A 115,343-nucleotide genomic window follows, 5' to 3' on the forward strand; every position below is an offset into this window, starting at 1 on the left:
AACGCCCCGGCCGGTGCCGCCGGTTCGCTCCGCCGGAGGGGGATAGGCTGCCGCCGTCATCGCACCGTTCCACCGCCGACGGGAGCCGCTCCATGGAGTCGTACGGTCACCGGCCCGGGGAGTTCGTCCTCGGCGTCGACTCCGGCGGGTCCGGGCTGCGCGTGGCCCTGGGCACCGCGGACGGAGAGACACCCCTGGCCACGGCGGACTGCGCCGAGCCGGTGCGGACCGGTCCCGGGGGCATCGACGCCGCCCATCTCCTGGAGCAGCTGCTGCCCACGGCACGCCGGCTGCTGGAGGCCCACGGCGGCGAGCGGATCGCCACCGCGGCGATCGGGGCGGCCGGCATGGCCACGCTCGGCGATCGCCTCCGCGCCGAACTTCCGGCCGCACTGGGAGAGGCGCTGGGCGTACGCCGGCTGGCGCTGGCCGCGGACGCGGTCACCGGATACGCCGGAGCGGTCGGCGAGCGGCCCGGCGCGGTCGTGGCGGCCGGCACCGGGCTCATCGCGCTCGGCACGGATCTGACGCGCTGGCGGCGGGCGGACGGCTGGGGGCACCTGCTCGGAGACAGCGGGGGCGGCGCGTGGATCGGCCGGGCCGGGCTCGACGCGGCGATGCGCGCGTACGACGGACGGCGCGGCGGCTCCCCCGCCCTGCTGGCGCGGCTGGAGACGGTGTTCGGCCCGGCGGCGGAACTGCCGGGTCTGCTCTATCCGCGCACCGACCGCCCCAGGGTCCTGGCCTCGTTCGCCCCCGAGGTGGCCGGCTGCGCGGCGGACGATCCGGTCGCGGCGGCGATCCTCCGCGAGGCGGCGGTCCATATCGCCGAGGCTGCCGCGGCGGTGTGCCCGGGGGCCGCAGCCGACGGAACGGGGTGCGAAGTGGCCCTCACCGGAGGGCTGTTCCGCATCGGGGAGCCGCTGCTCGCCCCGCTGCGCGAGGAACTGGCCCGCCTGGTGCCGCACGCACGCGCGGTCCCCGGTTCGGGTGATCCGCTGGCGGGCGCCTCGCTCCTCGCGCGGGCGCTGGCCTCCGGCGGTCCGCGCCTGCCGGAGCATCCCACGCTGCTGCGGGTCACCACGTGCACCGGGGAACCCGTTCCCTCAGGGGGCTGACAGAGCAGGGCAGTCGAGCGGTAAGGCACTGATCGGACAAAGCCGGACAGACAACGCTCGACCGGGCCCTACCCGAGCAGCGGGCCACCCAAAACCAGTAGCATGCGGCGCCATGAGCACCCCCACTGGGCCCGCTTCCGGCCTGCCCGTACGAATGCCGCGACCTCGCCAGTCCGGACGGCACCGCCGCCCGGAGCCCGTGGTCGCACCCGAGGGCGCCGCCGCGCTCGTTCTCGCCGTGCCCGGCACCCCCTCCCCGGCCAGCCGCGGTCTGGCCGAAGAAGTCATCAGCATCGCCCGTTCCGAGCTTCCCGGCCTGAACGCCCTGATCGGTTACGTCGAGGGCGACGACACCGAGTACCCGGCCCTCTCCTCCGCCCTGGCGCACGCCGCCGCCGAGCGCACCGCGCGCTACGAGCAGGCGCTGGCCGTGGGCCGCGAGGTCGCCGAGCCCGAGGGCCCGGCCGCCGTCGTGGTGCCGCTGCTCGCGGGGCCGGACAGCGCGCTGGTACAGCGGATACGCGACGCGATCGAGGACAGCAAGGCCCCGGCCGAGCTGACCGATGTGCTCGGCCCGCACCCGCTGCTCGCCGAGGCCCTGCACGTGCGGCTCTCCGAGGCCGGGCTCGCCCGTGCCGACCGGGCGCGGCTGTTCACGGTGGCCACGGCCGCCGACGGCATCGTGCTCGCCACGGTGGGCGGCGAGGAGGCCGTGCAGGCGGCGGGGATCACCGGCATGCTGCTGGCCGCGCGGCTCGCCGTGCCGGTGATGGCCGCCGCGCTGGACGTGGAGGGCTCCGTCGCCGCGATCGCCGAGCAGCTGCGGGGTTCCGGTTCGCTGCAGCTGGCCGTGGCGCCCTACCTGGTCGGCCCCGAGGTCCCCGAAGGGCTGCTGGACGCGGCGGCGAAGGAGGCCGACTGCGCGAGCGCCGAGCCGCTGGGCGCCTACCCGGCGATCGGCAAGCTGGTGCTGTCGATGTACATGAGCACGCTGGGTATCGCTCCCGCCGTGGCTCAGGGGGCCCAGACCCTCTGAACCGCACCGCCGGAACGCGGCGGCCGGGGGCGCACGCACGTCCGTGACGGGCGGGTGCGCGGGGTGGACCTCACCCCGCGCACCCGCCCGTCACGCGTGGGAAGCACCGTGCCCCGGCCCGTCGGAGGACGGACCGGGGCGCGACGGACGGCCGGGTCAGGCGAACACCACGCACGAGGCCGCCGGGACCTGGAGCGAGCCGGCCGGGGCCGGGATGCCGGTCTCCGCGTCGATGGCGAACCAGCTGACGTCGCCGGACCGCTCGTTGGCGGCGTACAGCCGGGTTCCGCTGGGGTCGAGGGCCAGGTCGCGCGGCCAGTGGCCGCCGCAGCCCACCGTCGTGACAAGGGCGGCACGGTCGCCGGATTCGTCCAGCGTCAGCACGGAGATGCTGTCGTGGCCGCGGTTGGCCACCCACAGGAACCGGCCGTCGTGGGCCACGACGACCTCGGACGGGTAGCTCGCCCCGCCGTCCGTCGCACCGGCGGGCAGGACGGGCGTCTCGGCGACGACGTCGAGGGTTCCGGCCGAGGCGTCCCAGCGGCAGACCGTCACCGTGGGTTCCAGCTCGTTGAGGACATAGGCGTGGGTGCCCGCCGGGTGGAAGGCGAGGTGGCGCGGTCCGGTGCCCGGCCGCAGCGCCGTCTCCGTGTGCGGCCGCAGCTCCCCGGTCTCCGCGTCGAGCGCGCAGACGCGCACCGAATCGGTGCCGAGGTCGACGCTGAGGATCCAGCGGCCGGTGGGGTCGGGCAGCACCTGGTGGGCGTGGGGGGCCTCCTGGCGCTCCGTGACCGGTCCGCCGCCCTCGTGGGCGTACACGCAGGTGGCCGCGGAGAGCGAGCCGTCGGCCAGCACCGGCAGCACGCTGACGCTGCCCGCGCCGTAGTTCGCGGTGAGGACGTGGCCGGCGGTGCGGGCGAGATGGGTGGGACCGTCGCCGCCGACCGGCCGGAGCTCACCGAGGAGGGCCGGTACGTCCCCGGTGATGTCGAGCGCGGCGGCGGCCCCCTTCTCCGTCTCGCTGACCGCGTAGAGGAGCGTGCCGGCCGGGCCGTCGCCGAGCGCGAGGTACGAGGGGTCGGGGACGGCGTCCGTCGTGCCGAGGACGGTGAGCGCCCCGGTCCCGCCGTCCACGGCGGCGACGGTGATACCCCGCCCGCCCGCCGAGGTGAACGACCCGATGAAGGCCCGGCCGGGCCCGTTGCTGTTCTCCACCGCGCTGCCTCTCTCCGCCGACGGATCGCGCGGCCGCGACCGCGTGATCTTCCGCCGCGACCGTAGCAGTGCCACAGCTGCGGTCTAGACCAAGGGTACGATTCGCCGTCGCGCCGCCTCCCGGTCCGCCGCTCCGGGGCTCAGGCGCCCGCGGCGATCCGGTGCGGCCGGCGCAGAGGGACGGCCAGCTCGGCCAGGGCGCGTTCCAGCGCGTGCAGGTGGGCGAGCACCGGTTCGGCACCGGCCGGTTCCCCGGCCGCCACGGGGCCGGGGCGGGGCTCGCGCGGGCCGGCGGGCACGTCCGTGAGCGCCTCGACGGCGGCCTCCACCCGCCAGCAGGCGGCGGCCAGCCGGACGTCGTGCGAGGCGTCGGGGTCGGCGGCGACAGCGGCCAGGCCGCGCACCTCGCGGGCGCAGTCGTCCAGCAGGGCCAGCACGTGCCGGGCGCGCCGCCTGCGGGCGCGCAACGGGTTGAGGGGATGCACCAGCGGGGCGAGGGACAGCCGTACCCGGCCGAGGATCGCCTCCAGTTCGGCGACGCGGCGGTGCGGGTCGGCGGCCTCGCTCCCCGCGAGGCGGGCGGCCGCCTCGGCGGTGCAGGTGTGCACACAGCGCAGCGCCCGTTCCACCCACGCCTCGGTCACCGAGTGCGTGGTCACGGGCAGCACGAACAGCACGGCGAGGACGGCGCCGAGCGCCCCGGCCGCCGTCTCGGTCACCCGGAGCACCAGCAGCCCGGCGTCGAGGACGCCGAGGAGCCCGTACAGCATGCTCGCCATCACGGTGACGGCCAGCATCATCCAGGTGTACGAGACGGCGGCGGTGTAGAAGATCCCGAAGACGCTGAGCGCCACGACCACCGCGGCGGCGACCGGTTCGTGGTGCAGGGGCACGGCCACGGCGAAGCCCAGGCCGATCCCGAGCACCGTGCCGAGGAAGCGCCGGAACCCGCGGACGACGGTCTCGCCCCGTGAGGTGGTGGCCACGAACACCCACCAGGTGGCGCCCACCGCCCAGTACCAGCGCTGGTCGGAGAGCAGGTGGCCGACGGCGAGCGCGAAGCCGGCCCCGGTCACGGCCTGCACGGCCTGGCGCGTGGTGATCCGGCCGAGTCCCGTCGCACCGGCGGGCGGGGCGACGGCCACGGGCGCCGCGATCCGGCGCTCGTAGCACCACACCCCGAAGCGCACCGCGGAGGCGGTGGCGAGCGAGAGCAGGACGGCGGCGAAGTGCTCGGGCAGCCGGCCTGGCACGGTGTGCAGGAACTGGGCGGAGAAGTAGGCCATGAAGCCGAAGACGCCGAGCGCGTGGCCGCGGGGGCCCCAGCGGCGCGCGTACACCCCCGCCCCGACGACGGCGAGGAACGCCAGGTCGCGCGCGACGGGGAGATCGTGCAGCAGGGCGGCGAGGGACAGCACCGGGAGGCCGACGAGGGGCAGGAGCGCGGTGGTGACCACCTGGCCGCGCACGGTCGGGTCCGTCACCGTGAACAGGGCGAGCAGCGCGGCCAGACCGCCGGCGACGGCGGCCTCCAGGGAGTGTCCGGCGAGTCCGCACACCGTCACCGCGAGTCCGATGCCGAGGACGGCGCGGAGCGCGAAGCGCAGCCGCAGCCGTCCCGGGTCCCGGGCCACGAACGCTCTCCTCAGCACTGACGCTCCCCGCCTCCGTCCGCCGGTGGTCCGTACCGGCATGAAAAAGGCGCCGCGGAATCCGCAGCGCCATCGACCGGTACATCACAGCATCCTGAACCCCATTGGCTCAAATCGGCCTCACTGTACTGAGCCAATGGCACATCCCGCGAACACTGCGCGGACCGCCGGTCGACCAACGGACCAGCGGGCGGTCCGGGGGGCGCACCCGCTGGTCCGCAGGAGTCCGGCGAACTCCTGGTCCTCGGCGCGGGTCGGGAGGGCGGCCCGTCCACCGGGGCCGCCCGGATGCCGTTGGTACAGTCGCTGCCCCGATCGAAGCACGAGGAGAGGCCGACGGACCATGGCGGTGGACGCGCTCGACACCAGGATCCTCAGGCTGCTCATCGAGCAGCCCGAGACGAGCGTGCGCGAGTACGCGCGGATCCTGTCCATCGCCCGGGGCACCCTCCAGGCCCGGATCGACCGGCTCGAACGCGACGGGGTGATCACGGGCAGCGGCCCCTTCCTCTCCCCCGCCGCGCTCGGCCACCCCGTCCTCGCCTTCGTCCACCTGGAGGTGACCCAGGGGCATCTGGACGACGTCGGCGAGGCCCTGGCCGCCGTTCCCGAGATCGTCGAGGCGTTCTCGACCACGGGCGGCGGTGATCTGCTGACCCGGGTGGTGGCCCGCGACAACGGGCACCTGGAGGACGTGATCCAGCGGCTGATCCAGCTGCCCGGCGTGGTCAGGACCCGCACCGAGGTCGCCCTGCGCGAGCGGGTGCCGCACCGGCTGCTTCCCCTGGTGGAGGCCGTCGGCAGAACGGCCGCGTCCGCCCGCACCTGACCCCCTCTGCGATCATCGGGGCATGAACGCACCGCGCACGGCGCCCCTTTCGGTCCTCTTCGACCTGGACGGCACGCTGGTGGACAGCGAACCGAACGCCTACGAGTCCGTCCGGATGACCCTCGAACGCCACGGCGTCCCGGACTTCACCTGGGAGCAGAACGCCCGCTTCATCGGCATCAGCAACCCCGAGGCGCTGGCCGTGCTGCGCGCCGAGTACGGCATCGACGCCTCGGTGGCGGAGCTGCTGAGGACGCAGGACGCCCTGTACCTGGAGCTGGCGGGCCGGTCGACCGAGGTGTTCCCGGGCATGCGGGAGTTCGTCGGGCTGCTGCACGGCCGGGGCGTCCCCATGGCGGTGGCCTCCGGCTCCTCCCTCGCGGGGATCGAGGCCGTACTCGCGAGCACCGGTCTCGGCGCCTTCCTCACCACCCATGTCTCCGCCGACGAGGTGGAGCGCGGGAAGCCGGAACCGGACGTCTTCCTGGAGGCCGCCCGGCGGCTGGGCGCGGCGCCCGCCGACTGCGTGGTCGTGGAGGACGCCGTGCCCGGCGCCCGTGCCGCCCGCGCGGCGGGGATGCGCTGCATCGCGGTCCCGTCCGTGCCGGGGAGCGCCGCGGACCCGGTCTTCGGGGCGGCTGAGCTGCTCTTCCCCGGCGGGCAGGAGGAGTTCAGCGCGCGGGCCGCGTATGCGTGGCTGTTCCCCGGGGCCGGGGCGGTGCCGGTCTCCTGAGCCGGCCCGGTCCGCCGGACGGGCCCCGGTCCTGCCGGTCCGTCACCGCGCGAACCGGCCGGGCGGGGTGGCGGCCGGTCGTGGGCGCACCGGTACGCCGGATATCCTGATCTTGCCGCGTGCCCCGCCCCGTACGCCGTCCTCGGCGAGGCCGCCGACGCGGCGGCCGCAGGGGCCATCGGCCGGAGCCGGCCGGGATTCGCGAGCGACACGAGATGGGTGTGCAAGGTGCTGGTTGCTGGTCGGTACCGCCTGATATCCGCCATCGGCCGTGGCGGCATGGGCGAGGTCTGGCGCGCCACGGACGAGGTGCTCGGCCGGGCCGTCGCCGTGAAGCTGCTGCTCGGCGAGCACGCCGACGCGTCGGCGACCGCGCGCTTCCGGCTGGAGGCGCAGACCGCCGCCCGGCTGAGCCATCCGCATCTGGTGGCCGTGTTCGACTTCGGATCCTGGGAGAACCGTCTCTTCCTGGTCATGGAGCTGGTCGAGGGCCGGAGCCTGTCCGATCTGCTGCGGGCGCAGGAGCGGCTGGGACCGGAACAGGCCGCCGCGATCGCCGGACAGGCGGCCGCCGGGCTGGCCGCGGCCCACCGCCAGGGCATCGTCCACCGGGACATCAAACCGGGCAATCTCCTCCTGGACGCCGAAGGGACCGTGAAGATCGCGGACTTCGGCATCGCCCAGTTCGTCGACGACCCCTCGGCCGCCCTCACCACGACGGGGCACGTGGTCGGCACCAGCCTCTACCTCGCGCCGGAACGGGCCCTCGGCAGAACGGCCGGCGCCGCCTCGGACATGTACGCGCTCGGCTGTGTGGTCTACCAACTGCTGCTCGGGCAGCCGCCGTTCCGCGCGGCCACACCGACGGCGACGCTGTACCAGCACGTGGACACCCCGCCGCTGCCGCTGCGGGAGCAGGGGGTCGACGTACCGGCCGCCTTCGACGCGTACCTGCTGGGGCTGCTGGCCAAGCAGCCGGAGGACCGGCCGGGCGCCCAGCAGGTCGCCGACTGGTTCCAGAGCGGGGCCTGGCGGGGCATGCCGGAGCCGCTGCCCGCGCCCCTTCCCTCGCACACCCCGCACGCACCGCACACCCCGCACGCACCGGCCGCCTTCCCCGGCACCACGCCGAGCGGGCCGGGCGGTACGGGCGGTACGGATCCGGGGGTTCCGACGACGTACCGGCTCCCGCAGGCACCCGGTCACGGCGGGCGGGCGGCGGGACGCTCCCGGAGCAAGCCGCGCCGCACCACCCGTGAGGCGATCCGGCGGCGGCCCCGGGTGGCGAGCGCCATCGCGGGTGCCATCGCGTTCCTCGCCGCCGTCTACCTGGGGATGAGCCTGTTCTCGCCCGACTCCAGCTCGGCCACCACCCCGCAGGAGACCGGCTCGCCGGGTGCGCCGGTCTCTCCCGGCGGCCGCTGACGCCGCCGCCGGAAGCGCCCTACCAGCGGTCGTGCACCGACGCGCGGATCCTGCGGTCGTACAGCTCCCGCACCGCGTCGAGCGTCCGCTGCGGCAGCGGCTCACCCGTCGCCGCGCCCGCGTTGGACCGGGCCTGCGCCACCGAGCGGGCGCCGGGGATCACGCTGGTGACGCCGGGCTGTTGGATGATCCAGCGCAGGGCGGTCTGCGCCGGGGTGAGCCCCTCGGACGCGAGAGCGGCGAACTCGGCCGCGGCGGCCACCCCGGTCGCGTAGTCCACCCCCGAGAAGGTCTCGCCCTGGTCGAAGGCCTCGCCGTGGCGGTTGTACGTACGGTGGTCGTCGGGCGCGAAGACGGTGTCCGCGGTGTACTTCCCGGACAGCAGGCCGGAGGCGAGCGGCACCCGGGCGATGATGCCCGCGCCGGCGGCTCGGGCGGCCGGCAGGACCTCGTCCAGCGGCTTGAGCCGGAACGGGTTGAGGATGATCTGCACGCTGGCGACACCCGGCCGGGCCAGGGCCGTCAGCGCCTCGGCACAGGTCTCGACGCTCACCCCGTACGCGGCGATCCGCTTCTCGGCGACGAGCGTGTCCAGGGCGTCGTAGACCTCGTCCGAGGAGTACACCGGCGTGGGCGGGCAGTGCAGCTGGACCAGGTCGAGGGTGTCGACCCCGAGATTGGCGCGCGAGCGGTCGTTCCAGGCGCGGAAGTTGTCGAGGGTGTAGTTCTCCGGCAGCTGGTCGGCGCGGCGGCCCATCTTGGTCGCCACGAAGACGTCCGCGTCGGGACGGCGCGCGAGGTACCGGCCGATCAGCCGCTCGCTGCGGCCGTCCCCGTACACGTCCGCAGTGTCGAAGAAGGTGACGCCGCCCTCGACGGCGGCGTCGAGCACCCCGAAGGCGTCCTCCTCGGCGACCTCCCCCCAGTCACCGCCGAGCTGCCAGGTGCCCTGTCCGACGACCGAGACGCTCCGCCCGGTCCTGCCCAGTTCGCGCTGTTCCATGGGGATCATGCTACGTCCGCGGGCCGGCCCCTTCCGGGACGCGCGGGGAGCGGTGGCCGGGGCAGGCGGCGGGGTGCCGTCCGGAGCGACTTGACCAGACTTGCCAAGTCCCTTGCGCGGAGCCGTAGTTCGTTGACGCGGTCATGGCGACGTGTGAGTGTTCGGTCGCCCGATCACGGACACCCTGGTGCGACCGGCCCCGCCGGCCGTTCAGGCGGGTGCGTCTGCGCAGGCCACTGCCCGTGACCGAGGTCCCCACGAAACGAGGAGCCTCGATGAGACACAGACCGTTGACGGCCGGGACGACCCTGGCCGTCCTCGCCGCAATGCTGGTTGCCACCGGCGGCCAGACCGCTTCCGCGGAACCGTCGCCCCCCGCGCCGAGCCCCGCCCCCACCGCCCTGGCGAAGGCCGTGTCCGCCGCCGACCGCGCGGCCGTCAGCGGCACCGACGCCCTGGCCAAGGGTCCCCAGGAACGGTACGAGCGGCGCATGGTGACCCCGTGGATCAACGGGCTGTACTCCGTCGCCTACGAGCGCACCTACCGCGGGCTGCCCGTCGTCGGCGGCGACGCGGTCGTGGTGGCCGACTCCAAGGGACGCGTCCGCGGCTCCCAGTCCGCGGTCTCGCGGCGCATCAACGTGCCCACCACCGCCACGGTCACGGCCAAGGCCGCCGAGGCCACCTCCCGCAAGCAACTGCGCCGGGTGGACAAGGTCGAGAGCCACCGGCTGGTCGTCAGGGCGGGCGGCAAGAACTCCAGGCTGGCCTGGGAGACCGTGCTCCGGGGCCGGACCGCCAAGGCCCCGAGCCGGCTCCACGTCTTCGTGGACGCGGGCACCGGCAAGGTCCTCGACAGCTACGACGACGTGCGGGCGGGCACCGGCAACAGCCAGTGGAACGGGCCCTCCCCGCTCTCCATCAGCACCACCGCCTCCGGCGGCAGCTACTCGCTGCGCGACCCGAACCGCCCCGGCCTCAGCTGCGCCGACTACAGCACCGGGAGCGTCTTCACCAAGTCGACCGACTCCTGGGGCACCGGCAGCGCCTCCAGCAAGGAGACCGGCTGCGTCGACGTGATGTGGGCCGCCCAGCACGAGTGGGACATGCTCCGTGACTGGCTGGGCCGCAACGGCCACGACGGCAACGGCCGCAGCTGGCCCGTCAAGGTCGGCCTCAACGACGTGAACGCGTACTGGGACGGCTCCACGGTCTCCATCGGCCACAACCAGGCCAACCAGTGGATCGCGGCCATGGACGTCGTGGGCCACGAGTTCGGCCACGGCATCGACCAGTACACCCCCGGCGGCGCCAACAACGAGTCCGGTCTCGGCGAGGCCACCGGTGACATCATGGGCGCGCTCACCGAGGCGTACACCAATGAGCCGGCCCCGTACGACGACCCGGACTACACCGTCGGCGAGAAGATCAACCTCGTCGGCAACGGGCCGATCCGGATCATGTACAACCCCGGCCAGATCGGCGACCCGAACTGCTACAGCTCCTCGATCCCCAACACCGAGGAGCACGCGGCGGCCGGTCCCCTCAACCACTGGTTCTATCTGCTGGCCGAGGGCTCGAACCCGGGCGGCGGCAAGCCCACCAGCCCGACCTGCAACAACTCGACCGTCACCGGTGTGGGCATCCAGAGCGCCGGCAAGGTGTTCTACGGCGGCATGCTGCTCAAGACCAGCGGCATGACGTACAAGCGCTACCGCACCGCGACGCTGACCGCCGCCCGGAACCTCGACACCAGCTGTGTGCTGTTCGACCGGACGAAGGCGGCCTGGGACGCGGTGAGCGTTCCCGCGCAGAGCGGTGACCCGACCTGCGTCCGCAGCGGCGACGACTTCTCGCTGGCACTCGATCCGGCCTCCGGCTCGGTGAAGCCCGGCAACTCGGTGACCTCGACGGTCCGTACGACCGTGACCGTGGGCAGCCCGCAGACGGTGAGCCTGTCGGCGAGCGGCCAGCCGAGCGGGGTCAGTGTCTCCTTCAGCCCCGCCTCCGTGCAGTCCGGCGGGACCTCGGCGATGACCGTGACGACCACGTCGGCGGCCGTTCCGGGCACGTACACGCTGACGGTGAAGGGGGCCGCGGGCACCCAGAGCCACACCGCCCAGTACGTCCTGACCGTCGACAACGGCGGCGGCACGGGCACCACGCCGCCGGACATCAGCGTGACCAACGTGCAGGCGCATCTGACGCAGCTCAACACCATCGCCTCGCAGAACGGCGGCAACCGCCGGGCCGGCAGCGCCGGTTACTCGGCCTCGCTCGCCTATGTGAAGGGCAAGCTCCAGGCGGCCGGCTACACCGTCAGCGAGCAGACCTGCACCAGCTGCACCTACCAGGGCAACAACCTCATCGCCGACTGGCCGGGCGGCCCGTCCGACAAGACCGTGATGTTCGGCGCCCACCTCGACGGCGTCTCCGCGGGGCCGGGGATCAACGACAACGGCTCCGGTTCCGCGACCCTGCTGGAGAACGCCCTCGCGCTCGCCCAGCAGAACCCCACCATGACCAAGCATGTGCGTTTCGCCTGGTGGAACGGTGAGGAGCAGGGGCTCCAGGGCTCCCAGTACTACGTGAGCCAGCTGAGCTCCGCCCAGCGGGCCGCGATCACCGCGTACTACAACTTCGACATGGTCGCCTCGACCAACGCCGGCTACTTCATCAACAACGTCAACTCCACGGCCTCCGCGCCGATGAAGGAGTACTGGACCTCGCTCGGCCTCGCGCCCGAGGAGAACGTCGAGGGCCAGGGCCGCTCGGACGACTACTCGTTCCAGCAGGGCGGCATCGCCACCTCCGGTTACGCGACCGGCGCCAGCGCCACCAAGACCTCCGCACAGGCGGCCAAGTGGGGCGGGACCGCGGGCCGCGCCTACGACCCCTGCTACCACTCCTCCTGCGACACCACGAGCAACATCAACGCGACCGCGCTCGACCGCAGCGCCGACGGGGTCGCCTACACACTGTGGAAGACGGCGGTCGGCTCCACCACCGGCAACGACTTCTCGCTGTCGGTGAACCCGGTCTCCGGCACCGTCCAGCCGGGCGGCACCGTCACGGCCACCGTGTCCACGGCCACGGTCGGGGGCTCCGCGCAGACCGTGCAGCTCAGCGCCTCCGGCGCACCGAGCGGCGTCACCGTCTCCTTCTCCCCGTCCTCGGTCCCGTCGGGCTCCTCGTCCACGATGACGGTCACCGCCGGCGCGCAGGCCGCGGCCGGGACGTACACCCTCACCGTGACCGGGACCGGCTCCGTCAGCCACGCCACCACGTACTCCCTGGTCATCGGTGGCGGCGGCAGCTGCCAGGCCCGGCAGGTCGTCGCCAACGGCGGCTTCGAGAACGGGACGACGCCCTGGACGCAGAGCTCCGGCGTCATCAACAACCGGACCTCGGAGCGGCCCGCGCACAGCGGGTCGTACCAGGCCTGGCTCGGCGGCTGGGGCAGCACGCACAGCGACTCACTCGGGCAGTCGCTGACCGTGCCGACGGGCTGCTCGACCTACCGGCTGTCGTTCTATCTGAGCACCGACACGGACGAGGCGGCGGACGGCGTCGCCTACGACACGTTCACCGTCAAGCTCGGTTCCCGCACGCTGGCCACGTACTCGAACACGGACGCCGGCAACGGCTACGTCCAGAAGACGTTCGACGTCAGCTCCGCGGCGGGGCAGACGGTCACCCTGGGCTTCACCAGCCAGGAGGACGCCTATCTGCAGACCAGCTTCGTCGTGGACGACGTGGCACTCGACGTGAGCTGACCGGCACCACCGCGTGAATACGGGCGGGGCGTGATCCACACGTCCCGCCCTCCGGCGTTCTCAGCGGACGGCCGCCGCGAGTCTTCGAACGAAGTCGTCGCCGTCCGGGCGGGCGCCGGAACGGGCGGCCAGCCGGGCGTGGAGCCCGCGCAGCTCCTGTCCGAGCAGGGTCGACGGATTGATCTCGGCGGTGTCCAGGACCGGGCCCGCCACGGCCTGGGCCGCCGAGAGGTCACCGGCGCAGGCGTGCGCGTCGGCCATCCGCGCCAGGAACAGCATCCGCGCCGAGTGCAGCCCCGGCGGCAGCAGGCCGAGCGCCGCGCCGGTCGCGTCGACGGCCCGCAGCGCGTAGCGGCGGTCGCCGGTGGCGGCGGCCAGATCCCGCAGGGCGCCCGCCGCGCCGGACTCCACCCGCAGCCGTACGGAGGCGACGGAGAGCCAGGGCGCCTCCGCCTCGTCCCGTTCGCCGATCCGGTCCAGGCGGCTGCGGGCACGGTCGATATGACGCAGGGTCCGGGAGGCGTCGCCGCGCACCGCGTGGCCGCGCGCCTGGTACAGATCGCTCATGGCCGCGGCCCAGGGGCGGCCCGCCGCCGCCTGTCCGATCGCCCCGCCGTAGGCCAGGGCCGACGGACCGTCGCCCTCCAGCCGGGCCAGGGTGCTCATATCGCTGAGCGCCGCGACCTGCGTCCCGACGTGTCCGGACACGGCGGCCCAGAGGAGGGAGCGGTCGAGCCAGGCCATCGCGGTGCCGTTGCGGCCCCACAGCAGGCGCAGACAGCCGGCCGACTGGGCGTACTCGGCGGCCAGCGGGGCGAGGAGCCGCTGGTAGGGCGCCGCGGGGAGGGCCATCCAGCGGAGCATGGCGTGCAGGGTGCGCTCGACGACGGCCGTCGCCCCGGGCCAGGCACGTTCCTCGTCGGCGCGCAGACAGACCGCGAGCAGGGCGGTGAGCGCGTGCACGGTGTCGTCGTCCAGGGCGGGGTGCGACCGGGTGTCGGGGCCGAGCGCGCAGAACGCGGCGTGCAGGGCGCTCACGTCGGCGAGGGCGGGGACCGTGCAGCCGGCCCGGCCGTGGGTGGGGCAGACCAGTCCGTACGCGGGCAGCGCGGTGGGCGGCACGGCTCCGGGCGGGAGCGTCGCGAGCAGCGTTCCGCCCGCGGGCTCGCCGGGCAGTGGGCCGCGGCGGACGACCTGGACGTCCCCGGCGCGTTCCTGCGCGTCGGCCGCCTCGCAGGCGGAGAGCAGATCACCCTCGGCGCCCAGCAGTTCGTCGAGCCGACGGGCGAGCGGCAGCGGGGTGCGCCGGCTGCCGTGTTCGAGTTTGCTGATGGCGGTGTGGTCGTAGCCGACCCGGGCGCCCACCTGGGCCTGGGTGAACCCGGCCCGGCGGCGCCACTGGCGTAACCGCGCCCCGAACGCCCGCCATACCTCCGCGGTACGGGCGTCCGCCGGAACAGTGCCCATGCCCTCGGTCACCTGGAACCTCGTCGCACCAGGTCAGGGGCGCCACGCGTACCACGCTCACGGCTCATGCCCCGGAGGATAGCGAGCGGTCGCCCCCGCTGTCCCGGGGGTGTCCGCAAGATGTCCGGTAACAGGCGCGGCGGTGTCCCGCTCGACGCGGGCCCGGCCCTTCGCCGGTTCACCGGAAACGGATCCGTTGCGGTGGCAACGACCCGTTCGCCGCTCTTCACTCCTCGTGTCGGCGTCGACATTGCCTGAATCGATGATCCGTCAGATTCCGCGCGGTATCTCCGTCAAGACCCCGCCAATACGGTCGATCGTGAGATTTCAGTCGTCAATTCTTGTGCTCAACACTGCATTCACAAGCGGGTGTTGCACACCTATTGACGCGAGCGGAGACGAGGGAGAAGTATCCCCAACTGCCGGAGAGAGCGCTCTCCGGCTTCGTGTCGTGCACCCGTTCCGCGACCCAGGAGACAATCCCCCATGTACGCACCCCCCTTGTTCCGCAGACCCGCGGCTCCGGCCGGCAGAAGACGTACCGGCGTGCTGACCGCCGTCGCCGGTCTCGTCGTCTCGCTGCTGGCCTTCGCCCCGTCCACCCCGGCCAGCGCGGCGCCGTCGCTGCTCTCCCAGGGCAAGACCGTCACCACCTCCAGCCAGGAGGGCGACGGCACCCCGGCCCGTGCCGCCGTGGACGGCGACAACGGCACCCGCTGGTCGAGCGCCTTCTCCGACCCCCAGTGGATCGAGGTCGACCTGGGCGCCACCGCCTCGGTCGAGCAGATCGCGCTGCGGTGGGAGGCCGCCTACGCCAAGAGCTACAAGGTCGAGTTCTCCACGGACAACAGCACCTGGAGCACCGCCTACTCGACCACCACGGGCGCCGGCGGCAACGAGACGCTGAACGTCTCGGGCTCCGCCCGCTACGTCCGGCTGACCGGCATCGAACGGGCCACCCAGTACGGCTACTCCCTCTGGGAGTTCCAGGTCTTCGGCACCACCGGCGACGGCGGGAACGGCACGCCGATCCCCGGCGGCGGCGACCTCGGCCCGAACGTGCTGGTCTTCGACCCGTCGACGCCCGACATCCAGGCCAAGGTCGACGCGATCTTCAAGCAGCAGGAGTCGGCCCAGTTCGGCAACGGCCGCTACGCGCTGATGTTCAAGCCCGGCACGTACGACAACATCAACGCGCAGATCGGGTTCTACACCCAGATCGCCGGTCTCGGCCTGAAGCCGGACGACACCACGTTCAACGGTGATGTCACCGTGGACGCGGGCTGGTTCAACGGCAACGCCACCCAGAACTTCTGGCGCTCGGCGGAGAACCTGGCCCTCAACCCGGTCAACGGCACCGACCGCTGGGCCGTCTCCCAGGCCGCCCCCTTCCGCCGGATGCACGTCAAGGGCGGACTCAACCTCGCCCCCAACGGCTACGGCTGGGCGAGCGGCGGCTACATCGCCGACAGCAAGATCGACGGACAGGTCGGCCCGTACTCGCAGCAGCAGTGGTACACCCGCGACAGCTCGATCGGCAGCTGGGGCAACGGCGTCTGGAACATGACGTTCTCCGGCGTCGAGGGCGCCCCCGCCCAGAGCTTCCCCAACCCGCCGTACACCACGCTGGACACCACCCCGGTCTCCCGGGAGAAGCCCTTCCTCTACCTCGACGGCAACGACTACAAGGTGTTCGTCCCCGCCAAGCGCACCAACGCGCGCGGCGTCTCCTGGAACGGCACCCCGCAGGGCGAGTCCATCCCGCTGAGCCAGTTCTACGTGGTCAAGCCCGGTGCCACCGCCGCCACGATCAACGCGGCCGTGCGACAGGGGCTGCACCTGCTGTTCACGCCCGGGATCTACCACGTGGACCAGCCCGTCACCATCGACCGCGCCAACACGGTCGTGCTCGGCCTGGGGCTGGCCACCATCGTCCCGGACAACGGCGTGACCGCCCTCAAGGTCGGCGACGTCGACGGCGTCAAGCTCGCCGGACTCCTCGTCGACGCCGGACCCCAGAACTCCCAGGTGCTCGTCCAGGTCGGACCCGAGGGAGCCTCGGCCGACCACTCCGCCAACCCGACCACCGTCCAGGACGTGTTCGTCCGGGTCGGCGGAGCGGGCGCCGGCAAGGCCACCACCGCCATGGTCGTCAACAGCGACGACACGATCATCGACCACACCTGGCTGTGGCGCGCCGACCACGGCGAGGGCGTGGGCTGGGAGACCAACCGGTCCGACTACGGCCTCCAGGTCAACGGCGACGACGTACTCGCCACCGGACTGTTCGTCGAACACTTCAACAAGTACGACGTCCGCTGGTCCGGCGAGCGGGGCAGGACGATCTTCTTCCAGAACGAGAAGTCCTACGACGCCCCCAACCAGGCCGCCGTCCAGAACGGCAGCACCAAGGGCTTCGCCGCCTACAAGGTCGACGACTCCGTCACCACCCACGAGGGCTGGGGCCTGGGCAGCTACTGCTACTACAACGTCGACCCCACCATCCGCCAGGACCACGGATTCGAAGCACCCGTCAAGCCCGGCGTGAAGTTCCACGACCTGCTCGTCGTCTCCCTCGGCGGCCAGGGCCAGTACGAACACGTCATCAACAACACCGGATCCCCCACCTCGGGCACCTCCACGGTCCCGTCCAACGTGGTGTCGTTCCCCTGACCCACAGGAATCCGTACCCCTTCGGGGTGTACGCGTGACGCGGGGCCCGGCAGCCGCTGCCGGGCCCCGCGCTCAGCCGAACGGCACCGAGGGGGATCCGCCGAGCTTCTGCTCGGACCAGATGACCTTGCCGCGTTCGGTGTAACGGGTCCCCCAGCGCTCCGCGAACTGGGCGACCAGGAAGAGTCCGCGCCCGCCCTCGTCCGTCGTCGCCGCGTAGCGCAGATGCGGCGAGGTGCTGCTGCAGTCGGCCACCTCGCAGATCAGGGCGCGGTCGTAGAGCAGGCGCACGGTGATCGGCTCGGTGCCGTAGCGGATGGCGTTGGTGACCAGTTCGCTGAGGATCAGTTCGGTGACGAAGGCCTCCTCGTCGAGCCCGTGGTCGTTGAGCCAGCGGATGGCCTCCTTGCGGACTCCGGCTACCGCGGCGGGGTCCGGGGCGACGTCCCACTGGACCCGGCGGGAGGGATCGAGGATGCGGGTGCGCGCCACCAGAAGCGCGACGTCGTCGCCGGGCCGGCTGGGCAGCATCGCCTCCAGCACGTCGTCGCAGGTCTCCTCCGGCGTGCGCACCTCACCGGCCAGGGCCGCGCGCAGCGCCTCCAGCCCCTCGTCGATGTCCCGGTCGCGCCGTTCGACCAGCCCGTCCGTGTAGAGCACCAGCCGGCTGCCCTCGGGCACCTCCAGCTCCGTGGCCTGGAAGGGCATGCCGCCGATGCCGAGCGGCAGACCGGGCGGGATGTCGGGGAAGCGCACGGTGCCGTCCGGCAGGACGAGGGCGGGGCCCGGATGACCGGCCCGAGCCACGGCGCAGCGCCCCGAGACCGCGTCGTAGATCGCGTACAGACAGGTCGCCCCGGTGATCGCGCCCCCGCCGTCCTCCTCGTCCTGGTCCATCCGCACGACGAGTTCGTCGAGGTGGCCGAGGAGCTCGTCCGGAGGAAGGTCCAGCGTGGAGAAGTTGTGCACCGTGGTGCGCAGCCGTCCCATGGTGGCCGCGGCGTGCAGTCCGTGGCCGACGACGTCACCGACGACGAGGGCGACCCGGGCGCCGGAGAGCGGGATCACGTCGAACCAGTCCCCGCCGACGCCCGCCTGCGCCGGGAGGTAGCGGTAGGCCACGTCCAGGGCGTTCTGCTCGGGCAGACCGCTGGGGAGCAGGCTCCGCTGGAGGGTGACCGCCATCTGGTGCTCGCGGGTGTAGCGCCGGGCGTTGTCCACGCTGACCGCCGCCCGCGCCACCAGTTCCTCGGCGAAGGAGAGGTCCTCGTCGTCGAAGGGCGTCTCGGTCCCGGCGCGCCAGAAGTTGGCCATGCCGAGGATGACACCGCGCGCGTGCAGCGGGACGGAGAGCAGCGAGTGGAATCCGTGGGCCAGGATCCGTTCGGCCTGCTCGGGGTCGGCCTCGCGCCACTGCCGCGACGTGGTGAGGTCGGGCACCATCCAGGTGTGGCCGCCGCTGGTGCCGAGGCCCTCGGCACTGGTCGGCACGAAGCCGATGACCCGGCCGAGCGGATGGACCGGGAGGTCGGGCCCGGTGCCCCGTACGGCGGTGCGCCGCATGTCGAGTACGTCCCCGGTGGGTCCCTCGGGCTCCTCCCCGCGCAGCACGGCGTCGGCGAGGTCGACGGTGACGCAGTCGGCGAATCCGGGCGCGGCCACGTCCGCGAGTTCCTGCGCGGTGGTGGTGACGTCGAGGGTGGTGCCGATCCGGGCCCCGGCCCGGTACAGGAGCAGGAGCCGTTCGCGTACGGTCTCGGCGCGGCCGGTGACGGCCTGGAGCTCGGTGGTGTCCCGGAGGGTGGCGACCGTGCCGGGCTGGCCGCCGCGTTCGCCGGTGCGGCGCAGGTTCACGGCGAGCAGCCGGTTCCCCGCGGGGCTCAGTTCGTCGGTGGCGCCGCGCCCGGAGGCCAGCAGGGCGGCGGTGCGCGGGTCCAGGCCCAGATCGTTGACGTCCCGGCCGTCGGCGTCGGCCGGCAGGTTCAGGAGGCGGCGTGCCTCGTCGTTGGCGAGGACGAGACGGCCGTCCGCGTCGATGATGAGGACGCCCTCGCGCACGGCGTGCAGCACCGCGTCGTGGTGTTCGTACATCCGGGTCATCTCGGCGGGTCCCAGGCCGCGCGTCTGGCGTCCCAGGCGCCGGCTCACCAGGGCGGCGCCGCCCGCCGTGAGGGCCAGGGCGATCACGGCCGCGCCCAGGGCGAACGGGATGCTGGGGTAGGCGAGCCGGTTCACGGTCTCGACCTTGATGCCGACCGAGACCAGTCCGGCCGGGGTGCCGTCGCGACGGTCCACGGGCACCACGGCGTTGACCGAGAGGCCCCGGCTGGCCTTGATGGTGCGGGTGATGCCCTCGCCCTCCAGCGCCGGTTTGTACGGGCCGATGATGGTCTTCCCGATCCGTGCGATGTCGGGGTGGGCGTAGATGATGCCGTTGGACCCGGCGACGACGACGTACTCCACTCCGGTGCTGCGCCGGATGGCCTCGGCGCGCGGCTGGAGCACGAGGGAGGGGTTGCGGCTGTCCAGGGCGGCCGCCACCCCGGGTGCGTTGGCGAAGGTCCGGGCGACGCTCAGCGACTGGGAGCGTGCCTCCTTCATGCTGTCGCGGCGGCCCTGGACGACGAGCGCGACGACGGCGGCCGCGACGAGCATCGCCACGATGCCCAGCATCAGGAAGAAGACCTGGCCGGCCACCGTGCGGACACTGAAGAACGCGCGGAGCCTGCCGCCCCGGCCGGGGCGGGGGGCTTCGGGACGGGAGTTCCCGGGGCGGGAGGACCCAGCCCCTTCACCGCCCGGGGGTCCGGTGTCCCGCCGATGCGGCTGCCGGGCCGAGCGGTGTATCCATGTCCGGAACCGACCTGTACCAGCCACGTCTTCAGGTTTAACAACGATTTACGGCCTTCGCCTGTTCGGAAGCGATCATCCCTCCCCGCCGACGTGTGAACGGCTCACGGCCAGGGCATAGGACGGATTACCGACAGGAGGTGGTGTCCGTGGGCCGCATCAGGATCGTCCGACGTCCGCAGCTTCCCTCCAAGCCGCCGCCACTCGACCTGCGCACTCCCTCCGGGCGCCCGCTGCCGTACTGACCGCCGGCGTCCGTCCGTCGCCCTCGGGGCCGCACTCCGTGCGGCCCCGAGGCGCGTTCCGGTGCCGGGCGGCACCGTCCCCCACGAAAGGCTTCCCATGCACGACGCGCACACGGACCGTTCCGCCCCGGACGAGGGCCCCGCGCCCGGTTCCCCCGGGGTCGCCGAGGACGCCCGGGTGATCGTGGTGGGGGCGGGCCCGGCCGGCTCGTCCGCCGCGTTCCATCTGGCCTCGGCGGGGGTCGACGTGCTGCTCCTGGAGAAGTCCGACTTCCCCAGGGAGAAGGTCTGCGGGGACGGTCTCACCCCACGCGCGGTCCATCAGCTGATCCGGATGGGCGTCGACATCGACGCGCCCGGATGGACCCGCTCGCGCGGGATGCGCTGGGTGGCCGGGAAGCACCAGGTGCACATCGACTGGCCCTCGCTGGGCGCGTACCCGGACTTCGGTCTCACCCGCAGCCGGCACGACTTCGACGACATCCTGGCCCGGCACGCGGTGGCGGCCGGCGCCCGGCTGCGGACCGGGGTGAAGGTCACGGGGCCGGTGACCGACCGCTCGGGCCGGATCACCGGGGTCACCGCGGTGGCCGGTTCCGGAAAGCCGGTCGTGCACCGCGCCCCGATCGTCGTCGCGGCCGACGGCGCCTCGGCCCGGATGGCCCTGGCGATGGGGCTGGAGCGCGACACGCGGCGGCAGATCGCCACGGCGGCCCGGCGCTACTACCGGAGCCCCGAGCGGTCCCGCGAGGAGTTCCTGGAGCTCTGGGCCGATCTCCGCTTCCCGCGCGGGGACGCCTATCTGCCGGGGTACGGCTGGATCTTCCCGATGGGCGACGGCCGGGTGAACGTCGGACTGGGGGCGCTCCCCCACCGCAGCCACGGCAAGGCCGATCTGCGCGCGACGCTGGACCGCTGGCTGGCGCGGACGCCCGAGGAGTGGGGGCTGCGCGAGGAGAACGCGGAGGGGCCGGTCCGCAGCGCCGCGCTGCCGCTCGGGTTCAACCGCCATCCGCTGTACTCCCGGGGGCTCCTGCTGGTCGGCGACTCCGGCGGCATGGTCTCCCCCTGGAACGGGGAGGGCATCGGCCAGGCGCTGGAGGCGGGCGAGGTGGCCGCGGAGACGGCCGCGCTGGCCCTGGCCCTGCCGGCGGGCCCGCGACGGGAGCGGGCGCTGCGCCACTACCCGGTGGAGATGAACCGCCGCTGGGGCCGCTACTACCGGCTCGGCAACACCGCGGCCGACCTGGTCTTCAGCCGGTCGGGGTTCCAGCCGCTCCTCAACCGCTATGTGATGGGCTCGCCCCGGCTCCTGGACGCGCTGGCCCGGCTGCTCACCAATCTCACCGAACGGCCCTCGCGGGACGCCGTGGACCATGTCCTCAACACGGCGGTGCGTCTCGTCCCCGCGCCCGGGGTGCGGCGGCGCTGAGGTCCGGGGGCCGGCGGGCGGCGAGCAGCAGGGCGATGTCGTCCGGGCGGTCCGCCTCCTGTCTGGCCCGGCCGATCACATGGTCGGCCGTGTCGGCCAGACAGGCCCCGTCGTATCCCTCGACGGTGCGGCGCAGCCGTTCGACGCCGACGTCGATGTCGGTGCCCGCCTCCTCGACCATGCCGTCGGTGTAGAGGGCGAGAACGGCCCCGGGTTCCAGTCGCAGTGAGGTGACCGGGTAGACCGCGTCGGGGTCGACGCCGAGCACGATGCCGCCGGGCAGGTCCATGACCTGCGTGGTGCCGTCGGGGTGGCGCAGTACGGGTTGCGGATGGCCGGCCCGTACGGCGCACGCGGCGCCGGTCGCCGGGTCCAGGCTGATGTAGCAGCAGCTGGCGAACTGGCCGGGGTCGAGGTCGATGAGCAGCCGGTTGGTGCCGCTCATCACCTCCTGGGGGCCGTGCCCGCTGAGCGCGAACGCCCGTACGGCGCTGCGGAGCTGGCCCATGGTCGCGGCGGCGGCGACGCCGTGGCCCTGGACGTCCCCGATGACCAGGGCCAGTCTGCCGCCGGTCTCGATGACGTCGTACCAGTCGCCGCCGACGTCCATGCCCTGGGTGCCGGGGAGGTAGCGGCCCGCGGTCTCGACGCCTTCGACGACGGCGAGCCGCCGGGGCAGCAGGACGTCCTGGAGCCCGCGGGCCAGGGCGGCCTCGGTGTCGTACCGCTGGGCCCGTTGCAGGGCCTGGGCGATCAGTCCGGCGAGGGCGGTGAGGACCGTGCGCTCCTCCGGGCTGAAGCCGCGCGGCCGGTCGAAGCCGAGGATGCAGGAGCCGACGTGGCGGCCGGAGGCGATCAGCGGCAGGAAGGCCCGCGCGCCGTAGTCGGTGTCCATGGGCAGGCCGGGGTAGGCGGCGGCGAGCCGGTCCATGGACTCGTAGAAGAGCGGCCGGCCGGTGGTCAGCGTCTCGACGCCGGGGATGCGGACGTCCAGGCCGACGCCGTCGAACCGGTCGAGGAAGCCCTCGGGGAAGCCGGTCTCCCATTCCAGGTAGAGGTGGTGCTCCTTGAGCAGGTAGATGGCGAGCTGGCGGCCGCCGAAGGCGGGGAGCAGTTCGTCGGTGACCACGGCGGAGACCTGGCGGGCGGTGACGGCCTCGGTGAGGGCGATGGCGAGGGCGACCGGCCGGTAGAGCGCGGCGGAGCGGTCGGCCGGGGAGCCGAGGCCCAGTCCGGGCGAGGCGACGGAATCGGGGGTGTACGCCGGACGGTCGGTGGGGGTGAGGACGACGGTCAGGCCCTCGTTGCCCGGGTACAGGGAGACGGTCAGCCAGTCGGGCGGGGGGCGGCGCACCAGGAAGTGGACCGGAGCGTCGGAGATCATCGCGGAGCGGTACTGGTCCTCGTGCGCGGGGTTGGCGAGCCAGGGCACGACCTCCCAGAGGACCTGTCCGACCAGCGCGGACCTGGGCATGCCGAGGATCTTCTCGGCCGGGCGGTTGGCATAGGTGATCCGGGCGGCGCGGTCGAGCGAGAAGATCCCGGCCGGCAGCCGGTCGGCGGCCTCGGGGACGACCGGGGCGGTGCCGAGGTCCACGAGGAAGCCGGTGAGATGGGTGGTGGCGCCGGGACGGGCGGTGTTCGCCCGGCGCCCCGAGACCTCCAGCAGATGGGAGCGTCCGTCGGGGCCGCGCAGCCGCATCCGGCGGACGACCGGGCCGCGCGAGCCCTCGGCCCGGCGGGCCAGGGTCCACAGCCCGTAGACGTCCTCGGGGGCGAGCCGCGCGGCGAGCGCGTCGATGGTGCCGGGGAAGGAGTCGGGCTCGCTGCCGAGGATGGCGCAGAGTTCCTCGTCGGCGACGACGGCTCCGCTGCCGAGTTCCCAGTCGAAGCGGCCGATGCGCATGGGCGGCGAGCCGGCGGCGGGCAGCTGGACCGGGAGGGGCTCGTCGTCCCAGGTCGCCTCCGTCCCCGCGGAGCGCAGTCCGGCCAGTGCGGAGCCCAGCCCTTCGGCGACGCCGCGCAGTCTGCGGCGGTCCGCGGTGCCGACGGGGCGGCCGGGGGTCGCCGCGCGCAGGACGACGAGGACCCCGACGCGCTCGCCGCCGGCCGAGACCGGGACGTAGAGCGAGCCGAACGGGAAGGGCAGCCCCGCCATGAGCTGCGGGAAGCGGCGCATCGCCTCCTCGGTGTCGGCGAGGTGCACGGCGTGGCCGGAGCGGAACGCCTCGGCGACGGGGAACGGGCGGTTCACATGCATCCGCCACCAGGGGCGGAACAGCCGGCCGGGCAGTCCGGCAAGGACGGCCAGCCTCAGGAGTCCCGGGCTCCGGGAGCGCAGATAGACGCCTCCGGCCTGTCCGCCGGCGGCCTCGATCGCGTTCACCACGGCCTGGGCGAGGACCAGCGACAGTTCGTCGGGCGCCCGGGTGTCGTCCTTCTCGCCGGGCCGGCCCTGACTGCCGGCCGGTGCGGTGCGCCGGGCCGTGCCGTACCGGGTCACACCGCCAGCATGCGCCCGGGGCGCCGCGACGCGCTATTCGGCGGAGGGGACGGGGCCCACCGGCATGCGGGGGTTCGTCCGCCGTGCGAATCTGAAGGGTGCCCGTCGTCCGCGATCCGTCGAGGAGGCACGATCATGGGCAAGAAGCAGAGTCGGCAGAACCGCGGCGCCCGCACCGGGGGCCACGCGTACGGCGCCCCCTCGGAGAGCAAGGACCAGAAGTCCACCGACCAGGCGTCCGACCCGGCGAAGGCGATCTCCGAGCAGGTCTCCCACAAGCGCGAACGGAAGTTCGGCCACAACTGACCCGGGAGCCCCGCGCGACCGGCCCGGAAGCCCGTGCGGCAGGGAAATTACTCTCAGGTATGTAGTGACTTCTCACGCATGCGCCAGTAGAACTCGTTCCCATTCGAGTGAGAGTGAGGAACGTCACATGGCGGCTACAAGCTTACCGGACAAGGAGTCCAGCGGAGTATCCCGTCGCGGGTTCATCGCAAGAACAGGTTTCATTCTGGGGGCGGCGGCGCTCTCCACGAGCGCCACCGCCCCCCGGGCTCGGGCGCGTACCGCGCCGGTCATCGGCAACGGGCAGCAGGTTCCGGTCCTGGTGATCGGCACCGGCTACGGCGGCTCGGTGGCCGCGCTGCGTCTGGCCCTCGCCGGGGTCGACGTCCACATGGTCGAGATGGGGATGGCCTGGGACACCCCGGGGCCGGACGGCAAGATCTTCGCCAACACCACCTCGCCCGACGCGCGTTCGTACTGGCTGCGCACCAGGACCAAGCAGCCCCTCAGCAACTTCCTCGGCTTCCCGATCGACCGGTCGATCCCGCGCTACACCGGGATTCTGGACGCCGAGGAGTTCAGCGGGATCACGGTCTACCAGGGGCGCGGCGTCGGCGGCGGCTCACTGGTCAACGGCGGCATGGCCGTCACCCCCAAGCGGGAGAACTTCGGCGCCATCCTGCCCACGGTGGACGCCGACGAGATGTACGCGACGTACTACCCGCGCGCCAACGCCGGTCTCGGGGTCTCCACCGTCGACCCGGCCTGGTTCGAGAAGGCCGACTGCTACACGTACGCCCGGGTCGGCCGCAAGCACGCCCAGCGCTCCGGTTTCCCCTTCGTCTTCGTGCCCGATGTGTACGACTGGGACTACATGGAGCGGGAGGCGGCCGGAACGGTCCCGAAGTCGGCGCTGGCCGGAGAGATCCTGTACGGCAACAACTACGGCAAGAAGTCGCTCCAGAAGACCTATCTGGCGCAGGCCGCGGCGACGGGCCGGGTCACCGTCTCACCGCTGCACCAGGTGACCTCGGTCGCCCCCGCGCCGGGCGGCGGCTACACCGTCGTCATCGACGAACTGCGCACCGACGGCAGTGTCGCGGGCACCAAGACCGTCACGGCGGGCAGGGTGTTCTTCGCGGCGGGCAGTGTCGGCACCAGCAAACTGCTGACCCGGTTCAGGGCGACCGGGCTGCTGCCCGGTCTGAACGACGCGGTCGGAGCGGGCTGGGGCGACAACGGGAACGTCATGTGCGGGCGGGCCAACCATCTCTGGGACCCGACGGGTTCGGTCCAGGCCAGCATCCCGTGCGGCGGGATCGACAACTGGGCGGCCGGGGGCGCGTTCGCCGAGGTGGCGCCGCTGCCGACGGGGATCGAGACCTTCGCCTCGTTCTATCTGTCGATCACCAGGAACCCGCACCGCGCCCGGTTCACCTGGAACGCCGCGGCGGGCCGCGTCGACCTCGACTGGCAGACCGCGTGGAAGCAGCCGTCCATCGACATGGCGAAGACGATCTTCGACAGGATCAACTCCAAGGAGGGGACGATCTACCGCACCGATCTCTTCGGCACCTACAAGATCTGGGGCGACCACCTCACCTACCACCCGCTCGGCGGCGCCGTCCTCGGCGAGGCCACCGACAACTACGGCCGTCTGCACGGCCATCCGGGGCTGTACGTCATCGACGGCGCGCTGATCCCGGGCAACACCAGCGTCAACCCGTTCGTCACCATCACGGCGCTCGCCGAACGGAACATCGAGCACATCATCGCCACCGATCTGTGACCGCAGGACCGGGACGCGAACCGGCCTCCGCCCCGCGGTGACCGGCCCTCCCCCACGGTTCCGCACCGCGACCGGGCTGTCCGCCGGCAGCCCGTTCAGTGGCCCGGCAGCACGCACACCGCGTCGAGTCCGAGCACATGGTTGAGCCGGCCGAACGCCAGCCAGGACCCGATGCTCATGCTCAGTTCCACGATCTCGCGCTGGCTGTACCGCGCCGTCATCCGCGCCCAGAACTCCTCGTCCAGTCCGTGGTGGTCCAGCGCGTACCGCTCGGCGTACTCGGCCGCGAGGCGGGTCCGTTCGTCGAAGGCCTCCGTGGTGCGCCATTCGGTCACCGCGTCGGCGAACTCCTCCTCGACCTTGTGCCCGTCGCGTTCGGTGCGCCAGTCCAGGCAGAACAGACAGCCGTTGATCTGTGCGATGCGCAGCCGGGCGGCCTCGAACTCGCGCAGCCCGAGCGTGGTGTGTTCGTACACCGACAGCGAGAAGTTCGCGGCGGCCATGCCGATGCCGGGGACCATGTCGCCCCAGACGTAGCCGATGGGCTCCTGGCCCTCGGGGATGTCGATGATCACGGCTGTTTCCTTCCCAGTCGGCCGGTCGCGGGGCGCAGCGGCACGTCGAGTGCGTCGTAGAGCCCGGGTTCCGCCTCCACCAGCCAGTCGATGGCGTTGACGAGCCGGCCGACGGCGGTGGCGTTGCCGCCCGCCGAGCGGTTCTCGCCCTCGTCGCCCGCCTCGACGGTGACCTCGATGCGGGGGCGGCCCTCGACGATCACCCGGTGGGCGCCGGAACCGTCGGGCGGGGACGGCCAGTCGGGTGCGCAGGAGGGGTGGATACGGGTGATGTGCTCGATGACGATGCGGGGTTCGCCCCCGACGATGCCCTGTACCTCGAAGCGGACGGCGCCCTGGGTGCCCGCCTCGAACACGCCCATGGTGCGGGTGGTGACGGTCGTCTCCAGAGGTCTGCGGGCCATCGTCTCGCGGATGTCGTCGAGTTCGACGCCGAGCCCCCGTGCCATCAGGCGTATCTGACCGCCCCACACCATGGTCGGGACGGAGGGGGCGAGCATCAGCGGCTCGTACTCCATGGGGTGTCCCATGCCGATGAGGTCGCGTACGGAGTCGGGCTGGTCGTACGTGGAGTAGTCGAAGATCTCCTGGCAGCGGATGGCGTCCACGGTGGTGCCGAGGCCGCTGATCAGCAGGGGCAGGACGTCGTTGCCCCAGCCGGGATCGACGCCGGAGACGAAGAGGGAGCCGCCCCCGCCGGCGACGGCGGCGAGCACGGGTTCGCGCAGTTCGGGCGGGGCGCCGCGCTGGTCGTAGAGGGCATAGAGGGCGGGGGTGACGACGACGGAGCCGCCGGCGACGGCCCGGGTGATGTCGGCCAGGGCCTCGTCGGGGCGGATGTCGCCGGAGGCCGCGTAGACGACGGCCCCGGGGGCGGTGGCGAGCACCGCGTCGATGTCGTCGGTCGCCGTGACGCCGAGATCGTGGTCGAGACCGGCGAGCCGGCCGGCGTCGCGGCCCCTCTTGGCGGGGTCGTGGACGAGGACATGGGCGAGTTTCAGGGCCGGATGCGCGTCGACGGCGCGGATGGCCGCGCGGCCGACGTTGCCGGTGCCCCACACCACCGTGGAAATCATGCGGCGGAGGGTAGCGCGCGGGATGAAAGGTTCATAGTGCCGTCGCGCACCGGATTCAGCGGGTTCCGGGCGGCCTTCCGGAGCCGCCCGGTCCGCTCTGCCGGGCGCTGCTACTCGTCGATGGCTCCGCCGTATCCGGCGCTCTTCTCCACGCCCCCGAAGGTGCCCGCGTCGAAGGTGCGGGAGCCGGTGGCCGTCACCCCGCCGGGACCGACCGGCAGGATCCAGACGATGCCGTCGCCCGTGTTCTCCCCCGGTGCGGCGGCGAGCAGGGCGGCCCGTGCGTCGCCGTCGTCGTCGGACAGCCGGACCTGGCCGCCCCAGCGGTCGCCCCGTTCCGCGGCGCCCGGGATGCCGGGCGCGTCCTGGTCCCAGGAGGCGGCGCCGGTGGCGGTCAGCCCCTGGGCGGAGCCGCGCAGCAGCCAGACGGCGCCCGCGTCGGCGACCGTGCCGATGTCCTCGCCGGGCGCCCCGATCGCCACGTCGGCGAAGCCGTCCCCGTCGGTGTCCGCGACGGAGAGGTCGGCGCCCCAGCCGTCGCCCGCCTCCGCTCCACCGGGAACGCCGGGGGTGTCCTGGGTCCACCACACGGGCGGGGTGCCGGGGCCGCCGGCGCCGACCGGACCGTCCCCGGCGCTTCCGTGGTACACGCCGACGACCCCGCCGGTCGTGGTGGCGCCGCCGTCGTCGGGGCTGTACGGCTCTCCGGTGACGAGGTCGTCGTAGCCGTCGTGGTCGATGTCGCCGGAGGCGACGGCGGGGCCGCCGCGCAGGTCGTGGTCGAAGCGCAGCCCCTGGACCTCGCCGAGCAGGACGGCGGAGCGGCCGTGCCCCGGCTCGGTGCCCGTGGTGAGGCCGGACACGACGAGGTCGGCGAGGCCGTTGTCGTCGTAGTCCCCGGTGGTCAGGGACCGGGGCGCGATCTCGTGCCCGGGTGTGCCGGGAACACGGCCGGTGCGGGTGGCGGGCGCCTTCCGGGTCCGCTCGTCGTACTGGAACTGGGTGAGGTCGGTGCGGTCGATGACGGCGAGCTGGTCGCCAGGGATGTCGGGGCTGAAACGGGCCGCGGCGAGCGCGCTGCCGAAGGCGGCCCCTGCGGCGGGTGCCGGGGCCTGCAGCCAGGCGCTGCCCGTACCGGAGAGGCCGGTGGGCGATCCCCAGAGGACGACGACACCACCCGCGTCCCCCAGTGGCTCGATGTCCTCGCCGGGTACGCCCACGACCGCGTCGGCGTACCCGTCGCTGTCGAGGTCACCGGTGGCCAGGGCCCGGCCGAAGCCGTCGCCTGTCTCGGCGGCGCCGGGGACGCCGGCGGTGTTCTGGTCGAGGACGGCACCACGGACCGTGCCGACGCCGTCGGGGCCGCCGTACTGCACGGTGACGTAACCGGCGCCGGTGCGGCCGCCGGCCGTGCCGCCGGGGGCCCCGATGAGGACGTCCTCGTAGCCGTCGCCGTCGAAGTCCGTGGCGCGGTCGCCCGCGCGGAGGCCGGCGGAGGGGACGGCGTGGGCCGGGGGCGCGGCGACGGCGGCCCCGGACAGCAGGAGGAACGAGGCCGCGACGACGGCGGCGGGACGGTGGGTGCGCACGAGCGGCTCCTCGGCTCGAAGGCGACCGGGCGGAGTCCGAAGGGGGGTGGCCGGGAAGGGCCCGTCACCCTCCTGGCGATGTGTTCGACGGCCGGTGCGGCACAAGGGTTGTACGGCATGCGGACAGGGGTGGCAGGGAGCGGGTCCGCTCCCTGCCACCCCTGTTCATGCCCGGCTGTGCGGGCGGGTGACGTGTGTCCCGGTGGCTCAGTAGGCGCCGAAGACGTTGTCGATCGAGCCGTACGTCGCGGCGGCGTAGTTGCACGCGGCGGTGATGTTGGCGACCGGGTCGTAGATGTCCAGCGAGGTGCCGGCGACGTGGTACGCGTCGAAGGTGGGCTGGATCACCTGCAGCAGGCCCTTGGACGGGGTGCCGGCGGCGGCGTTGGAGTCCCAGTTGTTGATGGCCTGGGGGTTGCCCGTGGACTCCCGCATGATGTTGCGGTAGATGCCGTCGTAGCTGCCGGGGATGCCGTGCTCGGCCATGACGGCGAGGGATTCCTTGATCCAGCCGTCGAGGTCGTTGGTGTACGTGGTGGCGGTCTTCTCCGCGACGGGCGCGGCAGCGACGGTCTCCTCGGCGACGGGGGCGGCCGTCGTGCGCTCGGAGCGGTCGGCGCGGTCGGTGTTCTCGGCGCGGTCGGCCGAGGCCTCGGCCTTCTTCTCCACCGGCTTCTCGGCCTTCTGGGCCTTGAATTCGGCACCGGTGGCGGCCTTGGGTGCGGCTGCCTCGGAAGTGCCGCCGACGACGAGCTTCAGACCGGGGTGGATGAGGTCGGGGTTGGATCCGACGACGCTCCGGTTGTCCTTGTACAGACGCTCCCAGCCACCACTGAGGGAATGCCCCTGGGCGATCTTGTAGAGCGAATCGCCGGAGACCACGGAATAGGTCGTGGGCGCGGCCTTGCGCACGGCGATTTCCTTGCCGGCGAAGGAAGTCGGGGCCGCGGCCTTTTCGGCGACGACGGTCTTGGCGGGGGCGGCGGAGGCCGATCCGGCGGCGATCAGGGGAAGTGCGAGAACGACTCCGCCCGTGCTCACGGCGATGAAGCCGCGGGTCAGGGCGGTGGACTTGGCACGACGGTGCTTACCCACGATGGGCATGGCGCTTTTCCTCTCCGTCGCCTGCGAGGTGAGCTGTCGGGTTCGGACTGGAGATGTCCGGTCGCACAAGGCGACTTCACCCCTAGCCGCTCCGGATTTCCGGACCGGCGGCAAACCTGGTTCCCCCGCTCCTGCCGTACGTGTGTGGTCGGGTGTCCGGACGGCGGCAGGATTCGGCGTTCCATCCGGATGGACCGTGACCGTAAGCGAGAAAGTCCGGGCCGAACAAGCCCGGAATTCCTGATCATTATCGAATTCCAAGATCAATGAACCGCAATATGTGTCACCGGCCACATGCGGGGACGTCATTTTTCTTGGCGTGCCAGGGAACCGGAATTGGCGATCTTGCGTCCGGGGCGGCAAACGTGACGCTGGCCACTGGGTCCGATATGGGCGATTTGACCACCCACTGGAGGGCGTGACCCGGCGAACGGACACCCGGAACGGCCCCGTTGGCAATCGGCGCGATCGAAATGATCGGGATGATTTGCGTGATTCGGACTATTCACCCAAGCGTGGCGTGGCTCCGCCGGAGTACGCCGGGCGGAAGGCCCCGGGCCGGGCGCGCGGGACCACGACCGGTGAGCCGTCCCCGGGGGCGCTCAGGATGTCCGCGTCCAGTGCGTGGACCTCCTTCACCAGGGCGTCGTCGACCGTCTCGCGCGGAACGCCTGACGCGACGATCCGGCCGCCTTCATGGCGACGAGCAGATCGGCGTAGCGGGCGGCCGCCGCCAGGTCGTGCTGGACCATGACGACGGTGCGGCCGGCCACCGCGACCTCGCGGACGAGTTCCAGCACCTCGACGGCGTGGTCGAGGTCGAAGGCGATGGTGGGCTCGTCGAGCAGGACGACCGGGGTCTGCTGGGCCGGGACCCTCGCGAGCCGGCAGCAACGGCGCCGGCCGCCCGCCCTTACCCTTCGCGTCGGACGGTGGCGTCGCCCACCGGCCCCGGGTCTCCCCGCCGCTCGCCCGCTCCCGCCCCCGCCCCTCAGCCCTCCAGCAGCGCCCCCACGGCCGACGCGGTCTCCGGATACCTGCCTGCGAGAACCGCGCCCGTCGTCCCCGTACCGGCGGTTGCCCACGGCTCCTCGCTGCCGAGCAGCGCGGCGACCGCGTCGCACGTCTCCCGGTGGATGCCGAGCAGGACGCGGCCGGGTGCCCCGCCGGCGTCCGTCCGGTGCGGGGCCACGGCATCCGGCAGGGCGCGCCACGGCGGTATCCAGCCGTCCAGCTCCGCCAGCCGGGCGGGGAAGGTGCGTCCGGCCTCGCGGACGAGGAGCGGCGCGAGGTCGGCGCCGCCCGCCCGCAGGGTGGTGATCAGGGTCGGGAGCCAAGGCAGGAGCACGGGGTCGGGCAGCCGGCCGAAGGCCTGTGACACCGCCTCCACGACGAGGTCGCAGAGCGCGGGCACCGGCTCCAGGGCATGCACCAGACCACTCAGGTAGCGCGGATAGGCCGGCACGACCAGGGGGTTGTCCAGCAGTCCGGCGAACCGGGCCCGCAGCTCGTCGCGGGAGAGGTGGCCGAGCTGGACCTGCGCGGCCCACAGCAGGGCGGTCCTCGCGGGGTCCTTCGGGTGCGACTGGGCCAGCGCCAGGCGGAGCTGGGCGCGGTCGCAGCCCAGCGAGAGCGCCAGGCTTTCCATGCTGAACAGGAAGCCGAGCATGGCCGCGACCTGTCCCACGGTGGCGTCCTCGTCGGCGCACGCGGTGGGCAGCAGGGTGCAGTAGTGCGCGTAGCCGGTCTTGACGAAGGCCTCGATCCACCCGGGCAGGACGGGTTCGGCCGTCCGGTAGTACGCCAGCAGCCGGCGGATCCGGCGCAGCACGTCCGGTGCCCCGTCGACGGTCCGCTCGGCGGCCAGCACCTCCAGGGCCCGGGTGCCCAGTTCGTCGGCCAGCCGCCGGCTGCGCAGGTGGAGGATCGCGTCCTCGACGGCTTCCAGGACGGTGGCCGTCGTGGTCTGCGGCGCGTACGCGATGCGGCGCAGCCGCTGTTCCAGGACCTGCTCGATGCTGACGCCCTCGTAGCCCAGCTCGATCAGCGCGCGCTGATGGGTGCCGAGGGCGAGGTCCCAGGACTCCTGGATCGAGCGCTCCCCCAGGCGCCGTTCGCCCATGATGGGCCGGGCGGCGCCCGGCGGCATCAGCCGGCGCAGCATCCACAGGACGTCGGAGCACGGCTCCAGCTCCGGACGGGAGGCGAGGTCCAGGAGCGCCCGGCGGACCCCGCGCTGTTCGAGGCGGAGGCCGAGGACGGCCAGCCGGTCGTGGACGTCGCGGGCGAGTGGCGGCAGGGCGTCGTAGCCGACCCGGCCGATCCGGTCACCGCCCATCATGATCTCCACGAGGCGGCGCACATCGCGCCGGCCCGGCACGGTGTCCTTCTCGATGCAGGTGACGGCCGCGTCCTGGAAGTCGTACGGCGTCGGCCGGACCCGGTCGCGCATCCCGGCCAGCAGGATCGACGTCTCGAACACCGCGATGGCGTCGGCCGTGGAGGCGAGATAGCCGTTGCGCCGGGCGGCGCGCACGATCTCCACGCACCAGCCGAGCAGTTCGGCCTCGTCCAAACGGTCCGGCACCGGTGCCTGGGCGAGGAAGCCGGAGAGCCGGTCGGTGGCGGGCGCCTCCGGCTCCGGCGCCGGGAGGACGGTCGTCTTCGCCGACTTCGCGGCCTTCGTACCCTTCTGGCCGGCCAGCCGGAACGGCTTGACGCGGGTGCGCTTGACGTTCTTCGCCCAGAGGGACGCGGCGATCGACACCGAGCCGGGGGCGAGACCGAACTGCGCCTCGATGGCCGCGTGGCTGGACGGGATCAGGCCGTGCTGCCAGGTGGTGGCGGTGCGCGGGCCGATCTCGAAGGTGTCGGTGCCGTGGACGCCGAACTCCGGGACACGGCTCGCCGCGTGGAAGGCGCCGCAGACGTAGAGGCAGTCGGCGGGGTCGGTCCCGGTCGCCGCCAGGTGGTCTCGCATCCGCTTCCACATATGGCGTTCACGGTCCTCGTCGACCCGCACCCGGTGGGGGTCGCCGGGGGCCAGATGCCGGAACAGGCTGCCGATCAGCAGCATGACCTGGCGGTAGGTGTCGTGGTCGCCGTCGCCGAGCGGCAGTTCCACGTACTGGTGCCACCACTCCGACCAGTGCCGCACCTTGCCGTGGCGCAGCAGGTGCTCCTCCAGTTCGGCGAAGCGGGGGCGCAGGTCGCCGATCTCGACGCCCACGGCGTCCCCGTGCAGCGCCGCCTCCTCGGTCCTGGTCTCCCCCTCCCCTGCCGCCGTGGGCTCGTCGGAGGGCGGGGCGGTGTCACCGGTGGGCTCGGCCCGCGCGTCCCACTGGTAGACATGGTCCGAGGAGCGGTCGACCAGGACCAGTTCGACGCCAGGGGTGTCCAGCGCGTAGGCGATGGCCTGGTATTCGGCGGAGGCCTCCGTGAGGGGGGCGACCACCGACAGCGGGGCCCACTCGGCGGGGAAGCCGTCGATCTCCGCCGCGAACGCCTGGACGGCCACGGGCAGGGTGCAGTTGCGCAGTTCGGGCAGGAGCGGTGCCATGTCCTCGCACAGCTCCAGATAGACCACCTTGGGCTGCTTCTCCCGCAGCCGGCGGGCCATGGCGAGCGCGGACGCGGGCGAGTGGTGGCAGACCGGGAAGATCTCCAGCGGCTCGCGCACGGCACGGTCCACGTCGTCGACGATGCCGAGGAGGATGCTCTCCAGGGCGTCGGGGCCGTCCGCGAAGGTCGCGGCGGCGTCCTGCAACTGGGTGCGCAGCGCCTCGAATCCGGGCCGGTCGGGGGCGGTCACGAGAGCGTGGCGATCGCGTCGCGGCCGCCCTCCAGGAACTCGGGCCAGGAACCGCCCTCCTCCTTGCTGCGCGGCTCGACGACCCCGTGCAGGTACTTGTTGAGGATGGCCAGGTCCTCGGGGTCGCGCCGGGCCAGCGAGCCGACGAGCGAGGAGGCGAGGGTGCGGGCGGTGAGGTCGCGTTCGCCGAAGAAGTCGCCGTGCAGGATCGCGTCCTCCAGGACACCGATCTGCTCGGCGGTGGAAAGGGAGGACTCCAGCTTCTCGTCGTCGCTCGCGGCCGCCGCGGCCGAGGCCCGCAGATCGGCGAAGCTCCGCAGCAGGACGTCCAGGAGCGTGGGCGGCACGTCCAGTTCGATGCTGTGCCGGCGCAGCAGTTCCTCGGTGCGGAAGCGGACGATCTCCGCCTCGCTCTTCTTGTTGGTGACGACCGGGATCCGTACGAAGTTGAAGCGGCGTTTGAGCGCGGACGAGAGGTCGTTGACACCCCGGTCGCGGCTGTTGGCGGTGGCGATGACGGAGAAGCCGGGCTTGGCGAAGACGATGTTGTCGCTGTCCAGTTCGGGGACGGAGATGTACTTCTCGGAAAGGATCGAGATCAGCGCGTCCTGGACATCGCTGGTGGAGCGGGTCAGCTCCTCGAAGCGGCCGATCGCCCCGCTCTCCATCGCCGTCATGATCGGTGAGGGGATCATGGACTCGCGGGACTGCCCCTTGGCGATGACCATGGAGACGTTCCAGGAGTACTTGATGTGGTCCTCGGTGGTGCCGGCCGTGCCCTGCACCACCAGGGTGGAGTTGCGGCAGATGGCGGCGGAGAGCAGTTCGGCCAGCCAGCTCTTGCCGGTTCCGGGGTCGCCGATGAGCAGCAGTCCCCGGTCGGAGGCCAGGGTGACGATGGAGCGCTCGACGAAGCTGCGGTCGCCGTACCACTTCTGGGTGATCTCCCGGTCGAGGCCGTCGGAGCGCTCGGAGCCCAGGATGAAGAGGCGGACCATCTTCGGGGAGAGCCGCCAGGAGAACGGCTTGGGGTGATCGTCGACGGATTCGAGCCAGGCCAGCTCCTCGGCGTACTTGATCTCGGCGGGGGCGCGCAACAGGTCGGACATGGAGGGGCCTTTCTAGGCGAGGAAGGTCTTGAGCTCGTGGACGAGCTTGCTGATGTGGCCGGAGACGACCGGGGTGCCGAGTGCCTTGAACCGCTCGCGGAACCAGGGATTGACCTGCTGGCGGCCGGAGCTGGTGACGGAGCCGACGGGAATGAACCTCACGCCCGAGCGGTGGACCGCCTCGATGCCTTCGAAGAGCGGCTGGGAGCGGTCGAACTCGTAGAAGTCGGAGATCCAGACCATCACCGTGTCCTGCGGGTCGGTGATCTTCGGGCGGGCCATCGCCATGGCGACGGGTCCGTCGTTGCCGCCGCCGAGCTGGGTGCGCAGCAGGGTCTCGAAGGGGTCGTGCACCCAGGGGGTGAGGTCGAGCGCCTGGGTGTCGTACGCGATCAGATGGACGTCCACCTTGGGAAGTCCGGCGAAGACGGAGGCGAGGATGGTGCAGTTGACCATCGAGTCGACCATGGAGCCGGACTGGTCCACCACCACGATCAGCCGCTGGGGCGTGGTCCTGCGGACGGTGTGCCGGTAGTAGAGGCGGTCGACGTAGAGCCGCTCCTCCTCCGGGCTCCAGTTGGTCAGGTTCTTCCAGATGGTGCGGTCGAGGTCGAGGTTACGGAACACGCGTTTGGGCGGCACGGAACGGTCCAGCTCGCCCACCGTGGACTTCGCGACCTGGGTCCGCAGCACTTCGGCGACCTCGTCGACGAAGCGGCGGATCAGGGCCTTCGCGTTGGCCAGGGCAACGCCCGAGAGGTTGCTCTTGTCGCGCAGCAGCTGCTCGACGAGCGACATGCTGGGGGTCAGCCGCGCGGCGAGCACGGGATCGCCGAGCACCTCGCGCAGCCGCATGCGGCGGACCAGATCGGCTTCGAGGGAGCCGAGTTCGGTGCCCGTGCCCGGCGCCGCACCGGTCGGGCCCGTGCCGCCGCTCCGGCCGCCGCGCAGATCGCCGGGTTCGTGGCCGAGGGCACGCTCCAGCCAGCCCGCGTCCGACTGCCAGCGGGCCAGCTGCTCGGCCGTGACCGTGCCGGAGCCCGTGGAGTAGACGTTGAGGAGCACCTTGGAGACGAGGGCGGCGCGGCGCACCTCGGCGGCCCGGTCGCGGACGTCCTCGGGGTCCGGGGTCATCAGACGGTCGAACTCGCCGCCGAGCTCCGGATGGCGCTGCACGACCGAGTCGACGGAGGCCTGCGGGTCCAGCAGCGCGGCGGGCAGTCCGAGGTCCTCGACGATGTCGAGACCGGCGGATTCCAGGCCTGCCTGCTCCTCCGGGTCGAAGAGCCGGGCAAGCAGGCGCCAGTAGAGGACCTGGCGGCGGTTCTCGTGCGGATCGGCCTCGGGTGTGCGCGGCGCGAGCGCCGGGTCCGGGGGCGCGGCCGGTGCGGTCCCGGCGGCCCGCCCCGGGGTGGCGGGCGCGTCTGTGCGGGGATCGGTCATTTCCGCAGCAGCCTTCCCGCGCGCTCGCGGAGGACGGCGACGGCGTCGGTGGCGGCCTTCTCCGCCCTGGCACCGGCCTTGTCCGTCGTCCCGCCGGCCCATGCCCCGCCGTGCAGCACGACGGTCTTCTTCCGGACGGTGGCCTCGACGGCCAGCGGCTGGAGGCGGTAGGCGCCGGCGTCCCAGCGGAGCAGGGCGAGGCAGGCTCCGGACGCGGCTACGGCCTCGGGCGTGAGCGGGCCCGCAGCCGGGACGCGGTCGGTGTCGACGGCCAACGGCTGCCCCGCGACCGTGAAGACGAGGCCGTCGTCCTCCTGGTGCGCGGTGTACCCCTCCAGGAACACGGGGACGGCGATGCGCACCGGATGACGGTCGAGCGGCGCGGTGAACGCGTCGGTGGCGGTGGGCAGCACGACCCGCGCGGTGACGAACGGGTCGGCCGGCTGTCCGGCGCGGGCGTGCCCGTCGCTCCAGATCAGGTCGCCTTCGGCGGTGACGGGCATGGCGTCGAGGTCCATCGACAGGCCGTCGCCGAGGGCCGCGAGCAGGGACATCCGAGGGCGGAGCAGTTGCCAGAGGCCGGCGCCGACGACCGTGTCCGGCTTCGGGGCGGACGCCGCGGCGCGGACCAGCCGGGGCGTGGATCCGTCGGCCGGTTCGAGCACGGCGTGCACCTGGGCCTGGACGGCCGTGGGGTGTTCGTGCAGGTCGACCCCGAGGGGCAGCAGCCGCCCGGTCACCGTCTCCGTCGCGGGGGCGGTGACCGCTCCGGGGACGGTCAGCAGCATCGCGCGGGCCCAGAGGTCCGCCCAGCGGCGGGCGGGAACCCGGTCGGCCGCCGTTCCCGGGCCCGTCGCGGCGAGTTCGGCGGCGAAGCCGTCGATCAGGGTCGCGAGACGGCGCAGCGAGGGGTCGGGGAGCAGCGCGGAGACGACGGGGGCCGAGGCCGCGATGGTGTCGTGGTCCAGCCCCGTCCACCCGGCACGGGCCAGATCGGCCAGCCAGGAGCGGGCGGCGGCGAGCAGATTGGCCAGCGGTGGCGTCCCGGTCCCGGCCGGGGAGGTGGCCTCCGCGGGGCCCCGTCCCGTCGCTTCCGTGATGCGCTCGGTCAGCGCGTCGTGGACCGAGCCGAGGAGCGCGGTGCGGGCACCCGCGAGGGCGAGGTAGTCGTCCTCGCCCGAGGACCCCTCCGCGGTCCGGGCGGTGGCCTCGGCGGTCCTTGTCGCGAGCGGGGTGCCCGCGAGGGCCCCGGCGAAGGCGGCGAGTCCGGCGGCCCGGTCGGGCCGGGGGCGGAGCAGCCCGGAGACGAGGGCCTCGTCGAAGCCGTCGACGGCGGCCAGCGCCTCGTCGAGACCGGTGACGGGCGTGAGCAGGAGATCCGTACGCATCAGGCCACCGCCCGGGTCGGCGGGAACCAGTGCATCTCCGGCAACGGGTCGGTGCTCGGGGCGAGTTCCAGATAGGCGAGGTGGCGCAGGAACCTGCTGAAGACGGGGGCCGCGTCGTTGCTGTCGCCCTGCGGCGGCCGGGCGGCGCTCATGTACGCCGCGACCCCGTGCGCGGTGGGTTCCCCGTCCCCGTCCTCGGCCTTCAGATAGCGGGCGACGCGCGCGGCTCCGTACTGGAGCACGGCCTCGTTGACGAGCGCCCGGATGTGATTGCAGAACGAGCCCCGGGCGCCGCCGCAGGGCCGGTTGTTGTTGGTGCTGCAGGCGAAGGCATAGGTGCCGGCCGCGACCGACGAGACGTAGACCCGTCCGATGTCCGAGCCGCTCGACACCACGCCCTGCAAGCGTCCGTCGGCCAGTTCGACGAACGGAACCTTGGACAGTTTGCGTGGCCGCGCGGGCGCCGCCACCCGCGCCGTACTCGACCTCTCCCAGTCCGACAACGCGCCATCTCCTATGCACAGAGGGGGTGTCCGCGCCGGATCGGCGGGACTCCACTGAACCTACGTGCGACCACTGACAACGGGTCCGGAGCAGAGAGCGGAAGGTGGGGTTCCAGGCGGGTGCGGAGTCGGTGTGGCGGCTGCGCGGGCGGGGCCGTCGCGCCGGCTGCGCGGGCGGGGCCGGTGCACCAGCTGCGCGGGCGGGTCCGTCGCAGGACGACGACGGTGTCAGACCTCGGCGGTGACAGGCTGGAGTTGGGGGCGTTTGGCGGTGCGGCCGTCGCCGGACGAGCGGCCGCGGAGCCGGCGCCCGAGCCAGGGTCCGAGGAATCCGGCCGCCCAGCGCAGTTCGGCGGTCGCGGTCCGCCATCCGGAGCGGGGGGCGAGCGGTGGGAGCGGCGTCGTCCAACTGTCGTCGCTGCCCGGCAGATCGACGGCCTCGGCGACGGCGGCGGCGATCCGCGCGTGGCCGAGCGGTGCGGCGTGCAGCCGGTCCGGGCTCCACAGACGCGGGTCGGTGGCGACATCGGCGAGGCCGGTCTCGGCGACCGCGACCCCGTGCCGGGCCGCAGCCTCGCGGATGCCGGTGTTGAGTTCCCTCACCCGGTTTCTGACGGGCCGGGCGAGGGGAGCGATCTCGGCCACATCGGGGAAGGTCAGTGTCACCACGCGCGCACCGGCGGCCGTGAGCGCGGCGAACATCTCCTCCAGGTGACCGGCCGTCTCCGCGGCATCGAACCGGGGCCGGAGCAGGTCGTTGACACCGGCGACGACGGTGGCCAGATCCGGGCGGAGCGCCAGGGCGGGTTCCAGCTGTTCGGAGTGGACCTGGGCGGCGGTCTTGCCCCGTACGGCGAGATTGGCGTACCGCACGCCCGGACCGACGACCGCGAGATGTTCGGCGAAGCGGTCGGCCCAGCCGCGGAGTCCGACGGTGTCGTCACCGTCGCCGAGCCCTTCGGTCTGACTGTCGCCCAGGGCGACATACCGCAGATACGAACCGTTCGGCATGGGGCCGCCTTCCTGTTCCGCCGCACCACGTTCAAGGATGCGAGTATTCAACTCCTTGACTAGTCGACGGGATGCGGCGGGGCTCGGAATCCACCCGCACCGGTGTTGAACGGCGTCCGGACACGGACGGACCCGACACCCCGCCGGGCCGTTTCAGGTGCGCGTCCGCGCAGTACGCGACCGCCGCCTCCCCGGCACGCCGGAGCGCGGCGAGGAATCTCCGGCGGAGGTCACGGTCTGAGGCGGCCCACGGCCTCGGGCGTCAGATACCGGGCGAGCACATCGAGCGCGTCGGCGACCTCGCGCAGCCGCTCGGCGTCGTCCGTGCCGAGCGCGCGGCCGAGCGCGTCATCGATGCGGGACAGCCGGACCTCGGACACACGCTCGGAGATCTCGGGGGCCCTGCGGATCAGCTGCCGTCTGCCGTCGGCAGGATCGGGTGCGGTCTCGACCGAGCCCGCTTCCTTCAGCCGGGCCACGGCGCCCGACACCTGACTCTGCGGCAGCCCCGTGCGCCGCGCGATCGCACTCACGGACGTGTCCGGATGACCGAGCAGGTCACTCAGCACGACGAGCGAGGCGCGGGTGCCGGTGCGGTGCGCGTCGGCACCCGCGGCCGGCTCGGGAAGGGACTCCTCCCCGATCTTCATCAGGGTCCGGCCGAGGAGGAAGAGTTCGACGGGGGTCATCTCGGAGGACGTCATGGCCCGCATGCTACCCAGCCTCCATCACTGCCGATGCATCACCATCGATACATCGACACCAATGCATCACTCTTGATGTATCGAAATAGATGGACTAGATTACGGAGCACGGAACGGCACTCCCGCCGCTCCACCCGGCCCATCCCTGCCCGGAGGCATCCATGCTGCTCGCAACCGACGGCGCCACGCTCCACTACGAGGTCCGGGGCTCCGGCCCGCTGCTGCTCATCTCCCAGAGCGGCGAGGGCGACGCCGACCGCAGCACCGATCTGGTCGACCGCCTCGTGGACCGCTACCGCGTGGTCACGTACGACCGCCGCGGCCTCTCCCGCAGTCCTCTCACCCACCCCGAGCACGACGTGACCATGGAACAGCACACCGACGACGTGCACCGGCTCCTCGGCGCGCTGACCGACGAGCCCGCACTGATGCTCGGCTGCAGCATGGGCGCCGCCATCGGTCTGCACCTCGCGGTCAGCCACCCCGGGCAGCTCCGCGCACTCGTGGCACACGATCCCGTCACCCCGTCCCTGCTGCCCCCGCGACAGCGGGCCCAGCACGTGGCCGAGCTGGCGCATCTGCAGTCCGTGTACCGCGAAGGCGGATTGAAAGCGGCCTTTCCCGCGATAGCCGCGGTGCTCGGCATCGATCCGGCGCATCAGGACACCGAGCCGGACCTCACGCCCATGCCGCTCACCCCGCGACGGCTGGCCGACTTCGACTTCTTCATCGGCCAGGACTTCACGGCCGTCATCGGTGCCGAACTCGCCGCGGAGGCCCTGCGCGACTCGCCCGTGCGCATCGTCGCCGCACGGGGATGCACCACAAATCCCTCGGTCTTCGTCGGGCAGTGCGCCCGGCAGCTCGGAGAACTGGTCGGCCACGCCCCCGTGCCGTTTCCCGGCGGACACAACGGGAACACCACGCATCCGCGCGCCTACGCGGCCCGTCTCCAGGAGGTTCTCGCCGAGGTGTGAACAGTCCGCGGCAATTGCGGACCCGGGATTTCGGGGCGTATATTGAGTGTTTCTGTGTGCCCATGAAAAAAGGCCCTCAAGGGGGCCTCACAAGAAACACCATATCTGCCAGGGAGTGAATTTGTCAACTCGGGAAAGTGCCGAATTGCAGAAGGAACAGCAATTCATCGACCGGCTCTACGACCGGGTCGACGTGCTGCGCGGGGTCGCCGCCCAGCAGGTCGAGGACGCCCTGACGCCGGTCGGTAACGGGCTCCAGGCCCGACTGGAACGCGATGTGCAGGTCGCCGAGCGCTCGGGGCTGCTGGCCGCGCTCAACGCGGTGGACGGTTCACTGTGTTTCGGCCGGATCGATCTCACCGACGGCACCGCGCACCATATCGGCCGGATCGGAATCCGGGAGGACGACGACGCGCACACCCCGCTGCTCATCGACTGGCGGGCACCGGTGGCCCGGCCCTTCTATCTCGCCACCGGTCACACCCCGATGGGGCTGCGCAGACGCCGGCATCTGACCACCGAGGGACGCACGGTCACCGAGCTCCACGACGAGATCCTCGATGTCGCCGACACGCGGCGCACCGGGTTCGAGGACCCCAGCGGGGACACCGTGCTGCTCGCCGCGGTGAACTCGGCGCGCACCGGCCGTATGGGCGACATTGTGCGGACCATCCAGGCCGAGCAGGACCGCATCATCCGCGCCCCGCACCAGGGCGTCATGGTCGTCGAGGGCGGTCCCGGTACGGGAAAGACGGCGGTGGCCCTGCACCGGGCGGCCTTCCTTCTCTACGAGCACCGTGAGCTGCTGGCCAAGCGGGCCGTGCTGATCGTCGGTCCCAACCCGGCGTTCCTCAGCTACATCGGCGAGGTGCTGCCCGCACTGGGCGAGACCGGGGTGCTGCTCGCCACGCAGGCCGAGCTCTTCCCGGGGGTGCGGGCCGAGGGCACGGACACGTCCCGCTCCGCCGCCGTGAAGGGCGGGGCCGCGATGGCGGAGGCGCTGGCCCTGGCCGTGCGCGACCGCCAGACCCTGCCCGAGCCCGGTGCGCCGCTGATCGTGGCCCACGACGACGGCGATCTGATCCTCGACTGGGAGATCGCCTACGAGGCCCGGCAGGCCGCCCGGGACACCCGGCTGCCCCACAACCTGGCCCGCCCGCACTTCGCGTTCCGGGTCATCGACGCGCTGACGGAGCAGTTGACCGAGCGCATCGGGGCGGACCCGTACGGCGGTCCCAACTTCCTCGGACCGGACGACATCGCGCAGCTCGGCAAGGCCGTCGCGGTCAGCGAGGCGGTGCACGAGGCCATCGACTCGCTGTGGCCGCCGCTCACTCCTGAGGGGTTCCTGGCCGGCTATCTGGCCGACCCCCTCTTCGTCCCGGACGCGGACGCCGACACGATCCGTCGCGCCCCGGGCGAAGGCGGCTGGACCCCGGCCGATGTGCCGCTGCTGGACGAGGTGGCGGAACTCCTCGGTGTCGACGACAGCGCCGAGCGCGCGGCCGCCGAGGCCGAGCGGCAGGAACGCATCGCCTACGCGCAGGGGGTGCTGGAGCTGTCGCGGGGTTCGGAATCGTTCGAGTTCGAGGACGAGGAGTCCGAGCTGCTGGCCGCCCACGACATCATCGACGCCGAGCGGATGGCGGAGCGGCAGGAGGAGGCCGACCACCGCAGCGCGGCCGAACGGGCGGCGGCCGACCGCACCTGGGCGTTCGGTCACATCATCGTCGACGAGGCGCAGGAGCTGTCCCCGATGGCCTGGCGGCTGCTGATGCGACGCGCACCGAGCCGGTCCATGACACTGGTCGGCGATCCGGCGCAGACCTCGGAGGAGGCCGGTGTCGGGGCGTGGAAGGAGATCCTGGAGCCGTACGTGGGCGACCGCTTCGAGCATGTCTCGCTCAGGGTCAACTACCGTACGCCTGCGGAGATCATGGAGCTGGCGGCGCGGGTGCGGCGCGCCCAGGACCCTTCCTTCGAACCGCCCGCCTCCGTGCGGTCCACGGGCGAGGCGCCGTGGCTGCGGCACACCGGCGAGGACCTCGCGGGCGGTGTGGCCCGCGCGGTCGCGGAGTTGACGCCTGTCGAGGGGCGTCTCGGTGTGATCGCGCCGCCGGCGCTGCACGCCGCGATCGCGGCCCGGCTCGACGGCGTCACGGCCGGGGCGGAGCCGGATCTGACCCGGCCCGTGGTGCTGCTCGGCCCCCGGCAGGCCAAGGGGCTCGAATTCGACCATGTGCTGGTCGTGGAGCCCGCGTTGTTCGGGGCGAACGATCTGTACGTGGCGCTGACCCGGGCCACGCAGCGGCTGGGGGTGGTGTACCGGGACGATCTGCCGGAGTCGCTGCGCTGAGCGCGGTCAGCCGTGGGTCGCGCAGCGCAGCCGTGCCGAGAGGTGGTGCTGGAGGGGACGGCCGATCGCCGCGAGGTCGTGGACGAAGTCGAGCGTGCCGTCGTCGGTCAGGGTGTAGCGGCGGCGGGTGGCCTCGACGTCCTTGGCGTGGGGGCTGAGCGCGACCTGGTGGGTGGTGAGCTCGACGGTGCCGTCGGCCGCGTGGCCCGTCATCAGCTCGGCGATGCCGGTGGGCTGGGTGATCAGGGCCTCCACCTCGCCCTCCGGCCGCATGCGCCACCAGCCGCTCTCCCGGGCGGCGGGCCGCAGCGGCTGCCCGTCGGCGTCCAGGAGCCAGGCGCGCGCCTCGTAGTGGAGGAACGGCCGGCCGTCGTGGCTGAAGGTGACCACCTGGGCGTAGCGGAAGTCCTCGGCGAGAGTCGGGTAGCCGCCGCTCCCGTGCCCGGTCCAGGTCCCCAGCAGCCCGGTGACGGGGGCCAGCGCGGGGTGCGGCGCGGGGGTCTCGTCCGGTCCGTGGGCGTCGGGGTAGGGGAACGTCGGGGCGGGGCCGGGCATGGTGGGTGCTCCTGGATCGGGGGCGGACGTCGGGGTCCGGTGACGGTTCGTTCGCAGCCTAGGCCCTGTCGTCGCGATCCCGCCGTAGCGCCGGAGGTCGGGCCCCGGTGTGACGGGCGTGGCCGTCCGACGACGGGTCCCGAACCACCGCCGTCGGCCCGCCACTCCCGTCGAGCCCACAGCCCCCACCGCGGGTGAGGCCCGCACGACTTCCCGATCTCGATGTCAGGACCGGGGCATCCGCCGGTTCGTTGTCCGTAGTGATCACTCAGCTACGCACGAACAGCCGGCCCGGTCTCCCGCCGAAGCGGCACCATGTGACCATGCCACTATGACATCCGGACGGATCATCTTCCTCAACGGCACCTCCAGTTCAGGAAAGTCGAGCATCGCCCGAGAGCTCCTGGACGTCCTGGAGGACGGCGTCTTCTTCCACTTGGCGGTCGACAGCTTCAACGCGATGCGCAGCAGGCGGGAGCTCGGGGCGGAGGAACTGGACGACGCGCTGCGGCGGACCAGGATGGGCTTCCACCGGTCGATTGCGGCCATGGCCGAAGTGGGCAACGACGTTGTGGTCGATCACGTGCTGAGCGAGCCGTGGCGCCTGCTCGACTGCCTGGAGGTTCTACCGCCCGAGGATGTCCTGTTCGTCGGTGTCCGCTGCCCGCTGGAGGAGCTGACTCGCCGCGAGCTGGCTCGGGGGGACCGCCCTTCGGGCCTCGCGGCATTCCAGTACGACCTGGTACATGCTCACGGCGACTACGACGTGGAGTGCGACACCAGCACAGCGAGCCCGCGCGAATGCGCACAGCGCATCAAGGAATTCCTACCGCACCACTTCAGCCCCACCGCCTTCACTCGCCTCCGGCGTCGCCACCTGTCGGGTGGTCGGTGACTACCCGACTGCTTGCCTGTGTCCATTGCCCTCCTTGGTTCCAGGGGACAGGGGAGTTCCAGAGGACTGGGGAGTTCCAGAGGGCCGGGGCCGGGCCGGCGAGGCGGTCGCCGGCGGAAGCGGGCGTGACGGGCGAGCCGACGCCACGGGCGTCGTCCGTCCGACGGCCGGAGGCCGGCTCCGTTGCGGGAGCCGGCCTCCGGGGTGGGGTGCTCAGGCCAGGTCGAAGCGGTCCAGGTTCATCACCTTGTCCCACGCGGCGACGAAGTCCTTGACGAACTTCTCCTTCGCGTCGTCCGAGGCGTAGACCTCGGCGACCGCGCGCAGCTCCGAGTTGGAGCCGAAGACGAGGTCGGCGCGGCTGCCGGTCCACTTGACCGCGCCGGTGGCGTCGCGGCCCTCGAAGGTGCTCGCGTCGTCCGAGGTCGCCTTCCAGGTGGTGTCCATGTCGAGCAGGTTGACGAAGAAGTCGTTCGTCAGGAGCCCCGGGGTCTCGGTGAGGACGCCCTGCGAGGACTGCTGGTAGGTGGCGCCGAGGACACGCAGACCGCCGACGAGGACGGTCAGTTCGGGAGCGCTGAGGTCGAGCAGATTGGCCCGGTCGAGCAGGAGGTACTCGGCGGGGAGCCGGTTGCCCTTGCCCACGTAGTTGCGGAACCCGTCCGCGGCCGGCTCCAGTTCGACGAAGGACTCCACATCGGTCTCCTCCTGCGAGGCGTCGACGCGGCCCGGGGCGACCGGCACCTCGATGGTGTGCCCGGCGTCCTTGGCGGCCTTCTCGACGGCCGCCGCGCCGGCGATGACGACGAGGTCGGCGAGGGAGACCTGCTTGCCGTCGGTCCGGCCGGAGTTGAAGGACTCCTGGACGCCTTCGAGGGTGCGCAGGACCGAGGCGAGGCGGTCCGGCTCGTTGACCTCCCAGCCGGACTGCGGCTCCAGACGGATGCGGGCCCCGTTGGCGCCGCCGCGCTTGTCGCTGCCCCGGAAGGACGAGGCGGACGCCCACGCGGTGGAGACCAGGTCGGCGACCGACAGGCCGGAAGCGAGGACCTGCTCCTTGAGGGAGGCGATGTCCGCCGCGTCGACGAGTTCGTAGGTCCGGGCGGGCAGCGGGTCCTGCCAGATGAGCACCTCGCTCGGAACCTCCGGGCCGAGGTAGCGCACCACGGGGCCCATGTCGCGGTGGGTCAGCTTGAACCAGGCGCGGGCGAAGGCGTCGGCGAACTGCTCCGGGTGCTCGTGGAAGCGCCGCGAGATCTGCTCGTAGGCCGGGTCGAAGCGGAGCGAGAGGTCGGTCGTGAGCATCGTCGGCGCGTGGGTCTTCGCCGGGTCGAAGGCGTCGGGGACCGTACCGGCCCCGGCGCCGTCCTTCGGCCGCCACTGGTGGGCGCCCGCGGGGCTCTTGAACAGCTCCCACTCGTAGCCGAAGAGGATGTCGAAGAAGCTGTTGTCCCAGGTGGTCGGGGTGTCCGTCCAGATGCCCTCCAGACCACTGGTGATCGCGTCGGCACCCTTCCCGGTGCCGTGGGAGCTCTTCCAGCCGAGGCCCATCTGCTCCATCGGCGCGGCCTCGGGGTCGGCCGCGACCGCGTCGGCGGGTCCGGCACCGTGGGTCTTGCCGAAGGTGTGGCCACCGGCGATGAGGGCGACGGTCTCCTCGTCGTTCATCGCCATCCGGCGGAAGGTCTCGCGGATGTCGCGGGCGGCGGCGATCGGGTCAGGGGTGCCGTTGGGGCCCTCGGGGTTGACGTAGATGAGGCCCATCTGGACCGCGCCGAGGGGGTTCTCCAGCTCGCGGTCGCCGGTGTAGCGCTCGTCGCCCAGCCAGGTGGTCTCGGGGCCCCAGTAGACGTCCTCGTCGGGCTCCCACACGTCGGCGCGTCCGCCGCCGAAGCCGAAGGTCTCGAAGCCCATCGTCTCCAGGGCGACGTTGCCGGTCAGGATGAGGAGGTCGGCCCAGGACAGGCTCTTGCCGTACTTCTTCTTGACGGGCCACAGCAGGCGGCGCGCCTTGTCCAGGCTGGCGTTGTCCGGCCAGCTGTTGAGCGGGGCGAAGCGCTGCTGTCCGGCTCCGGCGCCGCCCCGGCCGTCGCTGATGCGGTAGGTGCCGGCGCTGTGCCAGGCCATCCGGACCATGAACGGGCCGTAGTTGCCGAAGTCGGCCGGCCACCAGTCCTGCGAGGTCGTCAGCACCTCGGCGATGTCCCGCTTGACCGCCGGGAGGTCGAGGGCGTTGAACGCCTCGGCGTAGTCGAAGTCCTCGCCCAGCGGATTGGCCACGGCGGGGTTCTTGGCGAGGATCTTCAGGTTGAGCCGCTCCGGCCACCACTGGCGGTTGCCGCCGCCCTGGGTCGGGTGGGGCGCGCGACCGTGCGCGACCGGGCAGCCACCGGCCTCCTCTGCCTTCGGGTCGGCGACGATCGCGTCGTGGTTCTCAGTCATGGAAATCCTTCCGAACGGGGCGGATCACGGTGCTGAGGAGCTACGGACGGTGGAGACCCCGGGCCGGAATCCGGGCGGTCCGCCCCTTCCCCGGCCTCGCGGAGTCTGCCGCGCTGCTGTCCTGTCCCTTGGCTGTCAGCCGGAACCGATCCTACGATGGACATAGTCCAAGTCAATACGACTGACAGGCATGTACTGATTCATTGGTCGGACGATGCACAGTTAGGCTGGTGGGCATGAGTGACCTGCTGCAACGGCTTCGCGCACGTGGCTGGCGGATGACCGCTCAACGCCGGGTGGTGGCCGAGGTGCTCGCCGGGGACCACGTCCATCTCACCGCGGACGAGGTGCTGGACCGGGCCACGTCCCGTCTGCCGGAGATTTCCCGCGCCACGGTCTACAACACGCTCGGCGAGCTGGTCTCACTCGGTGAGGTGATCGAGGTGACCACGGACGGACGCGCCAAGCGCTACGACCCCAACGCGCACCGCCCGCACCAGCATCTGGTCTGCTCGGCGTGCGGCACCATCCGCGACGTCCACCCGGCGGTCGACCCGCTGGCCGGGCTGCCCGCGTCCGAGCGGTTCGGTTTCACCGTCTCCGATGTCGAGGTCACGTACCGGGGCCTGTGCCCGGGGTGCGCGCAGCGCGTCAGGAACTAGCAACGGGCCCGGCAGCGCTCTCTTCGGCGAGCGCTGCGCCGACCCGCGCGGCCGTCTCCCGCAGCCATATGTGGGCGGCGTCGTGCGTGTGCACGGGATGCCACCACAGGGCCTCGCGCAGGGGGACGGCCTCGTACGGCGGCTCCACCACGCGTACGGCGGCGAGCGGGGCGAGGAGCCGGGCCAGGCGCGCCTGGATGAACGTGATGCGCGTGGTGCCCTGCACCAGGAGCGGCAGCAGGTGGAAGCTGTCGACGGAGACCTCCACCCTCGGCTCGATGCCCAGCATGCCGAGCTGGCGCACCGCGGGGGCGTCGTAGGTGCGCTGGTAGGTGACCCACGGCAGCCGGGCCAGGTCCTCGTGGGTGAGCCGGTCCGCGACGTCGGGGTGGTCGTCGGCGACGAGGAAGACCCAGCGGTCGTCGTACAGGTCGGTGGCGGGGAAGTCGCTGATCACACCGTGCGGCATCAGCAGTCCGTCCGCGGCGCTCAGCAGGGCGGCGGTGTCGTCGACCGCCGTGGGCGGGGTCTGGGTGAAGCGCAGCCGGATGCCGGGGGCCTCCTCGTGGACGACCCGGGCCAGTTCGGTGCCGAACACGGCGACCGCGTAGTCGGACGCGGCCATCGTGAACGCGCGGGTCTCGCTCGCCGGGTCGAAGGCGGCCTGGCTGGCGAAGAGGCGTTCCATGACCTCGCAGGCGGTGGCGGTGCGGTGCAGCAGGACCTGGCCGAGCGCGGTCAGTTCGTAGTGGCCGCCGACCCGGGCGAGGAGGTCGTCGTCGAAGTGGCGGCGCAGCCGGGCCAGCGCGGAGCTCATGGCGGGCTGGCTGATGCCGACACGCCGGCCCGCGCGGGTGACATTGCGTTCCTCCAGAAGGGCGCGCAGGGCGACGAGGAGGTTCAGGTCGAGCCGGGCGAGATTCATGACGGTTCCTTGTGCGGTGGGGCGCCGGACGGGGAGGTATAAGCACCATGGATGTCGATCATCCACGGAATCGATTTCCCTGATCACCGAGGGCGGGTCCAGATTAGTGCCACCGCAATCAGGAGGACATGCCCGTGAAACCCGCATCCGCGTCCGTGCCGTTCGCCGGACCGTTCGCCCTCGCCACGCTCTCCGCTCCGGACGGGCCCGCCTTTCCCGCGCTCGTCACGGCGGATTCCCTGGTCGTCGATCTGCGCACGGCCCTCGGCGACGCGACCCTGACCGTACGGGGACTGCTGGAGGGCGGGGAGGCGGTCGTGGACCGGCTCGCCGGAATCGCCGCCGGCGCCGCGCCCGCCGGACGGCCGCTGGCGGAGTTCCGGGTGCACGCGCCCGTGGAGCCCCGTCAGGTGTTCCAGTCGGGGGCCAACTACCGGCAGCATGTGATCGATCTGCACGTGGCGCACCGCGACCCGGCCGACGACCGCCCGGAGGAGGAGCGGCGGGCCGAGGCCGCCGCGCTCATGGACCGCCGGGCGGCCGAGGACCTTCCGTACGTCTTCACCGGTCTGCCGAGCGCGCTCACCGGACCGTACGACGACGTCGTGCTGCCGGAATGGGCCACGAAGCCGGACTGGGAGCTGGAGGTGGCGGCGGTCATCGGCCGGCCCGCCCACCGGGTCTCCGAGGCGGAGGCCCTGGACCATGTCTTCGGGTACACGATCGCCAACGACCTCACCGACCGCGCCACGGTCTTCCGCCGCGACATGCCGCAGATCGGCACCGACTGGCTGCGTTCGAAGAACGCCCCGGGCTTCACCCCGCTCGGCCCCTGGATCGTGCCCGCCGCGTCCGTCCCCGACCCGGGCGCCCTGCGCCTCGTGCTGACGCTGAACGGCGAGACGATGCAGGACGAGTCGGCCCGGGACATGATCTTCGGGGTCGCGCGGCTGGTCTCGTACATCTCGCAGAGCGCCCGGCTGCTCCCCGGTGACCTGGTGCTGACGGGGTCACCGGCCGGGAACGGCATGCACTGGGGGCGGCTGCTGCGCGACGGCGACGTGATGGTCGCGTCGGTCACCGGGCTCGGCTCCCAGCGCACCCGCTGTGTCGCGGAGGGGGCGGCATGACCCTCGAACGGCACGACCCCGAGGGGGCGATCGCACGCGCGGCCAAGGCGTGCTCCAACTGGGGCCGCTGGGGCGAGGACGACGTGCTGGGCACGCTCAACTTCCTGGACGGGGCCAAGCGCCGCGAGGGCGCGGCACTGGTCCGGCGCGGAGTCAGCTTCTCGCTGGCGCAGCGGTTCGACATGAACGGCCCGCAGCGGGGCTGGCGGCGGCGCACCAATCCCGTGCACACCATGCTCGACACCGGCACGGACGCGGCGCTCGGGCTCCAGGGCTTCCCGCACGGCCTCGGCGGCGCGGACGACGTCATCGCGATGCCGTTGCAGTGCTCCACCCAGTGGGACGGGCTCGGGCACATCTTCTGCCACGGCCGGGCGTGGAACGGGCGGGACGCCGGCCGCACCGTCACCTCCGACGGCGACCAGGTCACCGGCATCGAGCACATGGCCCCGCACGTCGCCGGGCGCGGGGTGCTGCTGGACGTGGGCCGCGTGATCGGCGAGCACGGCGAACTGCCCGACGGTTTCGCCGTCACCGAGGAGCATCTGACGCGGACGGCCCGCGTCCAGGGGGTGACCGTCGGCCGGGGCGATCTCGTCCTGGTCCGCACGGGCCAGCTGAGCCGGGTGCGCCGGGAGGGCTGGGGCGAGTACGCCGGCGGCCCCGCCCCCGGTCTGTCGTTCACCACCGCGGGCTGGCTCCACCGCGGCGAGTTCGCGGCGGTGGCCACGGACACCTGGGGCTTCGAGGTGCGGCCCAACGAGTTCGACCACGCCTTCCAGCCGCTGCACCAGGTCGCCATTCCGCACATCGGGCTGCTCATCGGTGAGATGTGGGACCTGGACGCGCTGGCGGAGGACTGCGCAGCCGACGGCGTGTACGCGTTCTGGCTCACCGCCGCCCCGCTTCCCATCACCGGTGCCGTGGGCTCACCGGTGAACCCGATCGCCGTCAAGTAGGTTCAGGACCCGAGGAGTTGTTCATGAAGGAAGCACGCAGAGTCCTGGTGATCGGCGGCGGGGCGGCCGGCAACGCCGTCACGGTGCTGCTGCGCCGGTCCGGTGCGGAGGTGGATCTGGTCGAGGCCAGGGAGGACTGGAACGCCACGTCCGGCTCGGGCATCACGCTCCAGGGCAATGCCCTGCGGGTGCTGCGCGAACTGGGGGTCTGGGACCGGGTGGAGGCCTCCGGCCACGCCTTCGACGCGGTCGGCATCACCGCCCCCGACGGAACGGTCCTGCACGTCCAGGAGGACATCCGCAGCGGCGGCGACGATCTCCCCGCGACCGTCGGCATGCAGCGCCCGGCGCTCCAGCGGATCCTGATCGAGGCGGTGCGCGCGAGCGGCGCGACGGTCCGGCTCGGAACCACCGCCGAGGTGCTGGACCAGGACGCGGACGGGGCGCGGGTCCGGTTCGGCGACGGTTCCGAGGGCCGTTACGACCTGGTGGTGGCCGCCGACGGCATGGGCTCCGCCACCCGCGCGACGGCCGGTTTCCCGGAGCGGCCCGAGCCGACGGGCATGGCCATCTGGCGGATCGCCGCACCGCGTCCGAAGGGCGTGACCCGCACCGATCTGGCGTACGGCGGACCGGCCTACATCGCCGGGTACTGCCCCACCGGCGAGGACACCCTCTACGCGTACGCCGTGGAGGCCAAGCGCGACCGGGAGTCGATCCCGCCGGAGTCGTACGCGGAGCAGATGCGGCGGCTCACCTCCGCCTACGGCGGTTTCTGGCCGGAGATCACCGGCCACATCACCGATCCGGCGGCCGTGAACTACACCTGGTTCGACCGGATGCTGGTGGAGGGCTCCTGGCACCGGGGGCGGATCGTGCTGGTCGGCGACGCGGCGCACTGCTGTCCGCCGACCCTGGCCCAGGGGGCCGCGCTCTCCCTGGAGGACGCCTGGGTCCTGGCGGAGATGCTGGCGGGGGCGGACCGCTGGGACGACGCACTGCTCCAGGCGTACTACGAACGGCGGATCGCCCGGGTCCGGCCGGTGGTCGAGGCGTCCGTACAGCTCGGGCAGTGGCAGCTGGACGGGGTGCGCGACGCGGACGTGCCCGGTCTGATGGGCCGCACCATGACGATGCTGCGGGAGCGGCCGTGACCACGCCCACCGTCGACGTCCATGCCCATGTCCTGCTGCCGGAGATCGAGGCGCTGGTCGCCGGACGGCCGGAGCTGGAGGAGGCGCGCGCCCTGGACGCCCGGCGCAACGGACCCGCCGCCCTCGCCGTCAACGGGCCGATGGTCCGCGAGCGGCTCCCCCGGCTCACCGACCCCGCGGTGCGGCTGGCCGCCATGGACGCCCAGGGCGTGGACGTCCAACTGGTCAGCCCCTCCCCCTCGCAGTACCACTACTGGGCCGACGCGGAGACGGCGGAACGTCTCTGCCGGCTGGCCAACGAGGGGACCGCCGCCCACTGCCGGACCGCGCCCGACCGGTTGCGGGGGCTCGGCCTCGTCCCGCTCCAGCACCCGGACCTCATGGTCGCGGCGCTGGACCACGCGCTCGCGCAGGGGCTGGCCGGTGTGGAGATCTCCAGTCACGCGCCGGGCCGCGAACTGTCCGATCCGGCCTACGCGCCCTTCTGGGCGCGGGCCGAGGAGTGCGGCGCGCTGCTCTTCCTGCACCCCTTCGGCTGCACGCTCGACGAGCGGCTGGACCGGTGGTACCTCTCCAACACCGTCGGCCAGCCCGCGGAGAACGCGGTCGCGCTCTCGCACCTGATCTTCTCGGGCGTCCTCGACCGCCACCCGGGGCTGACGGTGATCGCCGCGCACGGCGGCGGCTATCTGCCCACCCACATCGGGCGCTCCGACCACGCCTGGGCGAACCGCTCCGACGCCGGGGCCGGCTGCGCCCACCCGCCGAGCGGCTATCTCCGGCGGCTGTACTTCGACTCCCTCGTCCACGATCCGCACGTGCTGCGGGAACTGGTCCGCGTCGCGGGGGCCGACCGGGTCCTGCTCGGTTCGGACTTCCCGTTCGACATGGGCAGCGAGGACCCGCTCGGCGCGCTGCGCGCCGCCGGGCTGACCGACTCCGAGTTCCACGCCGTCCGAGGCGCGAACGCCGCCGCACTCCTCCGGAAGGACTGACCCATGCGTCTGCTCACCCATCTGCGCCATGTCGACCTGGCCGTGCCCGACTTCGAGAAGCAGCGGGACTTCTACGCCGGGGTCTGGGGCCTCACGGAGACCGTGACGGACTCCGGGCTCTCCTTCCTCGCCGCCGAGGGCTCTCCCGAGCAGTACGTGGTCCGGCTGCGCAGGGCCGCGGAGAAGCGCCTCGACCTGGTCTCCTACGGTGCGGCGAACGCCGCCGACGTCGACACCCTGGCCGAGCGGCTGCTGGCCGGCGGGGTGAAGCTGATCAGCCGGCCCGGGAAGGTCGACACCCCGGGCGGCGGCTACGGCTTCCGCTTCTTCGACGTCGACGGACGCGTCATCGAGGTCTCCAGCGACGTGGCCGTGCGCACGCACCGCAGGATCGAGGAGAAGGAGTCGATCCCGGTCAAGCTCTCGCACGTGGTCCTCAACTCCCCCGACCTGAACCGCACCCGGGAGTGGTACGAGCGCCACCTCGGCTTCGCGCACTCCGACACGCTCAGCTCCCCGCACATGGGCGACGTCATGCACTTCATGCGGATCAGCAACCAGCACCACTCCATGGCCATCGCCCGGGGCCCGCACACCTCCCTGCACCACGTCTCGTTCGAGATGCGCGGGATCGACGAGTACATGCGCGGGTCGGGCCGGGTGATGCGGGCCGGGTTCCGGAAAATCTGGGGTCCCGGCCGGCACATGGCGGGCGACAACACCTTCACGTACTTCCTCGACCCCCACGGCAACACCGTGGAGTACACGACGGAGCTGGAGATCCTGGACGAGGACACCTGGCACCCGCACGTCTACGACTTCTCCCGGCCCGAGGTCACCGACCAGTGGGGCACGGCGAACGCGATGAACGAACTCGTCGCCAAGGAGTCGTTCAACGACCCGGACCGGGGCGTGTTCGTCGCCCCGCCCTGCTGATCCCTCCCGTCCCCGGCGGGGTGCGTGCCGACGCGGCGCGCACCCCGCCCCTTGCCGTCCCTCTGGAGCCCTGCCATGCGATTCATCTCCTACGAGTACCGGGACCGCGCCCGGGTGGCCGTCGTGTCGGAGGACGGTGTGCTCTTCCCGCTTCCCGGCGTGTCCTCGCTGACCACGCTTCTGGAGGAGACCTCAGGACTGCCCGGTCTCCTCGCTGCGGGCGAGGCCGCCCTCGCCGGACCGGCCGGTCCCGACGCCCGCGAAGTGCGCCCGCTCGCACCTCTGCGGCCCTCCTCCCTGCGTGACTTCGTCACCTTCGAGGAGCATGTCGAAGGGGTGCGCCGGGCCGTGGACGGCGCCTCGGGCGTGCCCGAGCAGTGGTACGCGGCGCCGACGTTCTACTTCACCAACCCGCATGCCGTGTACGGCCCCGATGAGGACGTTCCCGTACCGCCGGGCTCGGAGCTGTTCGACTTCGAGCTGGAGGTGGGCGCCGTCATCGGCCGCGAGGGCCGCGGCCTGACCCCGGAGCGGGCCCGGGACCACATCGTGGGCTACACCGTCTTCAACGACTGGTCCGCCCGCGATCTGCAGTCCGCGGAGATGCGGGTCGGTCTCGGCCCGTGCAAGGGCAAGGACACCGCCACCTCGCTGGGCCCGTATCTGGTCACGGCGGACGAACTGGAGCCGTACCGCGATCCGGACGGCTTCCTGCGCCTCGCCCTCACCGCGGAGGTCAACGGGGAGACGGTGGGCCGGGACCTGCTCTCCCACATGAGCTGGACGTTCGAGGAGATGACCGCGTACGCCTCACGCGGCACCCGCGTGGTGCCCGGGGACGTCCTCGGCTCGGGGACCTGCGGCAACGGCGGCTGCCTGGCCGAGCTGTGGGGCCTGCGCGGGAAGCAGGACCCGCCGGCGCTGCGCCCCGGTGACGTGGTCGCGCTGACCGTCGAGGGGATCGGCACCCTGCGCAACACCGTGGTGCCGGGGCCGGATCCCGTCCCCCTGCCGCGCGGCCGGCGCCGCTCCCGGGAACGGGCGTAGCGGACGGCCCGGCCCGCCCTGCGTCCGGGCACCCCGGAGGGGCCCGCGAGCCCCTCCGGGACCGTGGTCAGTCCATGATCTCCACGTAACCCTCCGCGCCGTGCAGCCGGATCCGCTGCCCGTCGCGGATGAGCGCGGTGGCCCGGGGCACACCCACGACGGCCGGCAGTCCGTACTCCCGGGCGATGACCGCGCCGTGCGTCATCTGTCCGCCCACCTCGGTGACCAGTCCCGCGATGCCGACGAAGAGCGCGGTCCAGCCGGGGTCGGTGAAGGCGGTGACCAGGATGTCGCCCGCCGCGAGGTCGGCCCGCGCCAGATCGAGGACGACGCGGGCCCGGCCCTCGACGGTCCCGGTGGAGGCGGGCACCCCGACCAGCGCCCCGGCCGGTGCGTCGTCCCGGCGGTGGGAGCCGTCGAGGGCCTCGCCGTCGGAGGTGAGCACGCGGGGCGGGGTCAGCGCGCGGAACGACCGGAACTCCTCCTCGCGCCGCCGGACGAGGGCCTCGTCGACCCGGCGGGTGCGGACCGCCTCGCGCAGTTCCTCGTACGTGAGGTAGAAGACGTCCTCCGGGTCGGTGAGGGCTCCCTCCCGCACCAGCCGTCCGGCCTCCGCGAGCAGGGCGCGCTTGTAGACGAGCATGCGGCTGACGAGGGCGTACTTGGGGTATTCGCGGTAGCCGATGAAGGCGCGGACCAGGTCGATCGTCCGCTCGGTCTCCTCGGCCCTGCGCTCGCCGTCCGGCAGGGCGCGTACCCGCTCCAGAACCTCCCGTTCCTTCTCCCGCGCCCGCCGCAGGCCCTCGTCGAAGCGGCGGGCGGCGGCGCCGGGGCCGAAGTTGCGTACGTTGTCGAGGATCGCGGGCACCAGGGTGCTCGGGCTCTCGGCCCAGCGGGGGCGCGTGATGTCGATCTCGCCGGCACAGCGCATGCCGTAGCGGTCGAGGAAAAAGGCGAGGGCGTCGCGTGCCTCGGCGCCGCCCTCGGCCTCGGCCACGGCGTCGAGGAAGCCGTCGTCGCCGAGGTCCCGGAGGCGGGCGAGGACCTCGGGCAGCGGGCGGACGACATCGGCGACGTCGAGCAGGGCCAGGCCCATCTCGGAGGTGATGTTGCCCGGCGCGGACAGGGTGAGGGTGTCGACGGCGTTCTTCTCGCCCAGCCACTCGCCCAGCTTCTCGCCGAGCCACCAGGTCCCCTCGTGCGAGGCCATGATGGCGCGCATGCTCAGCGGGTCGCCGAGCAGCGCGCGCTGTTCGGCCAGGGCCTCGTCCAGGAAGTCGAACAGGGCGGGTCCGCTCACCGTCCGGATGCCGCGCTCCAGCGCGTCGAGGGACACACGGCTGCGCTCGATCAACTCCTCGACGACGGACGGATCGGGGTGGGCCGAGGGAGCCCCGTCCGGGGCGGGCGGCGCGGGAGGAGGCGCGTCCGGCAGCGTCGGGACGAAGTCGCCGCGGTCGAGCACGGTCTCCAGCGCGTCCCCGACCAGCGGGTCGCCGCGCCCCATGGCCTCCAGCAGGGCGGCCCGCGCCGTGGGCGCGGCCAGTCGGGGGGTGACGTCGACGAAGAGCCGGCCGCCCGCCTCGCGCATGGGCGTCAGGGCCGTCCGCCGCCAGAGCGAGAGCCCGAGGGGCTTCATGGCGTCGGTCATCATCTGCCCGTGCCCGACGGACACATAGACGTGGTTCCCGTCGTCGTCGGCCTCGGGAACGGGGAACAGGGTCGTGATCGGCCGGCTCTGGACCACATGGAACGAGCCGTCGTCGGCCAGGCACCATTCGATGTCCTGCGGCCGGCCGAAGTGCGCCTCGATCCGCCGTCCGGTGGCCACGAGGCGCAGGACCTGTTCGTCCGTCAGCGCCGGTTCCCCGCGCAGCCGTCCGTCCACGGCGACGTCCTGGGTTCCGCCGCCGGGGCGGGCCCGCAGGGCGTGGTGCTTGGGGGCGACGGCCCTGGTGACGATCTCGCCCCGGCGGACCCGGTAGCGGTCCGGTTCGGCCAGTCCGGAGACCAGGGCCTCGCCGAGACCGAGGCCGGCGTCCAGGGTGGCGACGGTCCGGTCGCCGGTGACGGGGTCGGCGGTGAACAGGATGCCCGAGGCGTGCGGGAGGACCATCTCCTGCACGACCACCGCCATCCGGACGGCCCGGTGGCCGATGCCGTGGCGCCGGCGGTAGACGACGGCCCGCTCGGTGAACAGCGAGGCCCAGCACCGGCGGATGTGCCGCAGTACCTCCTCGGCCCCGACGACATGGAGATACGTGTCCTGCTGTCCGGCGAAGGAGGCGGTCGGCAGGTCCTCCGCCGTGGCGCTGGAGCGCACCGCGTACCCGGTCCGCCCGCCCAGCGCGGTGAGCGCCTCGGTGACCTCGTCGGTGAGACCGGCCGGCAGCGGGGCCTCCTCGATGATCCGGCGGATCGCGGCACCGAGCGCGCGCGTCGCCTCCGCGTCGTCGGTGCCCTCCTCGTCCAGGCGCTCCAGCGCGCGGAGGCGCTCGTCCAGCTCGGGCAGGTGCGCCGTCGCGTCCCGGAACGCGTCCGTCGTCACGCAGAAGCCCGCCGGCACCCGGACGCCCTCGATCCGTGACAGCGCGCCGAGGTTCGCGGCCTTGCCGCCCACCCGGGCGAGCGCTCCGGCATCGACCGCGGTCAGACTCCGCACCCGGCACGCACGCGCCGTGCCGCCTCCCCGCCCCTGGGGTCCGGTTCCGTATCCGTCGCCCGCTCCACGCACGTATGGCCCTCGTTTCCGCAGCTGGTGGCTGTCTCGGCCGTCGATTGTGCGGCACCACGGGGGCCTTGCGGCAAGGCCCCCGGTGCGCTATACGTTAGGAGAGGCAGGGAGAGCGATCTTCCTGCCTTCGCCATGTGTGCCGCGTGTCCTACGGCGTGCGCCGCGCGGTGCCGGTCCCCGGGGCGGTCAGTCGGACTTCGGCGGTTCGCGCGTGTCGAAGGCGAAGACCGTGTTGCCGTCGGCGGCGACGGCCAAAGCGCGTCCCAGGACGGTCACGCGCGGGCTCGCGCCCATCTCCCCCGTCAGTCCGTCGGCCTGCGGATCCGTGGTCCACAGGATCTCGCCGTTGTGGGAGTCCAGGGCGACGACCCGGCCGGTCGCGGAGCTGAAGTACACCGCGTCGTTCCCCGACGCGGGGCCCGACGCCCCCTCCACGGCCGTCTGCCGGGACCACTTCCGGCGTCCCGTCACGGGGTCGAGGGCCGTGACGCGTCCGGTATGGGCGCTGATGTAGACGGTGCCGTCGGCCATGCCGGGTGTGCCGTCGAGCGTCTCGGGCAGCCGCGCGTAGGCGACTTCGCGCGTGACCGGGTCGACGCGGACCACCCCTTCGTATCCGTCCGACGCGGGGCCGTCCCGGTGCTCGCGGAGCAGTACGAGGCTGCCGCCGGCGACGCCCATGGGGGTGGCGGGGCCGTCGAGGGCGATCGGGGTGCCGAGGGCTCCCGTGCCGCGGTCCACAGTGGACAGGGTGGACCTGTTCACCTCCACCGCGTCGATCTCCTCGTCCGACGCGCACATCGCGAGCAGCCGCGCGCCCATGGCGACGGGGGCGCACCGGGTGTCCGAGGGGAACGGGGTGCTCCAGAGGAGCCGGCCGCTGTGCGCGTCCCGGGACTCGAAGCGGGAGTTGGCGGCGTTCACCGTGACGACGTCGGTGCCGATGACGACGGCGTCCTCGGTCCGGCCGGTGACGGCGGTGGACTGGGCGCCGGAGGGTGTGGCCCACAGTTCGCGGCCGCTGGTGGCGTCGACGGCCACGACCTCGCTCCGGGGGTCCTGCGAGGCGTCCTGGGCGGCGAACCGGAATCCGATCACCGTGTCCTCGGTGGCGCCGGCCAGATGCACGCCCTGGACGGGGACGCCGGGGCTCTTGACCGTCCAGACGCGCGAGCCGTCCGCGATGTCGATCCGGGCCGCGACGACGCCTCCGCCGCCGCAGAACAGCGCGTCACCGCGGGCCACGCAGCGCAGTTCGTCGGGGATGTCGGGCTGTCCGCCGAGCACCGTCTCGTGCCAGGCCGTGAAACCGGCCGGGAGCGTGGCGCCGGGTGTGGCGACGCCGCCGCCCTTCGTGTCCTCGTCGCCCTCACCGATGCCGCTCGCCGTCAGCGCGGCGAGGCCCCCGCCGATGGCGGCCACCGCGACGGCGGCCGCGAGCACGGGACGCCACCGGCCGCGCAGCCTCCGGGCGAGGGTGTGCGGACCCGTGCCGTCCGACGCGCCGTCCGGGCCCGGCGCCGGCGTGGACGGCGGCGGGGTGGCGAGGTGGTGCTGCGTGGCCATGTCACGGGTGCGCCCCGCCCCGGCATCGGCACCGGCCGCCCGCGCGGAACCGAGGTCGGCCGGCAGGTCGCGCAGCAGCACGAGGAGTTCGTCGGCGGAGGGGCGCACCTCCGGTTCCTTGTCCAGGCAGGGTTCGACGACGGCCCGCAGGGCCCGGGGCACCGCGTCCAGCGAGGGTTCCTCGTGCACCACCTGATAGGCGGTCAGATAGGGGCTGTCCGCGTCGAAGGGGCCGTGCCCGGTCGCCGCGTACACGAGGAGCGTGCCGAGCGAGAAGACGTCGGAGCGCGGTCCCACACCGCGGGGTGCCTGGAGTTGTTCGGGCGACATGAAGGGCGGGGTCCCGATGACGCGGCCGGTCATCGTGAGCGTCTGCTGGTCGGCGGCGCGCGAGATGCCGAAGTCGATGACGCGGGGGCCCTCGGCCGAGAGCACGACGTTCGACGGTTTGAGGTCGCGGTGGACGACTCCGACCCGGTGGATGTCGCGCAGTGCCTCGGCCAGGCCGATGGCGAGCCTCCGCAGTTCCGGACCGTCCAGAGGGCCCTCGGCCGCGATGTGCTGGGCGAGGGTGCGCCCCTCGATGTACGTGGTCGCCATCCACGGCTGGGCGGCGTCGGGGGCGGCGTCGACCACGGCGGCGGTGAACGCCCCGCTGACCCGGCGGGCCGCGGCGACCTCCTGCCGGAAGCGGATGCGGAACTCCTCGTCGCCGGCGAACTGCTGATGGATCAGCTTGATCGCGACCGGCCGCCCCGAGCTCGTACGGGCCAGGAAGACCGTGCCCATTCCGCCCGTGCCGAGCCGGGCCTCCAGCGGATAGCCGCCGATCTCCGCCGGATCCCCGTCGCGCAGCGACACTCGCTCCGACCTCCTGTCCCCCGTCCGCCCGTGCCGTCACGGGGCCGCGTATCTGCTGGCACACAAACTAGCCGCTGTGCAGGGCGAAGGGGCACGGCGGGGGACGGAGCGCAATCCCGTGGGGTCCGGCGCGGCGCGCGGGGGCGGTGTCCGTGCCTCCGGGGCCGCCGCGGGCGGGGTGGTCCGGTGCGCGCAACCGCCGCCGGAGGAGTTGGCGCCGGCGCGGCGGTCGGGGATAGGTTCGGTCCCATGACGACCGGGACGGCCTCGCGCCACACACGGATCGGTGACCCGGCACTTCCCTGAGTGCCCTCCGGGCCGCCGGGGCCCCGTGTCACGAGGACCGGAGCCGGGCCGCCCGTGCTCCGCCGCCCTCGGTGTCGATCAGCGGACGAACCCCTTCGACACCCAGGAGCTCCCATGCCCGACACGACCCTGCTCGTTCCCACGCCGGACGGCCCGGCCGACGCGTTCGCCGCCTTCCCCGAGGGTGGTGGGCCCCACCCCGGCGTTCTGATGTACCCGGACGCGTTCGGCATCCGGCCCGCCCTGCGGGCGATGGCCCGCGAACTGGCCGGCCACGGCTACGTTGTGCTCGTCCCGAACGTCTTCCACCGGCAGGGGCCCACGCCCGTGGTCGAACTCCCGGACTTCATCGGGGAGGACGACCGGCCCGGCCTCGTCGCCCGGCTGATGCCGTTCATCGAGGCGCACACGCCCGAGCGCACGCTCGCCGACGCCGGCGCCTTCCTCTCCTTCCTGAGCGCCCGCCCCGAGGTCGCCCCCGGGCCCGTCGCGGTCAGCGGCTACTGCTTCGGCGGACTGCTGGCGGTGCGCACGGCCGCCGCCCACCCGGGGACGGTGGCCGCGCTCGCCTCGTTCCACGGACCGGTCCACGCCGACGGGCTCGACGTCCTCTCCGGGCTCCGCGCGGAGATCCACTTCGGCCACGCGGCCGGTGATCTGACGCCGCAGGCGCTGGCCGGGGTCAACGCGGCGCTCGACACGGCGGGCATCGCGTACACCTCGGAGATCTACCCCGGCACCGTGCACGGTTTCACGATGCCGGACACCGACGCCTTCGACGCCGGGGCGTCCGGACACCACTGGGACCGGCTGCTGGCGCTGCTCGGGAGCGCGCTGCCCGCCGGCTGAGCCCAGTACGGGGGTCCCGCGCGGTTCGTGCGCCGTCCGGGGAAGCCGTCGAGGGTGCGGCGGGCGGCCTCGGTGAGCCGGTGACCGCCCGCCGGTCCCTGTCCCCGCCCGGTCAGCCCGCCGCGCGCTCCGCGAGGGGGCGGCGCCGGCGGGCCGGGTCGGCCAGCGAGGCGGGGGTCCACGCGGCGTCGGCCCGGTAGAGGTCGGTCCCGGGCGGCACGATCGCGTCGATGCGGTCGAGCGTCGCGTCGTCCAAGGTCAGCGCGGCGCCCTTCAGCAGGCCCTCCAGTTGGTCGAGCGTGCGCGGTCCGATGATGACCGAGGTGACGGCGGGGTGCGTCGCGGCGAAGGCCACGGCCAGTTCGGGCAGGGTGCGGCCGAGATCGGCGGCCAGCTCGGCCAGTTGTTCCACGGCGGCGTACTTGGCGGCGTTCTCGGGCAGGGCGGGGTCGAAGCGGAAGGGCTGGTGGGCGGCACGTCCGGTGCTCAGGTCTACGGCGGAGCCTGCCCGGTACTTCCCCGACAGGAATCCGGCGGCCAGCGGGCTCCAGGTCAGCACGCCCATGCCGTGGTGTTCGCAGACCGGCAGCAGGGAGCGTTCGATGCCCCGGGCCAGGATCGAGTAGGGCGGCTGTTCGGTGCGCATCCGCAGCAGGGACCGCCGCTCGGCGACGTACTGGGCCTCGGCGACGGCCTCGGCGGGGAACGTCGACCCGCCGAAGGCGCGGATCTTGCCCTGGTGGACGAGGTCGCTCAGGGCCGACAGGGTCTCCTCGATGTCGGTGTTCTCGTCGGGGCGGTGGATCTGGTAGAGGTCGATCCAGTCGGTTCCCAGACGCCGCAGGCTGTCCTCCACGGCCCTGATGATCCAGCGGCGCGAGTTCCCGCCCCGGTTGCGACCCTCCCCCATCGGGAAGTGCACCTTGGTGGCGAGCACGACGTCGTCGCGGCGGCCCTTGAGCGCCTTGCCGACGATCTCCTCGCACTCGCCCGCCGAGTACATGTCGGCGGTGTCGACGAAGTTGATCCCCGCGTCGAGCGCGGCGTGGATCACCCGGGCGCCGTCCTCGTGGTCCGGGTTGCCGACCGCCCCGAACATCATCGTGCCGAGACAGTGCACGCTGACTTCGATGCCGGTGCGGCCGAGCATGCGATAGCGCAAGAGGACTCCTGGTGAACGGCGCGGACTGCGGACTGTCCGGCGGAGCCTACGAGTTGGAGCACACTCGAAGTCAAGGAGCCCCGGGCGCGCGGCCGGTGACGCGCCGCCCGCCCCGTGACGGCAGCGGCCCGGACTCGTTGGCCCGGCATGGACTGCTTCTCCGACCTCCACGGCCCCGTTCCGGTGACGGGCGCCGCGCTGCTGGGACTGCGCCGACTCGACACTCCGGCCCACGAGCCGGACACCTGCATGTGGTGCGTGCGGCCGGACCGTTCGGAATCCCGCCGACGCACTCTTCGAAGAAACGATCCTTCAACGGTGGCGGACACAGCGGCGCGATGAGCCGGGCCGACCGCCTCACCCCGCGCGTCCGCGCCGGCGGCGGCGTACGAGCGCCGTCGCCGCACCCGCGACCGCGCACAGGAGGAGAACGATCGCCACCGTCCGGTACAGCGCGGGCGTGGCCCAGGACGGCCCCGGCCACACGGACACCGCAACAGCGGCGATGTCGTTGGCGGCCGTCTCGTCGTGGCTCACGCGCCCGGACGCACCGTCCGACACGGTCACCCGCCCCGGCCCCGGGGGATGCGCCGCGTCGATCCGGAGCGTGAAGGGGAAGGTGGTCGTCGCCCCCGCGGATCCTGCCGGGGCCCGGCACACGTACCGGCGGGCTGCCGGCTGGCGCGCGGAGGGCTCGGTCAGCGGGGTGCCGTCGGGGGCGAGGGCCCGGCAGTCCTGGTCGATCAGTTCCTCGTCGCGCTCGGGTTCGTACGGGGAGCGCACGACGGTGGTGCCCGGTGGCACGTCGAATTCGATCCGTGCCGTGGCGGGCAGCGCGCCGGGGCCCTCGTTGCGCACGCCGACGCGCACCGCGGCCCGGCTGCCGACGGGGCCGGTGACGGTGCCGGCGACCGCGGCGAGGTCGGCCGCGTTGCGCACCGGCACCTTCAGCTCGGCCGTGCCCCGGCCGCCCGCACCGCCGTCCTTCCCCTCGGACGGCGCGTCGGACGTGCCGTCGTCGGGAACCAGGCGGAGGCCGGGCCCTTCGCCGTCCTCGTACCGCGACGCCACCTCGGGCGGAGGCACGTAGTCCGTCCCGAGCGCGGCCGCCTCGAACAGGATCCTGGGATAGGTGGCGTCGCGGTCCGCCCGCAGGATCTCGGGCGTCCGCAGCCGGTACGTGGCGCCGGGCGGGATGACGACCTCGGACGCGGGCAGCCGGCACCACGCCGATGTGCCGCCCCGGTAGCCGCAGTTGCGGTGCCGGCCGGTGAATTCCAGGCCCTCGCGCGCCGTCATGAAGAACGAGACGCCCCGGGCCGGGACGTCGCCCGTGTTGCGTACGGTGAGGGTCGCCGACACCGTCCCGCCCGGGTCGACGGCGTCCGCGCCGACGCGGGCCCCGACGGCCAGTTCGGGGGTGCCGACGACGACACGGGTGCTGCCCGTGAGCGTGGGCCGGCCCGGCGTGCTCACCCGGTAACGCAGCACCGCCGTGTCCCCGGGCGCCGCTCCCCCGGCCGCCCGCAGCCGGAAGGCCTGACCGCTGCGCTTCACGGCGGTGGCGTCGTCCGGTACGGCGCAGCGGAAGACGGGCGGGTGCGCGGGGCAGGCGTCCAGGGCCGTCTCGACGGCCGCGACCCCCTTCAGCTCCGTCGCGTCGAAGGTGACGGTGGCACCGGCCGCCCGGGTCTCCTCGACGCTCAGCCGGGCGGGGCTCTGCGGATCGCGGGGGACGTACAGCACCGGGGGCACGACGAGTCCGGGTCCGGGGGGCTCGGCACAGCCGGCCGGTCCTGCCACGAGCAGCCCCAGGAACAGGACGAGGGCCGAGGCCCGCCGCAGCCGGACGCAGGCGGATCGTACCTTCGCCCCGGCCGGGTGCCCCGACTCTTCACGCGCGTCCACCGGCACCACCCTGCCAGGACGACATCACGTCCCCGCATCGGCCCGGTCACATCGCTCCGACGCCCCTTCAGATCAGCCGGAAGAGGCCGGCGGCGGCACGGACGTCGGTGAGGTCCTCGACCGCGCGCAGGTTGTCGCAGAGGCGGTCCAGGACGGAGTCCTCCCCGGCGGCGTGCGGGGCGCCGACGGCCACCCCGAAGACCCGGAATCCGAGACGGCGCCGGGTCGTTCGCCAGTCGCGCAGCCACTCCTCGGTCACGGCGCACTCGTCGTCCGTGATCATCACGATGTCGCCGTGCGCGCGGCCCGTCCGGTCGTGCTCCCGGTCCAGCAGCTCCGCCGCCGCGCCCAGCGGGGTCTCGTAGCTCGTGCCACCGCCCAGGAAGGTCTCGGCGAACTCCATGACGTCGGCGGTCGCGGCCGGTTCGCCCGCGGGGAAGCGGAAGACCCGGTGCCGGCCGGGCGAGGAGAAGAGGATGCCGGCGAAGTCGCGCCGGGCGTGCCGGGCCTGGTCGAACAGGGCCAGGGCGCACGCCTTGGCCCAGGCCTCCCTGGTCACGCCACCGGGCCCGGCCTCGTACATGGAGTGCGAGGTGTCGACGCAGACGATGATCGCGCCCCTGCCGGTGGCCCGTTCGCCCCGGTGGTCGTAGAGCATCAGCTCGCCCGCCGCGTGGCGCGCGGCGAACACGGCGCGCAGCGCGGGCAGGCCGAGGTGGGCGAGTTCGGAGGGGACGACGCGGGAGAGGTCGTCGCCCAGGGTGACGCCGACGAGTTCGCCGGAGGCGCCGCTCACCTTGCGGGACCGCTCGCCCTCGGCCATCTGCCGGAAGCGGCCGATCAGATCCGCCCAGCGGGCCAGCCGTCCGGTTCCCATCCGCCGGGCGAGACGCAGCCGTTGATCGAAGGGCAGGCGCTCCTTCTCCGCCGCGCCGACGCCCCAGGCGCGCAGGAGCGCGGCCTCGGTGCGGGCCGCGGTGACGGCGCGCTCCGTCGCGGTCCGCGCGGCCGCGCGGATCCCGGGCACGACCGCGGTGAGCGCCCGGTCCGCGTCACGGGCCGAGGCCCGCGCCACCCGATCGGCCCGCTCGGCCGCGCGCACCGCCCGGTGCACGGCTTCGGCGTCGGCACCGGCCGGGGCAGCGCCCCCGACGGCCTCGCGGAGCGCGTCGGCCACGGCGGTGGCCGCCTCCGCCCCGTGGCGCTCCGCCTCCCGCGCCCGCCGCGCCAGATCCTGTTCCCTGCCGGTCTGCTCCAGGATCCTCCGCAGCTCCGGGGCCAGGGCCAGTACGGCGAGGGCCGCAGCGCAGGGGTCGCCGGCCGCGAGTCCGCGCAGTTCGCGGAAGGCGGGCGTCTCCAGGAGCGCGGCGACGATCGCGTGGTGCGGCAGCCGTGCCGGATCCATGGCCTCGCGGGCGCGCAGCCGGGGCCGGGCGGCGTGGGCGGCCGTGAAGACGTCGGCGAGGAGGTCGGCCGCGCCGGGGTGGCGGGCCTCCAGTTCCGCGGCCAGTTCGCGCAGGGCCGTCGCCCGTTCGAAGGTCTCGTGCCGGGTGGCGGTGTCGAAGGGGTCGTCGCCGAGCACGGCGGCGGTGCGGTGCTCGGCGGGGGCCGACGAACGGGCCAGCCAGGGTCCGGCGCGGCGGATCAGCTCCGCCGTCTCCGGGGCCTCGTTCACGGGGTGTCCCCGGAGGCCGTGTCCACCATGTCCGTGTCGAGGCCCAGCGCCTCGGTGAGGACCCGGCTGCGCACCGCTTGCCGGCGGGCCGTCACCCGGTCGATCGTCGCGGTGGAGCGCCCCGCCCGCTCGGCCTCGCCGCGCAGGTGCTCCAGACGCGTTCCGGCCGTGGCGAGCCGGTGGTGCGCGTTCCTGATGACCCAGTCGCTCAACGCCTCCCGGGACTGTCCGGCCATGGCGTCGAGCTGGGTCTCCAGTGCGTCGAGCACGTCGGCGAGTTCCAGCACCTCCCGGCCCCCGGGGTCGACGAGGTGGAGCACCTCGCGTTCGACGGCGGGCCGTTCGGCGGGCGTGTTCCACAGGACGTGGGTCAGGACCGGGAGGTCCTCGGCGGCGGCCGCCGTGCGCCCGTCCAGGTACGCGGAGGCCTGGAGGAGGCGGACGGCCTGCCGCCAGCGCCGGTCGGAGGCGATGACGTCCTTGCGGCGCAGGGCCGCGCGCAGGGTGCAGACCGCGTCCACGACCGGGGCGGGCACGTCCACGGCGGGCACCTCCTCCGCCACGGCGCGCCGCAGCGCGGCCAGGTCCACCGTCGTCCTGGCGGACGGGCCGGGGCGGCTGACGGCGGAGCGGACGAGCGCGGCGAAGTTCTCGGGGTCCTCCAGATAGCCGACCTCGATCCGGACGAGCAGCCGGTCGTAGATCGCGGCGGTGTCCTCCCCGGCGGGCAGTTCGTTGCTCGCGGTGATCGCGCCGATCAGGGGGCAGCGGACGGGTTCGCCGCCGTTCTCCGGGTGGTAGATCCGCTCGTTGAGGTAGCCCAGCGTCTCGTTGAGGGCGGCGGTGGAGCATTTGAAGATCTCGTCGATGAACGCGATGTGGGCGGTGGTCGCGCGCCCGTCGTAGACCTGGCGGTACTCGCCCCGGGCCAGGGCGGCGACGTCGATCGGCCCGAACATCCTGGTCGGGGCGGTGAACCGGGAGAGCAGGATCTCCCAGTAGGAGGCTCCGTCGATCCGGCCGGTGAGTTCCCTGGCCAGTTCGGACTTGGCGGTGCCGGGCGGGCCGAGCAGCAGCGAATGCTGACCGGCGAGCAGGGTGACGACCAGGGTGCGGACCACGTCGTCCCGTTCGTAGAAGCGCGCGGACAGCTCCCGGACGACGGCTCGCAGACGCGGCGCGGTGGTGTGCGCGGGAGGACCGCTCACCGGGTCCGGCCCGTTCGGTGGCCGGAGCGCGCCGCCCGTGTCCTGAATCCCGTGTGCGTCCATGACCCCACCCCATATGTCCGTACTCACTCACCCTGTCCCGGGTCCGGGCGGTGCGCCGCCGCCCCATCCGGTACCCCAACGGAACCACACGCCTCGCCTCTGACGTCTGGCGCAGCACAGACACGTGCCGGAGGGTGGAGCGGAAACCGCATGAAACGGGATACGAGGGCGATGTCGGGTGCGGCGGGAGGAGCGGGGTGCCTCGTCGCCGGAATCGGCGCGGCGAGCGCGCCACTGGCCTGGGCACCGCGGGCCTCGGGCAGCGTCTTCGGCGGATTCGAGGGCGAGAACCGCGATCCGAGCGTCCTCTTCGTCGACCTCCCGCTGATCGCGCTCGGCGGGGCGCTGCTCCCGCTGGTCGCCTGGATGCTGGCGACGCGCTGGACGGGCCGTCCCTGGGCAGCGGCGCTGATGAGTCTGACGGCTTTCTCGCTCGGTCTCTGGGGCCTGCTGGAATGGTGGGTTCCGCGGCACCCCGGAGAGGCAGGCCACGAGCCCGGCGCCTGACCGGTCCACGGCCCACCCCCCGAACCGGCACGCGAGCCGGGGAGACCCTGGTGACTGCCGCCCCGCCGGGCCCACCACCCGAACGGCGCCCGGAAGGACGGCCCGCACGGGCACGGCACCGGCTATACCTGAGCGGTGGGGCCGCGGTGCGGGGGCACCGGCCGCGGTGCGCCCACCCGTTCCTGTCCGCCCGCCCCACCCGGAAGGGGTCCGGCCGTGTCGCGTGCCGAGGACTTTCCCGCGTCCAGCGCCGCCGGGGCACGCACACCGGCGGCGCTGGACGCGCGCCTCGTGGAGTGCCGTGCCTGTCCGCGCCTCGTGGCCTGGCGCGAGGAGACGGCCCGCACCAAACGGGCCGCGTTCCGGGACTGGACGTACTGGGGGCGCCCGGTGCCCGGCTTCGGCCCGCCGGACGCGGCCCTGGTGATCGTCGGACTGGCACCCGCCGCGCACGGCGCGAACCGGACGGGCCGGATGTTCACCGGCGACCAGGCCGGTGAACTGCTGTTCTCGACGCTGTACGGGCTCGGCCTGACCTCGCGGCCCACCGCGACGCACCGGGGCGACGGCCTGGAGCTGTACGGGGTCAGAGTCACCGCGCCCGTGCACTGCGCGCCGCCCGACAACCGCCCCACCACCGGGGAGCGCGACACCTGCCGTCCCTGGCTGACCGGCGAACTCCGCCTGCTGGCACCGACGGTGCGCGCCGTCGTCGTCCTCGGCGGCTTCGGCTGGCAGGCGGCCTTCCCGGCCCTGCGGCAGGCGGGCTGGGAGCCGCCCCGCCCCCGCCCCGCCTTCGGCCACGGCGTCCGCGCGAAACTGCGGCCCGGGGAAGGGGACTCGCGGGCCCCGCTGTCGGTGTTCGGCTCCTACCACGTCAGCCGCAGGAACGTGTCCACCCGGCGCCTGACCCCGGCGATGCTGCACGAAGTCCTGCTGGAGGCCGCCCTGACGGCCGGTCTGCCCGCCCGCCCGGACGGCCCGCTCCCCGGCCCGGCCGGGCCGCCCTACTCCCCGTAGACGCGCCGCCGACGCGTGCGGTGCGCCGCGTCGCCCCGGCCGCCGCCATTGACCTCGCCCAGGGACAGCAGGGAGCGCCACTGTTCCACAGCCCGAGGTGATCGCGGTGCACGGCGATGATGCCGTGCTGGAGGGCGAAGCCCTCGGAGGGGCGGCTGAACCACGACGTCGTGACGAACACGGCCCCGTCGACCCCGAAGTGCACCTGGGCGCCCAGCAGATCGCGCATCTCACGGCCGGCGACGGTGCAGGTGGCGCCGGTTCAGTCTTCGGACATGGGGCGCGGGCGCGCGTGCGCGGCGTCGCGCACCAGCCGCAGCAGCCGCCGGGCGGGCTCCTCGTCGATGTCCCGGGCCGTGGCGAGCGCGATTCCGGTGACCAGCCGGATCAGGTCCTCGGCGGTCAGATCGGGACGGACGGCCCCCTCGCGTTGCGCGCGGACGAGCACCTGGTCCGCCGCCTCGAGGATCAGCCGGTGGCAGTCGATGTCCGGCTCCCCGGCCCCGTCGATCAACAGCGCGCCCCCGATGCCCTGGTTGGCGCGGGCGTGGGCCAGGAAGGCGTCCAGCCACCGGGCCAGGGCCTCGTCGGGCCCGTACGTGGCCGAGAACGCCTCCGCCCGCTCGCAGAGGGTGCGGATCCGGTCGGCGAGGACCGCCGTCAACAGGGCGCGTCGGTTCGGGAAATGCCGGTACAGCGTGCCGGGGCCCACTCCGGCACGGCGGGCGATCGCGTTGAGCGACGCGTCGGGGCCCGCCTCGGTGAACTCCTCGTGCGCGGCGGCCACCAGGCGCTCCCGGTTGAGACGCGCGTCGGTGCGCCGCGGTGACGGTACGTCCTGACCGGGTCCGGTCGTCATCGTCCTGCCCTTCGACGGTCTCCGGGGCTAGCCAAGCGGAGAGGGTCTCCGTATCGTAGCGAACCCAAACCGGAGAACCTCTCCGGTTGATGGAATCCGGGGAGAGCCATGACGGACAGCCCATCGCCCGCACTCGGCCGGGTCGGCATCTGGACCTTCGCCCACGAAGGGCAGCCGGCCGCGCGCGTGAGGGAGTCGGCGGCGGAGATCGAGGAGTTGGGGTACGGCGCCCTCTGGTACGGCGAGGCGTTCGGGCGGGACGCCGTGGGACAGGCGTGGCTGCTGCTCTCGGCGACCCGCCGGATGACCGTGGCGTCCGGCATCGCCAACATCGCGCTGCGCGAGCCCCGCACGACGGCGGCGGCGGAACGCACGCTCGGCGAGGCGTTCCCCGGACGCTTCGTACTCGGCCTGGGGGGTCACCGTGTCGACGACACCGTGCACGTCGTCGACGGCTACCCGGTTCCGGGCCTCGGCCGGGCGGTGCCCACCATGCGGGCGTACCTCGCCTCGATGGACGCCTCGCCCGCCCACGGCCCGCGCCCCGATCCCGCGCCGCGCCGCCTGCTCGCCGCCCTCGGCCCGAAGATGCTGGGCCTGGCCGCCGAACGCACCTGGGGAGCGCACACGTACTTCGTCCCCGTGGCACACACGGAACGGGCGCGACGGCTCATGGGCCCCGCCGCGTTCCTCGCGGTCGAGCAGGCCGTCGTGCTCGACCACGACGCCGCGAGGGCGCGCGAGGTGGCCACGGCCCATGTCGCCGGATATCTGGAGGCGCCGCACCAGGTCGCCAGTCTGCGCCGGCTCGGCTTCGGGGACGAGGACATCGTCGGCGGCCCGAGCCGCCGCCTGGTGGACGCGATCGTCGCGTACGGGGACCTGGAGGCGATCCGCCGACGGGTGGACCTGCATCTGGCAGCGGGCGCCGACCATGTCTGCGTACAGGTGCTGACGGCGGATCCGTCCGCACTGCCGCTGCGGGAGTGGCGCACCCTCGCACCCGCGCTCGTCTCGCGCCCCGGCACGGCGGACGGCAACGGGTGACCCTCGCCGGCCACCGCTGACCGGCGCGGCTCCTGAGGGGCCGATGCCGCCTGTGCGAGCGTGGTTGCCGGAGATCCGGAACAGGGGGTTCCGGAGCACGGACGGACAAGCGCTCCGGCCGCGGGCGAGGGCCGCGGTCCGGGGGCGGTGAGGAGTGGGATGCCGCTCGGTGACGGGGTGGCCGGCACGGGGCCGAGGGCCGGCCGGGCCACCAGGATCGCGGCGCTGGGTACGGCCCTGCTGCTGTACGCGCTGGTCGTGGTCCTCCAGGTGAGCACCCCGCCGTCCTCGCACATCGCCTCGGTGCTGGTCGCCATTCCCGCCGTCATCTCCTTCGGCTTCGGCCCCCGGGTGATCATCGGCTCGGCGGTGGTCGCGGCCTGCACGCGGTGGCTGCTCCTGCCCGCGGAGCCCGAGCGGATCGGCTCGGTGGTCGGGACGACGGTGGTGATCTGCGTGATCGCCACCCTCGGCTGCTTCGTCGTCCGCCGCCGGGAACGGGAGTCCGCCCGGCTTCGCCAGGTCGCCTCGGTGGCGGAGGCCGCGCAGCGGGCGGTGCTGCGTCCGCCGCCCCGGACGCTGCGCGGATTCCGTACGGCCGCGACCTACCGCGCCGCGGCCGAGTACGCCCGCATCGGCGGGGATCTGTACGCGGTGGCGGACACCGATTTCGGAGTACGCGCCCTGATCGGCGATGTGCGCGGCAAGGGACTCGACGCGGTGTCCACCGCTGCAGCCGTGCTCGGCTCCTTCTACGAGGCCGCGTACGACCAGCCGACCCTGGGTCTCCTGGCCGGCCGCCTGGACACCGGCCTGAACCGTTTCCTCCGCGACGAGGAGGCCTTCGTCACCGCCTTCCTCATCCAGATCGCCCCCGACGGCCACGCCCACGCGCACTCGTGCGGGCATCCCGCCTCACTCGTGCTGCACGCCGGCACCGTCCGCGAACTCCCCGCCGCACACGGTCTCCCCCTGGGCCTGCGCGGCATCGAGACCGCTCCCGCCCCGGCCGGGCCCGCGCCCCTCCCGGGCACCCGCCTCCACCCCGGTGACACCCTTCTCCTCTACACCGACGGCATCGCCGAGACCCGCGACGCCACCGGCGCGTTCTACCCCCTCGCCCAGCGCCTGACCACCTATCTGCACACCCACCCGCACCCCGTCGACCCGCACGGCCTCCTCGACTGGCTGCTCCGCGACGCCCAGGAGTACGGCGACGACGCCGCGCACGACGACGCCGCGCTCCTGGCCCTCACCTGGGAAGCGGGGCCGGGAAGGACAAGGGGACCGGCCTGAGGCGAGCGGCCGGTCCCCCACCCGTTCGTCAGCCGATCCCGGGACCGTTGTCGTCGGACAGGTTGAGACCGAACAGGGCCTTGCGGACCGGCGCCCCCAGGTCGACCGGGTTGACGGCGAAAGCACGCTTCGTCGTGAGGCCGGAAGCAGTGCCCCGTAGGTACCAGACGGCACCACCGTCGGGGACCTTCCCCAGATCCTCACCGGGGGCGCCCGCCAGCAGATCGGCCCTGCCGTCCCCGTCCAGGTCGAGGAGCTGGACCGAGCCACCGAAGTGGTCCCCGGTCTCGACCACACCCGGCACGCCGGCCGTGTCCTGGTGGACGACCTGTGCGCCACTGCCGCTCAGACCGCCCCGCCCGCCCTTCAGGAGCACCACGGAGCCGGCCGCCTTCGTCGTGCCGATGGCCTCGTAGGGCACCCCGACCGCGAGGTCGGCGTAACCGTCCCCGTTCACATCGCCCGCGCCGAGCCGGGCCCCGAACTGGTCACCCTGCTCACTCACTCCGGGCACTCCGGCGGTGTTCTGGGTGAGGGTCCCGGTGCGCGTGGTGCTCGGACCGGAGGCGGAGCCGTAATAGATCCTGACGGCCCCCGGATCCGTGGCCAGGTCCTCCAGGCTGCCGCCGGGCACCGGCCGGGTGGCGAGATCGTCCTTGCCGTCCCGGTCGAAGTCCCCCACCGCCAGGGCCGACGCCCCGGGAAGCGGGGTGGAGACCGTCGACAGCCCCTCGCGCGTACCGAGCCGGACCTGCGCGCCCTCGGCGTGCTCCTCGTACACATAGGTCGTGCACAGGTCGTCGATGCCGTCGCCGTTGAAGTCGCCGACGGCCGTGGTGGACATGAAGTTGTCCGAGCTGAACATCGTCAGCCGCTGTTCGCGCGCCGGCACCCCCTTCCGGTCGAACGGCCCGTACAGAATGCTGCGCTGGTCGAACTCCCCGCCATGAGCCAGCATCAGATCGACGCGGCCGTCCCCGTTGAAGTCACCGGCCGTGAGGTTGTTCCCCACCTCGCTCCGCGCCGGCGCCGGCAGCCGCACCGCGCCCTTTCCGCTGATCCCGCCGGTACGGCCCCAGAGCACGATGACCGACCCGAAGTCGTTCGTCTCCGGAACGGACTCGTTCGTGTACAGCGCCAGATCCGTCAGCCCGTCGTGATCCAGGTCCCGCGCCGCCATCCGGAACCCGAAACTGTGCGCGTCCCCCGCGACTCCCGGCACCCCGGGCGTGTTCTGGTCGATGACCGTCGTCCGCGCGGTGCCCGGCCCCTTCGCCGATCCGTACGCCACGGCGACGTACCCCGCCCAGGCATGTCCGGCCACCGTGGCACCCGGCGCCGCGACAACGATGTCCTGGTATCCGTCCCCGTTGAAGTCCTCGCGAACGGACAGGACGGCCTTCCCTCCGGCCGCCCCCTTCTGCACTCCCCCCGGAACCGCTACGGCGGTCCCCCCGGCCAGCGCCGTCACGGCGCAGACGGCGATGGCCAACATGGTGCGATTGCCCACAAAATTCTCCTTGGTCGCGTACGCGGAGCCACTGGCGTACGAGGTGTGAGGGCTCACATAGGAGACACCCGTGACGGGTGGAGGGTTGTGCGTGAACGCGCGGCGAACTCCCGCCGCCTTCAAGGAAGTCGGGACAGTCACCCCTCGGACCGGAGGGCTCGGTCCGCCCGGCGTAGGCTTCGGCCCGGGGGGGGTGACCGTGAACGGTCGGGACTGGAACGACGACAGCGAGTACGAGGACGCGCTCCGCCGCAGTGAGCGGGCGGCGCGGTCCGGGTGGGTCGCCGTCACGGGGACGCTGGGGGTGCTGGGGTGTGCGCTGGTCGCGCTCGCGGTGCTCTGTGTCGCGGCCGTGGTGGCGGGCGTGTACGTGGTGATGGCGGCGGACTCGTAGGGGCGGCACCCGGGGGCGGGCCGGTCAGATCCAGTCGGGGACGCTTCCCTCGGTGTAGCGCGCGCCGAAGCCGCCGGTCGGGAGGATGGCGTGGATCGCGGAGAGATCGGCCTCGGTGAGGACGAGGTCCGCGGCGGCGGCGTTCTCCTCCATGCGGGCGGCGCTGCGGGTGCCGGGGATCGGGACGATGTGCTCGCCCCGGGCGAGCAGCCAGGCGAGGGCCAGCTGGGGGACGGTGACGCCCTTGTCGGCGGCGAGGCGGGTGAGGCGGTCCACGGCCTCGGTGTTCTTCTCGAAGTTGCCGGGCTGCCAGCGGGGGTCGGTGTTGCGCATGTCGGTGGGGTCGTACGCGCCGGCGGGCTTCGCGGTGCCGGTGAGGAAACCGCGGCCGAGGGGCGAGTAGGCGACGAGGCCGATGCCGAGTTCGTCCAGGGTGGGGAAGAGCTGCTCGACATCGCGTTCGAAGAGCGAGTACTCGGTCTGGAGGACGGAGACCGGCTGGACGGCGTGGGCGCGGCGGATGGTCTGCGGGCCCGCCTCGCTGAGGCCGAAGTACTTCACCTTCCCGGCGTCGATCAGCTCCTTGACCGTTCCGGCGACGTCCTCGATCGGCACGGCGGGGTCGACGCGGTGCTGGTAGAGGACGTCGATGTGGTCGACGCCGAGGTGGCGCAGGCTGTTGTCGGCGACCCGGCGGATGTTGTCCGGGCTGCTGTCCAGGCCGAAGCCCTTCTCCTCGAAGGTGAAGCCGAACTTGGTGGCGAGGACGACCTCGTCGCGGAAGTCCTTGACCGCCTTGCCGACCAGGATCTCGTTGGAGCCGGTGCCCCAGCCGTACAGCTCGGCCGTGTCGAAGAAGGTGACGCCCAGGTCGTGGGCGCGACGGAGGGCGGCCACCCCGGCCGCCTCGTCGCCGGGGCCGTAGGCCATGGTCAGCCCCATGGCGCCGTAACCGATCGCGGAGACGGTCAGGCCCTGTGCGCCGAGTGTCCTGTGCTGCATGAGGGGCTCCCAGGAGTGTCGAACCGAACGGTGGAGGAACACGTCGGGATCCAGTCTCCCGGAAGGCGGCCGTGTGTCGGTTCGTTACCGGCCGGGGACCGGCGGGCGTCGCGGAAGCGACCCGTTCGGATCCGCCGGCCTGCCCGGGGGCGCGGGGAGCGGTCCGGTGTCCCGGGGCAGGGCCGGTTCCGGCCGTGCCCCGGGCGCGCGGAGGGGATCGGTCCCGGGCCTCAGCGGCTCGCCGCCAGGCCCAGCGCGATGTCGACGATCATGTCCTCCTGCCCGCCGACCAGACGGCGGCGGCCGCACTCCATCAGGATGTCGCGCACATCGACCTCGTGGCGCTGCGCCGCGGCCTCCGCGTGGCGCAGGAAGCTGGAGTAGACCCCGGCATAGCCCAGCGTGAGGGTTTCGCGGTCGACGCGGACCGGGCGGTCCTGGAGCGGGCGGACGATGTCGTCGGCCGCGTCCTGGAGCTTGAACAGGTCGCAGCCGTGCTCGAAGTCCGAGAGGTCGGCGACGGCGATGAACGCCTCGATGGGGCAGTTGCCCGCACCGGCCCCGTGGCCGGCGAGCGAGGCGTCGACGCGGCGGACGCCGTTCTCGACCGCGACGACGGAGTTGGCGACGGAGAGCGAGAGGTTCTCGTGGGCGTGGATGCCGATCTCGGTCTCCGGGTCGAGCACGTCGCGGTAGGCGCGCACCCGGGCGGCGACGTCCTTCATCGTCAGCCGGCCGCCGGAGTCGGTGACGTAGACGCAGTGGGCGCCGTAGGACTCCATCAGCGCGGCCTGCTTCGCGAGTTCCGCGGGCTCGGCCATGTGGGAGAGCATCAGGAAGCCGGAGACGTCCATGCCCAGCTCGCGGGCGGCGGCGATGTGCTGCGCGGAGATGTCGGCCTCGGTGCAGTGGGTGGCCACGCGCACGGAGCGGACCCCGAGGTCGTAGGCGTGCTTCAGCTCGTCGATGGTGCCGACGCCCGGCAGGAGCAGCGTGGTGAGGCGGGCCCGCTCCAGCACGGAGGCGGCGGCCTCGATCCACTCCCAGTCGGTGTGCGAACCGGGGCCGTAGTTGAGGGAGCCGCCGGCGAGTCCGTCGCCGTGCGCGACCTCGATCGCGTCGACGCCGGCCTCCTCCAGGGCCACGACGATGCGCTTGACGTCGTCGGGGGTGATGCGGTGCCGGACGGCGTGCATGCCGTCGCGGAGGGTGACGTCCTGGACAAAGATCGGGGTGCTCACTTCGTGGCCTCCTTCGCGGCGGCGATCTTCTCGGCCATCTGCACCGCGGCCGAGGTCATGATGTCGAGGTTCCCGGCGTACGCCGGGAGGTACATGCCCGCGCCCTCGACCTTGAGGAAGACCGACACCTGGTGCGTCGGCCGCGTGGTCGCGCCCTCGGCCAGCAGGGTCTCCACGGGCTGGTCGGCCGGGATCGCGGTGATCTGGACGTCCTGGACCATCCGGTAGCCCGGGACGTACCCCGAGACCTCGGCGACCATCGCGAGGACCGATTCGGTGATCCGCGCCTTGGCGTTCTCGCCCTCCTCGCCCTCGGGGAGGGTGACCAGGGCGAGAACCGTGTCGCGCATCATCAGCGGCGGTTCGGCCGGGTTGAGGATGATGATCGCCTTGCCCCGCTCGGCGCCCCCGACCCGCACGATCGCCTCGGAGGTCGTCTCGGTGAACTCGTCGATGTTGGCCCGGGTGCCGGGGCCGGCCGACTTGGAGGCGATGGAGGCGACGATCTCGGCGTACGCCACCGGCACGACCCGGCTGATCGCGGCGACGACCGGGATCGTCGCCTGGCCGCCGCAGGTCACCATGTTGACGTTCGGGGCGTCGAGGTGCTCCTCCAGGTTGACCGCCGGGATGACGTAGGGGCCGATCGCGGCGGGCGTCAGGTCGATCATGCGGATGCCGAGCGGGCGCAGCTTCTCGTCGTTGGTGCGGTGCGCGCCGGCGGAGGTGGCGTCGAAGACGATGCCGATCTCGTCGATCTGCGGCGACCTCAGCAGCCCGTCCACGCCTTCGTGGGTGGTCTCGAAGCCGAAACGGGCGGCGCGGGCCAGACCGTCGGAGGCCGGGTCGATGCCGACCATGACGCCCATGTCGAGGTGGTGCGCGTTGCGCATGATCTTGATCATGAGGTCGGTGCCGATGTTGCCCGACCCGATGATGGCGACCTTCGTCTTGCTCATCGTGGTTCCTTACGCGGAGAAGGTGACCGACACCGTGCCGAGGCCGGTGACGGTGGCGTGGACGGCGGCGCCCGGCGTCACGGGGCGCATCGGGCCGAGGGCGCCGGAGAGGACGATCTGGCCGGCCCGGAGCGGATCGCCCAGGTCGCGGGCCTGTCGGGCGAGCCAGACGACCGCGTTGACCGGGTCGCCGAGGCAGGCGGCGCCGGTTCCGGTGGAGACGGTCTCGCCGTCGACGGTCATGGTCATCGCGGCGGCGACGGGGTCGAAGTCCGTGAGCGGGACGCGGTGCGTGCCGAGGACGTAGCCGCCGGCCGAGGCGTTGTCGGCCACCGTGTCGCCGAAGCTGATGTCCCAGTCGGCCACCCGGCTGCCGCAGATCTCGATGGCGGCGACGGCGTGGTCGACGGCGGCGCGGACCTGGGCGTCGTCGAGCGGCCCCTCCGCGAGGTCGGCCCCGAGGACGAAGGCGATCTCGGCCTCGACGCGCGGCTGGAGGACCGCGCCGGCCGGTACCGCCGAGCCGTCGGCGTACTCCATGTCGTCGAAGAGGACGCCGAAGTCGGGCTGGCCGACGCCGAGCTGCCGCTGCACGGCCTCGGAGGTGAGCCCGATCTTCCGGCCGACGACGGCGGCACCGGACTCGATCCGCTCGGCGGTGAGCAACTGCTGCACGGCGTACGCGGCGGCGACGTCGTCGCGGCCGATCAGGTCGCGCACGGGGGCGGCGGGGGTGCCGGTGGCGGCGGCGTCACGGAGCCGGGCCGCGGCGGCGGCGATGCTGTCGGTCCCGACAGTGGGGTGGTTCTGGGGCATGTCGTCCAATCTGCGGTACGGGACGAGGGGAACTCCACGCCGACGTTCCACTCAGCGGTACGCTCTTTCCATGGAGGACAGCGACACCGTCCTGGGCAAGGCACTGGGCATCCTGCGGGCGTTCGGCCCGGCCGACTCCGTGCTGCCGCTCGCCGAGCTGGTGCGGCGCACGGGCCTGGCGAAGGGCACCGTCCACCGCGTCGCCGGTGATCTGGTCCACCACCGGCTGCTCGACAAGACCGACCACGGCTACCGGCTCTCCGGGGGCCTGTTCGAGCTGGGTCTGAGGGCCGCCACCGAGCGGACCCTGCTGGAGGTGGCGATGCCCTTCCTCCAGGATCTCTACGAACGCACCCATGAGACGGTGCACCTGGGTGTGCGCGAGGGGCACGAGGTCGTGTACGTCGCGAAGATCGGCGGGCACCGCCAGGCCAAGGCGCCCTCCCGCACCGGCGGGCGGATGCCGATGCACTGCACGGCCATCGGCAAGGTATTGCTGGCGTACGCCGGGGAGGACGAGCGGACCGCCGTGCTGACGGCCCCGCTCGAACGCCGCACCCCGCACACGGTGATCGCGCCCGGCCTGCTGCGCAGGCAGCTGGTGAAGGCGGTGGAGACCGGGGTCGCCTACGAGCAGGAGGAGTCGACGCCCGGTCTGCTCTGCGTCGCCGCGCCGGTCCTCGCGCCGGACGGGCAGACGGCGGTCGCCGCGATCAGCGTGACCGGCCCGGTCGGCCGCTTCCGCCCCGAGTCCCACGCCAACGCCGTACGGGCGGCGGCCACCGCCCTGGGTTCCACCCTGGCCCGCAGACGTCCCTGAAACGGGCACCGGCCGGGTGCGACGCGCAGCGCGTCGCACCCGGCCGGTGGACCGGGGCGGGAATGCTCAGGCCGCCTGCTCCTCGGCGGGCGCCGAGGCGAGCGGGATCGGGGTGAACATCTCGGGCTCCTCGTCCGGCGTCAGCGCGGTCGGACCGTACACCCAGTCGGTGAAGGAGTAGTCGTCGACGGCCCGCGCCCGCATGATCGCGTTGCGCCGGAGCCGGGACTCCCCGTCCAGGTGCCACAGCTCGCCCCAGGCGCGCGCCGTCGTCTGCACCCGACGGCAGTGCTCGACGCGGACCGCCTCGTACGCGGCCAGCGCGCCGTCCCAGTCCGGGGCGGTGCCCTCCGCGGCCGCCTCGGCCATCCGCGCGTAGTGCCGGGCGAGCACCCAGCCGTCCTCGATGGCCATGATCGCGCCCTGCGCCATGTACTGGAGCGGCGGGTGCGCGGCGTCGCCGAGCAGGGCGATGCGGCCGTGCACCCAGGTCTCGATCGGCTCCCGGTCGAACATCCGCCACCAGCGGTCCCGCCACATCAGCGGAATGCCCTTGGCCACGGGCCCGCAGCTGCCCTCGAAGGCGCCGTCGAGCTCGTCGGGGGTGCCCCAGTCCTCCTCGCCGGCGAGCGCCTTGGGCGACTCGAACACGGCGACCTGGTTGAACATCTCGCCGCCGCGCAGCGCGTACTGCACGAAGTGACGGCGCGGGCCGACGTACACGGTGACGTCGTTCTCCGCGATGTCGTTGCCCCTGACCTGCTCGATCGGGACGGCCGCGCGGTAGGCGACGTACGAGGAGTTGACCACGTCGTCGCCGATGAGCCCGCGCCGGGCCACGGAGTGCAGTCCGTCGGCGGCGACGACCAGCGGGGCGGACTCGACGCGGCCGTCCTTCAGCAGGACGCGGGCGCCGTTCTCCGTGTTCTCGTAGCCGACGACGACCTGGTCGTTCAGCAGCTCCACACCGGCGCGGCGACAGGCCCGCAGGAAGATGCCGTGCAGGTCGCTGCGGTGGATGACCATGTACGGGAAGCCGTAGCGGCGCTCCAGGTCGCGCAGGTCCAGCCGGGTCAGCTCCCGGGAGTCGACGGCGTCCCGCATGACCATGTTCTCCGGGACGACGCCCAGGTCCTTGGCCTCGTCCAGCAGGCCGTACTCGGCGAGGATGCGCGTGCAGTTGGGGGCGATCTGCAGGCCGGCGCCGACCTCGCCGTACTCCGGGGCCTGTTCGAGGACGCGGACCCGCAGTCCCTGGCGGGACAGGGCGAAGGCGGTGGAGAGGCCGCCGATGCCACCGCCGACCACGAGGACGTCGGGCTGTCCGGCAGGCGTGGGTTCAGGGTTCATGAGCTGTTCCTTGCGTGTACGGGGCGGGCCCCGGGTTCAGAGCCAGGCACCCAGCGCGGGGGCGGGGGTGCCGTCCTCGGCGCGGAGGCCGTTGTCGCGTCCGGTGAGGTAGGCGGCGAGGTCGGGCAGCGCGCCGGTGACCGGGACGGGGTCGCCGTCACCGGGCAGGTCCCAGGCGGCACCGGCCGGGGTCCGCAGGGTCACGGCCGGGCCGGGGGCGGCGGCGCGCTTGGCGGTGACGTCGTCGCACAGGGCGGCGAGGAAGTCGGCCGGGAGGCCGTCGAAGGAGACGCCGTTCGCCAGGTCGACGGCGTGGACGCACACCTCGCGGGAGCGCATCCAGGGCAGTTCGGTGGCGGGGACCGTGCGGCCCTGGGCGGTGACGACCTCGTGGAGCCACTGCTCCTCGGTGAGCCGGTCCATCCCCGCCTCCAGCGCGTCCGCGGAGCGGCGCAGCCAGGCGGTGAGCCGGTCGGCCGGGAGGGCGCGGCCGCGTTCGATGCCGGCGGCGCGTTCCTCGGGCGAGGCGTACATCGGGGTGGGTACGCCGGTGGCGGCCCAGTGGACCAGGTGGGACAGGGCCTCGGCGTTGGCGGCGACGTGCGCGGCGACATGGGCGCGGCTCCAGCCGGGCAGGGCGCTCGGCGCGGCGTACCCCGCGTCGTCGAGACCGGCGACGGCGTCGAAGGTCAGCTCGGCGCCGATCAGGGCCCAGCGGCGGGCGTCGTCGAAGGTGCGGGCGGTGCGTGTCACGACGCGACGACCTCGTTGGCGCAGGCGCCGAGGCCGGTGATCTCGGTGACCACGTGCTGGCCGGGGAGCAGGAAGACCTTGGGGTCGCGGGCGTTGCCGACGCCGGCCGGGGTGCCGGTGGCGATGATGTCGCCGGGCCGCAGGGTGATGACGGTGGAGATGTACTGCACGAGGAAGACCGGGTCGAAGAGCAGCGTGCCGGTGTCGTCCTGCTGCATGACCCGGCCGTCGACGACCGTCCTGACCTCCAGGGCGGGGCGGACGCCGCCGACCTCGTCGGGGGTGACGACGTAGGGGCCGACCGGGGTGGTCGCCTCCCAGATCTTGCCCTGGGTCCACTCGATGGTGCGGAACTGCCAGTCGCGCACCGAGATGTCGTTCATGACGGTGAAGCCGGCGATGGCGTCGGCGGCCTGCTGCTCGTCGGCGCGGCGGACCTCCTTGCCGATCACGACGGCCAGCTCGACCTCCCAGTCGAAGGCGTCGGTCTCGGCCGGCTTGACGATGGGGTCGTTGGCGCCGATCAGGGTCTCGGCGAACTTCGGGAAGAGGGTGGGGTAGGAGGGCAGTTCCCGGCCCATCTCCTTGATGTGGTTGGTGTAGTTGTGGCCGACGCAGACGACCTTGGAGGGGTTCGGGACGACCGGGGCGAAGTCCGCGCCCTCGACCGGGTAGGTGGGGCCGGTCGCGGCGGCGGCCCTGGCCTGCCAGTCGCTCTCGGCGAACAGCGCGCCCAGGTCGGTGCGGCCGAGGTCGACGTGGACGTCGCCGTCGAGGCGGACCGCCCGGGTGCCGTCGGGGGTGCGGAGGGTGGCGAGCTTCATGGTCAGGCGTCCTTCTGGGTGCGGTTGAGCCGGAGCGCCTCGAAGACGGGCGCGTCGGAGAAGCGGAAGAGGTCGAGGGCGCCGGAGTCCGAATCGGTCCCGCCGGCCTCGGACCGGGCGGAGAACGGTTCCCACGACGGGACGACGAACAGGTCGCCGCGGTTGACCGTCCAGGACTTCTCGCCGACGGTCACGACACCGGACCCGTCGAACACCTGGTAGACGGAGGAGCCGGTCTCGCGCACGGGCGCGGTCTCGGCGCCGCGGGCGACCCGGTGGAACTCCGCGCGGAGGGTGGGCAGCACGTCCGTGCCGTCGTGCGGGTTGGAGTAGCGCACGGCCGCGTGGCCGGGCTCGACGGTGCCGCCGTAGCCCTCCTTCTCCAGCAGCAGTTGGTCGTTCAGGGCGGCGTCGGTGTACTCCCACTTGTAGGAGAGCAGCGGGCTGCCCGGGGTGGCGGGGGCTGCCGACAGCGGGCGCAGTCCCGGGTGGCCCCACAGGCGCTCGGAGCGCGAGCGCTCCGGGGTGATCCGTTCGGCGTCGCCGATCTCGTCGCGGCCGAATTCGAAGAACTGCGCCTCGGTGACGTACTGGAAGGGGATGTCCAGGCCGTCGATCCAGGCCATCGGCTCGGAGGTGGCGTTGTGGTGGGCGTGCCAGTTCCAGCCGGCCTGCGGGAGGAAGTCTCCGCGGTTCATCGGGACCGGGTCGCCGCCGACGACCGTCCAGACGCCGGAGCCCTCGACGACGAAGCGGAAGGCGTGCTGGGTGTGGCGGTGCTCGGGGGCGTCCTCCCCCGGCATCAGGTACTGGATGGCCGCCCACAGGGTGGGGGTGGCGAAGGGCCGGCCGCCGAGGGAGGGGTTGGCCAGCGCGATCGCGCGGCGTTCGCCGCCGCGGCCGACCGGGACGATGTCGCCGGCCTGTGCGGCCAGCTCGCGCAGCCGCTGCCAGCGCCACAGGTGCGGGACGGCGCGGGAGCGCGGGTGGGCCGGCATGAGGTCGCCGATCTCGGTCCACAGCGGGACGAGCAGCTCGTTCTCGAAACCCCGGTACAGCTCTTCGAGGGCCGGGGTGACCTCGGGCTGCCCCTCCGCGGCGACGGCCTGCAGCCGCACCGGGGAGCCCAAGGCGATGTCATGGGCGAGGGAGGAGTGAGTCACAGCCACAGCGTGCGTCGTTTCTCTTTGAAGAACACATGGATTCTGTAGAGCAGAATCGTGGGGGAAGAAGGGCCGGGGAACCGGCGGGGGCCCGTACGGCACCGCCGGGACAGCGGTGTCGTACGGGCCCCCCGCCCGGTCGGCCGGTGGTTCAGTTGTGGGTGACGAAGTCGGTGACCAGCCGGTTGAACTCGTCGGCGTGCTCGATCATGGCCCAGTGGCCGCAGTGGTTGAGGACCACCAGACGGCTGTGGGGGATGCTGGCCAGCAGGAACAGCGAGTTCTCGTACGAGACGACGCGGTCGTCGCGGCCGTGGATGAGCAGGGTCGGCACCGTGATGCCGGACAGCAGCTCCGGCTTGACCCATATCGGCAGCGGGGCGCCCTGGGGCAGGCCGTCGACGTAGTTGCGCAGGTGCTCGGGGCGGGCGAGCGCGGCGTCGGAACGGGCCTTGCACAGCTCGGGGGTCGCGAACCGGGCCTTGTCGAAGACCATGATCTCGACGAGCCGGCGCATGTTCTCCGGGCTGGCCTCGCGGTAGGCCTCGATGAGGACCTTGAGGCCCTCGGAGGGGCCGTCGCCGGCGCCGAAGAGCGTGGGCAGCCGCATGCCGACCGGTGGGCCCATGGTGATCAGGTGGGTGATGCGCTCGGGGTGCTCGGTGGCCAGGCGGAGCGAGGTCTGGCCGCCCATGGAGTTGCCGACGAAGGCGGCCCTGTCGATGCCGAGGGTGTCCATGAACTGGATCGCGGCGTCGACGTGGTCGAGGCGGTCGACCGTGGCGGCGTCCGACTCGCCCCAGCCGGGCATGTCGACCGCGTACACGTGGAAGTGCTCGGCCAGGGCCTCGATGTTGCCGGCGAAGTTGCTCCAGCCGGTGGCGCCGGGGCCGCTGCCGTGGAGCAGGATGACGGGGTGGCCGGAGCCCGCCTCGTAGTAGCGGAGATTCCAGTCGGGGGTCCGGACGGTGCGGGCGATGTCTCGCGGGTCGAGCGCCATCAGTGGTTCTCCTCCATCGGGTTCGGTGCGGCGGCGAGGAGTCCGGCGACGACGCCCGGCGGACGGTGGCCCCAGCTGTGCAGCCGGTCGAGCGTCTTCACCTCCCAGGTCTCGTCGTCGATGATCAGCCCGCCCCAGCCGTACTCGATGCTGAAACCGGACGGCGTGAAGACGTAGAAGCTGAACATCTGGTCGTTCGGGTGCATGCCGAGCGTCATCTCGAACGGCTGCTTGGCGTCCATGCACCGGTCGTAGGCGAGGCCCACGTCGCGGATGTCGGTGACCTCGACCATGAAGTGGTGGGTCTTCTTCGGCGACGGGAGGTCCCCGAAGGCGACGGTGTGGTGCCGGCCGTTGCAGTGCAGGAAGATCAGGTCCGCGAAGACGCCCGGGGCCAGCTCCTCGACGATCATGTCGCTGATCCGGAAGCCGAGCAGGTCCATGTAGAAGCCCAGGTAGGTCTCCCGGGAGACGCCGTGGGCCAGCAGGACCTGGTGGCCCGCGCCGCCGGCGCCGGTCACGAAGTCGCCGAGCAGCGAGGCGGACGCGAACGGGGTGGCGGCGTCGGCCAGGCCGTTGACCAGCTCGATCCGGTTGCCCATCGGGTCGGTGGTGAGGAAGATCCGGTCCACCTTGCGGGCGGCGGCGAGTGCCGCGTCGCCCTCGGTGACCTCGATGCCGGCCGCGCGGACCTTCTCGACCAGGGCGTCGAGCGCGTCCGCGCCCTCCACCTCGTAGCCGGTGGCCACCAGATCGTCGGCCGGACCCTCGGTGACGACCCAGCGGTGGGCCTTCTCGTCGGTACGCAGCGTGAATCCGTCCGCCGTCCGCTCACCGAGCTGCATGCCGAGCAGGCCGACACCGAAGTGCTCCCAGTCGGCGAGGCCGCTCACCTCGTAGACGACGTATCCGAGTTCCTTGACACCGGACAATGTCTTGCTCCTTCTTCGGGTACGGGATCAGACGGTGGGCACGGCGAGGCCGTGGGTGTCGGCGGCGGCGACGAACCGGTCGGGCCGGACCGCGACGACGCGGGCGCCGTACCGGCGCATCCAGGGCAGGAGGACCTCGTCCAAGTCGACCAGCTCGTCCGGTCCCTCGGTGTGGGAGGTCTTCGGGCGCACCGCGCGGTAGTGGGCGCCGAGCGCGTCCCAGCCGGCCTTCTCCTCGGCGGACAGCACGTCGGCCGGGTCGACCTCGTCGCCGAGCAGCACGAAGTGGTGGCCGAGGTGGTGGTCCAGGCGGGCCATGCGGCCGGCGGTGTCACCGGTGACCGGCTGCGGGACCATGCGGCCGATGACGCTGGCGTCACCGGTCTCGCCGCGGATCCAGCCGGCGGCCAGGACGGGCGGGGCGGTGAGCGGCGGTTCGAAGGGGGTGACCGTGCCCTCGGGCACGGCGTTCATCGCCGCCTGCTCCTCCTCGGTGGCCTCCTGCTTGATGACCCGGCCGAGGCCGACCGCGAGGCCGGTGTAGAAGGCCGCGCTGGGGCGCCGCTCGGCCTCGTAGGTGTCGAGCCAGCCCTCGGGCAGCTCGCCCTTGAGCACCCGGGCGAGCTTCCAGCCGAGGTTGTGGGCGTCGCGCATACCGGTCTGCATGCCGGCCCCGGCCCACGGCGGCATCAGGTGCGCGGCGTCGCCGGCCAGGAACACCCGCCCCTGGCGGAAGGTGTCGGCCATTCGGACGTGGTGCTGGTAGAAGGCGTGCTGATGGATCTCGACGTCGTCCTCGGAGACGCCGAGGGCCTTGAGCAGCGGCCAGATCTCGGCGCTCGTCGGATAGTCCGCGGGGGTCTCGTCGGGCTTGAGCGGGATCTCCCAGCGGTGGTTGCCGGCGGACAGCGCGATGTCGACGACGGGGCGCTCCTTGTCGGACCAGAAGGTCAGGAAGTCCCGGTCGGGCCACCAGCGCTTGACGTGGCAGTCGACGACCACCCAGGTGACGTCGTCGGTGTCGCCCAGCAGCGTGCAGCCGATCCGGCCGCGGGTGGCGCTGCTGCCGCCGTCGGCGCCGATCGCGTAGCGGGTGCGCGTGGTGCGGGTCTCCCCGTCGCGGGTGGAGGTGAGCGTGACGCCGTCGGCGTCCTGCTCGATGCCGGTGACCTCGGAGCCGTAGTGGACGGTGACGAGGTCGTCGTACCCGTCGCGGACGGCCGCGCGGAGCTCGGCCTCCATCGTCGGCTGGTAGATGTTGTAGAAGCGCGGGGTGCGGCCGAGGGTCGACGGCGGGTGCTCGATCCTCATGATCTCGGTGCGGTCGTACGTCATCCAGCGCAGGGCGCGCTGCGGATCGATCACCTTGTCGATCCGCTCGTCGATGCCGAGGTCCTGGAAGATCCGCATCGTCCAGTCGTTGACGGTCACGGCACGCGCCCGGGAGTAGATGTCCCGGTCCCGTTCGAAGGCGACGGCGGAGATGCCGTATCGGGCAAGGGTGAGGGCGGCGATCACACCGGTCGGCCCATAGCCGACAATCGCGACATCCGCGTCAAATCTCTTGGTCATGCGCTGACTCCGTTGTGCACGCAAAGACGGGAAGGTTTTGGACCGAGCGGTCGGTACATTCTGAAGGTAACAGCGCCCCCGCGCAGCCCGTCAAGGGGTTCTGGCCAGGGATTTTCCACACATCCCGCACGGAGACCCGGCCGGGGCGTCCCGCGGGATCGCATAGAATCCGGCGAGTGGAGAAGATCGAGCAGCCCGCGCCGGAAGCACGTACCAACCGCCGCGGCCGTCGGTCACGGCAGGAGATCCTCGACGCGGCGGCCCGCGTGATGGCCGTGCGCGGCTACGCGGGAACGCCCATGTCGGTGCTGGTCAAGGAGACCGGACTGCCGAAGAGCGCCTTCTACCACCACTTCGAGTCCAAGGCCGGACTGCTGGCCGCCGTCATGGAGCAGGGTGCCCAGGGCTTCTTCGGCGCCATGCGCGCGGCCCACCGCAACCCCCCGGAGGGCGGGACCCCCAGCGAGCGCCTGCACTGGTACCTGCGCCGGACCGGCAACGTCCTGGAGGACGGCGAGGACTTCCTGCGCCTCCTGCTCGTCCTGGTGATGAGCCGCGAGGCCGCCGAGGCACCCGAGGCGCTGCGCACCGTCGTCGCGGTCCGCGACGAGGGGCGCGCCTACATGGCGCACATGATCAGCTCGTCCTTCCAGAGCGCCGGCGAGAAGACCGCCGCCAGGATCGGGGAGGCCCTCGCCCCCTTCGGCATGGCGGGCTACGACGGCGCGTTCGTCGCCCTGCAGTCCGACAACGGCCGGCCCATGTCCGCGTGGATGGACGAACTCGCCGACTCCCTGGCGGCGTTGGGCGCTGCCCTCATCGCCGCCGGCTGACGGATCCCGGGTCCGCCCGCCTCACCTCGGCCGCCACCAGATCGTGGTCCGAGTACGGGGTGAGGTGCACACGCTGCCCCGCCGGGGCGAAGCCGCGCAGGAAGATGTAGTCGAACTTGCTGCGCCAGTCGGTCGTCGGCGTGCACCCGCCCGGCCCCGAGGGCCCGCACTGCGCGTCGGCGTCCGCGAACAACCGCCACATCGAGGCAAGTTCGGCGGCCTCCGGCACCGCGTTGAAGTCACCGAGCACGATCGTACGGTCGTAGCGGCCGACCACCTTCGCCAGCGCCTCGGCCTGCTTCGCGCGGACGGACTCCTGACGCCGTTCGGCGAAGTGGGTGTTGAAGACGCGGACGGGCCGGCCGTCCACGAGGGTGGTGACGGCGAGGTACCCGCGGTCCTCCGAACCGCCGTCCGGGTACTCGGTGTTCACCGCATCGGTGATCGGGGCGGCCGAGAGGATCGCCTGTCCGAAACCCCCCGGCTTCCACGGCACTCCCCCGCAGCGGCTCCAGCTCCGCAGCACCGACCCGTACGTCACGTGGTACACCAGCCCGTACCGGTACCGCAGTTGCTCGACGATCCGCTCGACGTCCCCCACGCACGCCTCCTGCAGGCCGATCACCTGGGGCGCGTACGTGGCGATCTCCTTCGCGCGCCCGGCGTTGGGGTCGCCGTCCTTGCAGGGGTTGCAGATGTTCCACGTCATGACCCGGTTCGGCACCGGCTTCGCGGGCGCACCGGCCGGCAGCGGATCGGCGACGCGCTCCGCGTTCGTCGCCCCCGGTCCGGCGATCAGCACACAGGCCACGATCAGCGCACCCACGAGCCACCGCGCACCGGTTCCGGTCACCTTCGCCTCCTCGCAGTCGGGGACACACGCCCGCACGGGAGGTCCCGGGGCCGCGGCGGGGCCGGTGGCCCGGTCCACGGGTGGGATCATGATGGGTCCGTCACGCGACCGGGGTCAATCGTGCCCAGGGCCCCGGACGCGGGCGCGCGACCGCCGGGCGGCACCGGTCCGTCAGGTCCCGGCACCGCCCGGCGGGGGTGCTCCTCCCCGTGCGGGGTCAGTCGGTTCCGGAGAAGAGCCGCTCCAGGGCCGGCCATCGCGCGGCCGTCGCGAAGACCGGGATCGTGCCGAGGGGCGCCTCGCGGAGGAGCTCCCGGCCGCCGCTGAAGGTCTCGCCGGTCCAGACGTCGACCCAGTCCGTGCCCGCGGGCAGGTAGACCGTGCGCCGTGTGGCGCCGGGTTCGGTGACGGGGGCGACGAGCAGCCCCGAGCCGAGCCGGAAGTGGTCCTGGTGGTCCCAGATCCTCGCGTCGTCGGCGTGGTCGAAGAACAGGCCGCGCATCAGCGGCTTGTTCTCGGCCAGACCGGTCCTCGTCTCCTCCGCCAGATAGGGGACGAGGCGTTCCCTCAGCGCGGCGTAGCGGCGGAAGGTGTCGAGGACGGCCGGATCGCCCGAGCGCTCCGCGATGTTCCACGGGGTGCGGTCGCGCAGCGGCAGACGGTGGTGGTTGTACTCGGAGTGGTACTGCATGATCGGCACGAAGGCCGAGAACTCCGTGGCCCGGATGTACAGTTCGGCGTCCGGCACGTCACCGGAGAAGCCCGCGAGGTCCCAGCCCCAGTAGACGATGCCGCAGGCGGAGGCCGTGATGCCGGCGTGGACGGAGTGGCGGTAGGCGTCCCAGGTGGAGTCCTCGTCGCCCGCCCAGAAGGCACCGGCGTTCTGCGAGCCGGTGAAGCCGGCCCGGCTGAAGGTGACGGGTGCCTTGCCGCACCGGCGCAGCAGATCTCCGTAGGCCCGGGGGTATGCGACCGGGAAGAGGTTGTTGGTGACGTCGCCGGAGGTGCCGTCGGCGTAGCGGAGGTCGGCTCCCCAGGCGTGTTCGCCACCGTCGGTCTTGAAGCCGTCGATGCCGACCTCGTCGACGAGATAGCGGCGCTTGGACAGCCACCAGTCGCGGGCCTCGGGGTTGGTCAGGTCGGGCATCAGGGCGAGCGGGAACCACCAGCCGCGGTTGCGGTAGGGCCGCTTGCCGTCCTGTTCCAGGACTCCGTAGCCGCGGTCGGTCATCGCCCTGGCGTCGGCGGCGGCCTGCCCGGACGGGTTCGGCCGCATCTTCATCAGCGGGATCTGCCAGAGGAGCACCTTGATGCCGCGCGCGTGCAGTTCGTCGACCATGGCCTTGGGGTCGGGCCAGGCGCCGTCGGCGGGAAAGGTGAAGTCGCCGAGGCGGTGCGGGGAACCGTCCTCGTGGACCTCGTACCGCGCGTCGCGGAACGCGGTGAACGTCGATTCGTCGCTCCAGGCCTCGATGACCAGGGCCCTGACGGGGATGTCCGTGTCCCGGTGGCGGTCCATCTCGGCCATCACCCGGGCCTGGGTGTTCCATTCGTTGCCGCTGGCCCACAGGCCGAACACCCACTCGGGGAGTTCCTCGGGGCGGCCCGCCTCGTCGAGGAAGGCGCCGAGGACGTCGGCGGGGGTGCCCCGGTAGCAGTGGGTTTCGAGTGCCCCGTCGGGGCCGACCTCGGCCTCGATCCGGAGCAGGTCGTTGTCCGTGGCGCCGATGTCGTACCAGGTGCGGCGGGAGGTGCGGACGTGGAAGCCCCAGCCGTCGCCGCCGATGACGAGGGCGAAGGGCATCGGGAGATAGGTGCGGGTGGTGAAGCCCTGGCCCTTGTACTGCTCGAAGACCTGGGCGTCGAGGGCGAGGCCGCGCTGGTCGACGGCGTTGTAGCGCTCGCCGAAGCCGACGACGTGCTCGCCCTCGGCCAGCCGCAGGGCGAAGCGGACGCGCAGCGGGGTGCCGTCGGCGGCCCGGAGGGTGCGGGCGGTGCCGGGCACGAGGCGGCCGGCCGGGCCCGTCACCGTCAGGGCGTCGGCTCCGTCGTACCAGGCGGCGGGGGCCACGGTGTACCAGCGGGTGGACCGGGTGCGACCGTCGGCGTGCGTGGCGGTGAACCGGTAGCGGGCGCTCGTGCCCGCGGCCAGGGGGCGCGGCCGGACCACCCACCGTGTGCGCCCGTGGCGGGCGGCGCCGGACGCGGCGGCGGCCAGGTGGCTGTCGCCGTCGCCGCCGGAGTCACCAGCCGGGGGCCGGTCCGTCTCCGCCTCGGCGGTCAGCGTCGTGACCGTGCCGTCGGTGTCCCAGGCGCAGGCCACGGCGGTGATGCCGGGCCCCGTGGAGGCGCGCACCTCGAAGGCCTCGCCGGCGAGCGGCGTGGCGGGCACGATCTGGTCGTCGGTCGGTTCGTAGGCGTGGCCCGAGCCGTGCGGGCGGTGGCGGATCACAGGGAGACTCCGAGTTCGTCGGCGAGGATGAGGTACATGGCGTGGGACCAGAGCAGCGGGGTGGCGTTGTGCCCCCAGCGCTCCTCCCACTCGGTGAGGCGGCGCGGTGCCTGGAGCCGTACGTCCGGGGCCTGCTCGGGCAGCAGGTGGTCCTCCGTGGCCTGCGCGGCGATCCAGTCGAGCGCGCGGCGGGCGTCGGCGGTGCGGCCGATGCGCGCGTAGTGCCAGCCGAGGAAGCCGGCGAGGACGGGCCACTGGCCGCCGCCGTAGAACGTGTCGCCGAGGTAGCGGTACACGCCGCCGTCCGGCTGCACGATGTCGAGTTCCGCGGCGTGCAGGGTCGCGGCGGCGACCGGCCCGTCCGGCGGCACGCTGCCGAACGGGGTCAGACAGGCCAGCAGGCTGCCGTCGACCTGCTTGCTGCCCAGCCACTTCGCCAGGTGTCCGTCGTACATGCCGCGTTCGCGCACGAGCGCGTCGAGGGCGTCGATGGTGCGCGCGCAGAGGCCGCGGTCGGCGAGGCCGGCCTCGGCGACGGCGTGCAGTCCGCCGCGGATCGCTCCGAGCGTGGCGCCGTGCACCCGGTCGTTGTACTCCTCCCACCAGTCGTAGCAGGGGGTGGACCAGGTGGCGGCGAGGTAGTCGACGGTCAGCCGGACGGCTTCGCGGTAGGGCGCGGGGTCGCGGTCGTGCCGGGCGAGGTGGGTGGCCAGGGACCACAGCCACGTTCCGTAGCCGTCGAGCTGGAAGTCCCACCAGCCGACCTCTCCGGTGTCCTCGCCGTCGAGGGTGTAGCGGGTGGGCAGATAGGCGACCTCGTCGGGCCGTTCGCCCCGGCGCAGCGCGTCGAGCAGCGATTCGATGCGCCCGGCGCGGTCGGTGACGACGGAGGCGCACCAGCGGTGGAAGGCGTCCGCGCTCTCCGGCGCGCCCGAGCGGGAGGCCGCCTCGGCGACGAAGGCGCCGTCGCGGAACCACGAGTAGCGGTAGACCTCGAAGGACGGGCAGGCCGGGTAGGCGCCGGACGGGGCCTGGTTCTCGGTGATCACCTCGATGCTGCAGCGCAGCAGGGCGGCGTGGCCGGGGGCGGCCTGGATGGGCACGTTCATGTCTCCTGCGGGGTGTTCACATGACGAAGGCATCGCGATCGGTCAGTCGTGGGAGGCGTCCAGCAGCGGCTGGACCTCGGAGGCGGCCCGGTGGAGGGCCTTCTCCACGGTGGTGGAGCCGATCACGACGGCTTCGAGCTGGTGGGTGACGATGTCGGCGATCTTCGCCTGGTCGACGAGCTGCGGGCTGGGGGCCACGTCGTCGAGGGCGTCGAAGACGGCCTTCCGGTTGCCCGGGGGTGTCTGGGCGACGTAACTCCTCCTCAGGTCGTCGCCGGTGGCCGGGGAGAGTTCCCAGGAGGTCCTGATACGCAGTTCCGCCGCCTCCCGGGACGTGGTCAGGTAGCGCATCCACTCCCAGGAGGCGTCCGCCGCCCTGGACTGGCCGGACAGGGCGAGGGTGTTCTGGAAGACCGAGTTGGCCTTGCGGTCCGGGGTGGCGGCGGGTTCGAGAGCGACGTCCCAGCGCTTCGGACCGGACTCGGCGACCGCGGGGAAGAACCACGAACCGCTGTGCCACATCCCGAGTTTCCCCTCGGTGAACAGCTTGGTGTCGTAGTCCGTGGCCCCTCCCATCTGTGCCTGGGTCGGCATGGTCGTGCCGACCTTGCCGGTCAGCCATGCGGCCGCGGCGACGCCCTGCGGGCTGTCGAAGGCGACTTTTCTGCCGTCCTTCGACAGGACGCTGCCGCCGTTCTGGGCGAGCGCCTTGGTGAACTCCAGATAGGAGGGGTGCTGGAAGTCGCCGAAGACGCCGTCGCCGAGCGCCCTGATCCTCTCGGCCGCCTTCCGCTCGTCCTCCCACGTCCAGTCCGCGGTGGGGTAGGCGACGCCCGCCCGGTCGAACAGGTCCTTGTTGTAGAAGAGCAGCTCGGTGGAGAAGCTGGACGGCAGGCCGTACTGCGTACCGCGGTAGGCGAAGGCCGAGAGGGAGGACGCGGTGAAATGGTCCTTCACCCCGCCGGCCTCGACGCGGTCGTCGAGATCGGCGAGCGCGCCGGAGTCGGCGTAGGCGGCGAAGTTGTCCTGGTTGAGTTCGAAGACGTCGGGCGCGGTGCCCCCGGCGACCGAGGTCTGCAACTGCGTGAAGTACTGGTCGAACGGGAAGGCCTGGACGCGGATGTCGATGTCCGGATGCGCCTTCTCGAAGGACGCCTCCAGCCGCGCGAGGTCCTTGAGATGGTCGGGCGCCGCCGTGAACGTCATGTAGTGCACGATCGTGCGTCCGTCGCCCGAGGTGGAACGGGTCGCCGACCCCTGGGTGCAGCCGGCGGCCAGCAGTGCCCCGGCCACGGCGAGGGCCGTCAGGGCGCGGCGCCTGGTGGGATGGTTCATCGGGGGCCTACTTCAGTCCGGTGGTGGCGATGGAGCGGACGATGTGCTTCTGCGCGAAGAGGTACAGGAGCAGCATCGGTACGACGCTGATGACCGAGCCCGCCATGACGACGTTCCACTGGGTGGTGAACTGGCCCTGGAGGGACGAGAGTCCGAGCGGCAGGGTGTACAGCTCGGGCGAGCGGGTCACGACGAGCGGCCACAGGAAGTTGTTCCAGGAGGCCATGAAGCCGAAGACGGTGAACGTGGCCAGCGCGGGACGCACCAGCGGCAGCACCACGGTCCACAGGATCCGCAGGTACCCGGCGCCGTCCACGAGGGCCGCCTCCTCCAGTTCGCGCGGCACGGACAGCATGGCCTGACGGATGAGGAACGTACCGAAGGCGGAGGCCAGTCCGGGCAGCATGATCCCGGCGTAGGTGTCGATGAGGCCGAGCTGCTTCATCTCGACGAACAGCGGGACGAGCAGCACCTGCTGGGGGATCATCATCGTCGCCAGGTACACCATGAACAGGGTGTCGCGGCCGCGGAAGGCGAAGCGCGCGAAGGCGTACGCGGCGAGGGTGCTGGTCACCAGCTGGACGGCTGTGGACACGACCGAGATCCACAGCGAGTTGCCGAGGATCCGCCAGAACGGCATCGCGTCGCCGAGCCTGCCGAAGTTCTCACCCGTGAGGCCGGACAGACGCGGTGCGGAGCCGAGCGAACCGTCCGGCTGGAACGCGGTGAGCACCATCCACGCGAACGGGAAGAGCATGCACAGCGCGCCGAGGACGAGCGCCGTGGTGACGAGGGCGCCGCGCAGCGGACGGCGGGGACCGGGGACGGGAGTCGGGGCGGTCACTGGGCATCCACCACCTTGCGCTGTACGCGCGACTGGAGAACGGAGACGATGAGGATGACCACGAAGAGCACCCAGCTGAGCGCGCTCGCGTAGCCGATCCGCCCGTAGCGGAAGGAGTTGTCGTAGACGGCGGAGACCACGGTCGTGGTGGCGCCGGCCGGGCCGCCGCCGGTCATCACGAAGACCTGGTCGAAGACCTGGAAGCCGTTGATGAGCGAGATCATGACGACGAAGAGGCTGGACGGTGCGAGCAGCGGGAACGTCACGTGCCGGAAGCGCTGCCAGGCGCCGACGCCGTCGACCTTCGCCGCCTCGTACACGCTCTCCGGGATCGCCTGGAGCCCGGCGAGCAGGATCACCATGACGAAGCCGAGGTCCTTCCACGCGGAGGCGAGGACGACGGACGGCATCGCCCAGGACGGGTCGGTCCACCAGCCGGGTCCGTCGATCCCGAACCAGCCGAGGACCGTGTTGAACGCGCCGGAGTTCGGGTTGAGGATCCACTTCCACACGAGGGCGACGACGACCCAGCTGGTGACCACGGGCAGGAAGTAGACCCCGCGCAGCAGATTGCGGCCGCGCATCGCGCGGTTGAGGCCGAGGGCGATGAGCAGTCCGCCGATGTAGACGAGCGGCAGGTAACCGACCACGTAGGCGAGGGTGTTGCGGAACGCCTTCCAGGTGTCGGCGCTGGTGAGGACCTCGCGGTAGTTGTCCAGCCCCGTCCAGGTCATGGGCTTGAGCAGGTTCCAGTCGTGGAAGCTGATCCACAGCGATCCGAGCATGGGACCGAGGACGAACGCGAGGACGAGGACGAAGCTCGGCGCGAGAAGCAGGGCCAGCAGGGCCGCCTTGCGGGGGCCGGTGAGCGTGTTCACGAGGATCCGCCCCGCCCGGTGCTCCTGCCGATCCGCGCCCGGACGGCGTCGGCGGGGCCGATGCCGTGGTCGGTGGCGTTGAACGGGGCGGACAGGACGACGGCGGCCGCGCCCTGCGCCCAGTCCTGGTCGCTCCAGCTGTCGATGATCACGTCGAGGTTCTGGATGGGCCGGAACAGGTGGCCGTGCAGGGCGGGTTCGAACCCGTCGCGCAGATACGGCCACCAGGCGACGCCCTCCCCCGTGACGACGACGGCTCCGGGGTCGAGCACATTGGCGACGCCCGCGAGCGTACGGCCGAGCAGCCGGCCCGCGCCGCGCAGCACTTCGAGAGCGGCGCTCTCCCCCGCCTCCGCGAGGGCCGTCAGGGACTCCGGGCGGTCGCCCTCCCGCAGCAGGCCGTGCTCGACGGCGGTGCGTACGAGACCGGCGAATCCGGTGTAGGCCTCCAGGCAGCCCCGGTTGCCGCACTGGCACGGGCGCCCGTTGTCCATGACGGGCACATGGCCGATCTCGCCCGCCGCTCCCCGCGCGCCCCGGCGCACCGCGCCGCCGTCGACGACCGCGAGGCCGACGCCGTAACCGAGGGTCAGGACCAGGAAGTCGTCCCGGCCGCGACCGTGCCCGTACAGCAGCTGGGCGGCTCCGACCGTGTTCACGTCGTTGTCCACCAGGACGGGGACGGCCAGGGCCTGGGCGAGCACCTTGCCCAGCGGGACCCGGCGCCAGCCGAGTACGGGCGAATCGACGCTCCCGTCCGTGTCGACCCGGCCGGGCACCCCGACCCCGACCCCCATCAGCGGCGCCGCGCCCCGGACCGAGGCGACCTCGGGGGCCAGCAGGGCGACGAGGCGGTCCAGGGCGCCGGTGTCCAGGGCGTCGAACGAATGCGTCACGGAGCCGGTGACCGAACCGTCCAGCGTGACGTGCACGACGGTCACATGGTCGGGCGCCACCTTGACGCCGATGGCCCGTCCCGCATCGGCCACGACGGCGAGCCGGATCGCCGGACGGCCCCCGGCCGAGGGCACGGACTCCGCCTCGACGATCAGCCCCTCGGCGAGCAGGCGCTTCGTGATCTGCGTGACGGTCGCCGGACTGAGGTCCAGCTGCCGGGCGATCTCGGTCCTGCTCAGCGGACCACTGCGCCCGAGCACGGCGAGAACCGCCGTACGGGACAGACCGCGGGGCGAGGCGTGGGCACCTGGTGACACGTGCCACACCTCCTTTCCTGGGCGTACATGGAGCGGCCCGATGTGGCGGCCACTAACTTTCGTCACTAAATTTAGTGACGAACATAAGTCCCTCGAGCAGAGGTGTCAACGCCCGTCAGCGGCCGGACCGCGGTGCGCCGTGCCGGTGGAGTACCCGCCCGCGGCACGACGCCCCGCGATCCCCGGGGCCGGGAACGAAGAAGGACTCAGGCCGGCCCGCCCGGCCGGACCGCCCCCACCCCGGGGCCCACCACCGTGAGGAGGTCCACGACGAACACCAGGGTCGAACCCGCCGGGATCAGGACCGAGGGCGACTGCTTGCCGTACCCGAGCCGCGCGGGCACGACGATCTCGCGCCGGCCGCCGGCCCTCATCCCCCGCACGCCCCGGTCCAGGCCCTTGATGACCTTGCCGCCGCCCACGGCGAACTTGAGCGGAGTCCCCTCCTCCCAGGAGGAGTCGAACTCCCGCCCGGAAGCGCACGTGACCCCGACGTAGTGGATCCGCACCACCCGGCCGGGCCGCGCCTCCGGCCCCTCCCCGACCACCAGGTCCCGGACCGCCAGCTCCGTGGCCGCGACCTCCTCGGGCACCTGGACCACGGGCTTCGTCGGTTCACTCATCACGCTCTCCTCGCTCACCATCGACGGCCCGGGAACGGTCCGCCGCATGGATCGTCCCGCAGCGACGCTTGCCCCACGACCACGGAACAGGTCGGAGCCACGCAGCGGGGGAATCAGGGTCAGGCCCCGACCTCGGCATAACTCCCCCACGCAGTGCTCGATGCGCCGGCCGCGCGAGATCGGACCGCCGGCCCCGGTGGCTCTTCCCGCCCACGCGGTGGGCTCGAATGCCCGTCGTGCGGCCTTCCTACGGCATCGGCCGTCGGCTGTCCTTGTGGACCGGGGCTCGTCCGGGCGGCTCAGCGGTGCTCGTCGTCGGCAAGGGCCCGATCGGCCGCATGACGGTCGAGGCCCACGCAGACCAGTGCGTCCGCCGGCGCGTCCAGCCGCTGGGGCGGCACCGTCTTCGCCGGTGTCCCGGTGCGCGTGGGCAGATGGACCCGTTCCGCGCCCGACAGCGCGCGTTCGTCGACGGCGCGAATCCGTCGGCCGCAACAAGCTGACCGCCTCGTGCCCGCTCGGCGGATCCACACCAAGGGCCGCATCCCCAAACGAGGGGTACACCGGGGTGACGATGGCCTGCCCATCGTGGGCCAGACGCCCGTGCGGTTCCAGAGGTGGCCTTGTCCCGGGATCGGGTCACTCCGCCAGGACGATCGTGTGCGGTGCCGGCGTGAGCTGCGCCCGGTAGCGGCAGATGCCCCAGCTACGGTGCTCCAGCTCCGCCGCGACCAGCACCTCGGCCGTGTTCGTACAGTCGGGCACGAGCTCCACCAGCGCGGCCACCGGGTGATCACCGACGAGCGGGAACCCTTTGACTCGTCGGAACTCCCACTGCGGGTTCGGCTGGGAAGCTCCGTGGCCCCGGACGATCCATTCGTCCCTCGTCGGTCCGGATCCCGGCGGCTTCTCCACCCCTACATCCAGCACTCCCGTCGTGACCGTGAAGCTCACGCCGGTTCCGAGGCCGGGGACCACGTGGGTACGCTCGCCAGGGTCGATCAGCCGCGCGATCGGCTGTGCCTCACGCTCCGGCGTCGACAGTGCGACGCCCAGGGAGGCGTGACGGAATACGCCCCTGCTCTCTGATGTCTCGGGGCGAAACGAGCACACCATGAACAGCTGCCGGAACTCCCGGTCGGGGGTGGCACTCAGATAGGACAGCCAGCCGGCCGGCGCGCCCGCATGGTCGGCGGGCAGTAGGTCCCAGCCGAAGGCGAGCCTGCCACGCAGCGGTGCGTCACCCGCTGGGCTGCCGAGCGTACGCTCCGGCACGAGTTCGACGTCGTGCAGCCGAATCTCGGTCATGGGATGGCTCCCTTGTTCCTGCCGTGCACATAGATGAACGCTCCCCAGTCACGGTACTGGGGATATGCGGCACGCGTGGCGAGTTGAGCACCGCGGAAGGCCTGCTCCGGGTCAGTGCCGCGCGCGACTCCTTGATGCAGGTGGTGGTAGAAGTACGTGGCCGGTTCCGGGCGCACGGGCCACAGGCATCCGACGACGGCCTGCGCTCCGGCGGTGATCAGTGCCGAAGGGATGCCACGAACGTTGTCACCGCGGTCGAATCGGCCGAGCGCCGACTCACAGGCGGCGAGCGTGACAAGGCGGACGCCGCGCAGGTCGATATCCAGGAAGTCGTAGGCGAACACGCGGCCGTCGTCGCCGTCCGGCGCGAGATAGAGGCAGTGCATCCACGGCGCGTCCTCGTCCAGTGTCCCGTGTACGGCGATGTGGACGACGTCCGCCACGGACATCTCCGCGCGCAACCTGTCGCGCGTGGCCGCACGACCGGTGAGGGCTTCAGCGCCCACCGCCTCGGCGACCTTCCGCGCATGCTCCTCCAGCGCCGGTTCGGCACGCAGACCGAAGGGAACACCGCCGGCGGCGGAGGCCAGCACGACGGTGCGGCCCTCGCGCGCAGGTACTTCGGCGGGTACCAGGGCTTCGAGGCCGGCGATCGTGGTGACCGTCCAGTCGTCGGCGATCAGACGGCCGCCCCTGCGGCACAGTGGTAGGGGCAGGTAGTGCAGAGCGCCGTGCGGCCAGGCCAGGATTCGGTCCTTGCCCCGGGCACGCCAGTTGTCCCACAGTTCGCTGCCGCCGAGCGGCAGGCCGGCCGACTCCAGCAGCCGGCCGCCCTCCGGGGTCACGTCGCCGAACAGCGGGTCGCGTTCGATCTCCGTCCGGATCGCCTCGACGCGGTCCGCATCCGGGTGCCGGTCGTTGCTCTCGTCCGCGCCCTCGCCGAGGTGCACCACGATCTCCCAACCCTGCCTGGTGACCGCGAGCAGCACGGTCGCGCCGTTCACCGCCGCGGGCAGGAACCACGTCAACAGCACCGTTCGGTCGTCCAGCACATCCTGTGCCTTGGCCCAGATGTGCTGGTCGTCGATGAGCGCTGTAGAACGCCGACGCAGTTCGTCGTCGATGAACGACGAGATGCGCCACCGCAGATTCCGAGCGATCTGCGTGTTGTCGCGTCCGCCAGGACGCTGATCGGCGTCCACCGCGTTCAACAGGTTCAGCAAGGCTCCGCCTGCGGCGGTGGGCTCCTCCCAATCGCGCAACTTGCCGAGGAAGTGCTGAATGTGCGCGGGCAGCACGAGTGGGCCGTGGATGCGCCACCACGCGCCCAGTTCCGCACCCTTGCCCGCTTGGTGCAGGCCGAGTAACAGTCCCATCGGCAGCGTCTCACTTTCCGCGGTGAGCTGCCAGACCGCCGAGTGCACAAGGTCTCGCAGTGTCGCGCCGAGTTCGGGCGCACCCATGGTGTCGAAGTTCGGCGCATCCACGATGATCGCGTACAGCGCGTTCCTGAGTTCGTCGCCGCGGAGGTTGCCCAGCTGCTGCACAAGCGGCACCAGGCTCGCATGGGCCAGTTCCTCGAAGCCGAGCGACGCGTAGGAGAGCGCCGCGTACGTGTAATAGCCCCATGGGAACGGGACAGGACTGGAGACCGGCTCCCCCGCCTCCGCCGACTGGTAGTACAGATCGGCCGTGAGCAGCCGGACCTCTTCGCTCCGGGCGTCGCCCGCCTGGCGCAGAAGGGCGAGCCCCCACGCCGGCTGCCCCCGATCGCGGGCGTGTGCGGCCGCATGCAACAGAGCCGCAGACCGCTGCGCCGGTGTCCGGAACTCCCGGATCGACACCGACAGTTCCTCGTGGGGACCCGGGCATTCGCTCGGGTCGTCGGGCAACACATGGAGCCTGGCCTCGATCAGTTGCCTGCGATGGGCAGACGCCCAGCGAATGTCGAGCTGCCCAGCCCAGTCCAACACGGTTCGCAGCAGCCGTCGGTCGGCGCGCTCCCGGGCCAGGTTGACGCCCTGGCTGATCGCCTTCGCGGTCACCGTTCTCCCGTGGGCGACGACGAAGTCGGCCGGTGGCGTCCCGAATACCCCTGTGAGCAGCCCGTCGGCCGTCTCCGGGGGCACCCCGTCCACCGTCCTGAGGAGGAACAGCGCGAGGTCCGGCTCCTCGTCGGCGGAAGAGTCGTGCCATGCCGAGAGCGCGCCGCGAGCAGCACCACGGTGAACTCCCTCCTCGTCCGCGAGGATCTGCGCCAGTGTCGCCAGCAGCCGGGGCCTCCTCACCCCTCCATCCAGCTCCAGCGCACGCACCACCAGGTGTCCCGCTTCTACTACCAGCCGATGGGACTCCTTCTGCAAGGGTTCCTCTTCGGTGAACCACGTGCGGTACAGGTCCGCGGTCAGCCGAGCGGACCAGGTGGTCAGCAGCGGCGCACGAGCGTAGTCGTCGGCGGCCGAGTCCTCCTGTCCCCTGGTGGCCATCCGCAACCGAGCGGCAGCCAGCAGCGCGGCTTCCAGGTCGGCGGTGTCGCTCGGTGCGTCGACCAGCCGAGCCGCCAAGGCTTCGGACTCCTCGAACACCACGCGGTCGCACCGGTCCGCCACCAGTTCGACGCCCGCCGCGACGGTCCGGAACGCCGCGACCCGCCAGGCAGCCTCCATGGCGCAGGCGTCGGCGAGCTCGGCGACCAGTCGCCAGTAGACGTACATGAACTCCACCAGGCCGCGGTGATCGAGGAACTCGTCCCGGAACAGCAGATCCACCATCGCCTCGGTGGACATCGCGCCGTGCTCCGCCAGGGCCTGCCGCATCTCCTCCACTTCGCGCGCCCGTCGTTTCGCCTCGTCCAGCGACATGATCCGGTCGGACACGTATTGGGCCAGCTCCATGAGCACGCCGACCGGGTCGATCACGAAGGTGACCGTCGGCTTGCCGTCCGCCTCGCAGTCAGGCTCACCGAAGCGCACAGGGCCGGCACACACCTCTCCTCGCCGTGTTTCGAAGATCAGCGCGCCGAGTGGATCGTCTGTGGCAGGCAGCACATGGGACACGATCAGCATGACTGAGCCCGAGGCATCCGCCGCCTCCGACCACCCCGTCGGCCGTTCCAAGGAGAGGTCGCGCACCAAGAGCGCTCCGTCGGGATCCCGGACGGACAGCACACCTTCCTCGTCCTGCGTGACACACCACCGGGGAGAGAGGGGGTGGCCGAACGGTAATTCGTCCAGTGAGAGGAGCACCGGAAGCCCCCGCGCGTACGCTCGGGTGAACAGGCTGCCTCCTGACCCGCCACCAGTGAAGAACGGGCTGATGCCGGACAGGCCGACGGCCAGGCCGGCATGCCGGACACCCTCCACATCGGCGAGGAACGCCCACCCGGTGACCTCGCGTGACAGTCTCACGCCATCCCCTTCGCGCTGCCGGCCGTCGACAAATTCAGCGGTGGCACAGACAACGGCCGTACCAGCCGGTTTCCGAGCACGGGACGATGATCTCAAGGGCGGGAACGTGGATGCCGCACCGGGGCGGCGTCGTTGAGGGGGTCTGTCGGGTCGGATCAGTGATGTCGAGGGCCGTCAGGGGTCGGGGGGAGGCCCCGAACAGGAAGGAGAAACCCAGCGCCACCACAGGAACCGTGGAACCCGGCGCAGCCGCAGCGTCACGCGACGACCCACCCCTAACAGTACGGAGATATTGCGGGCGAGCCGATTACCTCATCCGGCGGCAATCATCGATGAAGGACCGAAGTTGAGGCACCAGGCGTAACAGGCATGAGCACTGCCACAAATAGCAGATGCACAAACAAATAGATCAACGTAGCCGAAAAACCCCCAAGCATGGGAATCGCAAACAACGGAAGGAAGAGCAAAAAGCCAGCCAGGAGGCGAAAAGATGCGACTTCCATGCGAGACCGAAAGCCGACGATGGCCAACAGGACAGTCACCGTCCACACACCTACGAACGCCAGCAAAATCCAGGTCGTGAGGATCGCCGCACCAACACCTTGCCAATACGTAGAACCCTCACCCTCCCCCGCCACGTCTTTGGCCGGCAGCACCAGTGCCAGCACGGGCGCCGAAACCAGAAAGGCCAGGAAATATCTCCCAAGGCACCGTATGAGCCACCAAGGGCCACCATGGCGCCAGTCATCGTGAGAAATATTCATGATCAACACCCCTGTCGCGTACTGCCCATCGACCCACGTATGACGGATATTCGAAGCCACAGTGGCCGCACTTACTGAGGTTGAACTTGTGGTGCCGTAGGGGCTGATGGCTCGTTGCGTGTGCGGTGTCACCGGTATATACCGTATCCACAAGGGGGCGGGCTGACCGCCGAACGGCAGCAGTTCCGCGAAGAGTTACGGCTCAAGGCCGCAGAGAGATTCGCCCTGGGCGAGGCGGGCTCGGTGATCGCCAAGGACCTTCGGGTCGGCGTCCGCTCGGTGCAACGGTGGCGGGCGTGGGAGGAGAGTGGTCCGCGGGCTTTGCGGTCGCAGGGGCCGGCGTCGCTGCCGAGGCTGAGCGAGAAGCGGTTCGCGCAGTTGGAGACGGATCTATCTGGCCAACGGGTCGGCCGCGCACGGCTGGGAGGACCAGCGGTGGACCCTGAGCCGTGTGAGGACGGTGATCGGCAGGCGTTTTCACCTGCCCTCGTCCTCGTCCGGGACAACCTCAGCGTCCACAAAGCCGCCGGCCTGCGAGAGTTCGCCGCGGCCCGGGACTGGCCGGCCATCTACTACCTGCCGCTCTACGCACCCGACCTCAACCCCGTCGAAGGGATCTGGTCGCTCCTGCGGCGCGGCCGGCTCTCCAACGTCGCCTTCAGTACTCCCGAACTCGTCCAGCGCATCCGACGCGGTCCACGGCACATCCCGTACCGCAGCGACCTCACAGACGGCTGCCTCGCCGAGACCGGCCTGACCATCAAACCCGCCTGAACAACCTCGCGACATCACGATTTCAACCTCAGTAACAAAGCACTACCAGGTGTCGGACTGTTCGCCGGATGCCTGCGTCCCCACGACGTTCTCGCGCGCCGGCTCGGCGTCGGCACCGACGACCCCGCAGGCACACGCGCCGTAGTGGAGCCCCCGGCGCTCCACCCGTGCGGATGCGGCACCCTCCGGCCGTCCGCTCGTTGATCAACGGACCGCACCCCAGACTGGAGCAACAGCGATGGCGACCTACATCACCGAGGACTGCATCAACTGCGGGGCCTGTGAGCCCGAGTGCCCCAACGAGGCCATCTCCGAGGGCGACGAGATCTACGTGATCGACCCCAACCTCTGTACGGAGTGTGTGGGGCACTTCGACCAATTCGCATGCCAGGCCGTATGCCCGGTCGAGTCCTGCCTGCCGGACCCACAGCATGTCGAGAGCGAGGACATCTTGATCAACCGGGCCCTGAAACTGCACCCCGACGACGACGAACTCCGCCGCAAGGCCGAGGCCAACGACTACCCCAGCCACTTCCGGAGCTGATCCCCGGCCCTACCGCCACCCGCATCGGCCGGGCCCGGTGGCGTTCCGTCCGCGCCACCGGACCCGGCAGGGTCCGTTTCGAGGCTGCCAACCCCGGGAAGGGGCTGCACAGCGGTGGACCGGTCCTGTGGCCGAGCCCCCACGGGGCAGCCGCTCAGACCGGTCCGGAACCGTCAGAGTGCGGGGGCGGCACCGCGATCCCGGTGCTGACGGACGAGGGCGGTGTGCATACGGGTCACCGCGGCGCGGTCGGGCATCTCGTAGACGCGAGCGTCACGGTCGTAATCGTCCAGGAGCCGCTGCCCGACCGACACTTTCTTACCCAGGTCCTTCCCGCACGCCCGGAACAGCGCCCGGTACCGGGCCCGGTACTCCCCCAGCCCCCGGCGACTTGTCGAAGCGGCAGCCTGCGCCTGCCCCGCACCTACCGCACATCCCGCAACCAGACCACCGACCACGAACCGAAGCGCCCCGCGACGCGTCAACGAAGTATCCATGCGCGGAACGTAGCAGAACAAGTACACATAGTGATGCGCATGGCCGGACAGACGGGGTCGAGGGGCCGGTTCTGCCACTCGGCCATGCCATCGAGGACCTTGTCGGAAATCGTGGAGAGCGTCTGGCGCGAGACGTCGGCGCCATGGACCTCGGCAAGGTGGGCCTGGACCTCGCCGGTGGTCAGGCCCTTCGCGGTCAGCGAGATGACCATCTCGTCCACCCCGGTCAGGCGCTTCTGCCGCTTCTTGACGATCTTCGGCTCGAACGAGCCGTCACGGTCGCGGGGCACGGATATCTACACCGGCCCGACATCGGTCAGCACGGCCTTGGCACGGGTGCCGTTGCGGGAGTTACCGCTGTTCTTCCCGGCTGGGCCGTACTTGTCATAGCCGAGGTGGTCGGCGATCTCGCCCTCCAGGGCGGACTCCAGCAGCCGCTTCGCCAGTTGCTGGAGCAGCCCGCCCTCGCCGGTCAGCTGCAGTCCCTCGGCCTGGGCCCGGGACACCAGCTCGTCGATCAGCCGGTCGTCCACCGCCATCGCCGACTGAGGCTCTACCGCCTCGCCGATCTCGGTCTCGGTCTCGGTCTCGGCCACGTTCTCACTGGTCATCGGCGCATCCTCCATGATCGGGAGTGACACCGAACGATTTTCAGTCCCCACCTGCGAAGGCTCTTGGGCGGCGGACCCGAACTACGCCGAAACTGGGCCGAGACCATGCCGGCCCGGCCCGAGTGCCCTCCTGAGCTGCTCCTGCTGCTCCTGCTGCTCCTGCTGCTCCTGCTGCTCCCCGCATGGTCAGCATTCACAGCCCGCGGTCCGGGCTATGACACCACTCATCCCGCCGTCGCGGCCTACGTGTCCGAGGTCCTCGGAGACAGCGATGCTGCTTGGCAGCGGTTCGCGGCGAGCCCTGTGTCGCACGCCGACCCAGGCGCCTGGCGTCGGTTGGGCGACCTCCTCGGCGCGGCGGTCGAGGGGGTCGCGTGGCCGGCACCTCCGCCAGGAAGCTGACGGCCGCCGTGTCGATCAGTCTCAGCCTCGTGGACCTACACCGCGAGCGCCGCGCCAGGTACATAGGGGAGTCCGTGGCAGGGTGCGGGCGGTTCGCTTGCCAGCCATCGGGGAGCCGATCCACTCCCCGAGCGCCTTCGAGCCACCCGAGCCCGAGACACCCCGACGCTCTGCCGCAGACTGTGGCCTGCCGAGGTAAAGATCGCCAGCTCCGCCGTCACGCGATGAGGCCGCGGACAGCTCAGCGTGCCGAGCTTCCGTCTCTTGGCCACCACTTTGCTATGGGGGCCGCGACCGGGGAGACCACAGTCACCGCTCGACCCTTCGAAAGCTACGGCCGCTCTGGAGCTGTGATGGGGCCGCAGTCGGGGAGACCGCGGACGGCACGACGGGTGCCCGATCACCGAGGCGCACATCGAGCTGCGATGGGGCGCGGCCGGGGAGGCCGCGGACAGGACGTGAGTTTCCAGCGGCGGCCGGCGCGGTCGCGGCTGCGATTGCTGCCCGGCGCTGAAAATGCCGACGGGGCGAGCGTTCACGGTGCCGATGTTGTGAGGTGCGAGGGCCCCGCTGGTCGGCTTCCGGCGGGGCGTTCGTCGCGAAGTGTCGTCGTTCGTCGGCAAGGTGCCGGTCAGGTGATGCGTGTGCCGGTGCCGTTGATCACGATGGCCTGGCCGTCGCGGAGGGTGCGGTGGGCGATGCCATTCGCCCGGTAGTGGGCGGCGACGGTGATGAGGATCTCGGTTTCGGGGTGCCCGGGTGAGTCGATGTGCGGGACCACGATGTAGTCGAGGAGGGCCAGGCCGTCGAAGCGCGCCGGGACTCCGTAAGCGAGGGTGACGGCATTCGGGTTGTCGCACTTGTCCAGTCCGTGCAGGTCGGGGGCGAGGACACAGGCGCCGGCGCTGTAGCCGGCATAGACGACGGCGTCTTGGTGCAGCAGTTCGGTCAGGGCCTGGTCCGCGCCGCTGCGGGCCAGCGCGTGCCGCAGGACGAACACGTTGCCGCCGCGGACCCAGACCGCCGGGAAGCCTGCGAGAGCGGCGGCAACCTGGGCCGGCGGCTGGTCGAAGTGGTCGCGCAGGTCGAGTTCGACCGGTTGCAGGCCGAGTGCGGCAAGCGCGTCGATCTCGCGCTCGACCGCGGCTCGGCGTTCGGCGGCGGGCAGTGCGTCGACGGCGTTGGCGATCACGGCGACCTGGTTCGTGCCGTGGCTGTCCAGGAGGGCCAGGAGCTGTTCCGGGTGGTCGCCGGTCCGCCAGGAGGAGAGATACATGCGCATCCGTGCACCGTATTCTCCGCCGGGTGGTCGGTCAGTCGATCACCTCGCTGACCACGGAGCGGGTCGCGGCCTCGTCGACGAGGTTCTTGCCAGCGGCGAACGCAGCGACGAGCGGCTGCAGGGAGAGGTTGTTGACCGCCCGTGGGTAGCCGCGCGAGGCGGTGTGGATCAGTGAGACGGCGTCCTCGGCGAACAGCTGGTCCGGGCGTCCGACGAGCTTGAGGTGGTGGGCGATGTAGCTGATCGTCTCGCTGGAGGTCATGCCCGGCATCGTGTAGCGCAGGGCGGTGCGCTGTTCGAGAGCGGCGAGAACCGCGAGTTTCATGGTTCGCCGCAGGGTGGCCTGGCCGACCAGCAGGCAGGACAGGGGTGATTCCTGGTCCATGCCTTGGTTGGTGAGCATCCGGACGCCTCCCAGGGCCTCGTAGTTGAGCGGGTGGGCCTCGTCCAGAACGAGGACCGGGGTGCGGCCGCGTTCGGCCATGAGGACCTTGCCGGCCTGGACCATCAGGCGCGAGCCGAGGTGGGCCGGGGGCTGGCCGAAGGCGTTGACGATCTCCTCGTGGATGCCGCAGACGCCGATCATCGGGTTCGGCAGGTAGATGATCGTGAACTTCGACGGGTCCAGTCCGGCCAGAGCCGTGCGGACTGAGACGGTCTTGCCGGCGCCGACCTCCCCGGTGACAACGCCGATGGACCGCTCGGTGACGCACCAGGTGATGCGGGCAACGGCCTCGTTGTGGGAGGCGTGTCGGTGGAGCATGCCGGGGGGCGTGTCCCATCCTGGTAAAGCCGTAGTCGGCCTGCAGATTCTCGATCACGCTGATCCTCGGGGAAGTCGGTGGGCGGTCGGGGAGGGCGGTGGGGGTCTCGCGCAGTTCCTCGGCGAACAGTCCGCGCGCGGCGATGACCCAGTCGACGGCGGTGCCCTCGCCGAAGTGGACGGCCAGGGCGTCGTCGACGCGGTCGTCGGCGGCCGTGAAGAAGGCGGCCAGGCCGGTGAGGAACGTCGCGAGGCCCACCGGGTCGTGGATGTCCGCGCCTGTCGCGGTCATCGGTGCTCACCCGTCCGTCGGGTCGACGACCGGCGGCGAGGTCTGCCAGCCGAGCGCGAAGTAGTTGACCTTGTCCGCAAGCTCGGCCGAGTGCTGGGCGTCGATGAGACCGAGATAGTCGATGCCGGTGGCCGGCTCGGCTTCTCCGCCGGGACCTCGGGGCGGGCCTTGGGATGGGATTGGCGGCTGGTCTGGAACGGCAGCGCGGTCCCCGCATCATGGCCGTCGGCGCGGACCCGCAGGAAGGTCAGGTCGAACGGGTCGAGGACCAGCTCGACCTGGCGGCCGACCAGCACCGGATCGACCCGGTAGCGGTTGCCGTGCAGGGAGACCAGACCAGTCTTGGCCACGGTGCGGTGCTCCGACCAGCGGAAGGCCTCCACCAGATCGGCCGGGGCCGGGACGGGGAACGGTGCGCCTTCCATCCAGCGCGCGAGCGGGGCCATGCCGGTCTCGGAGTGCGTGCGGCGGTGATAGACATTCTCAACCCAGCCCGTGAACAGGCGATTCGTCTCCGCGAGCGAGGTGACCGGCCGTCCGGGCTCCCCATCGCCGGAAGCGATCTCGACGGTGAACTCGCCGTTGGCCGTGCGGAAGAACCGTTCGATCTTGCCCCGGCCCTGCGGCCGTCCCGGCTGGGAGTGCACCAACTGTCGGCGTACACCCGAACGTGGCCAGTGAGGTACAGCGATACGTCCTCACCCTGAAGGTGGCCGTGCGCATGTCGGGAAGCCAGGGCCACCCGACGTCTCAGGCTCGCTGGGGTGCCAACCAGCGTTCGGCGCGGCTCTGTTTGTCGGAGTCTTCAGAGCGGCGGGCGTGCGCCAGCAGTCGGGCGCGCAGTGGTTCGGGCAGGCCGGCGACGTCCCGCTTCTGGCGCGGGCGGGTTTTCCAGCCCACCAGATGCCGCACGGCTCCGGCGTCGTGCCGCTCCTCGGCCCGCGGGTCGGCCAGGGCGGCGAGAAGGTCGGCGATCGGCACCCTGCCGAGTAGTTCGCCGGGCACGCTCTCGTGGACTGGGTAGCCGGAGCATCGCCCGCTTCCGGAGCCGCACCAGTTGAGCAGGGCCAGCACCCGCTCTACCGGGTCGGGGAACGTCAGCTGTAGTCGGTCCGTGAGTTCCGCGAGCAATCCGGGGGAGGGACTGCCGCCGGTGCGGGAGAGCGCGAGGATCCGGTCGGCAGTCCCCTCGAGTCCGGCGGGCATCGCGGCCAGCCAGTTACGCTCCTCTTCGGTGCCTTCCTCCGCCCGTAGCCGGTCTGCCTTGAACTGTTGCATGGGGCCGCTCATGCCGTGCCTGTCCAGCCAGGCCAGGAGCAGGCGGCCATCGGCGAGGACGGCGTCACTCTCCCACTGCCCCCACCTCAGTGTCGCCCCGTGGTGCAGGACGACAACTGCGAGCCGCCCACCGTCCTGGTCGAACACCTCGAAGCGGACGTCCCCGAGGCACATGCAGCGGAACCCGGGCAGCGATTCCACGGCCATGGCCGTCCTGAGCTGGACCGACTCCGCCGGATCGGAGAGGTCCACCCGGATCTCTCCGACCGCCCCGAATCCGCTCACCGAGCTGACCCGGACCACGTGCGCTTGCTGCAGCACGCCATCCAGCGCTGCCGACCTGTCCATGAACCGAATCCTCCCAGCCCCGGGCCACCGGTGCACAGGCCGCCCGATTCCACCGCAGCTCCCGACCGCCTCGCAACCCAGTTCCCCCGCGCCCGCATTCCAGCGCGTACGCCGACGGGCCGGCGTCGCTGTGCGACGGGGGCTACGCCCGCACTGGACCGACCGCCCTGTCCTGAGGCTGGCCGGCTATCGGCTGGCCCCGGTCATGTGGCGGCCAGGCAGCCGAGGACTCGCTCGTACCGGGCTAAGAGGTCGTTTTCATCTTGAGTGCCATTCTTTAAGTCGGTTTGCGCCTCTCGTCGAAGTGTTGCTGGTGGGGCTGTAGTGGTCGTTCTGCCTGGTGGGGCCGGTGGTGTGTCAGGTGGGGCGGGAGCCTGCTTGCGCCTGTCTCATTCCAGGACGCCCAGGTCTGTCCCGTGCTTCGACACGGCGGGTTGCACGCCTGGGCGCACGCCCCCAGCTGGCGGTATGCCCAGTTCATGACGGAACGACGTGCGTATCCAAGTGACTTGTCCGATGCGCGCTGGGAGTTGATCGAGCCGGTGCTGTCCGCATGGCGCTTCGAGCGCCGTGGTCGGGCCCTGGACTTCGGCCGGCCTCCACGGCACGACCTGCGCGAAATCATGAACGCGGTCCTCCACGTGGACCGCGCCGGCTGCCAGTGGGCCTATCTCCCACATGACTTCCCGCCGCATCAGAGTGTCTACGGCTACTTCGCGAGGTGGCAGAAGGACGGTGTCTTCGCCCAGCTCAACGGCCTGCTCAGAGAGCTAATGCGCCAGCAGGAGGGGAAGAGCGCCGGGCCGACGGCCTGCGTGATCGACGCGCAGAGTGTCAAGACCTCAACCTCCGTCCCCGCCAAGAGCCAGGGCATCGACGCGGGCAAAAAGATCGTAGGTCGCAAACGCAGCATCGTCACCGACACCCTCGGCCTGCTCCTGGCGGTCCTGGTCACCGCGGCCGGCGTCCAGGACTCCGCCGCCGGGCAAACCCTCTTGAACCAAGTCGCCGCGGACCATCCCGGCCTGCGGAAAGTCTGGGTCGACGGCGGCTACCGCCAGCACCTCGTCGAACACGCGGCCGCCCTCGGCATCGACATGGAAATCACCGCCCGCAAGCCCGGGACCCGGGGCTTCACACCCATCCCGAAGCGGTGGGCGGTCGAGCGGACCTACGGCTGGCTCATGCTCCACCGCCGCCTGGCCCGCGACTACGAAACCCACCCACACCGCTCCGAAGCCATGATCCACCTCGCCATGACCGACCTCATGGCCCGCCGCCTCACCAGCGAAAACACCATCTCCTGGCGCGACCCGACACCAGCACATCAAAGCCGCATACCAGGATGAAACAACAGGATGAAACGACCTCTCAAGGTGACCACGTCTTCCCGGGGGAGACGTCGCAGAAGCAACCCTGTCAGACCCGTCCGGCACAATACTCCCCTCAGCTATGACCGAGAGGGCACAACCGATGAGAAGTGATGAAGTCGCGGACCTAGCGAAGTTCCTCCGGGCTCGTATCGACGAGGACGAAGCCACGGCACAGGCTCTTCAGCCCGGCACGGCCGAAGACACCACAGGGCTGAAGGCCCGGGTTCTTGCCGACGTCGCTGCCAAACAAGGCATCCTGCGCTTCGTGGAGCGGATGCAGCAAGACGCAGAGCACACCGACTTCATGGTTCACGGTCCCGCCATGATCGTGCTCTCTGCGACCACGTTCCCGCTGCGCCACCTTGCTGCGGCATATGCAGCCCACCCCGACTTCCGCCCTGGCTGGGAGCCGAACGAGGAGGAAGACAAGCCGGATCCGAGGTTCAGTCGCCCTGGCCGGGCATAGGTCACGGGATGCACAAGGAGATACAAACCCTGTCACCGCTGCGCGCGGTGGCGGCGCTTCACCGCTCTGGTCGCCCAACTACCGTGGAGATCACTCACGGCAAGCGCCCGCTGACGTCGCCCCGCCAGTGAGAGATACTACGGAAGGTCCTGACTGACGATCATGCACTGAGCTGGGGGAAGAGAGTGGCGGGCGGGAACGATCCATACGCACGGGAACTCGCGCGGCAGGCCAAGGAACGGGAGAAGGCGAGGAAAGCCGCCGAGGCCGAGGCCAAGCGAAAGGCCCGCGAGGCAAAACTCGCGTACGAGGCTGCCCGCTCTCAGGAAGCGATCGATCGCACCAGCGTTGCTGAGCACGATGCCGAGCAACTGTCGAAGCTGCTTCGCACAGCAGTACTCGATCAGCGGCCGTTGACGTTCGACCGGCTGAGGCAAGATTTCGTGGCCCAGCCATTCGTGCCGCCGAAGGGACGCACCAAGGCCGCGCCCCTACCGCGCTGGGAGGAGTTCGAACCGTCAGCGCCTCGGGGCATTCTCGGTGCCTTGGGGTTCGGCCGACGGGGTTACGACGCGGAGGTCGAAGCTGCCCGCAAGCGGTTCGACAGATCCCTGCGCGACCATGCGCGTGAGGAGAAGAAGCGCGTCGAGAAGCTGGAGAAGGCTCGGTTTCAACACGACAGGCGCAACCGGGACGAGGCGGCCCGGGTTGAGGTGTGGAACGCCGAACTCGAGCAGCGTCGTACCGCCTACAGGGACAGGGATGTGGACGCTGTCGAGTGGTTCGTGGACCACGTGCTGGCCGCGTCCGTATACCCACACGGTTTTCCGAAGGCACATCAGGTGTCATATCAGGCCGACACCGGCGACCTGTTGGTCGAGATCGACCTGCCGCTGGAAGATGTGGTACCAGCAGCTCGCGCATACCGATACGTCAAGACACGCGACGAGATCACGCCGGTGCCACGGCCCGAGAAGGAGCGCAAGGAGCTGTACTCATCAGTCCTCGCTCAAACAGCTCTGCGTACCGTGCACGAGATCCTCGCATCCGACACCGAAGGCGTCATCCAGTCCGTCGCCTTGAACGGACACGTAGCGACCATTGACCGGGCCACCGGACGTGACGTTCATCCCTGCTTGATCACTCTCCAGGCGGATCGAGACGAATTCGGTCAACTGGTGCTCACCCAGGTGGAGCCTCAGGCCTGCCTGAAACGGTTGCGGTCGATCATCTCACCGAACCCGTATGAGCTCGAGCCGGTACGGCCGCTGGTCACGTTCGACCTGTCCAAGTTCCGCCTCATGGACAGTCTGGACGTCGTGGCGGGTCTGGACAGCCGGCCCGTGCTCATGGATCTGACACCCACAGAGTTCGAGCACCTCATCCGGCAGTTGTTCGAAGCCATCGGCTTGGACAGCGTCAACACTCAACCATCGAGCGACGAGGGTGTGGACGCGGTCGCGATGAACACGGACCCCGTCATGAAAGGGCTGTGCATCATTCAGGCGAAGCGCACCAAGAACGTGGTGCCGTTCGAGACCGTCTCGGCGCTCGCCGGCGTGGTGGAGCACAAGCGCGCGGCCAAGGGCATCCTCGTGACGACCTCATGGTTCGGCCGGGCCAGCGACGCGTTCGCCAACGAGCACGGGCGACTGGAACTCCTGGACGGAGCGAACCTGGTGCACCTGTTTAAGGAGCACATGAACCTGGACGTCATTCCTGGCCCGGTGCCGCCGAAGCGGCGTCCACGGTAGAAGGACGCGGCGGTGACCGCGACTTGGTCCTCATCGCTGAGGAAGAGGCTACTTATCGCCGTCCAGCCCAGTCCCGGGTCGGCCTGCGCGGCGTCAGAAGCGAATACTATGACCGGCAGCTGGCTTGTCGCGTCGATCTAACTGGCCGATCGGACACGGCGCGCACGCGCACCACTCATGTTCATCCGCCAAGTCAGCATGGGCTTACTGACTCCGTACTGGAGCATGGCTTCTTCGGGGCTGGTGCCGCGCCGGGCGATGGACCAGGCCGCCTCGTTGGTGATGAGGAGGTTGCCGGCGAGCCAGTCGGCTTCTTCTTCGATCTCCCCGTCCCAATGCCTGCATCCGCGGAAGTCGAGCGCAGGACCAGGCGGATGCATCAGGAGAGCGTGGGCGATCTCGTGGTGTGCCGAGCTGTTTTGCCGCCCCAGATCATGGGAGTCGTTCACCCAGATCGCCCGCCGCGGCCCGGCATGTACGGTCACAGCACTGACTGCCTCACACTCAGTGGTGAGGAGCCGGCCGACCAGTTCGTCATGGGCGATCGCGGAACTGAAAGTCTCGACCGGGATCGCCAGGTGCTCCGCGAGCAGCGCCGGAGCGAGAGGCGACGTGGGATGGAGCCCCAGCTCCGCCCGCACCTGCATCGCCAGGCGATTGGCTTCGGCCTTGAAGCCGTGACGCAACGACATAGGGAGCTCCCCTACTCCGGCTGATCGTTCGCCAATTGGTTGTAGGCGACAGTGATCAGGGCTTCGAGGGCTTCCGCGGCCTCGGGCGTGAGGTTGCGGTCGCCCCGTAGATGCGTAGCCACCTTGGTCAACGTGTCCTGGCTGCGCGGCTCATCGGCCCTGCGAACGAAGTCATCCGCGCTCAGATTGGCCCATGTAACGAGAGCCGCGAGTCCATCCACGTCGGGCCGGCGCCCCTGAGCCAACCTCGTCAACGTCGAAGCGCTGACACCGGCCTGCTGAGCTACATCCTTCCAGAGAAGGCCACGTTCCTGACGCGTGCGATCCAGGGCCGTGTGAAACGCGACCGCGTCAAACCGTCCTGCTGCAATCCGCTCGCTCACGATCAGGAGCGCATGCCGCTGATTTACCTACGCGGCGGACGAGATCGGCAAGGGCCCGACGCCCGACCCGGCCGACGTAGCCGGCCCCATCCCGCTCAACATGCCGCGCCCCGACGTCCACAAGAGGCTCTGCACTGCCCGGAAGTACATCGACCTCGCCATCGAGCACGAGAAGAACGGTCGACCAGGCCTGGCCCAGCACGCCCTGCACCAAGTCCTCCCGGAGCTCGTGGCGAAGCCCGACGCCACAGAAGAGGAAGCCGACCGCCTCGGGCAAGCTGCCCGGGCAGGCGCTCCGGCCACCTCTGGACTCGGACTCGCCACCGGGGTTGTCACGCCGACCCGGACCCGAGCCTGGGGAGAGTGACACCGTGCCCCTCTGGTACGGGGCCCAGCCTGTCTGGTGGGCCCCGCTCGAATGGGACGCACGGCGATACTTCGGTGATGCTCTCCGCCACACGTATCGCGGTGGTTCGCTGACATACGAACTCACCGGGCTGGACCTCGTCGGCGAACCCGACCCGGTCGACGTCCAGATTCGCTTTTATGCGGATCCGCCCTACCCAACCTATGGTCAGTTGCCCCAGGACTTCCCACGCGTCCACGCCAATCACGGAGCGGCATCGAAGCACCGGTATTCGCCTGACGACGCCCTCTGCCTCTGGTACCCGCTCGATCCGGACGAACGTCGCTGGACTAGTTCGAAAGGGCTGCTGGACCTCATCGAGATAGTCCGCACACACTTGTTCCTCGAACACTACTGGCGGCTCACCGACGGTGAGCAAGGCGGCCAGTGGGTAGTGGAGGACGCCCCTCACGGCATGCCGGGGAGTGATGTGTGCAGGTCATCACGACGGCACAGACGACGGACAGCGGCTGGACCTGGACTCAGACAGCCGCGCTGATCGTCCCCTGCATCGCACTCCTAGGTGCCTACCTGACCTACACCCTCGCTCAGCGGGCGGTACGCAGGGAAAGCCGGGCCAAGACCTTCGCCGAAGCATTGACCACAGTCGAGGAGTACCTGGAGATGCCGTACCGCATACGGCGCCGACCCGAGTCCCCCACCGCCCCGCCGTGCGGCAACAGCTCACCGACGAGGTCAGCGGCCTGCTCGCACGGATGGCCTTCCACCAAGCCTGGCTGCAGATCGAGGCATCAGCCGTCGCGGGCCCCTACTCAGCTCTCGTAGCGACGGCCCGAGCGGAAGCTGGCGCGCAGATGAGCCTCGCCTGGCAGCAACCCCCGATCACCACCGACTGCGGGATGAACCTCGGCGTGCCGTATCCCCGAGACCGGTCAATCGCGGCTCCAGCCAATTGCATCGCAATGATGCGCCGACACCTCTGATGCAACCACGCTCTTGACGTCAGTTCGCCGGCGACCGCGGATACTCATCAGTCTCCACCAGACGCGACAGACTGCACGGTGTGGCGGAGGCCAGTCCTTACGCGGTGAGCTCCGGCCCGCCTGCGGCAATGCCCTGACGG

The 115,343-nt window shown here is 72.0% G+C and carries 88 protein-coding genes, 4 pseudogenes and 1 riboswitch; of the genes and pseudogenes, 33 read left to right on the plus strand and 59 right to left on the minus strand.

The features are described from left to right. The first annotated feature begins 92 nt into the window (after window positions 1–92). Both ACFVDM_RS12395 and ACFVDM_RS12400 read left to right on the plus strand, forming a co-directional pair. On the plus strand, window positions 93–1,118 hold the full coding sequence (locus ACFVDM_RS12395) for an N-acetylglucosamine kinase (protein ID WP_383636973.1): 1,026 nt from the start codon (window positions 93–95) through the stop codon (window positions 1,116–1,118). Window positions 1,119–1,230: 112 nt separating this feature from the next. Next, window positions 1,231–2,154: a sirohydrochlorin chelatase gene (locus ACFVDM_RS12400; protein WP_383636976.1), complete on the plus strand. Its 924-nt coding sequence runs from the start codon at window positions 1,231–1,233 to the stop codon at window positions 2,152–2,154. A 156-nt stretch (window positions 2,155–2,310) separates the two neighbouring features. Here ACFVDM_RS12400 and ACFVDM_RS12405 read toward each other — a convergent pair whose 3' ends face one another. Both ACFVDM_RS12405 and ACFVDM_RS12410 read right to left on the minus strand, forming a co-directional pair. Next, window positions 2,311–3,369, minus strand: coding sequence for a lactonase family protein (locus ACFVDM_RS12405; RefSeq protein WP_383636979.1), 1,059 nt, complete (start codon window positions 3,367–3,369; stop codon window positions 2,311–2,313). Window positions 3,370–3,509: 140 nt separating this feature from the next. After that, window positions 3,510–5,063 carry an FUSC family protein gene (locus tag ACFVDM_RS12410; RefSeq protein WP_383636982.1) on the minus strand — a complete coding sequence of 518 codons (1,554 nt, stop codon included), beginning with the start codon at window positions 5,061–5,063 and terminating at the stop codon, window positions 3,510–3,512. Window positions 5,064–5,364: 301 nt separating this feature from the next. On the opposite strand from ACFVDM_RS12410, the gene ACFVDM_RS12415 reads away from it, so the two are divergent. The 3 genes from ACFVDM_RS12415 to ACFVDM_RS12425 all read left to right on the plus strand — a co-directional run bounded on the left by ACFVDM_RS12415 (window position 5,365) and on the right by ACFVDM_RS12425 (window position 8,008). Then, window positions 5,365–5,850, plus strand: a complete 486-nt coding sequence (locus ACFVDM_RS12415; RefSeq protein ID WP_383636985.1) for an Lrp/AsnC family transcriptional regulator — start codon at window positions 5,365–5,367, stop codon at window positions 5,848–5,850. 22 nt (window positions 5,851–5,872) lie between these two features. Beyond that, window positions 5,873–6,583, plus strand: a complete 711-nt coding sequence (locus tag ACFVDM_RS12420; protein WP_383636988.1) for an HAD family hydrolase — start codon at window positions 5,873–5,875, stop codon at window positions 6,581–6,583. A 279-nt stretch (window positions 6,584–6,862) separates the two neighbouring features. Further along, entirely contained in the window at window positions 6,863–8,008 is a 1,146-nt protein-coding gene (locus ACFVDM_RS12425) for a protein kinase (protein ID WP_383638000.1), read from the plus strand. A 19-nt stretch (window positions 8,009–8,027) separates the two neighbouring features. Here ACFVDM_RS12425 and ACFVDM_RS12430 read toward each other — a convergent pair whose 3' ends face one another. Further along, on the minus strand, window positions 8,028–9,020 hold the full coding sequence (locus ACFVDM_RS12430; RefSeq protein ID WP_383636990.1) for an aldo/keto reductase: 993 nt from the start codon (window positions 9,018–9,020) through the stop codon (window positions 8,028–8,030). Between the two features lie 266 nt (window positions 9,021–9,286). On the opposite strand from ACFVDM_RS12430, the gene ACFVDM_RS12435 reads away from it, so the two are divergent. Continuing rightward, complete coding sequence (locus tag ACFVDM_RS12435; protein ID WP_383636993.1) at window positions 9,287–12,787, plus strand: M28 family peptidase; 3,501 nt, start codon at window positions 9,287–9,289, stop codon at window positions 12,785–12,787. Between the two features lie 60 nt (window positions 12,788–12,847). Here ACFVDM_RS12435 and ACFVDM_RS12440 read toward each other — a convergent pair whose 3' ends face one another. Then, on the minus strand, window positions 12,848–14,254 hold the full coding sequence (locus ACFVDM_RS12440) for a helix-turn-helix domain-containing protein (protein WP_383636995.1): 1,407 nt from the start codon (window positions 14,252–14,254) through the stop codon (window positions 12,848–12,850). A gap of 486 nt (window positions 14,255–14,740) precedes the next feature. Between ACFVDM_RS12440 and ACFVDM_RS12445 the strand changes: the two genes are divergently transcribed. Continuing rightward, window positions 14,741–16,927: a discoidin domain-containing protein gene (locus ACFVDM_RS12445; RefSeq protein WP_383636998.1), complete on the plus strand. Its 2,187-nt coding sequence runs from the start codon at window positions 14,741–14,743 to the stop codon at window positions 16,925–16,927. A gap of 72 nt (window positions 16,928–16,999) precedes the next feature. Here ACFVDM_RS12445 and ACFVDM_RS12450 read toward each other — a convergent pair whose 3' ends face one another. Further along, window positions 17,000–19,600 (minus strand): SpoIIE family protein phosphatase, encoded by a 2,601-nt coding sequence (locus ACFVDM_RS12450; RefSeq protein WP_383638003.1) that lies wholly within the window; start codon window positions 19,598–19,600, stop codon window positions 17,000–17,002. A 303-nt stretch (window positions 19,601–19,903) separates the two neighbouring features. Between ACFVDM_RS12450 and ACFVDM_RS12455 the strand changes: the two genes are divergently transcribed. Next, complete coding sequence (locus tag ACFVDM_RS12455; RefSeq protein WP_383638006.1) at window positions 19,904–21,454, plus strand: geranylgeranyl reductase family protein; 1,551 nt, start codon at window positions 19,904–19,906, stop codon at window positions 21,452–21,454. Here ACFVDM_RS12455 and ACFVDM_RS12460 read toward each other — a convergent pair. Continuing rightward, complete coding sequence (locus ACFVDM_RS12460; RefSeq protein ID WP_383637002.1) at window positions 21,405–23,957, minus strand: SpoIIE family protein phosphatase; 2,553 nt, start codon at window positions 23,955–23,957, stop codon at window positions 21,405–21,407. The genes ACFVDM_RS12455 and ACFVDM_RS12460 overlap by 50 nt on opposite strands. A 135-nt stretch (window positions 23,958–24,092) precedes the next feature. Between ACFVDM_RS12460 and ACFVDM_RS12465 the strand changes: the two genes are divergently transcribed. After that, window positions 24,093–24,263, plus strand: coding sequence for a hypothetical protein (locus ACFVDM_RS12465; protein WP_383637005.1), 171 nt, complete (start codon window positions 24,093–24,095; stop codon window positions 24,261–24,263). Between the two features lie 127 nt (window positions 24,264–24,390). Next, complete coding sequence (locus ACFVDM_RS12470) at window positions 24,391–26,031, plus strand: GMC oxidoreductase (protein WP_383637008.1); 1,641 nt, start codon at window positions 24,391–24,393, stop codon at window positions 26,029–26,031. 95 nt (window positions 26,032–26,126) lie between these two features. On the opposite strand, the gene ACFVDM_RS12475 is transcribed toward ACFVDM_RS12470, so the two are convergent. From ACFVDM_RS12475 to ACFVDM_RS12530, 12 genes and pseudogenes are all read right to left on the minus strand, one after another. Continuing rightward, window positions 26,127–26,606: a carboxymuconolactone decarboxylase family protein gene (locus ACFVDM_RS12475; protein WP_383637011.1), complete on the minus strand. Its 480-nt coding sequence runs from the start codon at window positions 26,604–26,606 to the stop codon at window positions 26,127–26,129. Further along, a complete protein-coding gene (locus tag ACFVDM_RS12480) occupies window positions 26,603–27,682 on the minus strand; it encodes a dihydrodipicolinate reductase (RefSeq protein WP_383637014.1) in 1,080 nt (359 codons plus the stop codon). Before ACFVDM_RS12480 ends, ACFVDM_RS12475 begins: the two co-directional genes overlap by 4 nt. Before the next feature lie 110 nt (window positions 27,683–27,792). Next, entirely contained in the window at window positions 27,793–29,271 is a 1,479-nt protein-coding gene (locus ACFVDM_RS12485; RefSeq protein WP_383637017.1) for an FG-GAP repeat protein, read from the minus strand. A gap of 207 nt (window positions 29,272–29,478) precedes the next feature. Next, window positions 29,479–30,375 carry a transglycosylase SLT domain-containing protein gene (locus tag ACFVDM_RS12490; RefSeq protein ID WP_383637020.1) on the minus strand — a complete coding sequence of 299 codons (897 nt, stop codon included), beginning with the start codon at window positions 30,373–30,375 and terminating at the stop codon, window positions 29,479–29,481. A 5-nt stretch (window positions 30,376–30,380) separates the two neighbouring features. Continuing rightward, window positions 30,381–30,564: riboswitch (cyclic di-AMP (ydaO/yuaA leader) on the minus strand. A 312-nt stretch (window positions 30,565–30,876) separates the two neighbouring features. Continuing rightward, window positions 30,877–31,286: pseudogene (gene fecE / locus ACFVDM_RS12495) on the minus strand (Fe(3+) dicitrate ABC transporter ATP-binding protein FecE); the annotation flags it as partial. A gap of 80 nt (window positions 31,287–31,366) precedes the next feature. Then, window positions 31,367–34,186 (minus strand): hypothetical protein, encoded by a 2,820-nt coding sequence (locus ACFVDM_RS12500; RefSeq protein ID WP_383637023.1) that lies wholly within the window; start codon window positions 34,184–34,186, stop codon window positions 31,367–31,369. Further along, window positions 34,183–35,295: an AAA family ATPase gene (locus ACFVDM_RS12505; protein WP_383637027.1), complete on the minus strand. Its 1,113-nt coding sequence runs from the start codon at window positions 35,293–35,295 to the stop codon at window positions 34,183–34,185. Before ACFVDM_RS12505 ends, ACFVDM_RS12500 begins: the two co-directional genes overlap by 4 nt. 12 nt (window positions 35,296–35,307) lie before the next feature. Then, window positions 35,308–36,738 (minus strand): VWA domain-containing protein, encoded by a 1,431-nt coding sequence (locus ACFVDM_RS12510; RefSeq protein ID WP_383637030.1) that lies wholly within the window; start codon window positions 36,736–36,738, stop codon window positions 35,308–35,310. Then, window positions 36,735–38,156: a hypothetical protein gene (locus tag ACFVDM_RS12515; protein ID WP_383638010.1), complete on the minus strand. Its 1,422-nt coding sequence runs from the start codon at window positions 38,154–38,156 to the stop codon at window positions 36,735–36,737. Before ACFVDM_RS12515 ends, ACFVDM_RS12510 begins: the two co-directional genes overlap by 4 nt. Continuing rightward, a complete protein-coding gene (locus ACFVDM_RS12520) occupies window positions 38,126–38,629 on the minus strand; it encodes a hypothetical protein (protein ID WP_383638013.1) in 504 nt (167 codons plus the stop codon). The genes ACFVDM_RS12515 and ACFVDM_RS12520 overlap by 31 nt, the downstream gene beginning before the upstream one ends. Before the next feature lie 228 nt (window positions 38,630–38,857). Then, a complete protein-coding gene (locus ACFVDM_RS12525; RefSeq protein ID WP_383637033.1) occupies window positions 38,858–39,640 on the minus strand; it encodes an SGNH/GDSL hydrolase family protein in 783 nt (260 codons plus the stop codon). Window positions 39,641–39,870: 230 nt separating this feature from the next. Next, window positions 39,871–40,344: a MarR family winged helix-turn-helix transcriptional regulator gene (locus ACFVDM_RS12530; protein ID WP_383637035.1), complete on the minus strand. Its 474-nt coding sequence runs from the start codon at window positions 40,342–40,344 to the stop codon at window positions 39,871–39,873. A gap of 161 nt (window positions 40,345–40,505) precedes the next feature. On the opposite strand from ACFVDM_RS12530, the gene ACFVDM_RS12535 reads away from it, so the two are divergent. Together ACFVDM_RS12535 and ACFVDM_RS12540 are read left to right on the plus strand one after the other, a co-directional pair. Continuing rightward, window positions 40,506–41,321, plus strand: a complete 816-nt coding sequence (locus ACFVDM_RS12535; protein WP_383637038.1) for an alpha/beta fold hydrolase — start codon at window positions 40,506–40,508, stop codon at window positions 41,319–41,321. 145 nt (window positions 41,322–41,466) lie between these two features. Further along, complete coding sequence (locus tag ACFVDM_RS12540; RefSeq protein ID WP_383637041.1) at window positions 41,467–43,677, plus strand: HelD family protein; 2,211 nt, start codon at window positions 41,467–41,469, stop codon at window positions 43,675–43,677. A gap of 6 nt (window positions 43,678–43,683) precedes the next feature. On the opposite strand, the gene ACFVDM_RS12545 is transcribed toward ACFVDM_RS12540, so the two are convergent. Further along, window positions 43,684–44,232, minus strand: a complete 549-nt coding sequence (locus ACFVDM_RS12545) for an FABP family protein (protein ID WP_383637044.1) — start codon at window positions 44,230–44,232, stop codon at window positions 43,684–43,686. A 331-nt stretch (window positions 44,233–44,563) separates the two neighbouring features. On the opposite strand from ACFVDM_RS12545, the gene ACFVDM_RS12550 reads away from it, so the two are divergent. Next, window positions 44,564–45,127: a chloramphenicol phosphotransferase CPT family protein gene (locus ACFVDM_RS12550; protein WP_383637047.1), complete on the plus strand. Its 564-nt coding sequence runs from the start codon at window positions 44,564–44,566 to the stop codon at window positions 45,125–45,127. A 213-nt stretch (window positions 45,128–45,340) separates the two neighbouring features. On the opposite strand, the gene katG is transcribed toward ACFVDM_RS12550, so the two are convergent. Beyond that, on the minus strand, window positions 45,341–47,569 hold the full coding sequence (gene katG / locus ACFVDM_RS12555; RefSeq protein ID WP_383637050.1) for a catalase/peroxidase HPI: 2,229 nt from the start codon (window positions 47,567–47,569) through the stop codon (window positions 45,341–45,343). A 236-nt stretch (window positions 47,570–47,805) separates the two neighbouring features. On the opposite strand from katG, the gene ACFVDM_RS12560 reads away from it, so the two are divergent. Continuing rightward, entirely contained in the window at window positions 47,806–48,231 is a 426-nt protein-coding gene (locus ACFVDM_RS12560; protein WP_383637053.1) for a Fur family transcriptional regulator, read from the plus strand. On the opposite strand, the gene ACFVDM_RS12565 is transcribed toward ACFVDM_RS12560, so the two are convergent. Continuing rightward, the gene (locus ACFVDM_RS12565) at window positions 48,221–49,156 is read right to left on the minus strand and encodes a LysR family transcriptional regulator (protein ID WP_383637056.1); all 936 of its coding nucleotides are present in this window, start codon (window positions 49,154–49,156) and stop codon (window positions 48,221–48,223) included. The two genes, ACFVDM_RS12560 and ACFVDM_RS12565, sit on opposite strands and share 11 nt — an antisense overlap. Window positions 49,157–49,284: 128 nt before the next feature. Here ACFVDM_RS12565 and ACFVDM_RS12570 point away from each other — a divergent pair, with 128 nt between their 5' ends. The 6 genes from ACFVDM_RS12570 to ACFVDM_RS12595 all read left to right on the plus strand — a co-directional run bounded on the left by ACFVDM_RS12570 (window position 49,285) and on the right by ACFVDM_RS12595 (window position 55,377). Further along, window positions 49,285–50,286: a fumarylacetoacetate hydrolase family protein gene (locus ACFVDM_RS12570; protein ID WP_383637059.1), complete on the plus strand. Its 1,002-nt coding sequence runs from the start codon at window positions 49,285–49,287 to the stop codon at window positions 50,284–50,286. Beyond that, the gene (locus tag ACFVDM_RS12575) at window positions 50,283–51,245 is read left to right on the plus strand and encodes a cyclase family protein (RefSeq protein WP_383637062.1); all 963 of its coding nucleotides are present in this window, start codon (window positions 50,283–50,285) and stop codon (window positions 51,243–51,245) included. Before ACFVDM_RS12570 ends, ACFVDM_RS12575 begins: the two co-directional genes overlap by 4 nt. A 23-nt stretch (window positions 51,246–51,268) precedes the next feature. Then, window positions 51,269–52,399 carry an FAD-dependent oxidoreductase gene (locus tag ACFVDM_RS12580; RefSeq protein ID WP_383637065.1) on the plus strand — a complete coding sequence of 377 codons (1,131 nt, stop codon included), beginning with the start codon at window positions 51,269–51,271 and terminating at the stop codon, window positions 52,397–52,399. Next, window positions 52,396–53,394 (plus strand): amidohydrolase family protein, encoded by a 999-nt coding sequence (locus ACFVDM_RS12585; RefSeq protein WP_383637068.1) that lies wholly within the window; start codon window positions 52,396–52,398, stop codon window positions 53,392–53,394. The genes ACFVDM_RS12580 and ACFVDM_RS12585 overlap by 4 nt, the downstream gene beginning before the upstream one ends. A gap of 3 nt (window positions 53,395–53,397) precedes the next feature. Then, on the plus strand, window positions 53,398–54,330 hold the full coding sequence (locus ACFVDM_RS12590) for a VOC family protein (protein ID WP_383637071.1): 933 nt from the start codon (window positions 53,398–53,400) through the stop codon (window positions 54,328–54,330). A gap of 75 nt (window positions 54,331–54,405) precedes the next feature. Then, on the plus strand, window positions 54,406–55,377 hold the full coding sequence (locus ACFVDM_RS12595) for a fumarylacetoacetate hydrolase family protein (RefSeq protein ID WP_383637074.1): 972 nt from the start codon (window positions 54,406–54,408) through the stop codon (window positions 55,375–55,377). 67 nt (window positions 55,378–55,444) lie between these two features. On the opposite strand, the gene rph is transcribed toward ACFVDM_RS12595, so the two are convergent. Both rph and ACFVDM_RS12605 read right to left on the minus strand, forming a co-directional pair. Further along, window positions 55,445–58,039: a rifamycin-inactivating phosphotransferase gene (gene rph, locus ACFVDM_RS12600; protein WP_383637077.1), complete on the minus strand. Its 2,595-nt coding sequence runs from the start codon at window positions 58,037–58,039 to the stop codon at window positions 55,445–55,447. Between the two features lie 258 nt (window positions 58,040–58,297). Further along, complete coding sequence (locus ACFVDM_RS12605; RefSeq protein ID WP_383637080.1) at window positions 58,298–60,538, minus strand: PQQ-binding-like beta-propeller repeat protein; 2,241 nt, start codon at window positions 60,536–60,538, stop codon at window positions 58,298–58,300. Between the two features lie 420 nt (window positions 60,539–60,958). Between ACFVDM_RS12605 and ACFVDM_RS12610 the strand changes: the two genes are divergently transcribed. Beyond that, window positions 60,959–61,693 (plus strand): dienelactone hydrolase family protein, encoded by a 735-nt coding sequence (locus tag ACFVDM_RS12610; protein ID WP_383637083.1) that lies wholly within the window; start codon window positions 60,959–60,961, stop codon window positions 61,691–61,693. A 112-nt stretch (window positions 61,694–61,805) separates the two neighbouring features. Here the strand turns inward: ACFVDM_RS12610 and ACFVDM_RS12615 are convergent, their stop codons facing one another. The 4 genes from ACFVDM_RS12615 to ACFVDM_RS12630 all read right to left on the minus strand — a co-directional run bounded on the left by ACFVDM_RS12615 (window position 61,806) and on the right by ACFVDM_RS12630 (window position 67,709). After that, window positions 61,806–62,855, minus strand: a complete 1,050-nt coding sequence (locus ACFVDM_RS12615) for an aldo/keto reductase (RefSeq protein ID WP_383637086.1) — start codon at window positions 62,853–62,855, stop codon at window positions 61,806–61,808. A 357-nt stretch (window positions 62,856–63,212) separates the two neighbouring features. Then, window positions 63,213–64,763 (minus strand): hypothetical protein, encoded by a 1,551-nt coding sequence (locus ACFVDM_RS12620; RefSeq protein ID WP_383637089.1) that lies wholly within the window; start codon window positions 64,761–64,763, stop codon window positions 63,213–63,215. 67 nt (window positions 64,764–64,830) lie between these two features. After that, window positions 64,831–66,438, minus strand: a complete 1,608-nt coding sequence (locus ACFVDM_RS12625) for a VWA domain-containing protein (protein WP_383637092.1) — start codon at window positions 66,436–66,438, stop codon at window positions 64,831–64,833. Continuing rightward, window positions 66,435–67,709, minus strand: coding sequence for an AAA family ATPase (locus tag ACFVDM_RS12630; protein ID WP_383637095.1), 1,275 nt, complete (start codon window positions 67,707–67,709; stop codon window positions 66,435–66,437). The genes ACFVDM_RS12625 and ACFVDM_RS12630 overlap by 4 nt, the downstream gene beginning before the upstream one ends. 150 nt (window positions 67,710–67,859) lie before the next feature. On the opposite strand from ACFVDM_RS12630, the gene ACFVDM_RS12635 reads away from it, so the two are divergent. Both ACFVDM_RS12635 and ACFVDM_RS12640 read left to right on the plus strand, forming a co-directional pair. Continuing rightward, window positions 67,860–68,216, plus strand: a complete 357-nt coding sequence (locus tag ACFVDM_RS12635) for a hypothetical protein (protein WP_383637098.1) — start codon at window positions 67,860–67,862, stop codon at window positions 68,214–68,216. A 216-nt stretch (window positions 68,217–68,432) separates the two neighbouring features. Beyond that, the gene (locus ACFVDM_RS12640) at window positions 68,433–69,236 is read left to right on the plus strand and encodes a uracil-DNA glycosylase (RefSeq protein ID WP_383637101.1); all 804 of its coding nucleotides are present in this window, start codon (window positions 68,433–68,435) and stop codon (window positions 69,234–69,236) included. 154 nt (window positions 69,237–69,390) lie between these two features. Here ACFVDM_RS12640 and ACFVDM_RS12645 read toward each other — a convergent pair. Then, a pseudogene (locus tag ACFVDM_RS12645) lies at window positions 69,391–69,465 on the minus strand (restriction endonuclease); the annotation flags it as partial. A 33-nt stretch (window positions 69,466–69,498) separates the two neighbouring features. Next, window positions 69,499–70,095 carry a TetR/AcrR family transcriptional regulator gene (locus tag ACFVDM_RS12650; RefSeq protein WP_383637104.1) on the minus strand — a complete coding sequence of 199 codons (597 nt, stop codon included), beginning with the start codon at window positions 70,093–70,095 and terminating at the stop codon, window positions 69,499–69,501. A gap of 108 nt (window positions 70,096–70,203) precedes the next feature. Here ACFVDM_RS12650 and ACFVDM_RS12655 point away from each other — a divergent pair, with 108 nt between their 5' ends. Next, window positions 70,204–71,142, plus strand: coding sequence for a TIGR03620 family F420-dependent LLM class oxidoreductase (locus ACFVDM_RS12655; protein ID WP_383637106.1), 939 nt, complete (start codon window positions 70,204–70,206; stop codon window positions 71,140–71,142). A gap of 159 nt (window positions 71,143–71,301) precedes the next feature. Then, window positions 71,302–72,438 (plus strand): PP2C family protein-serine/threonine phosphatase, encoded by a 1,137-nt coding sequence (locus ACFVDM_RS12660; RefSeq protein ID WP_383637109.1) that lies wholly within the window; start codon window positions 71,302–71,304, stop codon window positions 72,436–72,438. A gap of 28 nt (window positions 72,439–72,466) precedes the next feature. Here the strand turns inward: ACFVDM_RS12660 and ACFVDM_RS12665 are convergent, their stop codons facing one another. Then, complete coding sequence (locus ACFVDM_RS12665; protein WP_383637112.1) at window positions 72,467–73,948, minus strand: FG-GAP-like repeat-containing protein; 1,482 nt, start codon at window positions 73,946–73,948, stop codon at window positions 72,467–72,469. 199 nt (window positions 73,949–74,147) lie between these two features. On the opposite strand from ACFVDM_RS12665, the gene ACFVDM_RS12670 reads away from it, so the two are divergent. Continuing rightward, on the plus strand, window positions 74,148–74,342 hold the full coding sequence (locus ACFVDM_RS12670; RefSeq protein WP_383637115.1) for a hypothetical protein: 195 nt from the start codon (window positions 74,148–74,150) through the stop codon (window positions 74,340–74,342). Window positions 74,343–74,366: 24 nt separating this feature from the next. On the opposite strand, the gene ACFVDM_RS12675 is transcribed toward ACFVDM_RS12670, so the two are convergent. The 4 genes from ACFVDM_RS12675 to ACFVDM_RS12690 all read right to left on the minus strand — a co-directional run bounded on the left by ACFVDM_RS12675 (window position 74,367) and on the right by ACFVDM_RS12690 (window position 78,360). Beyond that, window positions 74,367–75,344: an aldo/keto reductase gene (locus ACFVDM_RS12675; protein ID WP_383637118.1), complete on the minus strand. Its 978-nt coding sequence runs from the start codon at window positions 75,342–75,344 to the stop codon at window positions 74,367–74,369. A gap of 230 nt (window positions 75,345–75,574) precedes the next feature. Beyond that, window positions 75,575–76,585 carry a 4-hydroxy-2-oxovalerate aldolase gene (gene dmpG / locus ACFVDM_RS12680; protein ID WP_383637121.1) on the minus strand — a complete coding sequence of 337 codons (1,011 nt, stop codon included), beginning with the start codon at window positions 76,583–76,585 and terminating at the stop codon, window positions 75,575–75,577. Further along, complete coding sequence (locus tag ACFVDM_RS12685; protein WP_383637124.1) at window positions 76,582–77,544, minus strand: acetaldehyde dehydrogenase (acetylating); 963 nt, start codon at window positions 77,542–77,544, stop codon at window positions 76,582–76,584. Before ACFVDM_RS12685 ends, dmpG begins: the two co-directional genes overlap by 4 nt. Window positions 77,545–77,553: 9 nt before the next feature. After that, on the minus strand, window positions 77,554–78,360 hold the full coding sequence (locus ACFVDM_RS12690; RefSeq protein ID WP_383637127.1) for a 2-keto-4-pentenoate hydratase: 807 nt from the start codon (window positions 78,358–78,360) through the stop codon (window positions 77,554–77,556). A 70-nt stretch (window positions 78,361–78,430) separates the two neighbouring features. On the opposite strand from ACFVDM_RS12690, the gene ACFVDM_RS12695 reads away from it, so the two are divergent. Then, window positions 78,431–79,180 carry an IclR family transcriptional regulator gene (locus ACFVDM_RS12695; protein WP_383637130.1) on the plus strand — a complete coding sequence of 250 codons (750 nt, stop codon included), beginning with the start codon at window positions 78,431–78,433 and terminating at the stop codon, window positions 79,178–79,180. Between the two features lie 66 nt (window positions 79,181–79,246). Here ACFVDM_RS12695 and ACFVDM_RS12700 read toward each other — a convergent pair whose 3' ends face one another. The 7 genes from ACFVDM_RS12700 to ACFVDM_RS12730 all read right to left on the minus strand — a co-directional run bounded on the left by ACFVDM_RS12700 (window position 79,247) and on the right by ACFVDM_RS12730 (window position 86,774). Next, window positions 79,247–80,530: an FAD-dependent oxidoreductase gene (locus ACFVDM_RS12700; protein WP_383637132.1), complete on the minus strand. Its 1,284-nt coding sequence runs from the start codon at window positions 80,528–80,530 to the stop codon at window positions 79,247–79,249. 36 nt (window positions 80,531–80,566) lie between these two features. Next, window positions 80,567–81,283: a maleylpyruvate isomerase family mycothiol-dependent enzyme gene (locus ACFVDM_RS12705; protein WP_383637135.1), complete on the minus strand. Its 717-nt coding sequence runs from the start codon at window positions 81,281–81,283 to the stop codon at window positions 80,567–80,569. Continuing rightward, window positions 81,280–82,107 carry a fumarylacetoacetate hydrolase family protein gene (locus ACFVDM_RS12710; RefSeq protein ID WP_383637138.1) on the minus strand — a complete coding sequence of 276 codons (828 nt, stop codon included), beginning with the start codon at window positions 82,105–82,107 and terminating at the stop codon, window positions 81,280–81,282. The genes ACFVDM_RS12705 and ACFVDM_RS12710 overlap by 4 nt, the downstream gene beginning before the upstream one ends. A 2-nt stretch (window positions 82,108–82,109) precedes the next feature. After that, window positions 82,110–83,270: a cupin domain-containing protein gene (locus ACFVDM_RS12715; RefSeq protein WP_383637141.1), complete on the minus strand. Its 1,161-nt coding sequence runs from the start codon at window positions 83,268–83,270 to the stop codon at window positions 82,110–82,112. Between the two features lie 151 nt (window positions 83,271–83,421). Then, complete coding sequence (locus tag ACFVDM_RS12720; RefSeq protein ID WP_383637143.1) at window positions 83,422–84,270, minus strand: alpha/beta fold hydrolase; 849 nt, start codon at window positions 84,268–84,270, stop codon at window positions 83,422–83,424. Further along, a complete protein-coding gene (locus ACFVDM_RS12725) occupies window positions 84,270–85,202 on the minus strand; it encodes a VOC family protein (RefSeq protein WP_383637146.1) in 933 nt (310 codons plus the stop codon). The genes ACFVDM_RS12720 and ACFVDM_RS12725 overlap by 1 nt, the downstream gene beginning before the upstream one ends. Before the next feature lie 27 nt (window positions 85,203–85,229). Beyond that, window positions 85,230–86,774, minus strand: a complete 1,545-nt coding sequence (locus ACFVDM_RS12730; RefSeq protein ID WP_383637149.1) for an FAD-dependent monooxygenase — start codon at window positions 86,772–86,774, stop codon at window positions 85,230–85,232. 176 nt (window positions 86,775–86,950) lie between these two features. On the opposite strand from ACFVDM_RS12730, the gene ACFVDM_RS12735 reads away from it, so the two are divergent. Continuing rightward, window positions 86,951–87,607: a TetR/AcrR family transcriptional regulator gene (locus ACFVDM_RS12735; RefSeq protein WP_383637152.1), complete on the plus strand. Its 657-nt coding sequence runs from the start codon at window positions 86,951–86,953 to the stop codon at window positions 87,605–87,607. Here ACFVDM_RS12735 and ACFVDM_RS12740 read toward each other — a convergent pair. The 11 genes from ACFVDM_RS12740 to ACFVDM_RS12790 form a co-directional block, all read right to left on the minus strand. Beyond that, window positions 87,591–88,460, minus strand: coding sequence for an endonuclease/exonuclease/phosphatase family protein (locus ACFVDM_RS12740; RefSeq protein WP_383637155.1), 870 nt, complete (start codon window positions 88,458–88,460; stop codon window positions 87,591–87,593). The two genes, ACFVDM_RS12735 and ACFVDM_RS12740, sit on opposite strands and share 17 nt — an antisense overlap. 217 nt (window positions 88,461–88,677) lie before the next feature. Beyond that, a complete protein-coding gene (locus tag ACFVDM_RS12745; RefSeq protein WP_383637158.1) occupies window positions 88,678–90,912 on the minus strand; it encodes a TIM-barrel domain-containing protein in 2,235 nt (744 codons plus the stop codon). Continuing rightward, window positions 90,909–92,021, minus strand: a complete 1,113-nt coding sequence (locus ACFVDM_RS12750) for a glycoside hydrolase family 15 protein (protein ID WP_383637161.1) — start codon at window positions 92,019–92,021, stop codon at window positions 90,909–90,911. Before ACFVDM_RS12750 ends, ACFVDM_RS12745 begins: the two co-directional genes overlap by 4 nt. A 42-nt stretch (window positions 92,022–92,063) precedes the next feature. Continuing rightward, entirely contained in the window at window positions 92,064–93,356 is a 1,293-nt protein-coding gene (locus tag ACFVDM_RS12755; protein WP_383637164.1) for an ABC transporter substrate-binding protein, read from the minus strand. 7 nt (window positions 93,357–93,363) lie between these two features. Then, window positions 93,364–94,200, minus strand: coding sequence for a carbohydrate ABC transporter permease (locus tag ACFVDM_RS12760; protein WP_383637167.1), 837 nt, complete (start codon window positions 94,198–94,200; stop codon window positions 93,364–93,366). Further along, window positions 94,197–95,078 carry a carbohydrate ABC transporter permease gene (locus ACFVDM_RS12765; RefSeq protein WP_383637171.1) on the minus strand — a complete coding sequence of 294 codons (882 nt, stop codon included), beginning with the start codon at window positions 95,076–95,078 and terminating at the stop codon, window positions 94,197–94,199. Before ACFVDM_RS12765 ends, ACFVDM_RS12760 begins: the two co-directional genes overlap by 4 nt. Next, a complete protein-coding gene (locus ACFVDM_RS12770; protein WP_383637174.1) occupies window positions 95,075–96,292 on the minus strand; it encodes an ROK family protein in 1,218 nt (405 codons plus the stop codon). Before ACFVDM_RS12770 ends, ACFVDM_RS12765 begins: the two co-directional genes overlap by 4 nt. 206 nt (window positions 96,293–96,498) lie before the next feature. Then, entirely contained in the window at window positions 96,499–96,915 is a 417-nt protein-coding gene (locus ACFVDM_RS12775) for an FKBP-type peptidyl-prolyl cis-trans isomerase (RefSeq protein WP_383637177.1), read from the minus strand. A gap of 639 nt (window positions 96,916–97,554) precedes the next feature. Then, window positions 97,555–98,223, minus strand: coding sequence for a hypothetical protein (locus ACFVDM_RS12780; RefSeq protein WP_383637180.1), 669 nt, complete (start codon window positions 98,221–98,223; stop codon window positions 97,555–97,557). Continuing rightward, window positions 98,220–101,630, minus strand: coding sequence for a CHAT domain-containing protein (locus ACFVDM_RS12785; RefSeq protein ID WP_383637183.1), 3,411 nt, complete (start codon window positions 101,628–101,630; stop codon window positions 98,220–98,222). Before ACFVDM_RS12785 ends, ACFVDM_RS12780 begins: the two co-directional genes overlap by 4 nt. Window positions 101,631–101,956: 326 nt before the next feature. Continuing rightward, window positions 101,957–102,526: a hypothetical protein gene (locus ACFVDM_RS12790; protein ID WP_383637186.1), complete on the minus strand. Its 570-nt coding sequence runs from the start codon at window positions 102,524–102,526 to the stop codon at window positions 101,957–101,959. A 354-nt stretch (window positions 102,527–102,880) separates the two neighbouring features. Here ACFVDM_RS12790 and ACFVDM_RS12795 point away from each other — a divergent pair. Together ACFVDM_RS12795 and ACFVDM_RS12800 are read left to right on the plus strand one after the other, a co-directional pair. Continuing rightward, window positions 102,881–103,168: pseudogene (locus tag ACFVDM_RS12795) on the plus strand (transposase); the annotation flags it as partial. Between the two features lie 238 nt (window positions 103,169–103,406). Continuing rightward, window positions 103,407–103,712, plus strand: a complete 306-nt coding sequence (locus ACFVDM_RS12800; protein ID WP_383637189.1) for a YfhL family 4Fe-4S dicluster ferredoxin — start codon at window positions 103,407–103,409, stop codon at window positions 103,710–103,712. A 529-nt stretch (window positions 103,713–104,241) separates the two neighbouring features. Here the strand turns inward: ACFVDM_RS12800 and ACFVDM_RS12805 are convergent. From ACFVDM_RS12805 to ACFVDM_RS12825, 5 genes and pseudogenes are all read right to left on the minus strand, one after another. Next, window positions 104,242–104,820, minus strand: a pseudogene (locus ACFVDM_RS12805) (transposase); the annotation flags it as partial. Between the two features lie 1,033 nt (window positions 104,821–105,853). Continuing rightward, complete coding sequence (locus ACFVDM_RS12810) at window positions 105,854–106,504, minus strand: Type 1 glutamine amidotransferase-like domain-containing protein (protein WP_383637192.1); 651 nt, start codon at window positions 106,502–106,504, stop codon at window positions 105,854–105,856. 31 nt (window positions 106,505–106,535) lie between these two features. Continuing rightward, entirely contained in the window at window positions 106,536–107,267 is a 732-nt protein-coding gene (locus ACFVDM_RS12815) for an ExeA family protein (protein ID WP_383637195.1), read from the minus strand. Window positions 107,268–107,555: 288 nt separating this feature from the next. Continuing rightward, window positions 107,556–108,206: a Mu transposase C-terminal domain-containing protein gene (locus tag ACFVDM_RS12820; RefSeq protein WP_383637198.1), complete on the minus strand. Its 651-nt coding sequence runs from the start codon at window positions 108,204–108,206 to the stop codon at window positions 107,556–107,558. A 103-nt stretch (window positions 108,207–108,309) separates the two neighbouring features. Next, entirely contained in the window at window positions 108,310–109,185 is an 876-nt protein-coding gene (locus ACFVDM_RS12825) for a hypothetical protein (protein WP_383637201.1), read from the minus strand. Between the two features lie 479 nt (window positions 109,186–109,664). Between ACFVDM_RS12825 and ACFVDM_RS12830 the strand changes: the two genes are divergently transcribed. From ACFVDM_RS12830 to ACFVDM_RS12840, 3 genes are all read left to right on the plus strand, one after another. Then, entirely contained in the window at window positions 109,665–110,534 is an 870-nt protein-coding gene (locus ACFVDM_RS12830; protein WP_383637204.1) for an IS5 family transposase, read from the plus strand. Window positions 110,535–110,637: 103 nt separating this feature from the next. Beyond that, a complete protein-coding gene (locus ACFVDM_RS12835) occupies window positions 110,638–111,024 on the plus strand; it encodes a DUF6221 family protein (RefSeq protein WP_383637207.1) in 387 nt (128 codons plus the stop codon). Window positions 111,025–111,209: 185 nt separating this feature from the next. Further along, window positions 111,210–112,778 (plus strand): restriction endonuclease, encoded by a 1,569-nt coding sequence (locus ACFVDM_RS12840; protein WP_383637210.1) that lies wholly within the window; start codon window positions 111,210–111,212, stop codon window positions 112,776–112,778. Window positions 112,779–112,915: 137 nt separating this feature from the next. Here the strand turns inward: ACFVDM_RS12840 and ACFVDM_RS12845 are convergent, their stop codons facing one another. Together ACFVDM_RS12845 and ACFVDM_RS12850 are read right to left on the minus strand one after the other, a co-directional pair. Next, window positions 112,916–113,470: an ImmA/IrrE family metallo-endopeptidase gene (locus ACFVDM_RS12845; RefSeq protein ID WP_383637213.1), complete on the minus strand. Its 555-nt coding sequence runs from the start codon at window positions 113,468–113,470 to the stop codon at window positions 112,916–112,918. Window positions 113,471–113,481: 11 nt separating this feature from the next. Continuing rightward, a complete protein-coding gene (locus tag ACFVDM_RS12850; protein ID WP_383637217.1) occupies window positions 113,482–113,853 on the minus strand; it encodes a helix-turn-helix domain-containing protein in 372 nt (123 codons plus the stop codon). Between the last annotated feature and the right edge of the window lie 1,490 nt (window positions 113,854–115,343).

Source organism: Streptomyces sp. NPDC057682 (genome assembly GCF_042799575.1).
In the GTDB taxonomy this organism is placed as follows: Bacteria; Actinomycetota; Actinomycetes; order Streptomycetales; family Streptomycetaceae; genus Streptomyces.

Excerpts from the sequence above, each read along its gene's own strand:
- ACFVDM_RS12395 (WP_383636973.1), top strand. The coding sequence starts at position 93 with ATGGAGTCGTACGGTCACCGGCCCGGGGAGTTCGTCCTCGGCGTCGAC.
- ACFVDM_RS12400 (WP_383636976.1), top strand. The coding sequence starts at position 1,231 with ATGAGCACCCCCACTGGGCCCGCTTCCGGCCTGCCCGTACGAATGCCG.
- ACFVDM_RS12410 (WP_383636982.1), bottom strand. The coding sequence starts at position 5,063 with ATGCCGGTACGGACCACCGGCGGACGGAGGCGGGGAGCGTCAGTGCTG.
- ACFVDM_RS12415 (WP_383636985.1), top strand. The coding sequence starts at position 5,365 with ATGGCGGTGGACGCGCTCGACACCAGGATCCTCAGGCTGCTCATCGAG.
- ACFVDM_RS12420 (WP_383636988.1), top strand. The coding sequence starts at position 5,873 with ATGAACGCACCGCGCACGGCGCCCCTTTCGGTCCTCTTCGACCTGGAC.
- ACFVDM_RS12425 (WP_383638000.1), top strand. The coding sequence starts at position 6,863 with ATGGGCGAGGTCTGGCGCGCCACGGACGAGGTGCTCGGCCGGGCCGTC.
- ACFVDM_RS12430 (WP_383636990.1), bottom strand. The coding sequence starts at position 9,020 with ATGATCCCCATGGAACAGCGCGAACTGGGCAGGACCGGGCGGAGCGTC.
- ACFVDM_RS12435 (WP_383636993.1), top strand. The coding sequence starts at position 9,287 with ATGAGACACAGACCGTTGACGGCCGGGACGACCCTGGCCGTCCTCGCC.
- ACFVDM_RS12440 (WP_383636995.1), bottom strand. The coding sequence starts at position 14,254 with ATGGGCACTGTTCCGGCGGACGCCCGTACCGCGGAGGTATGGCGGGCG.
- ACFVDM_RS12445 (WP_383636998.1), top strand. The coding sequence starts at position 14,741 with ATGTACGCACCCCCCTTGTTCCGCAGACCCGCGGCTCCGGCCGGCAGA.
- ACFVDM_RS12450 (WP_383638003.1), bottom strand. The coding sequence starts at position 19,600 with ATGCTGGGCATCGTGGCGATGCTCGTCGCGGCCGCCGTCGTCGCGCTC.
- ACFVDM_RS12465 (WP_383637005.1), top strand. The coding sequence starts at position 24,093 with ATGGGCAAGAAGCAGAGTCGGCAGAACCGCGGCGCCCGCACCGGGGGC.
- ACFVDM_RS12470 (WP_383637008.1), top strand. The coding sequence starts at position 24,391 with ATGGCGGCTACAAGCTTACCGGACAAGGAGTCCAGCGGAGTATCCCGT.
- ACFVDM_RS12480 (WP_383637014.1), bottom strand. The coding sequence starts at position 27,682 with ATGATTTCCACGGTGGTGTGGGGCACCGGCAACGTCGGCCGCGCGGCC.
- ACFVDM_RS12490 (WP_383637020.1), bottom strand. The coding sequence starts at position 30,375 with ATGCCCATCGTGGGTAAGCACCGTCGTGCCAAGTCCACCGCCCTGACC.
- ACFVDM_RS12505 (WP_383637027.1), bottom strand. The coding sequence starts at position 35,295 with ATGTCCGACCTGTTGCGCGCCCCCGCCGAGATCAAGTACGCCGAGGAG.
- ACFVDM_RS12510 (WP_383637030.1), bottom strand. The coding sequence starts at position 36,738 with ATGACCGATCCCCGCACAGACGCGCCCGCCACCCCGGGGCGGGCCGCC.
- ACFVDM_RS12525 (WP_383637033.1), bottom strand. The coding sequence starts at position 39,640 with ATGCCGAACGGTTCGTATCTGCGGTATGTCGCCCTGGGCGACAGTCAG.
- ACFVDM_RS12530 (WP_383637035.1), bottom strand. The coding sequence starts at position 40,344 with ATGACGTCCTCCGAGATGACCCCCGTCGAACTCTTCCTCCTCGGCCGG.
- ACFVDM_RS12535 (WP_383637038.1), top strand. The coding sequence starts at position 40,506 with ATGCTGCTCGCAACCGACGGCGCCACGCTCCACTACGAGGTCCGGGGC.
- ACFVDM_RS12545 (WP_383637044.1), bottom strand. The coding sequence starts at position 44,232 with ATGCCCGGCCCCGCCCCGACGTTCCCCTACCCCGACGCCCACGGACCG.
- ACFVDM_RS12550 (WP_383637047.1), top strand. The coding sequence starts at position 44,564 with ATGACATCCGGACGGATCATCTTCCTCAACGGCACCTCCAGTTCAGGA.
- katG (WP_383637050.1), bottom strand. The coding sequence starts at position 47,569 with ATGACTGAGAACCACGACGCGATCGTCGCCGACCCGAAGGCAGAGGAG.
- ACFVDM_RS12560 (WP_383637053.1), top strand. The coding sequence starts at position 47,806 with ATGAGTGACCTGCTGCAACGGCTTCGCGCACGTGGCTGGCGGATGACC.
- ACFVDM_RS12565 (WP_383637056.1), bottom strand. The coding sequence starts at position 49,156 with ATGAATCTCGCCCGGCTCGACCTGAACCTCCTCGTCGCCCTGCGCGCC.
- ACFVDM_RS12570 (WP_383637059.1), top strand. The coding sequence starts at position 49,285 with ATGCCCGTGAAACCCGCATCCGCGTCCGTGCCGTTCGCCGGACCGTTC.
- ACFVDM_RS12575 (WP_383637062.1), top strand. The coding sequence starts at position 50,283 with ATGACCCTCGAACGGCACGACCCCGAGGGGGCGATCGCACGCGCGGCC.
- ACFVDM_RS12580 (WP_383637065.1), top strand. The coding sequence starts at position 51,269 with ATGAAGGAAGCACGCAGAGTCCTGGTGATCGGCGGCGGGGCGGCCGGC.
- ACFVDM_RS12590 (WP_383637071.1), top strand. The coding sequence starts at position 53,398 with ATGCGTCTGCTCACCCATCTGCGCCATGTCGACCTGGCCGTGCCCGAC.
- ACFVDM_RS12595 (WP_383637074.1), top strand. The coding sequence starts at position 54,406 with ATGCGATTCATCTCCTACGAGTACCGGGACCGCGCCCGGGTGGCCGTC.
- ACFVDM_RS12610 (WP_383637083.1), top strand. The coding sequence starts at position 60,959 with ATGCCCGACACGACCCTGCTCGTTCCCACGCCGGACGGCCCGGCCGAC.
- ACFVDM_RS12630 (WP_383637095.1), bottom strand. The coding sequence starts at position 67,709 with ATGGACGCACACGGGATTCAGGACACGGGCGGCGCGCTCCGGCCACCG.
- ACFVDM_RS12635 (WP_383637098.1), top strand. The coding sequence starts at position 67,860 with ATGAAACGGGATACGAGGGCGATGTCGGGTGCGGCGGGAGGAGCGGGG.
- ACFVDM_RS12650 (WP_383637104.1), bottom strand. The coding sequence starts at position 70,095 with ATGACGACCGGACCCGGTCAGGACGTACCGTCACCGCGGCGCACCGAC.
- ACFVDM_RS12655 (WP_383637106.1), top strand. The coding sequence starts at position 70,204 with ATGACGGACAGCCCATCGCCCGCACTCGGCCGGGTCGGCATCTGGACC.
- ACFVDM_RS12660 (WP_383637109.1), top strand. The coding sequence starts at position 71,302 with ATGCCGCTCGGTGACGGGGTGGCCGGCACGGGGCCGAGGGCCGGCCGG.
- ACFVDM_RS12675 (WP_383637118.1), bottom strand. The coding sequence starts at position 75,344 with ATGCAGCACAGGACACTCGGCGCACAGGGCCTGACCGTCTCCGCGATC.
- ACFVDM_RS12685 (WP_383637124.1), bottom strand. The coding sequence starts at position 77,544 with ATGAGCAAGACGAAGGTCGCCATCATCGGGTCGGGCAACATCGGCACC.
- ACFVDM_RS12690 (WP_383637127.1), bottom strand. The coding sequence starts at position 78,360 with ATGCCCCAGAACCACCCCACTGTCGGGACCGACAGCATCGCCGCCGCC.
- ACFVDM_RS12695 (WP_383637130.1), top strand. The coding sequence starts at position 78,431 with ATGGAGGACAGCGACACCGTCCTGGGCAAGGCACTGGGCATCCTGCGG.
- ACFVDM_RS12700 (WP_383637132.1), bottom strand. The coding sequence starts at position 80,530 with ATGAACCCTGAACCCACGCCTGCCGGACAGCCCGACGTCCTCGTGGTC.
- ACFVDM_RS12710 (WP_383637138.1), bottom strand. The coding sequence starts at position 82,107 with ATGAAGCTCGCCACCCTCCGCACCCCCGACGGCACCCGGGCGGTCCGC.
- ACFVDM_RS12720 (WP_383637143.1), bottom strand. The coding sequence starts at position 84,270 with ATGGCGCTCGACCCGCGAGACATCGCCCGCACCGTCCGGACCCCCGAC.
- ACFVDM_RS12730 (WP_383637149.1), bottom strand. The coding sequence starts at position 86,774 with ATGACCAAGAGATTTGACGCGGATGTCGCGATTGTCGGCTATGGGCCG.
- ACFVDM_RS12750 (WP_383637161.1), bottom strand. The coding sequence starts at position 92,021 with ATGAACGTGCCCATCCAGGCCGCCCCCGGCCACGCCGCCCTGCTGCGC.
- ACFVDM_RS12755 (WP_383637164.1), bottom strand. The coding sequence starts at position 93,356 with ATGAACCATCCCACCAGGCGCCGCGCCCTGACGGCCCTCGCCGTGGCC.
- ACFVDM_RS12775 (WP_383637177.1), bottom strand. The coding sequence starts at position 96,915 with ATGAGTGAACCGACGAAGCCCGTGGTCCAGGTGCCCGAGGAGGTCGCG.
- ACFVDM_RS12780 (WP_383637180.1), bottom strand. The coding sequence starts at position 98,223 with ATGACCGAGATTCGGCTGCACGACGTCGAACTCGTGCCGGAGCGTACG.
- ACFVDM_RS12800 (WP_383637189.1), top strand. The coding sequence starts at position 103,407 with ATGGCGACCTACATCACCGAGGACTGCATCAACTGCGGGGCCTGTGAG.
- ACFVDM_RS12810 (WP_383637192.1), bottom strand. The coding sequence starts at position 106,504 with ATGCGCATGTATCTCTCCTCCTGGCGGACCGGCGACCACCCGGAACAG.
- ACFVDM_RS12815 (WP_383637195.1), bottom strand. The coding sequence starts at position 107,267 with ATGCTCCACCGACACGCCTCCCACAACGAGGCCGTTGCCCGCATCACC.
- ACFVDM_RS12825 (WP_383637201.1), bottom strand. The coding sequence starts at position 109,185 with ATGGACAGGTCGGCAGCGCTGGATGGCGTGCTGCAGCAAGCGCACGTG.
- ACFVDM_RS12830 (WP_383637204.1), top strand. The coding sequence starts at position 109,665 with ATGACGGAACGACGTGCGTATCCAAGTGACTTGTCCGATGCGCGCTGG.
- ACFVDM_RS12835 (WP_383637207.1), top strand. The coding sequence starts at position 110,638 with ATGACCGAGAGGGCACAACCGATGAGAAGTGATGAAGTCGCGGACCTA.
- ACFVDM_RS12845 (WP_383637213.1), bottom strand. The coding sequence starts at position 113,470 with ATGTCGTTGCGTCACGGCTTCAAGGCCGAAGCCAATCGCCTGGCGATG.